General features: G+C 62.1%; 111 protein-coding genes, 5 tRNA genes and 1 other RNA gene (2 of these 117 cut by a window edge). 51 read left to right on the forward strand and 66 right to left on the reverse strand.

The features are described from left to right. On the reverse strand, positions 1 to 1,768 hold the 5' portion of the coding sequence (gene aspS, locus AC13F2_RS14995; protein WP_482965684.1) for an aspartate--tRNA ligase. It extends 50 nt beyond the left edge of the window; 1,768 of the gene's 1,818 nt are visible here — the first part of the coding sequence; the start codon lies at positions 1,766 to 1,768; its stop codon lies off the left edge, out of view. A 179-nt stretch (positions 1,769 to 1,947) separates the two neighbouring features. Between aspS and rnd the strand changes: the two genes are divergently transcribed. Both rnd and AC13F2_RS15005 read left to right on the forward strand, forming a co-directional pair. Next, a complete protein-coding gene (gene rnd, locus AC13F2_RS15000) occupies positions 1,948 to 3,150 on the forward strand; it encodes a ribonuclease D (RefSeq protein WP_482965685.1) in 1,203 nt (400 codons plus the stop codon). Positions 3,151 to 3,159: 9 nt separating this feature from the next. After that, positions 3,160 to 4,056 (forward strand): hydrogen peroxide-inducible genes activator, encoded by an 897-nt coding sequence (locus AC13F2_RS15005; RefSeq protein WP_482965686.1) that lies wholly within the window; start codon positions 3,160 to 3,162, stop codon positions 4,054 to 4,056. A gap of 129 nt (positions 4,057 to 4,185) precedes the next feature. Here the strand turns inward: AC13F2_RS15005 and AC13F2_RS15010 are convergent, their stop codons facing one another. Beyond that, entirely contained in the window at positions 4,186 to 5,247 is a 1,062-nt protein-coding gene (locus AC13F2_RS15010; protein ID WP_482965687.1) for a CNNM domain-containing protein, read from the reverse strand. A gap of 156 nt (positions 5,248 to 5,403) precedes the next feature. Continuing rightward, positions 5,404 to 5,997, reverse strand: a complete 594-nt coding sequence (gene pgsA / locus AC13F2_RS15015) for a CDP-diacylglycerol--glycerol-3-phosphate 3-phosphatidyltransferase (RefSeq protein WP_103023527.1) — start codon at positions 5,995 to 5,997, stop codon at positions 5,404 to 5,406. A gap of 113 nt (positions 5,998 to 6,110) precedes the next feature. On the opposite strand from pgsA, the gene AC13F2_RS15020 reads away from it, so the two are divergent. Next, on the forward strand, positions 6,111 to 7,445 hold the full coding sequence (locus AC13F2_RS15020; RefSeq protein ID WP_482965688.1) for an MFS transporter: 1,335 nt from the start codon (positions 6,111 to 6,113) through the stop codon (positions 7,443 to 7,445). Here the strand turns inward: AC13F2_RS15020 and AC13F2_RS15025 are convergent. Continuing rightward, positions 7,442 to 7,636 carry a hypothetical protein gene (locus AC13F2_RS15025; RefSeq protein WP_158246610.1) on the reverse strand — a complete coding sequence of 65 codons (195 nt, stop codon included), beginning with the start codon at positions 7,634 to 7,636 and terminating at the stop codon, positions 7,442 to 7,444. The genes AC13F2_RS15020 and AC13F2_RS15025 overlap by 4 nt on opposite strands. A 135-nt stretch (positions 7,637 to 7,771) precedes the next feature. On the opposite strand from AC13F2_RS15025, the gene AC13F2_RS15030 reads away from it, so the two are divergent. After that, positions 7,772 to 9,439, forward strand: a complete 1,668-nt coding sequence (locus AC13F2_RS15030; RefSeq protein WP_482965689.1) for a thiamine pyrophosphate-binding protein — start codon at positions 7,772 to 7,774, stop codon at positions 9,437 to 9,439. A gap of 72 nt (positions 9,440 to 9,511) precedes the next feature. Here AC13F2_RS15030 and AC13F2_RS15035 read toward each other — a convergent pair whose 3' ends face one another. Continuing rightward, positions 9,512 to 9,694: a CsbD family protein gene (locus AC13F2_RS15035; RefSeq protein ID WP_482965690.1), complete on the reverse strand. Its 183-nt coding sequence runs from the start codon at positions 9,692 to 9,694 to the stop codon at positions 9,512 to 9,514. A 115-nt stretch (positions 9,695 to 9,809) separates the two neighbouring features. Next, a complete protein-coding gene (locus AC13F2_RS15040) occupies positions 9,810 to 10,217 on the reverse strand; it encodes an EVE domain-containing protein (RefSeq protein ID WP_482965691.1) in 408 nt (135 codons plus the stop codon). A gap of 146 nt (positions 10,218 to 10,363) precedes the next feature. Here AC13F2_RS15040 and AC13F2_RS15045 point away from each other — a divergent pair, with 146 nt between their 5' ends. From AC13F2_RS15045 to AC13F2_RS15065, 5 genes are read left to right on the forward strand one after another with little or no spacing between them, the layout of a single operon-like run. Then, positions 10,364 to 12,061: a putative bifunctional diguanylate cyclase/phosphodiesterase gene (locus AC13F2_RS15045; RefSeq protein ID WP_482965692.1), complete on the forward strand. Its 1,698-nt coding sequence runs from the start codon at positions 10,364 to 10,366 to the stop codon at positions 12,059 to 12,061. A 47-nt stretch (positions 12,062 to 12,108) separates the two neighbouring features. After that, positions 12,109 to 12,918, forward strand: coding sequence for a diaminopimelate epimerase (gene dapF, locus AC13F2_RS15050; RefSeq protein WP_482965744.1), 810 nt, complete (start codon positions 12,109 to 12,111; stop codon positions 12,916 to 12,918). After that, positions 12,915 to 14,090 (forward strand): MiaB/RimO family radical SAM methylthiotransferase, encoded by a 1,176-nt coding sequence (locus AC13F2_RS15055; RefSeq protein WP_482965693.1) that lies wholly within the window; start codon positions 12,915 to 12,917, stop codon positions 14,088 to 14,090. Before dapF ends, AC13F2_RS15055 begins: the two co-directional genes overlap by 4 nt. Then, entirely contained in the window at positions 14,087 to 15,013 is a 927-nt protein-coding gene (gene ftsY, locus AC13F2_RS15060) for a signal recognition particle-docking protein FtsY (RefSeq protein ID WP_375246515.1), read from the forward strand. Before AC13F2_RS15055 ends, ftsY begins: the two co-directional genes overlap by 4 nt. Continuing rightward, complete coding sequence (locus AC13F2_RS15065) at positions 15,013 to 15,660, forward strand: inner membrane-spanning protein YciB (protein WP_482965694.1); 648 nt, start codon at positions 15,013 to 15,015, stop codon at positions 15,658 to 15,660. Before ftsY ends, AC13F2_RS15065 begins: the two co-directional genes overlap by 1 nt. Before the next feature lie 33 nt (positions 15,661 to 15,693). Here AC13F2_RS15065 and AC13F2_RS15070 read toward each other — a convergent pair whose 3' ends face one another. After that, on the reverse strand, positions 15,694 to 16,533 hold the full coding sequence (locus AC13F2_RS15070) for an HAD family hydrolase (protein WP_482965695.1): 840 nt from the start codon (positions 16,531 to 16,533) through the stop codon (positions 15,694 to 15,696). Between the two features lie 43 nt (positions 16,534 to 16,576). Between AC13F2_RS15070 and AC13F2_RS15075 the strand changes: the two genes are divergently transcribed. Beyond that, on the forward strand, positions 16,577 to 17,038 hold the full coding sequence (locus AC13F2_RS15075) for a hypothetical protein (protein WP_482965696.1): 462 nt from the start codon (positions 16,577 to 16,579) through the stop codon (positions 17,036 to 17,038). Then, a complete protein-coding gene (locus AC13F2_RS15080) occupies positions 17,038 to 17,259 on the forward strand; it encodes a helix-turn-helix domain-containing protein (RefSeq protein ID WP_301641349.1) in 222 nt (73 codons plus the stop codon). Before AC13F2_RS15075 ends, AC13F2_RS15080 begins: the two co-directional genes overlap by 1 nt. A 61-nt stretch (positions 17,260 to 17,320) precedes the next feature. Here AC13F2_RS15080 and AC13F2_RS15085 read toward each other — a convergent pair whose 3' ends face one another. After that, the gene (locus AC13F2_RS15085) at positions 17,321 to 17,851 is read right to left on the reverse strand and encodes an AAA family ATPase (RefSeq protein ID WP_482965697.1); all 531 of its coding nucleotides are present in this window, start codon (positions 17,849 to 17,851) and stop codon (positions 17,321 to 17,323) included. 132 nt (positions 17,852 to 17,983) lie between these two features. Between AC13F2_RS15085 and AC13F2_RS15090 the strand changes: the two genes are divergently transcribed. After that, positions 17,984 to 18,349 carry a hypothetical protein gene (locus tag AC13F2_RS15090; protein ID WP_482965698.1) on the forward strand — a complete coding sequence of 122 codons (366 nt, stop codon included), beginning with the start codon at positions 17,984 to 17,986 and terminating at the stop codon, positions 18,347 to 18,349. Between the two features lie 98 nt (positions 18,350 to 18,447). Here the strand turns inward: AC13F2_RS15090 and AC13F2_RS15095 are convergent, their stop codons facing one another. The 11 genes from AC13F2_RS15095 to AC13F2_RS15145 form a co-directional block, all read right to left on the reverse strand. After that, entirely contained in the window at positions 18,448 to 19,620 is a 1,173-nt protein-coding gene (locus tag AC13F2_RS15095; RefSeq protein ID WP_482965699.1) for a GAF domain-containing sensor histidine kinase, read from the reverse strand. Between the two features lie 147 nt (positions 19,621 to 19,767). Beyond that, positions 19,768 to 21,714, reverse strand: a complete 1,947-nt coding sequence (locus AC13F2_RS15100) for a potassium transporter Kup (protein WP_103023512.1) — start codon at positions 21,712 to 21,714, stop codon at positions 19,768 to 19,770. Positions 21,715 to 21,819: 105 nt separating this feature from the next. Beyond that, positions 21,820 to 22,476, reverse strand: coding sequence for a tetratricopeptide repeat protein (locus AC13F2_RS15105; protein WP_482965700.1), 657 nt, complete (start codon positions 22,474 to 22,476; stop codon positions 21,820 to 21,822). Then, positions 22,473 to 22,889: a cytochrome c-type biogenesis protein gene (locus AC13F2_RS15110; RefSeq protein WP_482965701.1), complete on the reverse strand. Its 417-nt coding sequence runs from the start codon at positions 22,887 to 22,889 to the stop codon at positions 22,473 to 22,475. The genes AC13F2_RS15105 and AC13F2_RS15110 overlap by 4 nt, the downstream gene beginning before the upstream one ends. After that, complete coding sequence (locus AC13F2_RS15115; protein WP_375246507.1) at positions 22,886 to 23,413, reverse strand: redoxin family protein; 528 nt, start codon at positions 23,411 to 23,413, stop codon at positions 22,886 to 22,888. Before AC13F2_RS15115 ends, AC13F2_RS15110 begins: the two co-directional genes overlap by 4 nt. Continuing rightward, the gene (locus AC13F2_RS15120; protein WP_482965702.1) at positions 23,410 to 25,365 is read right to left on the reverse strand and encodes a heme lyase CcmF/NrfE family subunit; all 1,956 of its coding nucleotides are present in this window, start codon (positions 25,363 to 25,365) and stop codon (positions 23,410 to 23,412) included. The genes AC13F2_RS15115 and AC13F2_RS15120 overlap by 4 nt, the downstream gene beginning before the upstream one ends. Next, positions 25,362 to 25,832: a cytochrome c maturation protein CcmE gene (gene ccmE, locus AC13F2_RS15125; protein WP_103023507.1), complete on the reverse strand. Its 471-nt coding sequence runs from the start codon at positions 25,830 to 25,832 to the stop codon at positions 25,362 to 25,364. The genes AC13F2_RS15120 and ccmE overlap by 4 nt, the downstream gene beginning before the upstream one ends. Beyond that, positions 25,829 to 25,969 (reverse strand): hypothetical protein, encoded by a 141-nt coding sequence (locus AC13F2_RS15130; protein WP_173830011.1) that lies wholly within the window; start codon positions 25,967 to 25,969, stop codon positions 25,829 to 25,831. Before AC13F2_RS15130 ends, ccmE begins: the two co-directional genes overlap by 4 nt. Then, positions 25,969 to 26,691, reverse strand: coding sequence for a heme ABC transporter permease CcmC (gene ccmC / locus AC13F2_RS15135; RefSeq protein WP_482965703.1), 723 nt, complete (start codon positions 26,689 to 26,691; stop codon positions 25,969 to 25,971). Before ccmC ends, AC13F2_RS15130 begins: the two co-directional genes overlap by 1 nt. 60 nt (positions 26,692 to 26,751) lie before the next feature. Then, positions 26,752 to 27,816, reverse strand: a complete 1,065-nt coding sequence (locus tag AC13F2_RS15140) for a Leu/Phe/Val dehydrogenase (protein ID WP_103023505.1) — start codon at positions 27,814 to 27,816, stop codon at positions 26,752 to 26,754. Positions 27,817 to 27,867: 51 nt separating this feature from the next. After that, positions 27,868 to 27,944: transfer RNA gene (locus AC13F2_RS15145), tRNA-His, on the reverse strand. Positions 27,945 to 28,136: 192 nt separating this feature from the next. On the opposite strand from AC13F2_RS15145, the gene AC13F2_RS15150 reads away from it, so the two are divergent. Then, positions 28,137 to 28,772 carry a prolyl hydroxylase family protein gene (locus AC13F2_RS15150; RefSeq protein ID WP_397490797.1) on the forward strand — a complete coding sequence of 212 codons (636 nt, stop codon included), beginning with the start codon at positions 28,137 to 28,139 and terminating at the stop codon, positions 28,770 to 28,772. 1 nt (position 28,773) lies between these two features. Continuing rightward, the gene (locus tag AC13F2_RS15155) at positions 28,774 to 29,208 is read left to right on the forward strand and encodes a GFA family protein (RefSeq protein ID WP_482965704.1); all 435 of its coding nucleotides are present in this window, start codon (positions 28,774 to 28,776) and stop codon (positions 29,206 to 29,208) included. 54 nt (positions 29,209 to 29,262) lie between these two features. Here the strand turns inward: AC13F2_RS15155 and rpmE are convergent, their stop codons facing one another. The 10 genes from rpmE to pyrH form a co-directional block, all read right to left on the reverse strand. After that, a complete protein-coding gene (gene rpmE, locus AC13F2_RS15160; RefSeq protein ID WP_103023798.1) occupies positions 29,263 to 29,490 on the reverse strand; it encodes a 50S ribosomal protein L31 in 228 nt (75 codons plus the stop codon). A gap of 94 nt (positions 29,491 to 29,584) precedes the next feature. Beyond that, entirely contained in the window at positions 29,585 to 30,037 is a 453-nt protein-coding gene (gene fabZ / locus AC13F2_RS15165) for a 3-hydroxyacyl-ACP dehydratase FabZ (protein ID WP_103023502.1), read from the reverse strand. Positions 30,038 to 30,061: 24 nt separating this feature from the next. Then, positions 30,062 to 30,757 carry an OmpH family outer membrane protein gene (locus tag AC13F2_RS15170; protein ID WP_196845885.1) on the reverse strand — a complete coding sequence of 232 codons (696 nt, stop codon included), beginning with the start codon at positions 30,755 to 30,757 and terminating at the stop codon, positions 30,062 to 30,064. After that, positions 30,757 to 33,516: an outer membrane protein assembly factor BamA gene (bamA, locus tag AC13F2_RS15175; protein ID WP_103023500.1), complete on the reverse strand. Its 2,760-nt coding sequence runs from the start codon at positions 33,514 to 33,516 to the stop codon at positions 30,757 to 30,759. Before bamA ends, AC13F2_RS15170 begins: the two co-directional genes overlap by 1 nt. A gap of 171 nt (positions 33,517 to 33,687) precedes the next feature. Beyond that, positions 33,688 to 34,830, reverse strand: a complete 1,143-nt coding sequence (gene rseP / locus AC13F2_RS15180) for an RIP metalloprotease RseP (protein WP_482965705.1) — start codon at positions 34,828 to 34,830, stop codon at positions 33,688 to 33,690. A 3-nt stretch (positions 34,831 to 34,833) separates the two neighbouring features. Beyond that, complete coding sequence (gene dxr / locus AC13F2_RS15185; RefSeq protein ID WP_482965706.1) at positions 34,834 to 35,985, reverse strand: 1-deoxy-D-xylulose-5-phosphate reductoisomerase; 1,152 nt, start codon at positions 35,983 to 35,985, stop codon at positions 34,834 to 34,836. Next, positions 35,982 to 36,749, reverse strand: coding sequence for a phosphatidate cytidylyltransferase (locus AC13F2_RS15190; RefSeq protein ID WP_482965707.1), 768 nt, complete (start codon positions 36,747 to 36,749; stop codon positions 35,982 to 35,984). The genes dxr and AC13F2_RS15190 overlap by 4 nt, the downstream gene beginning before the upstream one ends. Further along, the gene (gene uppS / locus AC13F2_RS15195; RefSeq protein WP_196845881.1) at positions 36,736 to 37,419 is read right to left on the reverse strand and encodes a polyprenyl diphosphate synthase; all 684 of its coding nucleotides are present in this window, start codon (positions 37,417 to 37,419) and stop codon (positions 36,736 to 36,738) included. Before uppS ends, AC13F2_RS15190 begins: the two co-directional genes overlap by 14 nt. Before the next feature lie 24 nt (positions 37,420 to 37,443). Further along, complete coding sequence (gene frr, locus AC13F2_RS15200) at positions 37,444 to 38,001, reverse strand: ribosome recycling factor (RefSeq protein ID WP_482965708.1); 558 nt, start codon at positions 37,999 to 38,001, stop codon at positions 37,444 to 37,446. Positions 38,002 to 38,013: 12 nt separating this feature from the next. Beyond that, positions 38,014 to 38,739 (reverse strand): UMP kinase, encoded by a 726-nt coding sequence (gene pyrH, locus AC13F2_RS15205; RefSeq protein ID WP_103023496.1) that lies wholly within the window; start codon positions 38,737 to 38,739, stop codon positions 38,014 to 38,016. A 220-nt stretch (positions 38,740 to 38,959) separates the two neighbouring features. On the opposite strand from pyrH, the gene AC13F2_RS15210 reads away from it, so the two are divergent. Continuing rightward, positions 38,960 to 40,561 (forward strand): SLC13 family permease, encoded by a 1,602-nt coding sequence (locus AC13F2_RS15210; protein WP_482965709.1) that lies wholly within the window; start codon positions 38,960 to 38,962, stop codon positions 40,559 to 40,561. Between the two features lie 204 nt (positions 40,562 to 40,765). Here AC13F2_RS15210 and tsf read toward each other — a convergent pair whose 3' ends face one another. Continuing rightward, complete coding sequence (gene tsf / locus AC13F2_RS15215) at positions 40,766 to 41,692, reverse strand: translation elongation factor Ts (protein ID WP_103023495.1); 927 nt, start codon at positions 41,690 to 41,692, stop codon at positions 40,766 to 40,768. Positions 41,693 to 41,802: 110 nt separating this feature from the next. Next, positions 41,803 to 42,555 carry a 30S ribosomal protein S2 gene (gene rpsB / locus AC13F2_RS15220; RefSeq protein ID WP_301641364.1) on the reverse strand — a complete coding sequence of 251 codons (753 nt, stop codon included), beginning with the start codon at positions 42,553 to 42,555 and terminating at the stop codon, positions 41,803 to 41,805. Positions 42,556 to 42,907: 352 nt separating this feature from the next. Between rpsB and AC13F2_RS15225 the strand changes: the two genes are divergently transcribed. Beyond that, positions 42,908 to 43,147 carry a hypothetical protein gene (locus AC13F2_RS15225; protein WP_222828778.1) on the forward strand — a complete coding sequence of 80 codons (240 nt, stop codon included), beginning with the start codon at positions 42,908 to 42,910 and terminating at the stop codon, positions 43,145 to 43,147. Here AC13F2_RS15225 and AC13F2_RS15230 read toward each other — a convergent pair. The 3 genes from AC13F2_RS15230 to AC13F2_RS15240 all read right to left on the reverse strand — a co-directional run bounded on the left by AC13F2_RS15230 (position 43,131) and on the right by AC13F2_RS15240 (position 45,886). Then, positions 43,131 to 43,868, reverse strand: coding sequence for a CDP-alcohol phosphatidyltransferase family protein (locus AC13F2_RS15230; RefSeq protein ID WP_196848057.1), 738 nt, complete (start codon positions 43,866 to 43,868; stop codon positions 43,131 to 43,133). The two genes, AC13F2_RS15225 and AC13F2_RS15230, sit on opposite strands and share 17 nt — an antisense overlap. Before the next feature lie 83 nt (positions 43,869 to 43,951). Then, positions 43,952 to 44,704 (reverse strand): phosphatidylserine decarboxylase, encoded by a 753-nt coding sequence (locus AC13F2_RS15235; RefSeq protein WP_103023493.1) that lies wholly within the window; start codon positions 44,702 to 44,704, stop codon positions 43,952 to 43,954. Positions 44,705 to 44,743: 39 nt separating this feature from the next. Beyond that, positions 44,744 to 45,886 (reverse strand): beta-ketoacyl-ACP synthase III, encoded by a 1,143-nt coding sequence (locus AC13F2_RS15240; protein ID WP_482965710.1) that lies wholly within the window; start codon positions 45,884 to 45,886, stop codon positions 44,744 to 44,746. A gap of 101 nt (positions 45,887 to 45,987) precedes the next feature. Here AC13F2_RS15240 and AC13F2_RS15245 point away from each other — a divergent pair, with 101 nt between their 5' ends. Beyond that, entirely contained in the window at positions 45,988 to 46,698 is a 711-nt protein-coding gene (locus AC13F2_RS15245; protein ID WP_397490787.1) for a Crp/Fnr family transcriptional regulator, read from the forward strand. Between the two features lie 61 nt (positions 46,699 to 46,759). Here AC13F2_RS15245 and AC13F2_RS15250 read toward each other — a convergent pair. Continuing rightward, a tRNA-Tyr gene (locus AC13F2_RS15250) sits at positions 46,760 to 46,845 on the reverse strand. A gap of 141 nt (positions 46,846 to 46,986) precedes the next feature. Between AC13F2_RS15250 and rlmB the strand changes: the two genes are divergently transcribed. Then, complete coding sequence (gene rlmB / locus AC13F2_RS15255) at positions 46,987 to 47,775, forward strand: 23S rRNA (guanosine(2251)-2'-O)-methyltransferase RlmB (protein ID WP_482965711.1); 789 nt, start codon at positions 46,987 to 46,989, stop codon at positions 47,773 to 47,775. 110 nt (positions 47,776 to 47,885) lie between these two features. On the opposite strand, the gene AC13F2_RS15260 is transcribed toward rlmB, so the two are convergent. The 11 genes from AC13F2_RS15260 to AC13F2_RS15310 all read right to left on the reverse strand — a co-directional run bounded on the left by AC13F2_RS15260 (position 47,886) and on the right by AC13F2_RS15310 (position 59,216). Then, positions 47,886 to 48,158 (reverse strand): HU family DNA-binding protein, encoded by a 273-nt coding sequence (locus tag AC13F2_RS15260; protein WP_103025290.1) that lies wholly within the window; start codon positions 48,156 to 48,158, stop codon positions 47,886 to 47,888. Positions 48,159 to 48,409: 251 nt separating this feature from the next. Beyond that, entirely contained in the window at positions 48,410 to 50,797 is a 2,388-nt protein-coding gene (lon, locus tag AC13F2_RS15265; RefSeq protein WP_196845867.1) for an endopeptidase La, read from the reverse strand. A 197-nt stretch (positions 50,798 to 50,994) separates the two neighbouring features. Beyond that, positions 50,995 to 51,480, reverse strand: coding sequence for a Csu type fimbrial protein (locus AC13F2_RS15270; RefSeq protein ID WP_482965712.1), 486 nt, complete (start codon positions 51,478 to 51,480; stop codon positions 50,995 to 50,997). 103 nt (positions 51,481 to 51,583) lie between these two features. Continuing rightward, on the reverse strand, positions 51,584 to 52,096 hold the full coding sequence (locus AC13F2_RS15275; protein WP_482965713.1) for a Csu type fimbrial protein: 513 nt from the start codon (positions 52,094 to 52,096) through the stop codon (positions 51,584 to 51,586). Positions 52,097 to 52,210: 114 nt separating this feature from the next. Then, entirely contained in the window at positions 52,211 to 52,546 is a 336-nt protein-coding gene (locus AC13F2_RS15280; RefSeq protein ID WP_103025286.1) for a YbaB/EbfC family nucleoid-associated protein, read from the reverse strand. Next, positions 52,543 to 54,339, reverse strand: a complete 1,797-nt coding sequence (locus tag AC13F2_RS15285; RefSeq protein WP_482965714.1) for a DNA polymerase III subunit gamma/tau — start codon at positions 54,337 to 54,339, stop codon at positions 52,543 to 52,545. The genes AC13F2_RS15280 and AC13F2_RS15285 overlap by 4 nt, the downstream gene beginning before the upstream one ends. A 61-nt stretch (positions 54,340 to 54,400) precedes the next feature. Beyond that, positions 54,401 to 54,495: signal recognition particle sRNA small type (ffs, locus tag AC13F2_RS15290), an RNA gene on the reverse strand. A gap of 30 nt (positions 54,496 to 54,525) precedes the next feature. After that, positions 54,526 to 55,428, reverse strand: a complete 903-nt coding sequence (gene bla / locus AC13F2_RS15295; RefSeq protein WP_482965715.1) for a class A beta-lactamase — start codon at positions 55,426 to 55,428, stop codon at positions 54,526 to 54,528. Between the two features lie 9 nt (positions 55,429 to 55,437). Beyond that, on the reverse strand, positions 55,438 to 55,716 hold the full coding sequence (locus tag AC13F2_RS15300) for an ETC complex I subunit (RefSeq protein WP_222828787.1): 279 nt from the start codon (positions 55,714 to 55,716) through the stop codon (positions 55,438 to 55,440). 16 nt (positions 55,717 to 55,732) lie between these two features. Further along, positions 55,733 to 58,171: an ATP-dependent helicase HrpB gene (gene hrpB, locus AC13F2_RS15305; protein ID WP_482965716.1), complete on the reverse strand. Its 2,439-nt coding sequence runs from the start codon at positions 58,169 to 58,171 to the stop codon at positions 55,733 to 55,735. 28 nt (positions 58,172 to 58,199) lie between these two features. Further along, on the reverse strand, positions 58,200 to 59,216 hold the full coding sequence (locus AC13F2_RS15310; protein WP_196845861.1) for a polyprenyl synthetase family protein: 1,017 nt from the start codon (positions 59,214 to 59,216) through the stop codon (positions 58,200 to 58,202). Positions 59,217 to 59,281: 65 nt separating this feature from the next. Here AC13F2_RS15310 and AC13F2_RS15315 point away from each other — a divergent pair, with 65 nt between their 5' ends. Beyond that, a complete protein-coding gene (locus AC13F2_RS15315; RefSeq protein ID WP_103025140.1) occupies positions 59,282 to 59,578 on the forward strand; it encodes a chorismate mutase in 297 nt (98 codons plus the stop codon). 7 nt (positions 59,579 to 59,585) lie between these two features. Here the strand turns inward: AC13F2_RS15315 and AC13F2_RS15320 are convergent, their stop codons facing one another. The 4 genes from AC13F2_RS15320 to AC13F2_RS15335 form a co-directional block, all read right to left on the reverse strand. Then, entirely contained in the window at positions 59,586 to 60,902 is a 1,317-nt protein-coding gene (locus AC13F2_RS15320; protein WP_103025171.1) for a sensor histidine kinase, read from the reverse strand. A gap of 112 nt (positions 60,903 to 61,014) precedes the next feature. Continuing rightward, complete coding sequence (locus AC13F2_RS15325) at positions 61,015 to 61,695, reverse strand: response regulator transcription factor (RefSeq protein WP_103025141.1); 681 nt, start codon at positions 61,693 to 61,695, stop codon at positions 61,015 to 61,017. A 96-nt stretch (positions 61,696 to 61,791) separates the two neighbouring features. Next, positions 61,792 to 62,097 carry a PepSY domain-containing protein gene (locus AC13F2_RS15330; RefSeq protein WP_103025142.1) on the reverse strand — a complete coding sequence of 102 codons (306 nt, stop codon included), beginning with the start codon at positions 62,095 to 62,097 and terminating at the stop codon, positions 61,792 to 61,794. Positions 62,098 to 62,166: 69 nt separating this feature from the next. Then, positions 62,167 to 62,886, reverse strand: a complete 720-nt coding sequence (locus tag AC13F2_RS15335) for an SIMPL domain-containing protein (protein ID WP_482965717.1) — start codon at positions 62,884 to 62,886, stop codon at positions 62,167 to 62,169. A gap of 126 nt (positions 62,887 to 63,012) precedes the next feature. On the opposite strand from AC13F2_RS15335, the gene AC13F2_RS15340 reads away from it, so the two are divergent. The 3 genes from AC13F2_RS15340 (at position 63,013) to AC13F2_RS15350 (ending at position 67,049) form a co-directional block, all read left to right on the forward strand. Further along, on the forward strand, positions 63,013 to 64,578 hold the full coding sequence (locus tag AC13F2_RS15340; protein ID WP_301641387.1) for an amidohydrolase family protein: 1,566 nt from the start codon (positions 63,013 to 63,015) through the stop codon (positions 64,576 to 64,578). Between the two features lie 93 nt (positions 64,579 to 64,671). Beyond that, on the forward strand, positions 64,672 to 66,477 hold the full coding sequence (locus AC13F2_RS15345) for an ABC-F family ATP-binding cassette domain-containing protein (protein WP_482965718.1): 1,806 nt from the start codon (positions 64,672 to 64,674) through the stop codon (positions 66,475 to 66,477). Continuing rightward, complete coding sequence (locus tag AC13F2_RS15350) at positions 66,474 to 67,049, forward strand: uracil-DNA glycosylase family protein (protein WP_482965719.1); 576 nt, start codon at positions 66,474 to 66,476, stop codon at positions 67,047 to 67,049. The genes AC13F2_RS15345 and AC13F2_RS15350 overlap by 4 nt, the downstream gene beginning before the upstream one ends. A 25-nt stretch (positions 67,050 to 67,074) precedes the next feature. On the opposite strand, the gene AC13F2_RS15355 is transcribed toward AC13F2_RS15350, so the two are convergent. Both AC13F2_RS15355 and AC13F2_RS15360 read right to left on the reverse strand, forming a co-directional pair. After that, entirely contained in the window at positions 67,075 to 67,656 is a 582-nt protein-coding gene (locus tag AC13F2_RS15355) for a glutathione binding-like protein (protein WP_482965720.1), read from the reverse strand. Positions 67,657 to 67,770: 114 nt separating this feature from the next. After that, positions 67,771 to 68,244, reverse strand: coding sequence for a DUF6456 domain-containing protein (locus AC13F2_RS15360; protein ID WP_475210542.1), 474 nt, complete (start codon positions 68,242 to 68,244; stop codon positions 67,771 to 67,773). 92 nt (positions 68,245 to 68,336) lie between these two features. Between AC13F2_RS15360 and AC13F2_RS15365 the strand changes: the two genes are divergently transcribed. Both AC13F2_RS15365 and AC13F2_RS15370 read left to right on the forward strand, forming a co-directional pair. Further along, positions 68,337 to 68,909 (forward strand): helix-turn-helix transcriptional regulator, encoded by a 573-nt coding sequence (locus AC13F2_RS15365; protein ID WP_482965721.1) that lies wholly within the window; start codon positions 68,337 to 68,339, stop codon positions 68,907 to 68,909. Continuing rightward, a complete protein-coding gene (locus tag AC13F2_RS15370; RefSeq protein WP_482965722.1) occupies positions 68,906 to 70,096 on the forward strand; it encodes a glycosyltransferase in 1,191 nt (396 codons plus the stop codon). Before AC13F2_RS15365 ends, AC13F2_RS15370 begins: the two co-directional genes overlap by 4 nt. Here the strand turns inward: AC13F2_RS15370 and secF are convergent. Genes secF through yajC form a run of 3 tightly spaced genes read right to left on the reverse strand, consistent with a single transcriptional unit; the run spans position 70,093 to position 73,024 of the window. Beyond that, positions 70,093 to 71,070 carry a protein translocase subunit SecF gene (secF, locus tag AC13F2_RS15375; RefSeq protein WP_482965723.1) on the reverse strand — a complete coding sequence of 326 codons (978 nt, stop codon included), beginning with the start codon at positions 71,068 to 71,070 and terminating at the stop codon, positions 70,093 to 70,095. The genes AC13F2_RS15370 and secF overlap by 4 nt on opposite strands. A 13-nt stretch (positions 71,071 to 71,083) precedes the next feature. Continuing rightward, positions 71,084 to 72,682 (reverse strand): protein translocase subunit SecD, encoded by a 1,599-nt coding sequence (secD, locus tag AC13F2_RS15380; protein WP_103025152.1) that lies wholly within the window; start codon positions 72,680 to 72,682, stop codon positions 71,084 to 71,086. Positions 72,683 to 72,700: 18 nt separating this feature from the next. Next, entirely contained in the window at positions 72,701 to 73,024 is a 324-nt protein-coding gene (gene yajC / locus AC13F2_RS15385; protein WP_103025153.1) for a preprotein translocase subunit YajC, read from the reverse strand. A gap of 202 nt (positions 73,025 to 73,226) precedes the next feature. Here yajC and AC13F2_RS15390 point away from each other — a divergent pair. From AC13F2_RS15390 to AC13F2_RS15440, 11 genes are all read left to right on the forward strand, one after another. After that, positions 73,227 to 73,303 (forward strand) — tRNA-Pro (locus AC13F2_RS15390). Positions 73,304 to 73,571: 268 nt separating this feature from the next. After that, complete coding sequence (locus AC13F2_RS15395) at positions 73,572 to 74,546, forward strand: hypothetical protein (RefSeq protein ID WP_482965724.1); 975 nt, start codon at positions 73,572 to 73,574, stop codon at positions 74,544 to 74,546. Between the two features lie 31 nt (positions 74,547 to 74,577). Further along, on the forward strand, positions 74,578 to 75,054 hold the full coding sequence (locus AC13F2_RS15400) for a hypothetical protein (protein ID WP_482965725.1): 477 nt from the start codon (positions 74,578 to 74,580) through the stop codon (positions 75,052 to 75,054). A gap of 71 nt (positions 75,055 to 75,125) precedes the next feature. Further along, a complete protein-coding gene (locus AC13F2_RS15405) occupies positions 75,126 to 76,181 on the forward strand; it encodes a hypothetical protein (protein WP_301641397.1) in 1,056 nt (351 codons plus the stop codon). Between the two features lie 22 nt (positions 76,182 to 76,203). After that, positions 76,204 to 81,282 carry a hypothetical protein gene (locus AC13F2_RS15410; RefSeq protein ID WP_482965726.1) on the forward strand — a complete coding sequence of 1,693 codons (5,079 nt, stop codon included), beginning with the start codon at positions 76,204 to 76,206 and terminating at the stop codon, positions 81,280 to 81,282. A gap of 101 nt (positions 81,283 to 81,383) precedes the next feature. After that, complete coding sequence (locus tag AC13F2_RS15415; protein WP_482965727.1) at positions 81,384 to 83,411, forward strand: proprotein convertase P-domain-containing protein; 2,028 nt, start codon at positions 81,384 to 81,386, stop codon at positions 83,409 to 83,411. Positions 83,412 to 83,523: 112 nt separating this feature from the next. Further along, on the forward strand, positions 83,524 to 84,024 hold the full coding sequence (locus AC13F2_RS15420) for a holin family protein (RefSeq protein ID WP_482965728.1): 501 nt from the start codon (positions 83,524 to 83,526) through the stop codon (positions 84,022 to 84,024). After that, positions 83,966 to 84,400 (forward strand): type II 3-dehydroquinate dehydratase, encoded by a 435-nt coding sequence (locus tag AC13F2_RS15425; protein WP_482965729.1) that lies wholly within the window; start codon positions 83,966 to 83,968, stop codon positions 84,398 to 84,400. The genes AC13F2_RS15420 and AC13F2_RS15425 overlap by 59 nt, the downstream gene beginning before the upstream one ends. A gap of 72 nt (positions 84,401 to 84,472) precedes the next feature. Next, positions 84,473 to 84,958 carry an acetyl-CoA carboxylase biotin carboxyl carrier protein gene (gene accB / locus AC13F2_RS15430; RefSeq protein WP_103025161.1) on the forward strand — a complete coding sequence of 162 codons (486 nt, stop codon included), beginning with the start codon at positions 84,473 to 84,475 and terminating at the stop codon, positions 84,956 to 84,958. Positions 84,959 to 84,966: 8 nt separating this feature from the next. After that, positions 84,967 to 86,316: an acetyl-CoA carboxylase biotin carboxylase subunit gene (gene accC, locus AC13F2_RS15435; protein ID WP_196845843.1), complete on the forward strand. Its 1,350-nt coding sequence runs from the start codon at positions 84,967 to 84,969 to the stop codon at positions 86,314 to 86,316. 127 nt (positions 86,317 to 86,443) lie between these two features. Continuing rightward, a complete protein-coding gene (locus AC13F2_RS15440; protein WP_482965730.1) occupies positions 86,444 to 87,052 on the forward strand; it encodes a hypothetical protein in 609 nt (202 codons plus the stop codon). A gap of 40 nt (positions 87,053 to 87,092) precedes the next feature. Here AC13F2_RS15440 and AC13F2_RS15445 read toward each other — a convergent pair whose 3' ends face one another. Together AC13F2_RS15445 and AC13F2_RS15450 are read right to left on the reverse strand one after the other, a co-directional pair. Next, entirely contained in the window at positions 87,093 to 87,527 is a 435-nt protein-coding gene (locus AC13F2_RS15445) for a GFA family protein (protein ID WP_482965731.1), read from the reverse strand. Beyond that, positions 87,524 to 87,985, reverse strand: a complete 462-nt coding sequence (locus AC13F2_RS15450; protein WP_103025164.1) for an Lrp/AsnC family transcriptional regulator — start codon at positions 87,983 to 87,985, stop codon at positions 87,524 to 87,526. Before AC13F2_RS15450 ends, AC13F2_RS15445 begins: the two co-directional genes overlap by 4 nt. 228 nt (positions 87,986 to 88,213) lie before the next feature. Here AC13F2_RS15450 and AC13F2_RS15455 point away from each other — a divergent pair, with 228 nt between their 5' ends. The 5 genes from AC13F2_RS15455 (at position 88,214) to AC13F2_RS15475 (ending at position 92,706) form a co-directional block, all read left to right on the forward strand. Further along, positions 88,214 to 90,058: a sensor histidine kinase gene (locus AC13F2_RS15455; RefSeq protein ID WP_482965732.1), complete on the forward strand. Its 1,845-nt coding sequence runs from the start codon at positions 88,214 to 88,216 to the stop codon at positions 90,056 to 90,058. A 12-nt stretch (positions 90,059 to 90,070) separates the two neighbouring features. Beyond that, the gene (locus AC13F2_RS15460; RefSeq protein ID WP_482965745.1) at positions 90,071 to 91,072 is read left to right on the forward strand and encodes a polysaccharide deacetylase family protein; all 1,002 of its coding nucleotides are present in this window, start codon (positions 90,071 to 90,073) and stop codon (positions 91,070 to 91,072) included. 56 nt (positions 91,073 to 91,128) lie between these two features. Next, positions 91,129 to 91,205: transfer RNA gene (locus AC13F2_RS15465), tRNA-Ile, on the forward strand. 26 nt (positions 91,206 to 91,231) lie between these two features. Continuing rightward, positions 91,232 to 91,308 (forward strand) — tRNA-Pro (locus tag AC13F2_RS15470). A 51-nt stretch (positions 91,309 to 91,359) separates the two neighbouring features. Next, positions 91,360 to 92,706 carry an MATE family efflux transporter gene (locus tag AC13F2_RS15475; protein WP_482965733.1) on the forward strand — a complete coding sequence of 449 codons (1,347 nt, stop codon included), beginning with the start codon at positions 91,360 to 91,362 and terminating at the stop codon, positions 92,704 to 92,706. A 7-nt stretch (positions 92,707 to 92,713) separates the two neighbouring features. Here AC13F2_RS15475 and AC13F2_RS15480 read toward each other — a convergent pair whose 3' ends face one another. Further along, on the reverse strand, positions 92,714 to 94,063 hold the full coding sequence (locus AC13F2_RS15480; protein ID WP_482965734.1) for a M20/M25/M40 family metallo-hydrolase: 1,350 nt from the start codon (positions 94,061 to 94,063) through the stop codon (positions 92,714 to 92,716). 147 nt (positions 94,064 to 94,210) lie between these two features. Between AC13F2_RS15480 and ettA the strand changes: the two genes are divergently transcribed. After that, positions 94,211 to 95,884: an energy-dependent translational throttle protein EttA gene (gene ettA, locus AC13F2_RS15485; protein WP_103025173.1), complete on the forward strand. Its 1,674-nt coding sequence runs from the start codon at positions 94,211 to 94,213 to the stop codon at positions 95,882 to 95,884. 154 nt (positions 95,885 to 96,038) lie between these two features. Next, positions 96,039 to 96,212 (forward strand): hypothetical protein, encoded by a 174-nt coding sequence (locus AC13F2_RS15490; protein WP_482965735.1) that lies wholly within the window; start codon positions 96,039 to 96,041, stop codon positions 96,210 to 96,212. Between the two features lie 127 nt (positions 96,213 to 96,339). Here the strand turns inward: AC13F2_RS15490 and AC13F2_RS15495 are convergent, their stop codons facing one another. Next, positions 96,340 to 97,719, reverse strand: a complete 1,380-nt coding sequence (locus tag AC13F2_RS15495; RefSeq protein WP_482965736.1) for an NAD-dependent succinate-semialdehyde dehydrogenase — start codon at positions 97,717 to 97,719, stop codon at positions 96,340 to 96,342. Between the two features lie 235 nt (positions 97,720 to 97,954). On the opposite strand from AC13F2_RS15495, the gene AC13F2_RS15500 reads away from it, so the two are divergent. The 3 genes from AC13F2_RS15500 to AC13F2_RS15510 all read left to right on the forward strand — a co-directional run bounded on the left by AC13F2_RS15500 (position 97,955) and on the right by AC13F2_RS15510 (position 100,373). Then, positions 97,955 to 98,113: a hypothetical protein gene (locus AC13F2_RS15500; protein WP_482970475.1), complete on the forward strand. Its 159-nt coding sequence runs from the start codon at positions 97,955 to 97,957 to the stop codon at positions 98,111 to 98,113. Positions 98,114 to 98,733: 620 nt separating this feature from the next. Beyond that, complete coding sequence (locus tag AC13F2_RS15505) at positions 98,734 to 99,171, forward strand: FKBP-type peptidyl-prolyl cis-trans isomerase (RefSeq protein ID WP_196845835.1); 438 nt, start codon at positions 98,734 to 98,736, stop codon at positions 99,169 to 99,171. A gap of 212 nt (positions 99,172 to 99,383) precedes the next feature. Continuing rightward, the gene (locus tag AC13F2_RS15510; protein WP_482964915.1) at positions 99,384 to 100,373 is read left to right on the forward strand and encodes an RcnB family protein; all 990 of its coding nucleotides are present in this window, start codon (positions 99,384 to 99,386) and stop codon (positions 100,371 to 100,373) included. An 84-nt stretch (positions 100,374 to 100,457) separates the two neighbouring features. Here AC13F2_RS15510 and AC13F2_RS15515 read toward each other — a convergent pair whose 3' ends face one another. Then, positions 100,458 to 101,012: a cytochrome b gene (locus tag AC13F2_RS15515; protein WP_103024390.1), complete on the reverse strand. Its 555-nt coding sequence runs from the start codon at positions 101,010 to 101,012 to the stop codon at positions 100,458 to 100,460. A 98-nt stretch (positions 101,013 to 101,110) separates the two neighbouring features. On the opposite strand from AC13F2_RS15515, the gene AC13F2_RS15520 reads away from it, so the two are divergent. Continuing rightward, the gene (locus AC13F2_RS15520; protein WP_103024389.1) at positions 101,111 to 101,782 is read left to right on the forward strand and encodes a prolyl hydroxylase family protein; all 672 of its coding nucleotides are present in this window, start codon (positions 101,111 to 101,113) and stop codon (positions 101,780 to 101,782) included. A 39-nt stretch (positions 101,783 to 101,821) separates the two neighbouring features. Here AC13F2_RS15520 and AC13F2_RS15525 read toward each other — a convergent pair whose 3' ends face one another. Continuing rightward, positions 101,822 to 103,447, reverse strand: coding sequence for a lysine--tRNA ligase (locus AC13F2_RS15525; protein WP_482964914.1), 1,626 nt, complete (start codon positions 103,445 to 103,447; stop codon positions 101,822 to 101,824). A 121-nt stretch (positions 103,448 to 103,568) separates the two neighbouring features. On the opposite strand from AC13F2_RS15525, the gene AC13F2_RS15530 reads away from it, so the two are divergent. Further along, entirely contained in the window at positions 103,569 to 104,897 is a 1,329-nt protein-coding gene (locus AC13F2_RS15530; RefSeq protein ID WP_301641414.1) for a TrkH family potassium uptake protein, read from the forward strand. Next, a complete protein-coding gene (locus AC13F2_RS15535) occupies positions 104,887 to 105,546 on the forward strand; it encodes a potassium channel family protein (protein ID WP_234003214.1) in 660 nt (219 codons plus the stop codon). The genes AC13F2_RS15530 and AC13F2_RS15535 overlap by 11 nt, the downstream gene beginning before the upstream one ends. An 87-nt stretch (positions 105,547 to 105,633) precedes the next feature. Here AC13F2_RS15535 and AC13F2_RS15540 read toward each other — a convergent pair whose 3' ends face one another. Continuing rightward, positions 105,634 to 106,605, reverse strand: a complete 972-nt coding sequence (locus AC13F2_RS15540) for a hypothetical protein (RefSeq protein ID WP_482964913.1) — start codon at positions 106,603 to 106,605, stop codon at positions 105,634 to 105,636. A 198-nt stretch (positions 106,606 to 106,803) separates the two neighbouring features. Between AC13F2_RS15540 and AC13F2_RS15545 the strand changes: the two genes are divergently transcribed. Further along, a complete protein-coding gene (locus AC13F2_RS15545) occupies positions 106,804 to 109,542 on the forward strand; it encodes an ATP-dependent DNA helicase (protein WP_482964918.1) in 2,739 nt (912 codons plus the stop codon). Between the two features lie 10 nt (positions 109,543 to 109,552). Continuing rightward, positions 109,553 to 110,080 (forward strand): SixA phosphatase family protein, encoded by a 528-nt coding sequence (locus AC13F2_RS15550; protein WP_196845833.1) that lies wholly within the window; start codon positions 109,553 to 109,555, stop codon positions 110,078 to 110,080. A 21-nt stretch (positions 110,081 to 110,101) separates the two neighbouring features. Here the strand turns inward: AC13F2_RS15550 and AC13F2_RS15555 are convergent, their stop codons facing one another. Further along, positions 110,102 to 110,422: a DMT family transporter gene (locus AC13F2_RS15555; RefSeq protein ID WP_103024385.1), complete on the reverse strand. Its 321-nt coding sequence runs from the start codon at positions 110,420 to 110,422 to the stop codon at positions 110,102 to 110,104. Between the two features lie 124 nt (positions 110,423 to 110,546). Further along, a complete protein-coding gene (soxR, locus tag AC13F2_RS15560; protein ID WP_103024384.1) occupies positions 110,547 to 110,984 on the reverse strand; it encodes a redox-sensitive transcriptional activator SoxR in 438 nt (145 codons plus the stop codon). Between the two features lie 125 nt (positions 110,985 to 111,109). On the opposite strand from soxR, the gene AC13F2_RS15565 reads away from it, so the two are divergent. Next, positions 111,110 to 111,481 (forward strand): VOC family protein, encoded by a 372-nt coding sequence (locus tag AC13F2_RS15565; protein ID WP_221598547.1) that lies wholly within the window; start codon positions 111,110 to 111,112, stop codon positions 111,479 to 111,481. A gap of 17 nt (positions 111,482 to 111,498) precedes the next feature. Here the strand turns inward: AC13F2_RS15565 and AC13F2_RS15570 are convergent, their stop codons facing one another. After that, complete coding sequence (locus AC13F2_RS15570) at positions 111,499 to 111,822, reverse strand: ArsR/SmtB family transcription factor (protein ID WP_103024382.1); 324 nt, start codon at positions 111,820 to 111,822, stop codon at positions 111,499 to 111,501. A gap of 68 nt (positions 111,823 to 111,890) precedes the next feature. Continuing rightward, positions 111,891 to 112,269 carry the 3' portion of a tRNA (cytidine(34)-2'-O)-methyltransferase gene (locus AC13F2_RS15575; protein ID WP_222829001.1) on the reverse strand. It continues 74 nt past the right edge of the window, so the window shows 379 of its 453 coding nt (coding positions 75-453); the start codon falls outside the window, past its right edge; its stop codon occupies positions 111,891 to 111,893.

Consider the following 112,269-nt stretch of genomic DNA (forward strand, 5'->3'; position numbering starts at 1 on the left):
GTGCATCAACGGTGCGAATATGAACATCACGCAATTGGCGCGGCGAAACAAGGCTCGGTGCGCCCATCATAAGGTCCTGCGCCTTCTGGTTCAACGGGAAGGCAATGACTTCGCGGATGTTGGGTTCATCCGCAAGCAGCATGACGATACGGTCGATACCCGGGGCCGAACCGCCGTGCGGCGGTGCGCCGAGCTTGAACGCCTCGATCATGCCCGAGAAGTTTTCGTCGACATCGGCCTGCGTGTAGCCGGCAATCTCGAAAGCCTTGTACATGATGTCGGGCCTGTGGTTACGGATCGCTCCGCTGGACAGCTCGTATCCGTTGCAGACGATGTCGTACTGCCACGCCTTGATGTCCAGCGGGTCCTGGGTTTCGAGCGCATCCATCTCGCCTTGCGGCATCGAGAACGGGTTGTGGCTGAAATCGACCTTCTTGAGGTCTTCGTCATATTCGAACATCGGGAAGTCGACGATCCAGCAGAACTTGAAGCAGTCTTCCTCGATCAGGCCCAGTTCCTCGGCCACGCGGGTACGTGCAGCACCCGCGAGCTTGGCCGCGTCCTTTTCCTTGCCTGCAGCGAAGAACAGACCGTCGTTTTCGCCTAGGCCCAATTCGGCATAGAGTTTCTCCATGCCCTCGGTACCGTGATTCTTGGCAATCGGACCTCCGAATTCGCCGCCCTTGCGGGTGACGTAGCCGAGCCCGGCAAAGCCTTCGCGGCGGGCCCAGTCGTTCATCTCATCGAAGAACTTGCGGCTCTTTTCGTGCGTTTCTGGCGCGGGAATCACACGGACCTTGCCGCCGGTCCCGACGATTTTTTCGAACAGGCCGAAACCGCTGGTCGTGAAGTGTTCGGTCACGTCGCTGATGAGCAGTGGGTTGCGCAGATCGGGCTTATCGCTGCCATACTTCAGCATGGCGTCGGCATAAGGGATGCGCGGAAATTCACCTGCAGGGGTCACAGTTTTTCCGTTTGCGAATTCTTCGAAAACGCCTGCCAGAACCGGTTCGATCGTCTGGAAGACATCTTCCTGCGTCACGAAGCTCATTTCGAAATCGAGCTGATAGAATTCGGGGCTGCGATCGGCGCGCAAATCTTCATCGCGGAAGCAAGGGGCGATCTGGAAGTAACGGTCGAAACCGGCAACCATGAGCAACTGCTTGAACATCTGCGGGGCCTGCGGAAGCGCATAGAAGCGGCCCGGGTGGAGGCGGCTCGGCACGAGATAATCGCGTGCGCCTTCCGGACTCGATGCGCCCAAGATCGGGGTTTGGAATTCGCTGAACCCCTGGTCGATCATCCGGCGACGCAGCGAGGTGATTACGCGGTTCCGCAGCATGATATTGGCGTGCACCCGCTCGCGGCGCAAATCCACGAACCGATATTTGAGGCGCGTTTCTTCCGGGTAATCCTCCGCCGAATTGACGATCAGTGGAAGATCGTCTGCGCGGCTCTGGACATTGACCGAGCGCGCGAAGACTTCGATCTCCCCCGTCGGCAGGTTCTTGTTGACCGCCACATCGGCGCGCGCCTTCACGACACCGTCGATCGTGACGACCGATTCCAGCTTGATCTTGTCAAGAACCGGCAGCGCGTCGCTATCCTCGTCGGCAACGATCTGCGTGATGCCGTAATGATCGCGGAGATCGATGAAGAGAACGCCGCCATGGTCGCGTTTGTTATGCACCCAGCCCGACAGACGAACGGTTTCGCCGACATCGTCTTTGTTCAGCGCGGCACAGTTGTGGGTACGATAGGCGTGCATCTAAAATCTTTCCATTTTCGGAGCTATAGCGCTAGGGGCGCGAAGGGCTGCGCTCCTCTAGCAGGAATCGCGCGCGCTAACAGGGCAAGCACGGCTTTTTGTCAAGGTTGCGCACGCCCTGTTGTCTTGGGCCGGTTTGGCCCGTGGGCGGCACTCCGCCCGAACCAGAAACGAGTACGATGAAAATACACGAACTGATTACGACGACAGAACCGCTGGCCGAACTGTGCGAGCGCCTGGCAAAACACGAATTCGTCTGCGTCGACACCGAATTCATGCGCGAGAATACCTATTGGCCTGAACTCTGCCTGGTGCAGATCGGCAATGAGGAAGAAGCGGCCGCCATCGACCCGCTTGCCGAAGGGATCGATCTGACACCGCTGTGGGACCTGCTCTGTGAAAATGAAGACATTCTGAAGGTCTTCCACGCAGGGGGGCAGGATGTGGAAATCGTCTACAATTTTACCGGCAAGACGCCGCAACCGATCTTCGATACGCAAATCGCGATGATGGCGATCAGCCAGTCCGAACAGATCGGCTACGCCAATCTCGTCGAGAGCTGGCTCGGGCTGACCATCGACAAAGGCGCCCGCTTTACCGACTGGAGCCGTCGCCCGCTGACCGATCGGCAGATCGAATATGCGATCGGCGATGTGACACACCTCGCCACGATCTTCCCGCGTATTCTGAAGAAGCTCATCAAGACCGGGCGTGGTGCTTGGCTCGATGCCGAAATGGAGCGGCTCGCAGATCCCGCGAATTATGCCAATGATGCCGATATCGCCTGGCACCGCATACGATCGCCCGGCCGCAATGCACAGGTACTTGGGCGCCTGAAAGCGCTCGCCGCCTGGCGTGAGAGCGAAGCTCAGCACAAGAACATTCCGCGCGGCCGCATCATGCGTGATGAAACGCTGGCCGATATTGCCAGTCACCCCCCCAAGAAACAGCCCGACCTTACGAAGGTTCGTGGCCTGTCGAACGCCTGGAAGGACAACGACATCGGCAAACGCCTGATGAAAGTGCTCGACAAGGCGAAACCGCTTTCGAAGGAAGAAATGCCCGAAAAGCCCAAGCGCGGCGCGCCTCTAGGTAAAGAAGGCGCCCTCGTTGCCGACCTTCTTAAGCTGCTTTTGAAGATCCGTGCCCGCGAAATCGATGTTGCATCCCGGTTGCTGACCAAGGCGGATGAAATGGAAGCCCTTGCCGCGGGTGTTCGCGATCTTAAAATCCTCGATGGCTGGCGTTACGAGGTATTTGGCAAAGACGCGCTCGAACTCGTCGAGGGTCGGCTTGCCTTCGCGGTCAAAGATGGCCGCCTGCTCATGACGCACATCGATGACCTCCATGCCGGCATGGTCGAAACGCAAGCTGCAGAATAGGCCGGCCGAGTGTCCACCTATCTGCCGACGCTGAAGCAATTGCAGTATCTCGTCGCGTTGCACGAGCACGGCCATTTCGGCCGCGCTGCGGAGGCAAGCTTCGTTTCTCAGTCGACGCTCAGTGCCGGGATACGCGAGCTGGAATCGCTCCTTGGTGTAACACTGGTAGAACGAAGTCGCCGGGTCGTGCGCTTTACAGCGCTCGGCAATCAGGTGGTGGAGAAGGCTCACCGGATTCTGCGCGAAGCTGAGGAACTGGCGGATCTGGTACAGGCTGCGGGAAAGCCTCTCGCCGGCCAACTGCGGATGAGCGTAATTCCCACTATTGCGCCGTTCTTGCTGCCACGCTTTCTTCCGCGCCTGCGTCGCGAGCGTCCCGATCTGCAATTACTACTGCGTGAGGAGACCAGTCAGGACGCCGTTGAATCGCTGCAGCACGGGCGCGTCGACTGTGTGCTCCTCGCCCTTCCCTTCGCCACGGGCGAGATCGAACAGGCCCACATTGCGGACGACGAGCTTTACGTTGCCTTTCCAAAAGGCGACCCGCGTGACCCACCCGATGTCATTCCTCCAAGCATGATCGATGAGGGACGCCTGCTGCTACTTGAAGACGGACACTGCCTCAAAGATCACGCTTTGGCCGCCTGCAACCGACCAGAACTGCGGGCTTCGGCTACCATGATCGGCACGAGCTTACATACACTTGTCCAGATGGTGGATAACGATCTGGGGCTGACGATGCTGCCCAAGATGGCCATCGACGCGGGCATTCTAAATGGGACGGAAGTCGTCGCGCGCCCCCTCAAGTCGAAGAACGCCACTCGCGAGATCGCCCTCATCTGGCGCCGCAACTCGCCAAGACGAGACGATTTCGAACTTCTGGCAAAGGAATTACGCGAGGGCTAAACGCAAAAGAATCGGTCGCCAATTGTCGCCGAGATGGCGATGTCTTCGACAGAGAAAAGGCTTCATTCACCTAGAAGCATTCTGATGACGCCTTCATATCTAGGCTTTTCGTAGCAGACTTCGCAAAACCTAGTCTGGCGTCAACCCATCGGGCATTGCGCGTTCCGTATTGCGGCGGCGCGCCAGCTCGCGGGCGTACTCCTGCAGATCCGGTTTTTCGTCGAGCTCGTCGACAATCTCGAAGCCGAAAATGGTTTCGAGCACATCCTCCAGTGTTACCAAACCTACGAAGGTACCGTATTCGTCGAGCACAGCCAGAATATGGTTGTGATCGGTGACCATGCGATGAAACAGCTTGTTCACCGGCACTTCGTCGAGGACACCGGGCAGAGATCTGATGATACCGTCGACATCGCAATGCGCATCGCCTTTGGCGAGGCACACAAGCAGATCGCTTTTCAACACGAAGCCGCTCGGCTTGTCGCTCTCCCCATCGAGAACCGGAATGCGGCTGTAGGGCGAGGCGCTGACTTTTTCCGCCCATTTGCCAAGATCATCCGACTTGCTCAGACCGAACACGACCGTGCGCGGCGTCATGATATCCGAAGTCTTGACCGCGTTGAGCTGGATAAGATTTTTCATAAACCGCACTTCGACCTTATCGATCTGGCCGGAAGCTTGCCCCAGACTGGCGATAGCCAGCAGTTCGTCACGGTGCTGAGGCGGATCCGCGGGCTTGCCGGACGTTATCAGTCGCGTGATCTGCCGTGACGCCCACACCAGCGGCGCGAGCGCGGTGATCAGCACGGGCAGCAGGGAAGCTGTGAACGGTGCCAGGCTGGTCGCATAACGCGCACCAATGGTTTTGGGGATAATCTCTGTCACCACCAGAACCGCCACGGTCAGGACACCGGCGAAAACAGCTTCGCGTCCCGCTCCGTAGAGCGCGGCATACTGCGCACCCGCCCCCGCTGCACCCATAGTGTGCGCCACGGTGTTCAGCGTCAGGATCGCAGCAAGCGGGCGCTCGACGTCGTCTTTCAGCCCTTTCATTTTTGCGGCCCACTTCGCGCCGCGTTCTTCCGCGGAGCGAACGCTGGACGGAGTTATCGTCAGCAGCGAAGACTCCAGTAGTGAACAGAAGAACGATACGATCAGCGCGAGCGAAACGTAGAAAATCAGTAGGGCCATGAAAGCTGGCGTCTTGGCGCCGTCTCCGAAATTTGCAGTTCGTCTGTTACCTAGAGAGCCGGCGGAGTTACGCCAGCATTCTCGCGGCGAGATGGCAAAGAAATTTGCCCGCGGAGGTGACTGCGTCTGTCAGTTCCCTCCCCCGCTCCGGGAGCTTCAGTCCATGTGCTTCAGGCCAACCCGCAGATAGTCCCAACCCGTTATGACCGTCAGCACCGCTGCCCCCCATAGCGTCACCAGCCCGACGGTGTGCGGAATGTTCGCATCGACTGCGCCGATCATCATCGTCCAGCGTGGCAGCCCCTCCCCGAGTATCAGAGCTCCGAGCGAGACCATTTGGAACGTCGTCTTCCATTTCGCCAGTTTACTCACCGGAACGGATACCTGCAGAGGTCCCAGAAACTCGCGCAGGCCCGATACCGCAATTTCGCGCATGAGGATGATAAGTCCCGCGACGACATGCATGTCGCCAACATAGGGCCCGTTCAGGACACCCTGCGCCGCCAGGACCAATATGACGGCAGCAACCATGATCTTGTCGGCAATCGGGTCGAGAAAGATACCCAGTTTCGATACCGTCCCGCTGGTCCGCGCGAGATAGCCATCGAAATAGTCGGTAATCCCCATGAGGCAGTACAGCGCGAAGGCAATCAGATAGCCCATCTCCCACCCCGGCCACCACAGGAACCAGGCAAGCAGCGGAATGGCCATGATTCGTGACAGGGTGAGGATGTTCGGCAGATTGAGCATTACCACTTCGCTCTAGCGACAATCGGTGCATCGCAAAAGCCGCCGAATGGCCTTGTCCGCTGGCGCGATAGGACTACACAGCAATGCAAGAATGGGTTTCTAACCGGGGGGTCATGTTTACAGCCACGCATTTGCTGCGCCGCCGACGGTTTCTGCCGCTCTTCGTCACGCAGTTGTTCAACGCATTCAACGACAATCTCTACAAGACCACTATGGTCCTGTTCGTGGTCTATGCGGTTTATAACGACGAAACGACCGAATCCAGCTTCAGCAGTCTGGCTTCCGCCTTGTTCATCCTCCCGTTTTTCATTCTCTCCGCGCTCGCCGGACAACTGGCCGATATGCGCGACAAGGCAAAGATCATCCGCACGGTAAAGATGTGCGAGATCGGGCTCATGATGATCGGGGCCGCAGGCCTGTACATGGCATGGCGCGGGATAATGGTTCACACGGTGGCGATCCCGCTCCTGCTGCTCGCGCTATTCCTGACCGGCGTGCAGTCCACTTTCCTTGGCCCCATCAAATATGCAATCCTGCCGCAGCATCTGAAGAAGGACGAAGTACTCGCCGGGACCGGACTGGTCGAAGCCGGCACCTACATTGCCATCCTGATGGGTACGATCCTGGCAGGTCCCCTGGCGGTCGATTATACCGGGTGGGCCGCGATGGGGATCATCGTCGTCTCGTGTATCGGTTACATGATCAGCCGTCAGATCCCGCCCGCACCGCCTCTTGGCGAAATCGAAAAGCTCGATTGGCATGTCCTTCGCGCCTCGGTGAAGCTGGTGCGGGACACGATGCACAATGCGGAAGTCTATTACGCGATCCTCGCCATAAGCTTCTTCTGGACGATTGGCGCCGTGCTGTTCATCCAGTTTCCGCCCCTGGCAAAGAACACGATCATGGCCAGTCCCGAAGTAGCCAGTCTCTTCCTCGTGGTATTTTCGATTGGCGTCGCAATAGGTTCAGTGGCGGTGAACGCGCTGCTCAAAGGCAAAGTATCGGCGCGCTATTCTCCAGCGTCGGTCATAGTGATGGGCCTGTTCGTGGTCGCCTTTTACATTGTCGCCAAACTGTGGGAAGCGGACCAACCGGCGGACTTGCTGGACGTGGGCGAGTTCATCGCGTGGCCCATGGCGTCTTTGCTTATGCTGTGCCTGCTCGGCATTTCAGTGGCAGGCGGCATGTTCGTCGTCCCGCTATACGCCTTTCTGACCACGCGTGTATCACCGGACAAGGCATCGCGGACCATTGCGGCGAACAATATCGTGAATTCGGGTGCTATGGTGGGCGGATCGCTTCTGGCCATGGCACTGAGCGCTGTCGGTGTCCCGATCACAGAACAGATTCTTCTGTGCGCTGCCATGTGCCTGTTCTCCGCATGGCTCGCCAAGAGACTGATCGCGGCTGAGAACGAAGCGGCGGAAATCGCCGCCGGCGCAATTTAGACGATAAACGCGAGCACGGCTGCGACCGTCGCGAAATAGGTCGTTGCCACCCCGCGCACATCGTCTGCTGTCAGCCGCCAATCGATTGGCGTGTTCGCCGGAATATCGGCAAATGCGGCACGGCGCTGCGGGAGGCTGGCTCTGAACCAGTGCCGCGATCCTTCGCTCGTCAATACAAGTGCGCGTCTCATCATGCGGGATTAATGCTTTTTTAACCATTTGGTCTCCGGTCAGATATGCGCTGTCCCCCGTTGAAACGGTTTGCCGGAAATTAACCATGTTTGGCGCGATTGCGCGCGCAACCTACGCGGGCTAACCGCAGTGGCATGAAAGCACCTAACACTCCGCAAGCCGCCCAGCTTCTTGTCGATTGCCTGATCGAACAGGGCTGCGACCGGGTCTTCACGGTTCCCGGCGAAAGCTTCCTGCAGGTTCTCGACGGGCTGGGCCAACAAAGCATCATCGACGTCGTAACGTGTCGGCAGGAAGGCGGGGTTTCTTTCATGGCCTGCGCCGACGGGGCGATGACGGGCCGCCCGGGTGTCGCCTTTGTGACCCGCGGTCCCGGCGCGACCAATGCCAGCATCGGCGTTCACGTGGCCATGCAGGATTCCCAGCCGATGATCCTGTTCGTCGGCGATGTGGATAGCGAGATGCGCGACCGCGAAGGGTTTCAGGAAGTCGATTTCGCGGCCTTCTTCGGCCCGATCGCCAAATGGGCTGCGCGGATCGATTCGGCGGATCGCATTCCGGAATATGTCGCGCGCGCCTATGCCATGGCGGTTTCGGGTCGGCCTGGCCCCGTCGTCCTTTCTCTTCCCGAAGACATGCTGGGCCGGGATACGTCCGCAAAGCCGCGCCCGCGGGTGGAACGCTCGGCGCAGGCCCCCTGCCCCGATGCCATGCAGGCGATGATCGCGTTGATCGCGGATGCCGCCTCGCCCATTGCAATCATCGGTGGAGCCGGCTGGAACGCCAAGGCTCGCGAACATTTCCAGATCTTCGCAGAGCGTTTAGGCATTCCCGTTGCAACGGCTTTTCGTCGGCAGGATGCAATCTCAAGTTCAAGTAAGGTTTATGCCGGAAACCTCGGCTACGGCCCCAGTCCGAAGCTTGTCGAACGCGTCAAGAACGCCGATCTGATACTCGCGATCGGTGCGCGGCTGGGGGAAGCGACGACGGATGGCTATACCGTACCCCCGCTGATCGATGGCGATCGCAAGCTGGTTCATGTCCACCCGGATGCGAACGAGCTTAACAGCGTTTATCCGGCCGATCTGGCAATCTGCGCCTCGATGGACGAATTTGCCGAGAGCGCGGCACTCTGGGATGATGGTGAGGCTATCGATTTCGATGCCGGAATGCAGGCCCACGCCGAATGGGAGGAATGGGCTACGGCGCATCCCAACGGCCATACGCTGGACATGGGTCAGGCCGTGCAATTCATGCGCGACACCCTCCCCGCAGATACGATCATTTGTAACGGTGCTGGCAATTTCTCGGGCTGGTGGCACCGTTACTGGCGCTACGAGGGGTTTCCCACCCAGCTCGCTCCCACCTGCGGCGCCATGGGTTACGGCGTTCCAGCCGCAGTCGCTGCCGCCTTGCGGTTTCCTCAGCGAACGGTTGTCGCGGTGGCTGGTGACGGCGATTTTCTGATGAACGGGCAGGAGCTTGCGACCGCAGTACAGCATGATGCGAATATGGTCGTGATCGTGGTGGACAATTCCGCGTACGGCACCATCCGGATGCATCAGGAGCGCGAATTCCCTGGCGAAGACCGGATCAGCGCTACGCGCTTGGTCAATCCGGATTTTGCCGCCTTGGCGGCTGCCTATGGCGGCTGGTCGGCCAAGGCAGCGACGACGGATGAATTCAAGGATGCACTTGCTGCGGCACATGGACGGAATGGTCTCCGCCTCATTCACTGCACCATCGACATCGAACAGCTTGCTGCCAGTGGAGCAAGCGTCAGCGCCCTTCGCGATCGCTAACCAAAAAGAAAAGGCCACCGCCCCGGATGGGGAGGTGGCCTTCCTCGCTGTTATGTCAGCGTAGCGCTATCGTCAGACGTCGTCGCCCAAAGCGCCCTCGACCTTGCCCTTGACCTGCTGGGCTTCGCCCTTGCGTTCCTGGGTCTTGCCATCGACAACCATACGTTCGTTGTCGGTCGCTTTGCCAACGCCCTGCTTTACATTGCCGGCTGCTTCGTTTGCGCTACCTTTGATTTTGTCTGTAAGTTCACCCATGATACGTCTCCTTTTCGATCGCGCGGATAATCGCGCGGCTACAAGGACATAACGATCTGATAGCGAATTACGTTCCTCGCCCTCGCGACCAAGCGAACCGGGGTTGCGACGAAGATCAGATGCCAGCCATCGAGCAAATCATCGACCACTCGTCGGCCTTGATTTCCGCCACCGATAGGCGTGAATATTTCACGAGCTCGCAGTCGGCCAGTTTCGGCTCGGCCTTCACCTGCTTCAGGGTCACCGGACGGGGCAATTTCGTTTTGGGTTTCACCTTTACCGCGGCCCACTTACCTTCTGGATCGGTCGGGTCGGTGATCCCGGCCACGCTGACTTCACATATCCCGACAATCTCCAGCCCTTCGCGCGAGTGGTAGAAGAACGCTTGATCCCCTACCTCCATAGCGGCGAGATTGTTCTTGGCCCGGTGGTTGCGCACCCCGTCCCATGTACCCTCGCCCTCGCTAACAAGATCGTCCCAGCTATATTTGAAGGGTTCGGATTTCATCAGCCAGTAGCGCATCGCGGGTCTTCTCCATTTTTTCGCCTTGGCGCCGCGGTTAGCGATCCATGCACAGTATTGCCACCCGCCTTCCCGTCGTGCCCGGCAATTAACCGGTTCTTAGGTGCAATGAGTATATTTGGGGAAACGTAGCCGGACGCCAGGGGGTGGCATTGGTCGTTGAGACCTCATCTGAAATTGATCGTCGACCTGGCTCTGCCAGGCAGAAGACTGGCGTCGGTGAACGCGATTTCGTCTCCCTCGGCATCGCGCTTGCCGCCGTTATCCTCTTCGTGGGCACGGCAGGCGTCGTTCTGCCCGCGCTGTTCAAGGCGTGGAATGGCGAAGCAGCATCTCCGGATGTGGCGCTCACGAACGCCTTGTTGCTCAATGTGGCGCTCATCCTTCTGGGGTGGCAGCGCTACAAATCGCTTTCTGCCGAACTCAAGGTGCGCCGGAAATCCGAAGAAGAGGCGCGCAGGCTCGCCGACATCGATCATCTCACAGGCTGCTTCAATCGCCGCAGCTTTACGACACTGCTCGGCGATCGCCTGACGCATCTGGAAAGGCGCGAACATGCTCTTGCCGCAATCGCCCTCGACCTCGACAACTTCAAGCAGGTCAACGACCTGTATGGGCATCAGGCGGGCGACGAGGTTCTGCGCAATACGGCCGATCGGATCGATCGCCTGCTGCCGGACGGGGCGATCCTCGCGCGGCTCGGTGGGGATGAGTTCGTATGCGTCGTGCCCTATCACCCTGAGGTCCCCGATCGGGTCGATCAGCTAACCGCCCGGATGGCCGAACAGGTTGCGCGCCCGGTGAAGTGTGGAACAGCGACGATCGATATCACCATTTCGATAGGTATCGCATCCAGTCGGCAGCTGGATGATATGCGCAATGGGACCACTTCTGCTCAAAGCCTGATGCACAAGGCGGATATCGCCATGTACCACGCCAAGAAGCAGGGAAAGAACCGCTTCTACTGGTTCGAACCGTCGATGGAAAATGAACTCCGTTTCCGCAACGAACTGGAGGCCGGCATCCGCCGCGGCATCGTGAACGGCGAATTTCGTCCCTATTACGAACAGCAGATCGATCTCGAAACCGGCAGAATTGTCGGCTTCGAAATGCTTGCACGTTGGGAATCGCCCGAGATGGGCCTGGTTGGACCAGACATTTTCATTCCGATTGCCGAAGACATCGCGGTCATTGGCAAGATGAGCGAGAAGCTTATCGCGCAGGCTTTCCAGGACGCGCTCGCATGGGACGCAAGCCTGACCCTGTCGGTGAACATATCGCCCGTCCAGATGCGCGATCCCTGGTTCGCGCAGAAACTGCTCAAGCTACTTGTGCAGCACAATTTCCCCGCCAATCGCCTTGTCATCGAAATCACCGAAAGTTGCCTAGTGGAAAATGTCGGCATGGTGCGTTCGATGATCACCTCGCTGCGCAATCAGGGCGTCCATATCAGTCTCGATGATTTCGGAACCGGCTATTCCAGTCTGGCCCAGTTGCGCAGTCTCCCGTTCGACAATCTCAAGATCGACCGTGCCTTCATTGCCGAACTCAAGAACGAGGAAAATGGCGCCAAGCTGGTCGATGCCATCCTCGCCATGAGCGATGGGCTCAAACTCCCGGTGACGGCCGAAGGTATCGAGAACGAAATCATTCTCGAAACGCTGAAGCGGATGGGGAAAATGAAGGGCCAGGGCTATCACTATGGGCGCCCCGAACCGGCTGCCGACGTTCTCCGCCGGCTGGAGGAGCAGGATCTCCTCGCGAAGGATCTGCCAGCCAATGTGACGGAGATTGATTTCGGCAAGCGTCAGCCCGGGCGCGAAGGCGGCACTCGCGCCGTCTGACGCATGCACTGGACGCTGCGGCGCCAAATGCATAGATGCGCCGCACGATGCGCGTCGATTTCACCAAAATGCATGGACTGGGCAATGACTTTGTCGTGCTTGATGCTCGCGCAAAGGACTTGCCGCACATCGATGGCAGCATCGCCCGCGCGCTCGCCGACCGTCGCACCGGGATCGGGTGCGATCAACTGATCCTTCTGCAGCCAAGCAGTGCTGCCGATTTCCGCATGCGGATATTCAATCAGGATGGCAGCGAGGTCGGAGCCTGTGGCAACGCCAGCCGCGCCGTTGCGCTCCTCCATGGCGCGCCAGCAGATGTCGAAACGGCAGGTGGCACAATCCGCATCGAACCGGCGGCAGGCGGCGCCAGTGTCGATATGGGTGAACCCCGTTTCGAATGGGACGCGATCCCGCTTGCCTATGGCATGGATACGGCTGCGATGCCGGTCGGCTGGGATGGCCTCGACCAGCCCGGTACGGTCAATGTCGGCAACCCGCACGTAGTATTTTTCGTCGAGGACTGCGGTGCCGTGCTGCTCGATGCGCTTGGTCCGGAAATCGAGAACGACCCGCTCTTTCCCGAGCGTGTAAACGTCAATGTCGCGACCATTGAAAACCGCGGCCACATCCGCCTGCGCGTCTGGGAACGCGGCGCCGGGCTTACACAGGCCTGCGGTACTGGTGCCTGTGCAACCGCCGTCCACGCCATGCGCCGCGGGCTGGTCGAACGCGAGGTCACCGTGACCCTTCCCGGCGGCGATCTCACCATTGCCTGGGGCGAAGACAACCGCATCCGTATGACCGGTCCCGCCACGGAAGCTTATCGCGGAAACTTCGAATGGGATGAATTCGCGTGAGCGAAGCGCAGGTCATTTCGCTTGGTTGCCGCCTCAACATTTCCGAGAGCGAGCAGATCCGCGCCATGCTGGCCGGGGAACGGGACCTCGTAGTCGTCAACAGCTGCGCAGTGACCAGCGAAGCGGTGCGCCAGACACGGCAGGCGATCCGCCGCGCGCGTCGCGCCAATCCCGATGCCCGCCTGCTGGTGACCGGTTGCGCTGCCGATATCGAGCGCGACCAGCTCTCCGCTATGCCCGAGGTCGACGGGCTTGTCGCCAACACGGTCAAGCTTGATGCGCGCGCCTGGAACGTCCCGACCGATGCAGCCCCGGCCCCGCAGGATCGCACCCGCGCCTTTATCGCAGTACAGAACGGCTGCGACCATGCCTGCACCTTCTGCGTCATTCCGCAGGGACGCGGGCCCAGCCGCTCGCTGACCATCGCCGAGGTTCTGGCCGAGGTAGAACGGCATCTCGACCACGGCGCGCCCGAAGTCGTACTGACCGGCGTGGACGTCACGTCATGGGGCCACGACCTGCCCGATACGCCGCCTCTCGGCCAACTGGTGGGCGCAGTGCTGGATCGCTTTCCGAACCTTCAGCGGCTACGCATGTCGTCGCTCGACGGGGTGGAAATCGATCCGCAGCTGTTCGAACTGTTCGCCCATGAACAGCGTCTCATGCCGCACCTTCACCTCTCGCTGCAGCACGGTCACGATCTCATCCTGAAGCGCATGAAGCGCCGGCACTTGCGCCGCGATGCGATAGACCTCGTCACGCGGCTCAAGGACCTCCGCCCCGATTGCGCCATCGGCGCAGATCTGATTGCCGGTTTCCCCACCGAAACCGAAGACCATCACGCGGCCAACCTGTCGATCGTCCGCGAACTCGGCATCGTGCATGGCCACATCTTTCCCTATTCGCCCCGCCCCGGCACACCTGCCGCCCGCATGCCGCAGGTCGAGCGTCAAACGGTCAAGCGCCGCGCTGCCGAATTGCGTGCCTTGGCCAGCTCGACGCGCGACGCATGGCTTTCATCGCTCGTCGAAAATCCGCACGCCGTCCTCGCCGAACGCGACGGGACCGGCTACACGCCGCATTTCGCCCGGGTATCCCTACCCGAGGGCACACCCGCCGGCAGCGTGATCACCGTATCGCCGACACGTTTCGAGAATGGCCTTCTGCAATGAGTGACAAGCAAAGCTGGACCGACCGGCTGTTCGGGGGCTTCCGCAAGACCTCCGAGAAACTGACGAGCAACCTGACCGAGGTGGTGGGCACTGCGCGGCTGGACGATGCCACGCTGGACGATGTCGAGGATGCACTGATCCTCTCGGACCTCGGCCCGTCGGCAGCCGCGCGCATTCGCGAAAAGCTGCGCGAAAAGCGCTTCGGCCTCGAGATTACCGAGCGGGAGCTGAAGGAAGCCGTGGCAGAGGAAATCGCCGCTATCCTGCGTCCCGTCGCCATACCGCTCGAAATCACCGCCTTCCCCCGCCCGCAGGTTCTGTTGGTGATCGGCGTGAACGGCAGCGGCAAGACGACGACCATCGCCAAGCTCGCACACCTTTTCCAGGAAGACGATTACGCCGTGATGCTGGCGGCGGGCGATACCTTCCGCGCGGCCGCAATCGGTCAGCTGCAGACCTGGGCGGAGCGGGTCGGCGTGCCGCTCGTGCGCGGGCCGGAGGGCGGCGACCCGGCTTCGATCGTGTTCGATGCGGTAAAGAAGGCGACCGAGATCGGCACCGACGTGCTGATCGTCGATACGGCGGGCCGCCTTCAGAACAAGCGCGAACTGATGGACGAACTCGCCAAGATCAGGAAAGTCCTCGGCCGCCTCAATCCCGAAGCGCCGCATGATGTCGTACTGGTGCTCGATGCCACCAATGGCCAGAACGCCCTGTCCCAGATCGACGTGTTCAAGGAGGTTGCAGGCGTCACCGGCCTCGTCATGACCAAGCTCGATGGCACGGCGCGCGGCGGTGTGCTGGTACAGGCGGCCGAGCAATACGGCCTGCCTATCCATGCGATCGGCGTCGGCGAGAAGATCGACGATCTGCGCCCCTTCGATCCCGATCTTGTGGCGCGCGTGATCGCGGGAGTGGCCTGATGAACGAACAAGCGAAACCCAAGCCCAAATCAGGCTGGCTCAACATCCTCGTCGATTACGGCCCGCTGCTGGTTTTCCTCGGCGTCTACAAGTTTTACCAGCCGCCCGAGACATCGACCTTCGGCGAGATCGCGGCAGTGATCTACGGCACGATCGCCTTCATGGTCGCAGCCGTCGTGGCGCTGATCTTCAGCAAGCTGAAATTCGGCCATGTCAGCCCGATGCTTATCCTATCGACAACACTGATCGTGGGTTTCGGCGGGCTGACCATCTGGCTGCAGGACGAGAAATTCATCCAGATCAAGCCAACGGCCATCTATGTCCTGTTTGGCGCCCTGCTGATCGGCGGTTGGCTCCGCGGCAAGGCACTGTTGCAGATCCTGCTGGAAGCGGCCTTCGAAGGCGTCGACCACCAAGGCTGGCTCAAGCTTTCGCGCAACTGGGGCTTCTTCTTCGTTTTCATGGCCGTCCTGAACGAGGTGCTGCGCATGCAGCTCACCTTCGAAAGCTGGCTGTGGGCGAAACTGTGGGTCTTCATGCCGCTCAGCTTCATCTTCACCTTCACCCAGATCCCGATGCTGCTGAAACACGGGCTGGCGCTGGAAGACAGGGACGAAGTGGTAAAGGACGAACCGCCAACCGCCTGAGGACGGAGGGACGATCCGTTTTTGACGCGGCGGTCAGAGCATTCCCAGAATCTCGGCGTGACTGGAAACCACCGTTGCAGCTCCGCTGGCTTTCAAACGCTCGGCCAGTCCGGAATCCGCATGTCCCCCGCCGACAAACCCGATAGCCGTCATGTTCGCCGCTCGCGCTGCCAGCACCCCATTCACGCTGTCCTCTATGACAACGCACCGCTCGGGCTGCACATCGATCTGTCTCGCGGCGTAAAGAAAAAGGTCGGGAGCTGGCTTTCCTCGCTGAACGTGATCGGCTGAATAGATATGAGGCGCGAATAAACGGTCGAGCTTGGTAAGTTCCAGTTTCCGGACAAGCTTATCGATTGAAGCCGAAGAACCGACCGCCACGCGCCCGCCAAATGCAGCCACCAGTTTTTCCACGCCGTCGAGCGGCTTCAGCTCGGCTTCGATCCTGGGCCAGATGCGTTCATCCAACTGCGCACCAAAGTCCTGCGGAAATTCACCCCCGACGTGCTCGTTGAAATCCGCCGCAAGTTGCGCATGGAAATCCGCATTCGTCAGGCCAACGAACCGGGAAACATAGGTCGCGTAATCATACGTGAGCCCGAGTTCGGCAAGATACTCCTGCTCGACAGCGATGTTGATCACCTCCGAATTGACCAGCACACCGTCGCTATCGAAAATCAGGGCATCGCAATCTGTAAAAACCATCCGCAAGCCTAACCCCATCACCGTCCTGAACCAACAGCCGCCTGCGTAGCGAGAATGGCTCGTAGAGGTCGAGGTGTTTGTGTGCCCGCATCTACCAATGCCCGCGGCGAAAACCTCCTCACCCACCTCCCAATGTGTTGGAGATAATTTAACTCTTGCTTTAATCACCGCATTTCGGTTTAAGTCTTGCTTAAATTTCAGGAGGCAAGCAGTGAGTAAATTGAACGATCCCGTACTGGCCCACCGCGCAACTCTAACGGTGCTGGCGGTGGTGGTTTTTGCGATCGCATTAAACGCCACCGGACTTTTCAGTCCAAAAGTCCCGACAAGCGCAAAAGTCGCTCACCTTATCGGATTGGTGCCAACCGCCTTTTTCGTCGCGGCCATCTGGATGGTTTCCCTCGCTGCCAAGGCAATCGCGAGAGGGCACGCGAAGGAAGCCGTGCTGGCCAGATTAACCGGCCGTCTCGGCGTTTGCCTCTTTCTCGGAGGTCTGGCCTTTGTCTTTTTGCAGCCTCTCCTACTCAACGTGTTTGTAGGTCGATGGGCCGGGTACGCGGTGTTCGACATCCCGGCGATCACCTTGGGCTGCCTTGGCGTCCTGCTCACATTGGTAGCGCACATCTTGCGTCAGGCGGCTGATGTCCGCCGTGAACTGGACGAGATACTCTGATGCCCGTCATCATTACCCTGGATCAGGTTCTTCAGGATCGCGGATTGTCTGGCAAGGATGTGGCAAAACGTGTCGGTCTCAGTGAAACCCAGCTATCTCTCATACGGTCGAACAAGGTGCGGGGTATCCGGTTTTCGACCCTCGCGCGGCTATGCCACGTCCTCGAATGCGCGCCAGGCGAGCTGTTTGGATACAGTCGCGATGATGACGACATGGTGTAACCGGCCACCTTCCCGTCTGGTGTCCATCCAGAGAACCAACGTCAGCGCAGTCTCGGCGGGATCAGCGAAGCGTTCGAAGAACGAAATCGGCTCGTTCTTCGACGCTCACCTTCGGCAGGATGACTGTCTCATAATCCAGTTCGCGGTAGGTCTTCAGCAGGCGATGGTACTCGGCGCTCGCTTCCGCTAGACTGTGGCGACGCTCGCCATCTGTCTCGAAGATTTCGGGCCAGGGAGGCGCCAGAAATACGCGTTCGTGATAGCGTCGATACGCTGTCAGCACCCCGGCGGCAGCTCGTCCCGTCGTATGTTGCAGCGCGACCGCTGCGTCCACGAGACCGCGGTCGAAAAAGACCCAGCCGGCCTCCTCTGGCACATCGTGCCTGTCGTTAGCGGCAAGGCTCAACGCCCGATTGGCGAAGGCCTTCAGATCGACCCATGGAAGCGCGCTCCCGTCGCCTCGCAGCTCTTCCTCTACGATGCGGCGACCCGGTTCGGGCACGATCGCAAAGCCCCTCCGCCCGAGTTCTGCCAGAGGCGTCGATTTCCCGCCGCTTGAGCAACCGGACAGCACGACGTGGCAAGAGTTCATGGGACCTTCCTCTTCGTCTTGGATCATTCGATGGACATCCCGTCGACCTCGGATGGTGGTCAACTCGTCTTGGGATAAATTGGACGTTCATCATGCCCGGGGCTATCGTGCCTGCTGCAGAACAGGATTTTTATGGCAGTGAGACGCACCGGTCTTGGCATACTCAGTGTAACGGTTCTTTTCTCCAGCGCCGTGCCGGCGTTTGGCCAATATGCGCCGATTGATCCGATACCTATGGGCAATGCTGTAACCAGCGTCATGGCCAACAAGATCTCGGGCGACATCGCGGATGGTAACTCGTCAGCAGCTTCCATTTCCCCCCGCTGTTTCGCCGATTCCGGGCCAGGGCCTGAGCGGCGCGCCATGGAAGCGGAATACAAAAACCGCTTACGGACAAATGGCAAGGCTGCCGCAGATGCCTGGCGCGCCGAACATGGTCACAGCTACCGCGCGAAGCTCGTAGCGGACGGGAAGTGTCCGGCGAGTGTACTTCCGTAAAACGGCGCCCCAGTCAGCCGCACGGCTCAGGAGCGATCCGTGGCCAACGATTTTACAAACTGACGGAACTGGCTTGCTGACGTTTGCGCCAAGCCAGCTCACACAGGCGGAAGTTCGAAGGTAAACGTGGTTTTGCCATTCGCTGATACGGCACTCAGCGTGCCGTCATGCGCGGCAGCAATCTGGGCAGAGATATAAAGACCAAGCCCGAGACCCTGGAGGCTCGAGCGCACCTCGCCACGTGAGAATGGCTGAAATAGCTGCTCCATCGCTTCGGGGGGAATGGTGTCTCCCATATTCACAGTTCGAAATACGAGGTTCTCGCCATCTCTGGCCAGGGCGATCCTGACGGGTTCGTTCGGATCGCCGTGCATCAGGGCATTCCCGATCAGGTTGGAGAAAACCTGACCAAGGCGATCATGGTCGCCATCCACCTCCAGGTCGGTCCATTCGGACTTATGGATAATGCGATCCGGATGACTGGCTGCCAACTCGGAAATCACCTGATCGAGCGTTTCCGCGATATTTTTTCGCGACCGCGTCAGCGTCAAGCCGCCACCCAGTCTGCCGCGCGCGAAATCCATGACATTATCGATCAGCCCCGCCATACGTGCCACGCTTCCCTCGATCAGGCCGACGATCGATTTCCCGTTCTCGCTCAACGGCTCCTTGCCAATCAGGCGCATCCCGCTGGCGATGCTGGCCAATGGATTGCGCAGATCGTGACCGAGAACCGCGATGAACTGTTCCCGCAATGCCGACGTTTCCTGTTCGTCCAGCAGCGCTTTGTTGGTCTGCTCTACGGCGTAACCGGCCTCGATATGATAGGCGATCATCTCGGCAAACAGGGTGAACATGCCCAGCGTTTTGGGTTCGCTGACCTTCGCAGGTTTTGGCGAGATTGCGCAAAGCGTGCCGAAGAAGCTGCCGTCCGAAAGTAGGATCGGGACGGAAATATAGCTCTTCAGCCCATAAATCTGTGGCGTCTTGTGGTTATGATATGTGGGATCGTTGTCGACGTCATCGATGGCCACAGGGTCCCGATGGTCCCGGATTTCGTTGCAGATCGTCGTTTCCACCTGAAGCTCTCCGCCAGGCTCCAGTCCGAAGGCAATCTCGTCCCGAACCCCGCAGGCGATCCAGCGATCTTCGGTCACCCGCGCGACCGCGGCAAAACCCATCCCGGTCGACTGGCAGACCACCTCGAGGATGGAAGGTACGACGCTGATAGCGCCGACCACTTCGACATCGCGGGAAAAATCCGAATTCATCACACTGTGATAGAGAATGCTGTATTCCGTGTCACTCTCCGGTGACGCAGGCCCTCTTCAGATGAAATTGCGACGCGGCGATCATCGGTAATTACGGCGCCACACGCGGGGCGCACAACCCGACATGTCCGGGCCGCCTGCCCAGGCTTAAATCTCGACCTGGCTGCCAAGCTCCACCACGCGGTTGGTGGGCAAGCGGAAGAAATCCATGGCGGTCGCGGCGTTGCGCAGCATCCAGGAGAAGATCTTCTCGCGCCATATGGGCATGCCCGGCTTGTCGCTGGCCAGCAGCGTCTGCCGGCTGAGGAAGAAGCTGGTGTGCATCATGTCGAATGCGCCGCCGCAGCGGGACATTTCTTTCAGTCCCAGCGGCACATTGGTTTCTTCCATGAAACCGTAATGCAGTATCGCGCGGTAGAACCCGTCGCCCAGATCGTGGATTTCGCAGCGCTTGTTCGCATCGACATAGGGCGCATCGGCGATCAGCACGGTCAGGATGACGACCCGTTCGTGCAGCACCTTGTTATGCTTGATGTTGTGCAGCAGCGCGCTGGGAACACCGGCGGTCTGGCTGGCCATGAAAATGGCTGTGCCGGGCACGCGAGTGGCGGAATTCTTCGCGCTCTTGGCGAAAATCTCGATCGGCAGTGCGGTCTCACTCATCCGGTCCCGCATCAGCTTGCGGCCTCGTGACCAGGTGGTCAGCAGGGTGAAGGCGACGAGCCCAACCACCAGCGGGAACCAGCCGCCGTCGGGCACCTTGGCAAGGTTGGCGGCAAAATAGGCGCCATCGACGATCAGGAAGAACAGCACCACCGGCAGGGCAAGGAACCATTTCCACTTCCAGACGCCCACGAACAGCACGCCCATCAGCAGCGTATCGATGGTGACTGCACCGGTCACCGCGATGCCATAGGCGCTGGCGAGGCTGGACGAATTCTGGAACGTCAGGACGAGGATGATCACAGCCACCATCAGCGCCCAGTTAACGACCGGGATATAGATCTGGCCCGCTTCGGTTTCGCTGGTGTGGCGAATGGACAGGCGGGGCATGAAGCCCAGTTGCATTGCCTGATGCGTGATACTGAACGCACCGGAAATCACAGCCTGGCTGGCGATGAAGGTCGCCAGGGTGGCAAGGATCACCAGCGGCAGGCGGAATTCCTCGGCAGCCAGCAGGAAGAACGGGTTGCGCACGACTTCGGCGGCCTGTTCGGCCGGCAGGCTCACGATCATGGCGCCCTGCCCGAAATAATTGAGCAGCAGGCACGGCATGACGAAGCCGAACCAGGACAGCCGCATCGGCCCGCGTCCGAAGTGGCCCATGTCGGAATAAAGCGCTTCCGAACCGGTCACGGCGAGCACCACGGCGCCCAGCGCAAAGAATGCGACTGCACCGTCGGTCAGGAAGAACTGCACCGCGTACCACGGGTTGAGCGCCCACAGGATGCCGGGATGCTGGATGATCTGATTGAGGCCGAGGCCGGCGATGGTCACGAAATAGACGATCATCACCGGCGCAAAGAGCGCGCCCACCTTGGCCGTGCCCCTGCTCTGGAGGAAGAACAGGAAGATCAGCAGCACCAGCGCTATAGGGATGACCAGCGGATCCAGCCCCGGATTGACCACCGTCAGGCCTTCGACGGCCGAAAGCACCGAGATGGCCGGGGTGATCATGCTGTCGCCATAGAACAGCGAGGTCGCAAACACGCCCAGCAGCACGACCAGCCAGCCATAGCTCGATCGGCCCATGTGGCGGCTCAGCAGAGCGACGAGCGCCAGGCTGCCGCCCTGCCCCTTGTTGTCCGCGCGCATCAATATGGTGACATATTGCAATGCGACCACGATCAGCATCGACCAGAAGATCAGGCTGACCACGCCGAGCACGTGCAGGCGATCGATCGCGATGCTGGCAGCGCCCGCAAAGGTTTCACGAAAGGCGTAAAGCGGGCTGGTACCGATGTCGCCGAAGACGACGCCAATGGCGCCCACGGCCAGCGCCGTGCGCGATCCGCTATGGCCATGGCCGCCATGCGAATCCGCAGGCGGCACGCCTTCGTTCAGCGGTGGCGGCGCGGGAACGGGATCATTCATGCTGGATTGGGTTTCCGACAACTTCGTGTCACTCGGCCTGTATGGCGAAGTCGCCGCGATTAGCAGCATGTTTTCGCACCCGCAACAAGGGACGCAACACGCTGTTTATTCTTCGGTTTCTACAGAGCCGTCCTGCTCGGTCACGCCGAGAATCGCCTCAAGCCGCTCGAGTCGCGCCGCCAGCGGCCCCCGCCACTCGGCATCCGCCGGTGCGCTTTCCAGCAATTCGCGCCACAGGGTCAGCGTATTGGCCGGTTCGCCTGCGCGCAGGAAGGCGAGGCCCAGAAAATACGTCGGCGCCGGATTTTCCGGGCTGACTTTCTCTGCTTGCGAATAGGCATAGAGGGCCGCGGCGGTCAGCCTGCCCCCGGCATGCTCCACCAGCGCATTGCCCAGCGCCAGCCATGCTTCGCCATCCTTCGGGTTCTCGGCAACCGCATTGCGCAGGAAATTCGCGGCCTGATCGTGCTGGCCGCGACGGGTGAAGGCATCGGCCGTGACCACGAAGCGCGACGGAAGCCGTCCCTCGGGATAGAATTCGCGGCGCGCCTCGACCATCAGTTCGCCGGATTGCGCCGCATCCTCGCGCACCGGCGATGCCGGGGCGGACGGCTGGCCAGGATTTCCCTGTGCCGCATAGCCCGCCAGTCCGAACAGCAGTGCCGAGCCGAAGAGCATCCACAGCGTGCGTGGCAGCTTGAGTACGAACACGGCCAGCGCAAAGACCAGCGCCGTCAGGATCAGGATCGGCAACCAACTCATGCGCGGCCCCGCATGCGGCGGATCAGGATGCCCCCTGCCAACAGTATCAACAGCACGGGAATGGCAAACAGCGGCCAGGTCGTAGCGCTGACCGCCGGTTTGTAGCTGACGTAGTCGCCATAGCGCTGCATCAGCCAGCCGCGCACCTCTTCCGGGCTTTCGCCGGCTGCAATGCGGATGCGGACCTGGTGACGCATGTCGCCCGCCATCGGCGCATCGCTATCGGCGATGGACTGGGACTGGCACTTGAGGCAGCGCAGAGTTTCCATCAGGTCCTGCGCTGCGACCTCCTGCTGCGGATCGTCGAGCTGGCGATAGGCATAGGGCGCCGGCGGCAGGGAATCCTGCGCTGCCGCGGGACCGAACATGCCGAACAGTAAAACGGTGTTCAGCAGCAAAATCATACGTCTCATTGACGTGCCTCCGCCAACTGTTCGAGCAGAACCGGCACATCGCTCTCGCGGATATCGCCGATATGCTGATAGCGGATCACGCCCTTGCCATCGATCACGAAGGTCTCGGGAACCCCCGAAGATCCGATCGCCAGCTGCACCTCGGACAGGTCGTCCCGCCCGATACGCACGTAAGGATTGCCATGCTGCGCCAGGAAACGCGCCACGTCCTCAGGCCGGTCGCGAATGGCAACACCCACGATTTCAGCACCTTGCTCCTTCAGCGCTTCGAGATGCGGCGCTTCCGCGATACAGGGCAGGCACCAGCTCGCCCAGATATTGAGCAGGCGCGGTTTGCCGTCGGCGAAATCGACATTGGCGACGCCCTCCGCGCCATCCATCGCGGGCGGCAGGTCGAAATAGGGAAGCTCCTGTCCGACCATCCGGCTTTCGACGAAATCGTCCCTCGGCTGCGTCAACTGATACGCCGCCAAGCCGATAAACAGCGCAAAGGCGAACAGGGGAACCCACAGGCGCCAGTTCATGCCAGTGCCTCCCGGTCGGCCCGGCGCTCGGCGATGCGGACGGCAAGGCGGCGGTTGCGGATATCGGTTATGACCCGCCCGACCAGCGCGAGCACACCGCCGAGCGCCACCAGCAGTCCGCCATACCAGATCAGCGGCACGAAGGGCTTCCACCACAGGCGGAGCTGCCAACGGCCGTCAGGGGTACGGTCGCCGACCACTGCATAAAGCTGGCCATTCCAGCGCGTCAGCAACGCACTTTCGGTGGTCTGCTGCGGCGGCGCCCAGAAATTGCGCGCTTGCGGTGTCAGCACGTTGGCTTTGCCGCCATCGTAACGCGCCGCAATCTGGGCCTGCATGGCCGTCCAGTTCGGCCCGGCTATGGGCTCGACGCCTTGCAACTCGATGCTCCACGGTCCCACGGTCGCGCGACCACCTTCCTCGAGCGCGGCCAGGCGTTCCTGTGTGAACGCGCTTTCGCTCGACATGCCGAGCAGTGCAACGGCGATCCCGAAATGCGCGACCACCATGCCCCAGGTCGCAAGCGGTGTGCGCGACAGCTTGCGGCGGCGCAGTGGCAACAGGCTCGCCACGGCGAGGCCGAGACCCAATGCCAAGCCCAGCAACGGAAGAATGCCAATGTCGGCGAGAACGCTAGCGAGGATCAGTGCGGCCAGCACCAGAGCACCGAACAGCGCGACTTCCTTGCCGATCCGGTCCAGACGGTCCTGCCGCCAGCGCAGCAATGGCCCCACCCCCATCACCACCAGCATGGGAATGGCGAAGATCGCCCCCACGGGGTTGAAGTAAGGCGGCCCCACCGACACGCGCACGTCGAAAGCTTCGGTCAACAGCGGATAGAGCGTACCGAGCAGTACGATCGCCAGAATGGCGCTCAGCATCACGTTATTGAAGACCAGCGCCCCTTCGCGGCTGGCAATCCGGAAGCGCTCGCCCTCGCTGATGGTATTGGCGCGCAGGGCGAACAACAGCAGCGCGCCGCCGATGAATATACCGAGCAGGACAAGGATAAAGGTCCCGCGTTCCGGGTCGACGGCAAAGGCGTGCACGCTGGTCAGAATACCCGAACGCACAAGGAATGTGCCGACCATGCTCATCGAAAAGGCAACGACGCCGAGCATTATGGTCCACGTCCGCAGCGCATCGCGGCTGGCCAAGACGCTGGCGGAGTGGAGCAACGCAGTCGCTGCAAGCCAGGGCATGAGGGAGGCATTTTCGACCGGGTCCCAGAACCACCAGCCGCCCCAGCCCAGTTCGTAATAGGCCCAGTAACTCCCTGCCGTGATCCCGACGGTCAGCCACACCCATGCACCCAGCACCCAAGGCCGCATGGCGCGGGCAAACTCCGGCGTGACCTGCCGTGTCAGCAAAGCGCCCACGGCGAAACTGAAGGCAACGGACAGGCCAACGTAACCGAGGTAGAGCGTAGGCGGATGGAACGCGAGGCCGATATCCTGCAGCAACGGATTGAGGCCCATCCCCTCCGCAGCCGGCGTCGGCAGGCGTTCGAAAGGGTTCGAGCTCAGGAGCAGGAAGGCATAGAAGCCCAGGGATACAACACCCTGCGCAGCGAGCGTTGCATTCATCGTGCGCTCGGGCAGGCGGCGTTCCACCAGCGCGATCAGGGCGCCGGCAAAGCCCATCACCATGACCCACAAGAGCATCGAGCCTTCGTGATTTCCCCACGTGCCCGACAGCTTGAAGATAAGCGGCTTCATCGAATGCGAATTCGACACCACCAGTTTGACCGACAGGTCGGTAATCGCGAAGAGCCACACCAGCATGGCAAAGGAGAATGCGACCAGCACGCCCTGAGTGATAGCCGCGGGCCGGATCAGCTTGGCGAGTTCGCTGGTGCCATTGTCGCGCACCGCCAGGAAGCCTGCCACCATCTGCGTCGCGGCAAGCGCGGCGGCAAGCCACAGCGCGGCAAGACCCAGTTCGGCAATCATTCCAGGCCGACCGTCGTTTCCTCGGCCATCTTGGCGGCCTGATGCTCGGTCATTTCCTGCAATTCGCGGGGCACGTAGTTTTCGTCATGCTTAGCGAGAAGATTGTCCGCAATGAAGGTGCCATCCGGGCCAAGCCGGCCTTCCGCCACTACGCCGGACCCTTCGACGAACAGGTCCGGTGCGATTCCGCTGAAGCGTACGGGCACACGCGCATCGTCCTTGCCGGTCACTGCGAAGGTCAGCGTCACGCCGTCCGCCGCGGTTTGCAAGGAACCCTGTTCTACCATGCCCCCGAGGCGGACTGCCTGTCCCGGTGCAGGCGGATTCTCCAGCATCTGTTCCGGCAGGTAAAAATAGCTGGCCTGATTGCGCAGCGCATAGGCAGCCAGCAAGCCCGCCCCCACAAGCGCCACCAGCGCTAGCACCACCAGCACGAGCCGCTGATGCTTTGGCTTGAATGCACTCATTTGCGTCTGCTTTCCTCGCGGCGTTTTTCAGCACGCTTCATGTCGATCCAGGCCCATGCCACCATGGCAAGTGTGCCCAGAATGCCGACTGCATAGGCAGCCACGACGAAATCCCACTGATCCAGCGCTTCGCGCATCAAACTGCCTCCATCGCCCTGCGACGCAGGCGGGCTTCGGCCTGAACATCGGCCAGCAGCGCCCGCATCCGAGCCAGCACGACGCCCGCGAAGAGCAGCGAGAAACCGAATACCGCGATGAGCAGCGGCACCAGGAATTCAGCATCGATCGCGCTTTGGCCCATGGTGATGCTGGGCGGCTGATGGAGCGAATTCCACCAGACGACGCTGCGGTTGATGATCGGAATATTGATTGCGCCAAGCAAACCGAAGATTGCCGGAATGCGCGCGGAAACGCCTTCGCGCTCGGCCGCCTGGGCCAGCGCGATATAAGCGACATAGAGGAAGGCCAGCACCAGCATACTGGTGAGCCTGCCGTCCCACACCCACCACGTTCCCCATGTGGGCCGTCCCCAGATCGAACCGGTGATGAGGCAGATGAGGGTAAAGACGAGCCCCGGCACCGCCGCGGCACGAGCGGCGAGCGCCGCCAGAGGATGCCGCCAGACGAGGAAAACCAGGCTCGAAAGAGCTATTGCCGTCCATCCGCCCATGCCCAGCCATGCCGCCGGTACGTGAAGGAAGAGAATGCGGACAGTTTCGCCCATCAGCCGATCGGGCGATACCTGGGTAAGTCCCCACCACAAAGCTCCCGCACTCACCAGCAGTCCACCGATCAGGAAGATCGGCGTCAGCAAGCTGGCAAGCGACAGAAAGCGTTTGGGATTGGCGAAGCTGTGCATCGAATTTTACCGTCCGGCACCGCTTTGACAGCGCGGCCCCTCCCCCGCAAGGGCGCAGTGTCAGCGGCCGATAAGTTCCTGTGCCATGCGGTCCGCGACCTGATCGGGCGAGGCCCCGGAACTGTCGCTCTCCTGCCAGATCTGCTCGAGCCGGCCCGGGATCAGCGCGATGCGCTTGCGCACCTCGTTGATGTCGCATGGCGCCTTGTCGTTGCGGCACAGATATTCCAGCGTTACCGAAATGATCCCGCCTGCATTGATGACGTAATCCGGCGCGTAGAGAATACCGCGCTTGGCCAGCATCGGTCCGTGTTCGGCCCGGCGCAGCTGGTTGTTCGCACCGCCGGCGACAATCTGGCAGTCGAGCCGGGCGATACCTTCGTCATCCAGTACCGCGCCCAGCGCATTCGGGCTGAATACGTCACAGGCAATGGACATGATCGCATCGGGCGCAGCGGTTTCGGCACCGATTTCCGTGGCCAGCGCTTCGGCGCGGTCCATGTGGATATCGGAAAGCGTCAATTTCGCGCCGTCCTTGGCGAGCAGGCGGGCAACGCCTCCGCCCACACTTCCCGTGCCCTGGATGGCGACATGCACGCCTTCGACACTGTCCTTGCCAAGCTTGTGCTTGACCGCGGCCTTGATGCCTAGAAAAATGCCGAGCGCGGTAAACGGACCGGGATCGCCGCCAGCAGCGTCATCACCTTCGACGGGCAGACCGGAGACAAACTGCGTGCGCTCGGCCACGGCTGCCATATCGGCTTCCGAAATGCCGACGTCCTCGGCCGTAACGTATTTACCGCCCAGTGCATCCACCGCATCGGCGAAAGCGGCGAGCATTTCGGGCGTCTTGGCCTTGTCCTGGTTGGCCAGGATTACTGCCTTGCCACCGCCCATGGGCAAACCGGCCATCGCGTTCTTGTAACTCATACCGCGCGACAGGCGCAGCGCATCGCGCATGGCGTCGGACGCATCGGCATAATGCCAGAAACGCGTGCCGCCGGCACCCGGCCCAAGGTGAGTGGAATGGAGCGCGATGATCGCTGTCAGACCGCTTTTCGCGTCACGTACAACCTGTACGAGTTCGTGGTCGTCGAAATCCGCTTCGGTCCAGAATGCCGTCATGCGCCGTATGCCCCCAGAGAGGTGTTATGGACGGCTGATAGCGGGAGAAAATGGGGCGATCGACGGGGTTCGAACCCGCGACCTCCGGTACCACAAACCGGCGCTCTAACCAACTGAGCTACGATCGCCACATGCCCCCGGAACCGCCCGGGAAGGGGGCCTGTTACGCATGCAAGGGCCAGCGTCAAGCGGCCCTGCACAACGGCGCGTGCCTGTTGCACAATGAACGGGAATTGGGAAGCGAAAAACGCGCCTGCGCACATTGCACGCAATTATCTTTCGCGGTTGATGCTGCACTTTCGGACGCTAATGTTCCGCCGATGATGAATCCGGGCGAATCTTCAGCCGATAAACTTCTTGCGCGGGACGGCGTGCAGCGCATTCCGAGCGAAAAGCTGGAACTGTTCCAGTTACGCGATTTCGTGCCGCCAGATTTGTGCCAGGAACTGATTTCCTTGATTGAACAGGATCGCCGTCCCTCGACCTTGGCCGATGCGGGCGACGATAATTATTTCCGCACCAGCGAGACCTGCGATCTCGATGCCGGATTACCGGCCGTGATGCGGATGGAAACCCTGCTCCATGCACTGAACGGTATCGATCCGGCTCATGGCGAACCGTTGCAGGGACAGCGTTACGATGTGGGGCAGGAATTCAAGCCGCACTGCGACTATTTCAATCCGGGCGGCAAGGACTGGACGCGATACTGCTCCGTAGCTGGGCAGCGCACCTGGACCTTCATGATCTATCTCAACGATGTTGATGCCGGCGGCGCGACGCGCTTCAAGGCTGCCAAGAAGATGTTCCAGCCCGAAGCCGGGAAGTTGGTGTGCTGGAACAATCGCCGCCCCGACCTGCGCGAAAACCCCAACACGATCCACCATGGCATGAAGGTCAGGAAGGGGCTGAAATACGTGATTACCAAATGGTACCGGGAAAAGCCTTGGGGGTGGTGAGATGATCGAAGCTGGTAAGATTCATCACGGCGGTTGCCATTGCGGCTCGGTACGGTTCCGTTTCACCATGCCCGCCGATCCGGTGATCCGGCGCTGCAATTGTACTATCTGCGCGATGAAGGGCGTCGTCATGCTCGATGTGCCGATCGCAGATTGCAAAATCACGGCGGGTGAGGATGCGTTGACGCTTTACACATTCGGCAGCGGACAGGCCCGGCACAGGTTCTGCGCTCGATGCGGCATCCATCCCTTTCACCAGTTACGATCCGAACCCGATCACTACGGCCTCAATCTTGCCTGCATCGATGGAATGACAATCTACGATCTGGCCGAAGTCCCCGTATTCAATGGACAGGACCACCCGGCCGATGGTGGAGAGTACACTTACGCAGGCATGATGCGGTTCGAACGAACCGGCGGCCCAGATCGCGCGTAAAAAAGGGCGGCCCTGCCGGACCGCCCTTTGGTAAAGCCTTGAGGCTCGCCTCGCTCAGTTCTTCTTGAGCGACAGGCCGCCGAAACGCTTGTTGAAGGCTGCGACGCGGCCGCCTTCCTGAATCTGCTTGGTGCCGCCCGTCCATGCCGGGTGACTGGTCGGATCGATATCCAGCGAAAGCGTGTCGCCTTCCTTGCCCCAGGTGGAGCGCGTCTGGAATTCGGTACCATCGGTCATCTTGACCGTGATCATGTGGTAATCGGGGTGACCTTCGGCCTTCATGGTAATCGTCCTTCTAGCTTCGGAACGGTTCCGACCGGTCCAGCTGTGAATGGGAAAGGCGCGCGCATAGCGGCGAGCACCGATATTGGCAACCTTATTCGGGTGCGTCGGCAATCATCGCTGTGAAGCTCACTTCGCAGGTTACTTTGCCTTCGACCGATGCCGCGCCAGCGAATTTACAGACCCGGGCGCGCTTCTGCACGAACTCGGCCTTCAGATCGAGCAGGACGCCCGGCGTCACCGGAGCGCGAAACTTGGCGTTCTCGATGGCCATGAAATACACGAGCTTGCCCGATCCGGCGAGCCCGAGGCTTTCCACCGCAAGAACACCGGCGGCCTGTGCCAAGGCTTCGATCTGCAGAACCCCGGGCATGATCGGCGCACCGGGGAAATGGCCCTGGAAAAAATCTTCGTTGAAGCTGACCGCCTTGACCGCGTGAATGCGCTCGTCAGGGACGAGCTCCTTCACCCGGTCGACGAGAAGCAGGGGATAGCGATGCGGAAGGCGCTTGAGCACCTCGACCACGTCGAAACCGGAATCACTCATCACCCTGCCCCTATTTTTCCGAAATCAGCGGCCCGAAGGCTGTGCGGGCTGCTGCTGCTGTGCAGGCTGCTGGCCGGCCTGTTGCTGCTGCTGCGCTGCCTGCTGCTGTGCAACATTGAGCAGGACCTGCGAAACCGTCTGCTGCGTTGCCAGCGATTCCTGGCGCGGACGCCAGCCGGCAGGCGGTGTCGTCTGCACGCTGGGAACGCGCTGGTTCAGCGCGGCGACGAGATCGTCGGTCACGTTCACTGCGTCAGGCGCCCACTGGATCGCATCGGGGTTGAGCAGGAGCTGGATCTTCTTCTGCTGGACGACCTGCTGTTGAACGTTCTGGTAATCGTTGATCAGCTGCTCGATGGCATAGGTCTGCGCGAGGACGATCGGCTGCGATGCCTGCTGGAGCTGCTGCTCTTTCTGCTGCAGCTGCTGCACCACGGACTGGTTAGCCTGTGCTTCAGCCTGGCTGATCTGACCGTTGCTGTCCGTATCGAGGCTCTGCTGAAGCGTCTGCATTTCCTGACGCATCGTGCGGAGCTGAGTGATCTGGCTCGCGAATTGCTGGTCGATCTGCTGATAGGCGTTGATGCGCGCTTGGCTGCGAACGATCACGGCTTCCGGGCTGCTGGTGGCAATGCCTGCAACCTGCGCCGCAGCAGGAGTCGCGATGGCGGCCACGCTGGCAAGCGAGGCGGCAACGATGGTTTTTGCGAAAATTTTCATCAGAATTGCGTTCCTACGTTGAAGGTGAAGACTTTGGTATCGTCTCCAACCTGCTTTTTAAGCACGTGAGCTACATCGATCCTGAACGGACCGAAGGGCGAATTCCAGTTCACGCCCACACCCACTGAAATACGCGGCGACGGGCTGTCGCCAACGAAGACCTCCCTGAAGTAGGTCCCGCCAATGATGCTTGGAGGATTGACGGTGCCATCGGGCGCAACCGGGCTGGTCACGAGCTCGACGGTAGGGTTCCCGTCGGCGCCGACGCCCGACTGGACGAACAGCAGATTTCCGCTGCCGTCGGTCGCCTGGAGGCCGTTGGGATAATCTTGGAGAACCGGCTGCGTAATGTCGAACAGCGAACCGACGTCGAGGAAGATCGACGGACGCAGGCCCATCTCGCGGGCACCGCTGCCCAGCGGGATTTCCAGTTCTGCGCGGCCCAGATAATAGGCGCGCCCGCCAAGCGAATCGTCGACCCGCCGGTCGCCCGAGAGCGCTTCGTCGATCGTCTGGAGTACGCGGGGCGTGCTGTCGTCGCCATCGTCATCCAGATATTGCAGACGGACAATACGCGGGCCTACGCCTCGAATGTCGAAACCACGCATTTGTGGCTCACCGAGGAAGAACCGATCTGTCAGGCGCACATTGTCCTGTCCGGGAACGGCATTGTTTTCGAAGCTGTGGATCCAGCCACCTTCACCGGTCACCGAGAAGATGAAGCCGGCACCCACCGGCCAGAACTTGCTGCCCTTGGCGCGCGCGCGCACGTATTTCGCGTCACCGCCCAGACCGGCGAATTCACCCGTGACACTGAGCGTTTCCCCGCGCGTTGGACGCAGCCGGCTGTTGAGCGTGTTGTAATTGATTGTCAGGCCGAGGATCGAGCTGGCGCGCTTGCCGATCGCTTCGCACAGATAACGGCTGGCGAGCAGCGGGTCACAACTCGCAACCCCATCACCATCGCGATCCGAGAAATACAGCGACTCGTCGAGCGACACGTCGTCGTAATTGAAGGTGTAGCTGCCGATCGCAGAGATATATTCCGTCAACGGCACACCGGCCCGCAGCGATGCACCGGTGGTGGATTGCTGGAAAGTGGTGTTGCGCTGATTGTTACGGAAATTGAAGCTGTTGATGTCGCGACGATAGATATCGACGCCGGCCGAAATATTGCGATCGAACACGTACGGTTCGGTAAAGCTGACCTGCGCCGACTTCGAGAAGCGCGAATAGTTCAGGCTCAGCCCGACGGTCTGGCCGCGACCGCGGAAGTTGCGCTGGCGGATAGAGCCGGCAAGGATGAAGTTCTCGATGCTCGAGAAACCAGCCGAAAGCTGTAGTTCGCCGGTCGGCTGCTCTTCCACGTTCGCTTCGAGAATGATGCGGTCGGGCGCACTGCCCTCGACCTGGTTGATCTCGAAGTTTTCCTGGAAGTAGCCCAACGAATTGATACGCGCCGTCGAACGCGCGACGGAAAGCGAGTTGAACGCATCGCCTTCCGCAATACGGAACTCGCGGCGGATGACCTTGTCCTGCGTCAGCGTGTTGCCGTTCACGTCGATACGTTCGACATAAACGCGCGGCGCTTCGCGGATCACGAATGTGACGCTCATCGTATGATCTTCCGGGTTCCGGCGGAACTCGGGAGAAACATCGGCGAAGGCGTAACCGAAGGTACCGGCCAGTTCGGTCATCTGCTCGACGGTATCTTCGACCAGCTTGGCATCGTACCAATCGCCCGTCTTCATCGGCAGGCGCGTTGTCATAGCGCTATCGTCGAAATCGCGCAGTCGCGACTCGACCCCGACGTCGCCGAACTTGTAGCGTTCGCCTTCCTCGACGACGTAGGTGATGATGAAGTCGCGCTTGTCGGGGGTCAGCTCGGCAACTGCTGAAACCACACGGAAATCGGCATAACCTTCGGTCAGGTAGAACTGGCGCAGCTTCTGCTGGTCGAAGGCGAGGCGATCGGGATCGTAACTCGTGTTGGAACTCAGGAAGCTGGTCAGGCGCGCCTGCTTGGTGATCATCTCGCCGCGCAGGTCACCGTCCGAGAACGCTTCGTTGCCGATGATGTTGATCTGGCGGACCTTGGACTTGGGCCCTTCGTTGATTTCAAACACGACATCGACGCGGTTCTGCGACAGTTCGACCATCTTCGGTTCGACCGTCGCGGCGAAGCGGCCCTGCCGCTTGTAGAGCTCGATGATGCGGGCAACGTCGGCGCGCACCTTGGAACGGGTGAAGATCTGGCGCGGCGACAGCTTGATCTCGGGCAGGATCTTGTCGTTCTTGATCCGTTTGTTGCCTTCGAGAATGATGCGGTTGATGACCGGGTTCTCGACCACGGTGATAACCACGTTCCCGTTATCGTTCGTCACGCTGTAATTGGAGAACAGCTCGGTGGCGGAGAGGTCCTTGAGGACCTGGTCGCCGGCCGCCTGCGTCCACACATCGCCCGGGCGCAGCTTGATATACGACAGGATCGTATTCGGCTCGAGACGCTCTGCACCGCTGATCGCGATCGTCTGGACGACGTCCTGCTGCGCGGTTGCTGCAGGCGCCAGCGTCGGCACGAAGGCCTCGCCGTCCTGCGGCGTCGCCGGAGCGGGCGCGGGGGAAGGCGTTGCCGCATCTTCGTCCTGCGCGAATGCCGCAGCGGGCATCCCGGCAAGCATGGTCCCGGCCAGCAGGCCGATCGCCAGCCGCGCAGCAGAGTTCTTGCGACGCGTAGCGGCAGAAGCAAATTCAGTCATCGACAAGGAGATTCCCGTCCTCGTTACACTTACAGAAGACCCGGCAGGCGCAGTCCCCGATCCGGCATCGGGCCGCGTGTGCGGAGCGACCAATCGTCCCCCTGCCTCAAGCGCCTTCGCCAATCAAGCTTTGCTGCTGCGATTTGCCGGTATCCCGCTCCGTTTCCCCGGCTAATTCCCGAATACCGGGAGGTGCACCAGATCGTTGATCGTGACGAATACCATCAGCATGAGCACGAGGGCCACACCGGCGCGATACGCCACTTCGGTTCCACGTGGACCCACCGGCTTCCGGCGGATCGCTTCAGCCGCATAGAAAGCCAGGTGCCCGCCGTCGAGGGCCGGAATTGGCAGCAGGTTGATGAATGCCAAGTTAAGCGAGATCAGGGCCACGAAGTTGATGAAGGCCATCCCGCCCAGACTGAGCTGTTCGCCGGAAAATTTCGCGATCTTCACCGGCCCGCCAAGTTCCTGAACCGACCGTTCGCCCGTGAATATCTGCCCGATTCCCGTGACCATCATGTCGACGATCCCGATCGAATGATCGACGGCCAGCCCCAGCGAGGCGATCACGCCCTGCGGTTCGAACTCGAAGGCCGATGCGCCCGAGGCGATGCCAATCAGACCCACCTTCGACACATTGCCGAAGCGATCCTCCATTTCCACGCTGCGGACCGGGACGGCAAAGGTCCGCTCCGCGCCGTCGCGGTCGACCGTTATGTCGAGCGTGCGGCCGGGATAGAGCATGATCGAATCCTGGACATCGCGGAAATCCTCCATCCGCTCGCCCTCGACCGCGACGATCCGGTCGCCGACCTCGATACCCGCCTCGCGTGCAGAGGACACCTCGGCAAATTCCGCCACGGCCAGCTGCTGCTCGGCATCGGCCGGGACGGGTTTGCCGTAAAAGGCGAAAAAGCCGGCGAAAATCGCCAGTGTCAGCAGAATATTGGTCGCCGGCCCGGCAAAAACGATCAGCGCGCGCTTCCACAGCGCGGCATGGTGGAAACTGCCCTGCCGTTCCTCGGCGCTGGCATGCCTGGCCGCCTGCGGATCGGGAATGCTCGCAGGGTTCATGTCGCCCTTGAACTGCACATAACCGCCCAGCGGCAGCACGCTCAGCTTCCAGCGCGTGCCGCGCCGGTCGGTAAAGCCCCAGATTTCCTTGCCGAAACCGACCGAGAAGGCTTCCGCGTGAACGCCGAACCAGCGCCCCACCAGATAGTGGCCGAGCTCGTGGATCGTTACCAGCGGGCCCAGCAGCAACGGGAAACCGATGACATAGTAAAGCCAGAGAGGCAGGTTCAATTCCACGGGTCAGGCAAGCTCCAGCATTTCGGTGGCGCGTCTGCGCGAAGCCTCGTCCACCATCAGCACGTCGCTGAGAGAACGCGGCGCATCGGGGTGATTCCCGTCCGCAAGAACACGCTCGACCAATACCGCGATCCTGCTGAACGCAATCTTACGCTTCAGGAAAGCTTCTACTGCGATTTCGTTCGCCGCGTTGAGCACCGCCGGGGCCGCTCCCCCCGCTTCGGCCGCCTCGCGCGCCAGTCTGGTAGCGGGAAAACGCTTCTCGTCCGGCGCAAAAAAGGACAGTTCGCCGATCGCCGCCAGATCCAGCGGCGCCATCGGCGTATCCATCCGCGCGGGCCAGGCAAGGCACGATGCGATCGGTACGCGCATGTCGGATGGGCCAAGCTGCGCCAGCGTTGACCCGTCGCGATATTCGACCATGGAATGGATCACGCTTTGCGGATGCACGACGATCCGGATCCGCTCCAGTCCGACGGGGAACAGATGATGCGCCTCGATCAGCTCCAGCCCCTTGTTGAACATGGTGGCACTGTCGACGCTGATCTTGGCGCCCATGTCCCAGTTCGGATGGGCGATCGCCTGTTCGGGCGTGACCTCGGACAGGTCGTCTACCAACCGCAAGGGCCCGCCGCTGGCCGTCAGCGTGATCGAGCGGACATCTTCGATCCGCCCGCCTTGCAGGCACTGGAAAATTGCATTGTGTTCGCTGTCCACCGGCAGCAGCGTGGCGCCGTGGCGGCTCACTGCAGCAGTCATGACCTCGCCCGCGGAAACCAGCGCTTCCTTATTGGCCAGTGCGATGGTGCCGCCCTGCTCGATCGCAGCCATGGTCGGGCCAAGTCCGGCACAGCCGACGATCGCGGCCACCGTCAGATCGACCGGGCGTGCCGCCGCTTCGCACAGGGCGGTCCGGCCCGCCGCGGCCTCGATGCCGCTACCTGCCAGCGCCTCGCGCAGATCGGCAAGGCAGCTCTCGTCGGCCACTACGGCAATCTCGGCCCCGAACTCGCGCGCTGCCGCAGCAAGCGTGGCGACCTGGCAATTCGCCGTCAGCGCGACCACGCGCCAGTCGTCGCGGTTGCGGCGGACAAGATCTAGCGTCTGTTCGCCGACCGAACCCGTCGCACCGAGGATGGAAATCGTGCGGGTCATGCGATGCCTGTTACCAGCAGACCGACCACCACGGCCACCGGCAGCATCCCGTCGGTCCGATCGAATACCCCGCCATGTCCGGGGATCAGATTGGACGAATCCTTCATATGCGCCTTGCGCTTCAGCCAGCTCTCCAGGAAATCGCCCGATTGTGCAGCGATAGCCGCAATCGCACCGATCGCGATCGCGGCGAGCGACGACCAGGGATAGGCATCGATCCCCAGATGCCAGCTATCCGACATCGGTACGATCGCCTGCAGCAGGATGACGCCGAACAGGGCCGCGCCGGCCACGCCGCCGCCCAGCCCTGCCCACGTCTTGGATGGGCTGATCCGCGGGGCGATGGTCGGCCCGCCGATCGTACGTCCGGTGAAATAGGCGAATGTATCCGTGAAGATGACCGATCCGATCACCAGATAGAGATAGAAACGCGGCATGATGACGAGGGAATAGGCGGCAAAGCCGATATAAATGGCGCCCAGTATCAGCCCTGCGATCCGCCAGCCCGGCCGTACGGTCGCCCTGACGACCAGCCTGACCAGTTCGGCATAGGTCGCCGCCGCCACGATGACGATAAACAGCGTCAGCGCAATGCCGCCGGCCCACAGCGCGCCGCCTGCCACGGCCAGCATGACTGCCGCTGACGCGGCGCGTTTCGGCAAGTCGGATGTGCGCACCGCCAGAGGCACGCGGACATAACGCCTTGCGGTCGCTTTCATCCGGTCGCGTTTGCGCAATTCAACCTGCGGTTCACCGCCCGCCAAAACGTCTCTCCCGTTCCCCATATTCGATCAGCGCGCTCTTCAGATGGTCAGGCGTGAAGTCCGGCCATAGCACGTCGAGGAACAGCATCTCCGCGTAAGCCGCCTGCCACAAGAGAAAATTGGACAACCGCACCTCGCCGCTTGTGCGAATAAGCAGGTCGAGCGGTGGCAATCCGGCACTGTAAAGGTGGCGCGCAATGCTCTCTTCTGTGATCTCGCCCTCTGCCGCGGCGGCTTGCGCCGCATGGGCGATCTCGGCCTGCGATCCGTAATTGAGCGCCACGGCCAAAGTGCGCGATCCGCTGGCCGTTTGCGCCAGCGCGTCTTCCAGCATGCCGACGATGTCGGGAGCCAGACCCTTCCAGTCGCCCAGAATATGTAGCTTCACGTCATTGGCAATGAATTCAGGCAGATCCGATTTGATGAACTTGCGCATCAAGTTCATCAAATCGTCGACTTCTTCCTCGGGCCGCTTCCAGTTTTCGCTGCTGAAAGCATAGAGCGTCAGGCACTCGATGCTCGTGTCCTTCAGGCTGCGCACCAACTCGCGTACGGCTTCCACGCCCTTGCGATGGCCCATGACCCGGGGCAGGTGCTTGCGCTTCGCCCAGCGGCCATTGCCATCCATGATGATGGCTACATGCCGGGCGTGCTGCCCTTCCCCGTTCATCTTTCCGCTCCCCGTCCTGCCAGCTTACTGTGACAGGATTTCCTGAACCTTCTTTTCGACCGCCGCATCGGTATCGGCGACGTATTTGTCGGTCAGTTTCTGGACCTCGTCCTCGGACCGCTTGCGGTCGTCCTCGGAGATTTCCTTCTTCTTCTCGTCGTCCTTCAGCGCTTCCATACCGTCGCGGCGCACGTTGCGAATGGCGATCTTCGCCTTCTCGCCATACTCGCCTGCCAGCTTGGCCAGCGCCTTGCGGCGTTCCTGGGTCAGGTCGGGCATCGGCAGACGCACGTTCTGACCGTCGATCATCGGGTTGAGGCCCAGGTTGGACTTCGCGATACCCTTCTCGACCGCCGTCACATTGGCCTTGTCCCACACCTGCACGCTCAGCATGCGCGGTTCGGGTGCGCTGACAGTGGCCACCTGGTTCAGGGGCATCATGGCACCGTAAACCTCGACCACGACCGGGTCGAGCAGACTGGTGTTGGCGCGGCCCGTGCGCAGACCCGAAAGGTCGCTCTTCAGGCTTTCCACTGCGCCATTCATGCGGCGCTCGATGTCGGCTTTGTCGTACTTTGCCATGGCGGCTTCCTCTTACTTCTTTTCGTTCGTGACGATCGTCTGCACACCCTGCCCGCTCAGCACGCGGGCCAGATTGCCTTTCTCGCGGATCGAGAAAACGACGATCGGAATATTGTTGTCGCGGCACAGCGCGACCGCGCTGGCATCCATGACCTTCAGGTCGTCGGCCAGAACCTTGCCGTAGGTAACGGTATCGAACCGCTTCGCTTCTGCGTTCTTCTTGGGATCGCTGTCGTATACCCCGTCGACGCTCGTGCCCTTCAGCAGCGCGTCACAGTTCATTTCGGCTGCGCGCAGGGCGGCGCCGCTGTCGGTGGTGAAATAGGGTGCGCCCACGCCCGCGGCGAAAATCACGATGCGCCCCTTTTCGAGGTGCCGTTCGGCACGGCGGCGGATCACCGGCTCGCACACCTGATCCATCTGCACCGCACTTTGCACACGGGTCTGCACGCCAAGCTGCTCCAGCGCGCTCTGCATCGCCAGCGCGTTCATCACCGTTGCCAGCATGCCCATGTAATCGGCCTGCGCCCGGTCCATGCCCTGCGCCGCCCCGGCCATACCGCGGAAAATATTGCCGCCGCCGATGACCAGGCAGATCTCCAAACCGGTCTCCCGCGCGGTCTTCACTTCCTTGGCCAGTTCAAGGACGAAAGCAGGATCGATCCCGAACTGTTGATCGCCCATCAGGACTTCGCCCGATAGTTTCAGGAGGACACGCTTCATCGTCTTAAGAGGCATGGAGGCGGAGAATCCGTGTTGCGCAAGAGGTTGCGGCTCCTTAGCCGCGAAGGGGCACAGGCGCAAAGGGAAAGCCGTGCGCCTGCCGACCCGGCAATCTCAGGCAAGAAAGCCACCCACCCTAGTGACGCGGTGCAATGTGTCGGATAAGGCCGACAGCCCGACAACGTCGATCTTGGGGGATCGGGTCGATATGGCGGGCATGGGATTGGGAGAATGCATGTCGGATGAAATTCGCCACCAGGGCCGGTACGAAGATTATGACGCACCGGCTACGCCGGGCTTGCGCCCCGCACGGCTGACCTGGATGCTTCGCGCCTTGGGGCCGATTGCCGCGCTGGCGGTCTGGCTGGCGCTCGGCGGCGCTGAGAATTTGAGCCAGGATGCCCGTGCCGTTGCCGCAATTGGGACATTGATGGCTGTATGGTGGACCACCGAAGCGATCCCGCTCGCCGCCACCTCGCTTCTTCCGATCGTGCTGATGCCGATGGTTACCGATCTGGATGTGGCAGGCAGCACTGCCCCCTATGCCAGCCCGATCGTCTTTCTGTTTCTGGGTGGCTTCCTCATCGCCATCGCGATGGAAAAATGGAATTTGCATCGGCGGATTGCGCTGTGGACGCTGCGCCGGGTCGGCACGTCGCCCAAGCAGATCGTGCTTGGCCTCATGCTCGCCACCGGCTTTCTTTCCATGTGGGTTTCCAACACCGCAACTACGCTCATGATGCTGCCGATCGGCCTGTCGGTCATCGCGCTCATGGGCGACCGCGCGAATACGGCGTCGGACGCGCCCGACAACACTGCCGCCCTGCCCCGGCCCGGGCACGTGGATCTGGGGGAAGATTCCGACATTCGTCGTTTCGCGATCTGCCTGATGCTGGCCATCGCATGGTCTGCCAGCATGGGCGGCCTGGGAACGCTGCTTGGCAGCCCGCCCAACGCGATCATCGCCGGCTATGCCAGCACGGAACTGGGTATCGAAATCGGTTTTCTCGACTGGATGATGCTCGGCGTGCCGACTGCACTCGCCTTCATCCTGGTCGGCTGGCTCCTGATGACCCGGCTGCTCTATCGCTTCGATCTCAGCGACATTCCGGGCGGCCGCGACATGATCGAAAAGGAAATCCACAAGCTCGGACCCGTCTCGCAGGGCGAAAAGATGGTTGCGGCCGTCTTCGTCGGCGCCGCGTTTCTGTGGGTCGTACCGGGCCTCCTTTCCAGCGTTCCGGGTCTTGGCGATAATCTCGGCTGGTTCGGACAGATGAACGATACCGCCGTCGCCATTGCCGCCGGCATCGCCATGTTCATCCTGCCCGGACGGGGCCGGCGCGAAATGGTGCTGACCTGGAAAGACGCGGAAGACGGTCTGCCCTGGGGCGTGCTGCTGCTGTTCGGCGGCGGCCTCAGTCTCGCCAGCGCGGTCGCCGCCACCGGTCTCGACGCGTGGTTCGGCGTGCAGGCCAGTGGCCTCGGCGCACTGCCGCTCATCCTGCTGATCGCGGCAGTGGTCGCGATCGTGCTCTTCCTCACCGAAGTCACCAGCAACACGGCGACTGCAGCTACCTTCATTCCGATCCTCGGCGGGGTCGCATTGGGTATCGGGGTCGATCCGATGGGCCTTCTGGTCCCTGCCGCCTTCGCCGCCACCTGTGCGTTCATGCTGCCGGTGGGGACGCCGCCCAATGCGATCGTGTTTAGTACCGGCGCCGTCACCATCGCCGAAATGGCGCGCGGCGGCCTGGTGCTCAACCTCGTCGGGGTCGTGCTAATAACGCTGTTCTGCTACTTCCTGGGCGGCGCGGCGATGGGCCTGCAATTCTAGCGCAGGCCCACTCGATCGACCCGATTTCCTACACGGCGCCGTCCCGCTAGCTTCGCGGCGGGCCACTCCAACCCCGATTCGGCCACACCCGCACGCCCATGCATGAACTTGGCCAAGATGCCGCCCACCCCGGCACCCCCCGCCCACGAAAAAGGCCGCCGAACACACGGTCCGGCGGCCCAATCCTGTAGGAAGCGGTTACGCTTAGCCGGCTACGGCAGCGGCGACCTCGGCGGCGAAGTCGCTCTCTTCCTTCTCGATGCCTTCGCCCAGCTGGAAGCGGACATAGTCCACCAGCTCGACCTTGGCGCCGACATCCTTGGCAGCCTGCTCGACGACCTGCGCGATGGGGGTCTTGTTATCCATGACGAAGACCTGGCTCAGCAGGGCGTTCTCCTTGGCGTACTTGGACACAGCGCCTTCGACCATCTTGTCCTGGACGTTCTCGGGCTTGCCGCTTTCGGCAGCCTTTTCCTTGGCGATCGCGCGCTCGCGCTCGATCACTTCGGCGTCGAGACCGTCAGCGGTCAGAGCCTGCGGGAAAGCGGCGGCGATGTGCATGCCGAGCTTCTTGCCGAGCTCGGCCAGCTTGTCCTTGTCGCCTTCACTCTCAAGCGCGACGAGCACGCCGATCTTGCCGAGGTCCGGAGCGACTGCATTGTGCATATAGGGCACGACGACGCCGTCGGTGACCGAAACGGTCTTCATGCGGCGGACCTGCTGGTTCTCGCCGATGGTCGCAACATTGTCGGTCAGCTTGTCGCCGACGGTGCCACCGGTCGGATAGTCGGCAGCCTTCAGCGCCTCGACGTCGTCACCAGCGGTGCCGAGCGCGACCTGCGTGGTCTTGCGGACGAAATCCTGGAACTGGTCGTTCTTGGCAACGAAGTCGGTTTCCGAGTTCACTTCGACGGCAACACCCTTGGTGCCTTCGACGGCAATGCCGACGAGACCTTCGGCGGCAGTCCGGCTCGACTTCTTCTGAGCAGTGGCGAGGCCCTTGGCGCGCAGTGCGTCGACCGCAGCTTCGATATCGCCGTTTGCGGCTTCGAGTGCCTTCTTGGCGTCCATCATGCCCGCGCCGGTCTTTTCACGGAGGGCTTTTACGTCAGCGGCAGTGAATGCAGCCATGGTATTTTCCTTCTAGAGATGATGTGCGGGCACCGGGCCAACTGGATAGCGGCCCGGCGCGTAACTCCGCTTTGTGACGAGCGCGTGATGGCGCCCGGTCGTTAAAGAGCTTAGGCCGCCGCAGTTTCTTCCGGCGGATTTTCCATCGCGCCAACGTCGGCACCCGAATCCTGGATGCCCTCGCCCTTGCCGCTCTTGGCTGCATTGGCGACTGCATCGCAGTAAAGACGGATGGCGCGTGCAGCATCGTCGTTGCCCGGGATCGGGAAAGCGATGCCTTCAGGATCGACATTGGTGTCGAGCACGGCGACGACGGGGATGCCGAGAACATTGGCTTCCTTGATCGCCAGATCTTCCATGTTCGCGTCGATCACGAACATAACGTCCGGAATGCCGCCCATGTTGCGAATGCCGCCAAGCGACATTTCGAGCTTGTCCCGCTTGCGGGTAAGGTCGAGCACTTCCTTCTTGGTCAGACCGGCCGTGTCACCCGAAAGGCGCTCATCGAGCGTCTTGAGGTACTTGATGCGTTCGCTGATGGTCTTCCAGTTGGTCAGCATGCCGCCGAGCCAGCGGTGGTTGACGAAGTGCTGACCCGAAGCAAGCGCGGCGTCGCGGATCGCGTCCTGCGCCTGGCGCTTGGTACCGACGAACAGCACCTTGCCGCCCGAACGCGCGGTCTGCTGGACGAAGTCGAGCGCGCGCGCGAACAGCGGTACGGTCTGCGACAGATCGATGATATGGATGCCGTTGCGCGCGCCGAAGATATACGGCTTCATGCGCGGGTTCCAACGGTGGGTCTGGTGGCCGAAGTGCGATCCGGCTTCGATCAATTGCTGCATCGTGACGGTAGGAGCCGCCATAATCATATTCCTTTCCGGTTATGCCTCTGGAAAGCTGGAACCCGAATGCGGTCATGTCCCGCGCAGGGCACCGGTATGGTGTGCCTTCCATGTGGATTTGCCCGACCGGAACAGTCATAGAAACGACCGATTCCGATGCGAACCGGGCGCCCTTAGCGCTGTTCGGGCAGGAAATCCAGCCTCGATTCACCGCTAAAAAAGGGAATCCGGACGCGAAAAGCAGTTGACAAGCAAGAACAAAAAGAGAACATTGCCCAAATCACCGGAACCGACGGTGGTCAGTACGGGTTTTCCACCTGATTTCCCCAGTCTGTCAACATAGTTGGCAGCAGCCGGGGTTGGAGATATCGCAATGTTCGCACTGTTTCTTGTCATCCTTCTCGCCGCTACCGCTCTGGCGGCAGTGGGCGTTCTCGCCGATAGCGGTCTAAGGTGGTGGTCCGCTTTCGGCAGACTGCGCCGCGATTTGAAGAACGGAAACGTCCCCGCCCTGCCGTCACTTCGTCCGGTCATCGCGGGTGGAGGTCATACGGCGTTCGATAGATCGGCCGCGGGCCGCGCCGCGAAGGGCACGATCAACTGCGCCGCTTGATCCGGGAATAGCGGAGCAGAGTATAAGGCAGCAGCAAGAGATAGCCGACGCAAATCGCACTCAAGGTCCACCATGGTTCGACCAGCAAAGCGGCAAACAGAAGTCCGGCTAAGGCGATTATCTCGAGCCTGATTCCGCGCCGTGGCCGCAGTGACGTCCAACCGGGTGTGGCCATGCTCGAGATCATGAGCAATGCCACTGCGACCAGCCAGACGCCGACCAGAAGCGGATGACGAAGCTCTTCAAGCCCCGTAGCCATCCAAAGATAGAATGGCGCAAAGGCCAGCCCCGCGCCCAAAGGCGCAGGAACGCCGGTCAGGAAACCGAGAGATTTATGCGGCTGCTCCTTCACATCGATCTGAGCATTGAACCGTGCGAGCCTGAGAGCGCAACATATCGCAAAAGCCAGCGCTGCGAACCAGCCGAGCCTCGGTTCGGCTGACAGCGACCACAGGTAAATGATGATCGCGGGCGCAGTGCCGAAGCTCAGCGAATCTGCCAGGCTGTCCAGTTCTGCTCCGAACCGCGATTGCGCCTTGAGGGCACGCGCTATTCGTCCATCGATCCCGTCAAGCAGGCCCGCCAGAATGATCGCAACAACCGCCGCACCCCAATTTTCGCCGATGGCGAAGCGGATGCCGGTAAGGCCGGAACACAGAGCAGCAGCCGTGATCGCATTGGGCACCATCGCCTTGAGCGTCAATGCACGCGAGCGGCCCATTACCGGACGTTCATCTTCCGCCGCCTTCGGGCCCAAACGTGCGCGCTCTTCCGGCTCTGCGGGGGCCTGCGGCGGGAGTAAGCTCACTGGGACACGCCCTCGATCAGCGTCTGCGTTCCAATTTCTGCCAGAACGGTCTCGCCTGCTATCACCTTCTGACCCAGCAGAACCTTCGAATCGGTACCTGCCGGCAAATAGACATCGACCCGACTACCGAACCGGATCAAGCCGATCCGCTGCCCTACGCCCACGGTGTCGCCCGGTTTGACGAAGGGAACGATCCGCCGCGCAACCAAGCCGGCTATCTGAGTGAATCCCAGCTTCAATCCGTCCGTGCGCTCGACCAGAATATGCTGGCGCTCGTTTTCCTCGCTTGCCTTATCAAGGCCGGCGTCCACGAAGCTTCCGGGAATGTAGACGACACGGCGAATGGTCCCCGCGATCGGCGTGCGGTTGATATGCACGTCGAAGACCGACATGAAGATCGAGATCCGCGTGACCTTGGCCGCTTCCAGCCCGGCATGTTCGCTACCATCATCGACGATCAATTCTGCCGGGGGCTCGACTTCGGCAATAAGCGAGACAAGCCCATCGGCCGGCGCGACGATGAACCTGTCGTCCTGCGGCACCACGCGCTGCGGGTCGCGAAAAAACGCGAACACGCCCAGAGAAAGCAGCAGCAGCGGCCAGCCAATGATTTCCCAGTCGAGACCGAGCAGGAAAACCAGGCTAACGATTACTGCGATAATCCCGAACTTGCGTCCTTCGGGATGGATGGGGGGCCATGACCAGCGAGCATCGCCGCGGCCACGATTGTCAAGAAGATCACCAGGCATGTTCAACACCTAGGGACTGCGGCCAATAGTCACAAGGTGTTATGCCACCTTGCGCACGAAGACCGCGCCTGCCGAATATCCGGCACCAAAGCTGCAGATCAGTCCGGTATCGCCTGCCTTCAGATCGTCGCTATGCTTGTGGAAAGCTATGATCGAACCGGCACTGGACGTATTGGCGTAGGTATCGAGTACCGTGGGGCTTTCATCGGCGGTCGCCTCGTGTCCCAGCACGCGCTGGGCGATAAGACGGTTCATCCCGGCATTGGCCTGGTGAAGCCACAGGCGCCGCAGTCCTTGCGGATCGAGCCCGAAATTCTCCGCCTCGGTCACGATCATCTCGGCAACCATCGGAACGACTTCCTTGAACACCTTGCGCCCTTCCTGAACGAAGAGCTTGTCCGCCTTGCCCTCGCCGTCGGGGGAGGCACGATTGAGAAAGCCGAAATTGTTGCGGATGTTGTTCGAAAAGACGGTCTTCAGCTTCGTGCCGAGAATATCCCAATGCGTGGCCGGTGCGATCCCAGCATCTTCGACGAGCACCGCGGTTGCCACATCGCCAAAAATGAAATGACTGTCACGATCGCGCCAGTTGAGGTGGCCGCTGGTTATTTCCGGGCTGATCACCAGCACGCTTCGCGCGTTGCCCGAGCGGATGTAGTCCGCAGCCGTCTGGATGCCGAACGTCGCCGAGGAGCAAGCGACATTCATGTCGAAACCAAAACCATCGATGCCCAGCTCCTGCTGGATTTCGATCGCCATTGCCGGGTAGGGCCGCTCCATATTGGAGGCAGCGCAAAGGACGGCATCGACCTCCGCAGCTTCGCGCCCTGCTCGCTCTAGCGCTTGCTGGGCAGCCTTTACCCCGATCTCTGCCAGCATGGAGAGCTCTTCATTGGACCGTTCCGGCCAGCGGGGCGCCATTATCTCCGGATTCAGTATCGGACCTTTCGCCATGACATGTCGCGCCTTTATCCCGCTCGCCTTTTCGATGAATTCCACCGAACTGGTTTGCAGCGCTTCCACATCCCCTGCCTCGATCGCAGCAGCGTTGTCGGCATTGTGACGCTCCACATAGCGGTTGAAGCTTTCAACCAGCTCCTCGTTCGTGATGGTGTCGGATGGCGTAAACAGCCCTGTGGCAGAGATGACAGGACGCCCGGTCAGCTTTTCGCTCTGAGTCATTGCAGCTGACTAGGCCGACTGGCCAATCCCGACAAGCTCTCCCGCCGATGCCTTGCACCATGTCTTGGCATCTCATGCGACAACGGATAGTCCCCGCATTTATGGAGGAAGCGCCCGCATCGTCGCGACATGACCTTTGCCAGGCCTGCGCCATTCGCAACAAGGCGATCTGCTCCGATCTCGATACACGGGAAATCGCCATTCTCAACGGCATTGGCCGTCGGCGCAGGCTTGCCGCGGGCGAGCAATTGATGTGGGAGGGCCATGAAGCGGTCCTCGTCGCAAATGTGATCGAGGGAATTTTGAAGCTTTCTTCCCATTCGGCAGACGGGAAGGAACAGATACTCGGCCTCGTCTATCCATCCGATTTCCTCGGCAGGCCATTCGGCGAAACATCCCCCTATGGCGTGGAGGCGCTGACCGATTCCCACATCTGCGTGTTCGAACGAAGGGATTTCGAACGCTTCGCCCGCGAACATCCGCGCCTGGAACATAAGCTTCTGGAACGCACGTTGGGCGAACTGGACCGGACTCGCCGGTGGATGCTGTTACTCGGCCGCATGACCGCAGAACAGAAACTCGCCAGCTTTCTGCTCGAGATGGCAGATCGCCTTGGAACGAGTGAAGCAGATGGATCGACGACCGTCCTCCTGCCACTTTCGCGGCAGCAGATTGCAGATATTCTCGGTTTGACAGTGGAAACCGTCAGCCGGCAGCTGACCCAGTTGCGGGCGAAAGGCATCATTACGCTTTCATCTCGGCGCGAGATCAGGATCGATATGATCGAAGAACTGCAAGATATCGCCGGATAGGCCGGCCCGAAGAAAAGGACCCAACGCCCCTTGGACTTCTGAATGAGAATGAAAATGGCGGTGGTGGACAGGGCTGGATTCGAACCAGCGTACGCTTGCGCGGGCAGATTTACAGTCTGCTGCCTTTAACCACTCGGCCACCTGTCCACACGGGCCATTTCATCGAAGAAATCGTGAGATCGCGTGGCGATCCCGTGCCGAGAGGCGCCCCTTTGGCGAAGCGGCGCTTGCCTGTCAATGCCCCCACTGGCACAGGCCGCAGCCAATGTTGCAGACAGGACGGATTTGATGGCTAAGGGTGAACGCAAGCGGGCTTTGCGAGGCCGCGCAGGGCGAATGCAGGGCGGACGAGGCAGTGGCCGCGCGAGTAGTGGACAGGTTCGCCTGTGGGGCCGCCATGCGGTCGAAGCTGCGCTCAAGAACCCCAACCGGGTTCACCGCAAACTATGGGCCACGCGCGAAGCCATCGAATCGCTTGATGGTGAATTGCCAGAAGACTTCCCGCTGGAATATGCCGATGTGCAGGATCTGGCGCGGCTTGTTGCAAAGGACGCGCCGCACCAGGGGCTGGTTCTCGAATGCGCGCCGCTGGAAGATATTCATCTCGATGAAGTTCTGAGCGGCGATGCCGACCGGCCCATCGTCGTTCTCGATCAAGTGACCGACCCGCATAACGTCGGCGCGATCATGCGATCGGCAGCGGCTTTCGGCGCTTCTGCCCTGGTGACACAGGATCGCAACGCCCCACCTGAAGGCGGCGTCATCGGCAAGGCGGCTTCCGGTGCGTTGGAAATCCTGCCGTGGGTGCGCGTAGTCAACCTGGCGCGAGCGCTGGAGCAGATGGCGGAAGCAGGATACTGGCGCATAGGGCTGACAGGGGCCACCGAAACAACGCTCGCCGAAGCTCTTCCAGCAGGACCGGTAGCCATCGTGCTTGGGGCCGAGGGCGAGGGAATGCGGCAGAATATCGAATCGCATTGCGATGCCCTCGCCCGTCTGCCCATTGGCGAAGAGATCGAGAGCCTCAACGTTTCCAACGCCGGTGCGATCGCGCTCTACGCCATCGCGACGCGGTGATCTCTGTGTAGGGGAAAACGAAAACGCCGCGCTTTCCGACCGGGAAAGCGCGGCGAGTATCGAACCGGCTGCGTTCTGCAATATGCGGGGGCGAACCGGAAAATTCCGAGTTAGTTGACGGAATCCTTCAGGCCCTTGCCAGCCTTGAACTTGGGCTGGTTGGACGCCTTGATCGTCATGGGCTCACCCGTACGCGGGTTACGGCCGGTCGAAGCCTTGCGCTTGGCGACCGAGAACGTGCCGAAGCCGACCAGGCGCACTTCGTCACCGCTCGACAGGGCCTTGGTGATAGCGTCGAAAACGCCTTCGACGGCACTCGACGCATCGTTCTTCGAAAGACCGCTGGAATCGGCAACTGCGCTGATCAGGTCGTTCTTGTTCATTAGAGAAACCCCCTAGTTTTTATCATCAAATCAATTCGGCTGAATCGCCTCGGCGAAGGCGAACGAATTGAGAGTTTTTTCGGACCTCTGTCAAAGGCATTCTCGGCCAAAATCGGCGGTTTACGGGGTCGGAGACGGGAAAATTGAGATAAAGCGACCCGCGATCCGCCGATGCTGCACTGCACACACCGAAATTAGCGCGCAGCGTAGGTCGCCAAAGCTCCCGATTCGGTCGCTCAGGTTCGGCCTACTTAATGGGCAGTCGGCGATGGCGCCCGCAGCGTGTGATCGGGTTGGCTCGCCAAATCATCCGCTTCGGTCCACTCGATCGGCTCGGGCACGCTGCACAATGCATGCGCCAGCACCTCGTCGACATGCGAAACGGGGACGATTTCCAGGCCATCTTTCACATTGCCCGGGATTTCCGCGAGATCCTTCACGTTTTCTTCCGGTATCAGGACTTTCTTGATTCCGCCGCGTAGCGCCGCGAGCAGCTTTTCCTTCAGCCCGCCGATCGCCAGTACACGCCCACGCAGCGTAACCTCGCCCGTCATCGCGACATCTGGACGGACAGGAATGCCCGAAAGCGTCGAGACGATCGATGTCACCATACCGACGCCCGCGCTGGGCCCATCCTTGGGAACGGCGCCTTCAGGCAAGTGAATATGGATGTTACGGCGATGGAACAGGCTCGGCTTGATACCGTAATGCGGCGCACGCGCCTTCACGAAGCTGAAGGCGGCGGCAACGCTTTCGTTCATCACTTCGCCGAGCTTGCCGGTCGTTTTGATGTCGCCTTTCCCCGGCGTAGTGACGCTTTCGATGGTCAGCAATTCGCCGCCCACTTCGGTCCATGCCAGTCCGGTAACCGCACCGACCTGCGGCTCTTCCTCGCCCATGCCGTGCTTGAACTTGCGCACGCCGGCGAACTCACTCAGGTTTTCAGGCGTAATGGTGACGCTCTCGACCTGCTTCTCGAGAATCTTGCGCAGCGATTTGCGGGCCAGTCGAGCAAGTTCACGCTCGAGCGTACGGACACCCGCTTCACGCGTATAATACCGGATCAGATCGCGCAGACCATCTTCGGTCAGTTCGAACTCGCCCTTTTTCAGGCCGTGTTCGCCGATCTGTTTGGGCAACAGGTGACGCTTGGCGATCTCGACCTTTTCGTCTTCCGTATACCCTTCGAGCCGGATGATCTCCATACGGTCGAGCAGCGGTTGCGGCAGATTGAGACTGTTCGCAGTAGTGACGAACATGATGTCCGACAAGTCGAGATCGAGCTCGAGATAGTGGTCCTGGAACTTGTTGTTCTGTTCCGGATCCAGCACTTCGAGAAGGGCCGATGCCGGATCGCCGCGGAAATCCTGGCCCAGCTTGTCGATCTCGTCGAGCAGGAACAGCGGGTTGATCTTGCCGGCCTTCTTCAGATTGCTCACAATCTTGCCCGGAAGCGAGCCGATATAGGTACGGCGATGACCCCGGATTTCGGCTTCGTCGCGTACCCCGCCAAGCGACTGACGTACGAACTCACGGCCCGTCGCCTTCGCAATGCTTTTGCCGAGCGAAGTCTTACCCACACCTGGCGGGCCGACGAGGCAGAGGATCGGGCCCTTCAACTTGCGTGTACGGGCCTGGACGGCGAGATATTCGACGATACGATCCTTGACCTTTTCAAGCCCATAATGATCCGCATCGAGCACTTCCTGCGCCGTGCCGATGTCCTTCTTTACCTTGCTTTTCTTGCCCCAGGGCAGACCCAGCAGGACGTCGAGGTAGTTTCGGATGACGGTCGCTTCGGCGCTCATCGGCTGCATGGCCTTGAGCTTTTTGAGTTCGCCTTCGGCCTTTTCGCGCGCCTCCTTGCTGAGTTTGGTCTTGGCAATCTTTTCGGTCAGTTCGGCAATCTCGTTGCTGCCGTCTTCGTCACCGCCAAGCTCGTTCTGGATCGCTTTCAGCTGTTCGTTGAGATAATATTCGCGCTGCGTACGCTCCATCTGCCGCTTTACACGGCCGCGGATGCGCCGTTCCACCTGCAGCACGGAAAGCTCGCCTTCCATGTAGGACATCACCATTTCGAGCCGCTTGAGCGGGTCCTTTTCGACCAGTAGCGCCTGCTTGTCCGAAACCTTCGCGGAAATCGCAGCGGCGATCGAATCGGCCAGTTCGCTGGCATCGTCGATGTCACCCAATTGCTCGGCGGCTTCTTCGCCAAGTTTCTTGTTGAGCTTCGCATATTCGCCAAACTGTTCGACGACCTGCCGCATCATGGCGGTCACTTCACTGCCGGATGCCGTTACCTCGTCCTGCGAGGAAACTGTGGCTTCGACATGCTCACCGCGCTGTGCAAGCTGTTCGAGCGTTGCGCGCGACGTACCCTGGACCAGCACGCGGACGGTGCCGTCGGGCAGCTTCAGCAACTGCAGAACCTGCGCGATCACGCCGACGTCAAACAGATCATCTCGTTCGGGGTCGTCGCAACCCGGATCGAGTTGAGCGAGCAGGAAGATGTCCTTGCTGCCTTCCATTGCCGCTTCGAGGGCTGCGACCGATTTGTCGCGTCCGACAAACAGAGGCACCACCATTCCGGGAAATACCACGATGTCGCGCAAGGGGAGGAGGGGGAAGGTCTGGGTCATCAATCAATTCCATTCGGGGCCGGTAAGGCCGTTCGCTCGGAATATGGTGAGACCAGTCGCGCTCCGCAACGTCGCGCGCCAAAGTCATGTGGATGAGATGGATTAGCGCCTGACCGCGTCTCAGTGACAAAATCGCGTGTGACCGAGAAGAAATTGTAATTGCCCAGCCTCATGCGGGACAGGATCCAGCACGGACGTCAGAAGGTTATGCTGACGGTAACGATATCCTCGTAAACACCGGGAGTCAGGTTGGCCGGTACGGACGCGATCCGGCCATAGGCGGTCATGCTGCCCCTGCCCCGCCCCCAGGCGATGCCCAGCGGAGCATTTCCCGAACCGCTGCCCCAGGTTTGCGTACGGGCGGTATTGCGGAAGATGCCATAGGGAATGAAATCCCCGGAGCCGTTGCGCATGCGACGCTGGGTGCCATTGGCATTGCTACCGCGGTCCATATCGACGCGAAACAGGGCCAGGCGGGTGCATTCGATGTCGATCTGCGTCGTGCTGTCGACCGGCCCTGCCCCGGCGCTTGCGCTGATATCGAAAGCCATTTCCGCGGTAAGAACCGTGCAGCCATCGATCACTTCGACAGTCGGGGTAAGCGTTGCCTGCGCATGAGCGACCGCCGGAAGGCAGACGGCGCCGAGCGCCCACAGCAACGATCCGGAACGAAAAGAAACCACCAGCACCCCTCTGGAAATCGAGAGGACGTCTCTAGGACAACTCGGCTAAATATCGGTTAATTCGGCAGGCGCTCCGCCGTGTCGCAGCGCCTCACGCCCGCGCCTAGAACGTGATAGTGACCGTAAGCTGATCGGTATACCGGCCCTTTGGCGTGGAGGGGGTGATGCCGGACAAACGTCCATAAGCTTCGAAGTCCTCATTGCCGATACCGAGCAGTATCACCCCGGTGCGGCTCTCGCTGTTTCGCTGACCCCAGCGCTGCGTGCGGTTGTTATTGCGATAGACTTCGTAAGGAAGGTAGTCGTTGGAAGCGTTTTTGATCCGCCTCTGCTCGCCCGACGCATTCTGCCCCCAGTCCATGGTCAGGCGAAAGAACGTGAGCAGGCCCGCGCAGGACACCGAAACGGTGGCGTTCGTGTCGACGCGGGTCACATTCTTCGTATCGAGAACCCCGAATGCCATATCCGTCGTCGACACGGAGCAGCGCCCCTCGACCTGCGCGCCGATCTGCATCTGCGATCCATTGGGCGCAGCCGCCGCGGGCGAGCAAAGACCGGCGAGCGCGCACGCGCCGGCCAGTGCCGAACAAGTAGTCCTGATCCCCGTTTTGCCCACGTCGCCTTCCCGTCGATTCGTCCGGGAAAATTAGGCGACACCTTTTGAAAAATACCTAAGCGGCCGTTACCACAAAATTAGGCATAAACGCCGCTTTGGTGGGCAAAGCCGGGATTACATACCCGGCAATTTGAAGCCTGCCGGCAAGCCAACGCCCTGCTGAATCTTGTCCATTTCTTCGGCAGATACGCGATCGGCGCGGTCGCGGGCATCGTTGAAAGCCGCTGTCACGAGATCTTCGACCATCTGCTTTTCTTCCGGCTTCATCAGGCTATCGTCGATCGAGACGCCGAGAATGCGACCACGCGCCGTGGCGCGGACTTTGACGAGACCGCCACCGGCCGCGCCTTCGACCTCGATATCGTCAAGCTTGGCCTGGGCATCGCCCATCTGCTTCTGGATCGTTTCAGCAGCCTTCTGGGCCTGCGCGAGCATTTCTTCCATGTTCATGCGTTTCTACTCCAGGGTATTTCGCGGCGCTGGGGAGCTGCGCCGCCATCATCGATCAACTCTGCCTGCGGGAAAGCGTCGAAGGCCGCTTTGACCAGCGGGTGATTGCGCGTCGCGGCTGCTGCGGCATCGCGCTCGCTGACTTGTACTTCGACGAGCGAAGGAGCCCCGGCTCCCCCGGCAACCTCTTCCACGGTCCAGCGCTTCCCGGTGTGGCGGTGTAGCGCTTCTTTCAGCACCGGGATGACATCATCCGAGAATTTCGCATCTCTGCCGAAGCGCAGTATGCCGTCTGCCAGTTCCACTACGCGCACTTGCAGGCGCATGATGCTGGCTTCCTGCATCAGCCCTGATGCATCGATCGCATCGACCAGTTCCTGCCAATCCAGCGGCGCCTGCGGCGCTTCTGCAACCGCACTTCCCTCATCCGCAGCTTGCCTGACGGGGCCGGCTTCAGCCAGTGTTTCGATCTTCTTCGCCAGCTTGCCGGGATCGGGCATCTGGCCTGCATGGAGCGTGCGCAGGAGCGCCATGCGCAGCGCGATCAGGGGGTCGGGCGCGAGGCGAATTTCATCGTGCCCCTTGAGCAGCAACTGCCAGAGGCGATGCAGCTGGCCCGCCGGGAGCCGTGCAGCCCAGCCCGACAATTGCTCGCGCTCATCGGGACTGACACCTTCCGGCTCGGTGCCCGAAACCTGCGCCACGGTGATCCGGTGGGCGAGATCCATCTGGGCGCGCATGAGGGCGAGCGGTTCGACGCCGAGGGCGTATTGCTCGTCGATCGCGGCCAGCAGTTCGCGGCCCTGGCCTTCGAGAATATGCCCGAAAAGGCGGCGCTGTGCGCCCTTGTCGGCAAGGCCGAGCATGTCGCGCACACGGGCGGCGGTTACCTTGCCTTCGGTGTCGAGATCGGCGTGGGCAATGGCCTGGTCGAGGATCGAGAGACCATCGCGAACCGACCCTTCGGCGGCGTTGGCCACGATGTGCAAAGCCTCCGCATCGGCTTCGACGCCTTCCTTGGCGCAGATGTCGGCGAAGTGGCTTTCGAGCAGTTCGACCGGAATGCGGCGCAGGTCGAAACGCTGGGTCCGGCTGAGCACCGTGACCGGCAGCTTTTCCACCTCGGTCGTGGCGAAGAGGAACTTCACATGTGCAGGCGGTTCCTCAAGTGTCTTCAACAACGCATTGAAAGCATTGCGGGACAGCATGTGAACTTCGTCGATAATGTAGATCTTGTAGCGCGCCGAAACGGCGGCGTAGCGCACCGCTTCGATGATCTCGCGCACGTCATCGACGCCGGTATGGCTGGCGGCGTCCATTTCGATGACGTCGATGTGGCGGCCTTCGGCGATGGCGCGGCAGGGTTCGCAAACGCCGCAGGGGCTGATCGTGGGACCGCCGTTTCCATCGGGCCCGATACAGTTCAGAGCCTTGGCGATAAGGCGCGCGGTGGAGGTCTTCCCCACCCCGCGAACGCCGGTCATCAGGAAGGCGTGAGCGAGCCGATCGCGGGCGATTGCATTGGCCAGCGTACGCACCATCGCTTCCTGACCGATGAGTTCGGCGAAGGTCTGCGGACGGTATTTACGGGCCAGAACGCGGTAGGGCTGAGCCGGCTGCCGAACAGTGGAGGCATGTGGATCATACGTATGATCGGCCGGCGCAGGCGTCTGTTCGGCGCCGAACATGGCTTCCTGTCCGGCTTCCTCGAGTTCGGCAGCGCTCGGCGCGTCGGGAGCGTCCGCTTCGCTCTCCCAAGGAAGGCCATCTGGATTGTCCGGTGAATCACCCATGTTGGAACAGGTAGGGACTGACGGCAGGAATGTCATGCCATCACAGTCACGAAATGTGGGTGAAAAAGGAGCCGGCCGACCCGCCGCAATCCACCTGGGCTGCTTCCTTCCGGATCTGACCCGGTGAGCGAACGCAAACGTCCGACCGACTCCCGGCGCGCCATATGGCCGGATGTCAGAGGAGTTTCAAGCTCCCATCTGCTGTAGCCAGTCGGCAATCGCGCGGGCGGCCTCTGCCAGACGGGCTTCGGCATCGGATGCGGAGCCATCCGCGCGGTCGAGATAGGCAGCGAGGATGTAGCGCGCGCCATCGGACGTTTCGAACATGGCGATATCGTTTACTTCGCCCTGTACGCCGGTCCCGCAGGTGCCGGTCTTGTCTCCGGCGCGCCATTCACCCGGCAGGCCGGCGCGAAGACGGTTCATCCCCGTCGTCGTTTCCACGAGCCATTCCTGCAGGAGGGCACGGTCGGCCTGCACGAGCCGGTCACCCCACAAAAGCGTGCCGACGAGGTCCGCATGCGCTGTGGGCGTAGTGGTATCACGCGGATCGCCCGGCGCGTTTTCATTGAGCGCGGGCTCGTTCCGGTCGAGGCGGGTCGCCTCGTCCCCCATGGAGCGCAGCCAGCGGGTAAATCCGTCCGGCCCGCCTACCTCTGCCAGAAGCAGATTGGCCGCCGTATTGTCGCTGAGGGTGACGGCGTGATGCGCCGCTTGCAGCCCGCCCATCCAGCCGGATGACGCGCGCTCTTTCGCGTAGGGAGCATAGCTGAGAATGTCCCCTGCCCCGAAGTGGAGGCGCTTTTCGCGCAGGCCCGGCGTATCCAGCGTCATCGCCGCAAGGGCGAGCTTGAAAGTCGAGCACATGGCGAAACGTTCGTCACCGCGATAGGCGTAAACGAGGCCCTTGTCCGGCGAATGCAAGGCAAGGCCCAGCCGCCCGCCGGAAGCCGTTTCGATTTCGGAAATCCGCGCTGCAAGATCCTGCTGCGCGGCAGATGTTCCGGGCTCGCCCCGTTCAGGCGAACCCTGCGGATTGACGCTGCAGGCTGCCGTTGCAAGCAGCAGGGGGAGGAAAAGTGCCCTCACCCGCAGGGATCAGCGAAAATTGTCGGCGTAGGCCTGAAGCTTGAGACTTTTGGGCGGCGTAGCGTGAACGCGCGCGGCGATGCCGTATTTCCCGGCATAGGCTTTCGCTTCTTCCTTGCTCGGGAAAGTGAGCTGCACCTGTGCCTGCGTGTCACTGCTGCCGGTCCAGCCCATCAGCGGATCTGCCCGACGCGCTTCGGACTGCTCGAATTCGAGCACCCATTCATCGGTGCGGGCCCGGCCCGATTGCATGGCGTTCTTCGGTCGCTGGTAGATTCTCGCGGTCATGGACTAACCCTGTAATTCAACCTTCGGAGCGTGAAAAGGCGTTCTTGGTCTTCAAACTGGGCTTTTCCGCCCATGGTTCCTCCGGCCAGCGGTGCTTGGGGTAGCGCCCCTTCATGTCCTTGCGCACATCGGCCCAGCTTCCACGCCAGAAATTCGGCAGGTCGCGGGTGGACTGGATCGGCCGCCCGGCGGGGCTGGTGAGCTTCAGGAGCAGCGGCGTCGCGCCGACCATGGGGTGGCTTTCCAGTCCGAAGAGAGCCTGCACGCGCACCTCGACGCTTGGCGCATCGTCGCCCGTATAGTCGATGCGGTGCGTGGTGCCCGCAGGAGAGGTAAATTCGCGCGGTGCCAGCCGGTCCAGCCGCTGGCGGCTGTCCCAGTCGAGCTGGCCGAGCAAGGCATCGACCAGTTTGCCCATCGGTAGATCGAGATCGCGCCGCCCTTGCAACAGCGGTGCGAGCCAGAGCGGAGCATTTTCAGCCAGGCCACCGCGTTCCAGCCCGGTAACACCGGCATGACCGGCGCGGGCGAGCAGTTCTGCCGGGAGGATCTTTGCCGGGTTTTCCAGAGCTTTTTCCACAAGCATGTCCACAATGGCCTGCCCATCTGGTGCCGGGTCCGGTCCGCGCGCCAGCGTGATCGCGCCAAGTCTGCGCTCAAGCAGCGCCTCCACCCGCTCGCCCGTCCAGCGCAGCACATGTCTGCGTTCGATCCTGTCCGGCAGCCAGCGTTCCAGATCGGCTTCTTCCAGCGCGATGGCCGAGGTGATCCGCGCGCCTTTCGCCTGCCCCTGCGCATCGCCCACGACCAGAAATTGCCCACGGGCGAGTGGGGATGCCGGATCGAGCACGAAGCCCCTGCCCCCGGCGGTAATCCAGTTTTCACCGCTGGCATCGCGCCGTCTGGCGATGAATTCCGGCCGTCCCGCGGCAAGCAGGATGCCGGGCGGCGGGCGGTGCCCACTCTCGCCATCGGGCGGCGCCTGTGCCAGACCGCGCGCCTGCTTTGCCCATCTGGCCGCCAGCTTGCGGCTGGCCTCTGCCCGGGCGCCGCAATCGCCGTTCCAGCGCGAGAGGCGCGCTTCGAGGTCTTCCCCCTGCCCGCCGAGACCGCGTTCCTGCAGCAGCAGGGCGATCCGCCCCGCTTGCGTTTCCGCCCCATGTTCCGCGCCGAAGAGAATGGTCGCGGCCCCCTGCGGGTCGAGCGGAAGCTTTGCGAGACGAGAGCCGCGTTCGGTAATCCGGCCATCTGCATCGAGCGCGCCGAGCGCCACCAGTGTCTGCCGGGCCGCGCCGATGGAGGCGGCAGGCGGCGGATCGAGCCAGCCGAGTTCAAGCGGGTCGCCGCTGCCCCATTGAGCCAGCGCCAGAACCAGCGGGGCAAGATCGGCGGTGAGCATTTCGGGCGGATCGTAGGGCGGCCGCCCGCCATGGCCTGCCTCTTCCCACAAGCGATAGGCGATGCCCGGCCCCTGCCGCGCCGCGCGCCCGGCGCGCTGGGCGGCGGCTGCCTGACTGGCGCGGTGGGTAACCAGATGCGTTGTGCCTGCCGCGCGGTCGAATTCGGCCCGGCGGGACAGGCCGGCATCGACCACGACGGATACGCCGTCGAGCGTCAGCGAGGTCTCGGCAATGGCGGTGGCAAGAACGATACGGCGGCGCCCTTCGGCATCGCGCCTGATGGCAGCACGCTGCCCCGCCGGATCGACCTGCCCGTGGAGCGGAAGGACGAGTGCGGACGGCAGACGCGCTTCCAGACGTTCGCGCACCCGTTCGATTTCCCGTACGCCGGGCAGGAAGGCGAGGATATCGCCCTGCTCTTCCCGCCAGGCTGAAGCGACCGCCTGCGCCATCGCATCTTCCACCGGGAGCTGCGGCGACGATCCGAACCATCTGATCTGCAAGGGGTGCGCCCTGCCCGCGCTTTCGATCACCTGCGTATCGTCCCCCAGAAGCTGTGCGAACCGCGCGCCGTCGATCGTGGCCGACATGACCAGTACGCGCAGATCGTCGCGCAGGACGGCGCGGCTTTCGAGCGCGAGGGCAAGGCCCAGATCGCTGTCGAGGTGACGCTCATGCGCTTCGTCGAAGAGGACGGCGGATATTCCCGCCAGTTCGGGATCGGCGAGAATGGTGTTTACGAAGATCGCTTCGGTCACCACCAATACGCGGGTTCTGGCCGAGCGTTTGCTGTCGAGCCGCGTGAGATAGCCGATGGTTTCCCCCGGCTTTTCGCCCAGCGTTTCCGCCATGCGTTCCGCGGCGGCCCGTGCCGCCACGCGCCGCGGCGAGGTGAGGATGACGGTGCCGGTGCACCAGTCTTCGTTCAGCAGTGCCGGAGCGACCGCCGTGGTCTTGCCCGCGCCCGGAGGGGCGACGAGCACAGCCCCGCTGCCCTGACGAAGCGCGCCGAGCAGTTCGGGCAGGACGGCATGAATGGGCAGATCGTTATTCACGAGAGCGCCCTATCACGTGGAGACGGGATCAATACCCCCGCGCGACCGCGAACAAAGCGGCCTGCGTCATCGCCCGGCGTGCCTTGCCGTCAGGGAAGATCGACAGGGCATCGATCGCCCGCTGGGCGAAATGGCGCGCGCGCAGCTTGGTATCGGAGACCGCCTGATGGCGTTCGATGAGCTGGATGGCGTGATCGAGATCTTCATCTTCGGTCCGGAAACCGCCGATGGCAGCTTTCCAGAATTCCCGTTCTTCCTCGGTTCCGCGGGCATAGGCGAGGATGACGGGCAGCGTCATCTTGCCTTCGCGGAAATCGTCGCCCCGGTCCTTGCCCATGGCAGCGGCGTTGGAATCGTAATCCAGCGCATCGTCGACGAGCTGGAAGGCCACGCCGAGATTGCGGCCATATTCGTCGAGCGCCTGTTCCTGTTCGTCGCTGCATTCGGCAACCACGGCGGCGATCCGGCTGGCGGCCGCGAACAGGGCCGCGGTCTTGGCGCGGATGATGTGGAGATAGCGCTGTTCGCTGGTGTCGATCTTGCGCTGGGCGGTCAGCTGGTCGACTTCGCCTTCGGCAATGATCGCGCTGGCACCCGAAAGGATTTTCAGCACCTTGAGGCTGCCGTCTTCGGTCATCAGTTCGAACGAGCGGCTGAACAGGAAATCGCCGACCAGAACGGTGGCGGGATTGCCGTAGATGATGTTGGCCGCAGCCTTGCCGCGCCGAAGATCGCTGCCATCGACGACATCGTCATGCAGGAGCGTGGCGGTGTGGATGAATTCCACCGCGGCGGCGAGTTTGTAGTGGCGCGTGCCGCTGTAACCGACGAGGTCCGCCCCGGCGAGCGTAAGCATCGGGCGCAGGCGTTTGCCGCCGCCCGATATCAGGTGCCCTGCGAGCGCCGGGATCAGCGGCACTTCGCTTTGCATGCGATCGAGGATCACCTGATTGACCTGGTTCATGCCATGCGCCGTCAGGGACAGCATGGGTTCGATGGAGCCTTCCAGCTCCTTGCGCTTCAGGGGGATAACTTCGGCTGACATTTCGGCTTGGCCATGGTCTGCCCAAGCTTTCTTGGCAAGCCGGGATTTATCGCTAGCGTGGCAGCATGACCACATCGCCCCAGCCCGATCCCGTTCTCGCCGGTTTTCGCAAGAGCATCGACAATATCGACGCCGCGCTCATCCACATACTGGCAGAGCGTTTCCGGATCACGCAGGCGGTGGGGGAATACAAGGCGAAGGTGACGCTGCCCCCGGCCGATCCCACCCGCGAAAAGGAACAGATCGAACGGCTGCGGCGGCTGGCGGAAGAAAGCGAGCTGGACCCGGAATTCAGCGAGAAATTCCTGCGCTTCATCATCGACGAGGTGATCCGCCACCACGAACAGGCGGCGCAGCGTTAGGCAGGCATTACAGCGCGCTGCGCGGCAGGCTTAGCTGCACGAGCAGGCCGCCCAGATCTTCGCTTTCCGCCAGTTCGACCGAGCCGCCGTAGATTTCCGCGACATCGCGCACGATGGCGAGGCCGAGGCCGGTGCCCGGCTTGCCCGTATCGAGCCGCGCACCGCGATCGAATATCCGGGCGCGGTCGGCTTCGGGAATGCCCAGCCCGTCATCTTCAATCCAGATGATGCATTCTTTCGAATCGCGCTGCGCATCGATGGTGACGAACACGCTGCCACCTCCGTATTTGGCGGCGTTTTCGATCAGGTTGCCGAGAATTTCATCGAGATCCTGCCGCTCGATCGAGACGGCAGCGTTCCGATTCCCGTCGAGATCGAAGCGGGTCGTATCGTAGATACGGGTCACCGCGCGCAGCACGCTTTCGGCGCTGGGCCATACTTCGGCGCGCGAATGGCCGGTGGCACGCCGCCCGACGGCCCGCGCCCGGGCGAGATGGTGTTCGACGTGGCGCTGCATCGTCTTGGTTTCGCGGCACACCAGATCGGACAGTTTGGGATCGTGCGCGGTCGCCGCATTGGTGAGCACGGTCAGCGGCGTCTTCAGAGCATGGGCGAGATTGCCGGCATGCATGCGCGCTTCTTCCGCCTGCTGTTCGGTATGGGCGAGGAGCGCGTTGATCTCCTCCACCAGAGGTTCGACCTCCAGCGGGAGGGGTTCGGAAATGCGGTTCGCGCCTTCGCTGCGCATGGCCTGGATGGCGTTGCGCACGCGCCGCAGCGGCGAAAGACCGTACCAGCTTTGCAGCATGGCAAGGGTGAGAAGGCCCATGCCCAGCGCCGCGAAGCTCCAGATCAGGATCGAGCGGATCCGGGTGATCTGATAGTCGAGTTCGCCGCGGGCGGAGGCGACGGCGAAGGTCCACTCCGTATCGCTGTCGGGCAGCATGACCGTACGCTCGACGATGCGCAGGGGCTCGCCTTCGAACTGATCGGAATTGTAGAAATGCGGCTGCTTGTCGACGTGATCGCCATGCAGTTCGAGGCTGCGATCCCACAGGCTGCGGCTGGGAAAGGGTTGATGCCCTTCGCCCGTGACCTGCCAGTAGACCCCGCTGTTGGGCTCCAGAAAGCGCTGGTCCCCGAGGGAGCGGTAGAGCTGCACATCGCCGAAACTGTCGATTTCGGCCGTGGAGATCAGCGCGGTCTGGACGTATTCCAGCTGCTCGTCGAAATTATCCTCCACCAGCCGGACGAGCGTACGGTCGAGCGCGAAGCCGCCGCCGAGCAGCAGGATGCTGATCCACAGAGCGGCGATCACCATCATGCGCCGCGCAAGGCTGCGCCGCGCCGCCGGATGGGCGATGGTCACCGGATTTTCGGCAGGCGGGGACGCCGGCGGGACCTGCCCGACCGCCGCCGACTCGCCGCCGTCTCCGTCAGGATGCGCGCGGCTGGTCGGCGGGATCGTCGAGGCTGTAACCGAGTCCACGGATCGTCGTGATCACGTCTGCACCCAGCTTCTTGCGGATGCGGGTAACGAAGACCTCGATCGTATTGGAATCGCGGTCGAAATCCTGATCGTAGATATGTTCGATCAGTTCGGTGCGGCTGACCACCTTGCCCTTGTGGTGCATGAGGTAGGACAGCAGCTTGTATTCCTGCGCGGTGAGCTTGACCGGCTCGCCCTGCAGGGTGACGCGGCCCGAGCGCGTGTCGAGACGCACATCGCCCGCCGTCAGTTCGCTGGAGGTGTTGCCCGATGCGCGGCGGATCAACGCCCGCAGGCGCGCGATGAGTTCTTCGGTCTGGAAAGGCTTGGCGAGATAATCGTCCGCCCCGGCATCGAGACCGGCGACCTTGTCGGACCAGCTGTCACGCGCGGTCAGCACCAGAACGGGGAACTTGCGGCCTTCCTTGCGCCACATGCCCAGCACCGTCAGCCCGTCGATTTCCGGCAGGCCGAGGTCGAGGATGACGGCGTCATATTCCTCGGTACTGCCCAGGAAATGCCCATCCTCGCCATCGGTGGACAGGTCCACCGCATAGCCGTTCTGTTCGAGCGTCGATTTAAGTTGCTGGCCGAGCGTAGGCTCGTCCTCGACGATCAGGATCCTCATGAATGTCCGTCCTCGGATAATTTATCACGCGATTCGTTCATGTAGATGAACGCGTCAACATGAACGGGGTTTCAATGGGAATGCCGCGCGGTCCGTTTAGCGGCTGCGACGCAGCACTTTCCCGGTGCGTGCATCCACATCGACATACATGACCCGCCCGTCCTTGATGAACTTGAGACGATACGCCATCGCAGTCGAATCGTAAGCCGGGCCGAGGTATTCGGCGCCGCGCATGCTTGGCAGAACCCGTGCCTCGATCTCCCGCAGTTGCAGGATGTTACCTGCGCTCATTTCCCGCCGCGCTTCGCCCTGTTCGGAGCGACGCTGCGCAAAGGCGGGTTCGGCCATTATCGGACCGGCAACCAGCCCGAAAGCGAGAAGAGAGGCAAAGATGCGCTTCATGATGCGACCATGCCTATCCCGCCAGCATTGAACAAGGTGTGAATGCTGGCGGGGTAAGCCCGTTAAGTCTCAGCGAGTCATCTCGAATTTAACCGTCAGCGAGACCATCGTGCCGACGAGGCCGGGTTCGACCGGGGTCGGCGCGGCGCTCACGTCCATCATCTTGCGTTCCGCCGACTGGGCGTAAGGCATGGGCGGGCCGGCAGCGACGGATTCGTTGATTTCGAGCAGGCGCACGCCGGAAAAGCCCGACCAGCGTGCATATTCCTCGGCCTGCGCACGCGCCTTGTCGAAGGCAGCCTTGCGCGCCTGTGCGCGGGCGCTGGTGTCGTCGTCGAGCGCAAAGTTCGGGCCATTGATATCGGTCGCCCCGGCAGCGACCAGCGCGTCGAGCACCTCGCCTGCACGCGGCACCTCGCGCAGGGTGACATTGACCCGGTTCGATGCCTGATAGCCGCGGAAGACCTGCCGACTCGTGCTCTGATCGTAATCGTATTGCGCGCTCAGGTTGATGCCGGTGGTCTGGATGTCCTTATCCTTGATGCCCAGCGCCTTGATACGATCAATCACCGCATTCATCTCGCGGGCATTGATACGCATGGCTTCGACCGCGGTGCTCGCCTGGCTGGTGACACCGGCACCGATATCGACGATATCGGGTTTGGCATCGACGCTTTCACTGACCGACAGTTCGACAACCGGGCCCTGCGCCTGAATCTGGACCTCTGCCGCCTGTGCACTGGAGGCGATAGCCGCAGCAGCCAAGGCAGGAATTGCGTAACGGATCATCAAAATACTCCTCATTGTTCGGACGGTTAGTCGGCCTTTCGGCTTTACGGCTTGCTGAACGGATGTGTTCCCGCTTTCCTCTGCGCGTCGTTGGCGCTAGCCCACCGGACCAAACGTGGGGGAAACATGAAAGTCTGGAAAGTCGCACTCGCCGCATTGGCCACCATGGGCCTGCAACCGCTCGCTGCCCAAATGGAGCGTGTGCCCGACCGTGCATCGGACGAAGGCGAAGGCCCGTTCGGCAAGCTGCTGATCCGCGGCGCGACGGTTATCGAAGGCAGCGGCGCCCCGCCCGCAGGTCCGGTGGACATCATGGTCGAAGGCAATCGCATCGCCGCGCTTTACCCCGGCGGTGCGCCCGATAGCGAAGCACAGGGCGCCCAGCGCGTGGTCGATGCCGCGGGCATGTATGTGCTGCCCGGTTTCGTCGATGTGCACGGCCATAACGGGGATGAGGGCAAGGCGGCCCAGCCATCCTATGGATACAAGCTGTGGCTGGCGCACGGCGTCACGACCGTACGCGGCGTGAGTTTTTACTTTGGCCCCGGCACACCCGACCTGTCGGACGCCAGCCGCAGCGCGGCCAACACGATTACCGCACCGCGCCTGATCCCCTACATCGTGTTCGGGGACAAATGGTCCGGCGGTAATCCCGACACACCTGCAAAGGCGCGCGAGTGGGTGCGGTGGGCGAAGACACAGGGCTATTGGGGAGTGAAGTTCTTCAACTCCTCCAGTCCCGAGGTGCTCGGCGCGGCGCTCGACGAAGCGAAGAAGCAGCAGATGGGGACTGTCGCCCATCTGGCGCAGACCGGTGTCGCCGAAGTGAACGCCCGCACGGCTGTGGAACTGGGCCTCGGCGGCGTGACGCACTTCTACGGCCATTTCGAAAGCCTGCTGAAGGACGGGCTGCCCTATTATCCCGAGAACTACAATTACTTCGACGAGCAGTCGCGCTTTGCGTGGGTGGCGCAGCTTGCTCCGCAGGCAGTCGAGCCGGGCAGCGAGAAATGGGACGAATATATCGATTTTCTCGTCGACAGCGGAGTAACCCTCAGCCCCACATTCAACATTTATTCCGCCAGCCGGGACGTGATGGCGGCGAAGACGCGTGACTGGCACGCGAAATACACCATCCCGTCGCTGATGGATTTCTACGCCCCCAGCGCCACCAATCACGGCAGTTATTACAAGGACTGGACCACCGAGGACGAGGTCGCCTGGCGCAAGTTCTACCAGAAATGGTTCAAGCTGACGAAGGAGTTTCACGAGCGCGGCGGTCGGGTCACTGCCGGATCCGATCCGGGCTATATCTATCAGACCTGGGGCTTCGCCTATATCGGCGAGCTGGAGATGCTGCGCGAGGCCGGCTTGTCGCCGCTCGCCGTGATCCGCGCAGCGACCATCGACGGTGCGCGCGAAATCTACGAGCCGCGCGGCGAAGCGCCGCCGATGGGCCGGATCGCCGTGGGCCAGCTGGCCGATCTGGTGATCGTGCCCGAGAATCCGCTGGCCAACTTCAAGGTATTGTACGGGACCGGCCATACGCGCCTCAATCGCGAAGACGAGACGATCGAGCAGGTCGGCGGCGTGCGCTGGACCATCAAGGACGGCATCATCTACGACGCGCAGCAATTGCTCGCCGATGTTGCCCGCATGGCCGACGAGCAGCGGGCAGCAGCTCAGCAATAAGTCGCCGGGAGCCAATCGTTCTCAGGCTCCCACAACTGACCTTATCGGTGAAGGCTTGCCGGACCGCCCCTGCGCGACTACCTCGCGCGGCCTATGGCACAGCCCCCAATTCTCAGCCTCGAAGGCATCGCCCTGCAACAGGGCGGCAAATGGCTGTTCGGCGGGCCCGATCACGATCCGCTGGACCTGCATATCGGACCGCGCGACCGGATCGCGCTGATCGGGCGCAACGGGGTGGGCAAGACCACGCTGTTTCGCATGATCGACGGGCAGGTCGAGACCGACGCCGGCATTCGCAAGACCAAGCCAGCCCTGCGCGTCGTGCTGCTCGAGCAGGATCCGGACCTGACCGGTCATGCCACGTTGATGGACTGGGCATTGGCGGGCGAACATGCCCCCCAGGAACATGAGGTCGAGGCCATTGCGGGCCAGCTCGGCATCGACATGAGCCGGGAAACCAAGGGCGCGAGCGGCGGCGAGAAACGCCGCGCCGCCATCGCCCGCGCGCTGGCGCAGGACCCTGACCTGTTATTGATGGACGAGCCGACCAACCACCTCGATCTGGGTGCGATCGACTGGCTGGAAGGCTGGCTGGACAGGTACAAGGGCGCCTTCGTCGTGATCAGCCACGACCGGACCTTCCTGAAACGCCTGACTCGCACGACCCTGTGGCTCGACCGCGGTAACCTGCGGCGCAAGGAAGTGGGTTTCGGCGGCTACGAAGCCTGGGAAGAACAGGTCTATGCCGAAGAGGCCCGCGCTGCGGACAAGCTGGACGCCAAGCTAAAGCTGGAGGCGCACTGGCTGGAACGCGGGGTAACCGCCAGGCGCAAGCGCAATCAGGGCCGGCTGGAAAAGCTCGGCCAGATGCGCGCGCAACGCGCCTCGATGATTACTGCCGCCGGCACTGCCAAGCTGCAACTGGCGACCGAAGCGGAGTTCAAGTCGAAATCGGTGATCGCGGTGCAGGATATCACCAAGTCCTATGGCGAGAGGACGATCATCAAACCGTTCAGCCTGCGCATCCAGCGCGGCGACCGGATCGGCATCGTCGGCGCGAATGGTGCGGGCAAGACGACCCTGCTGAAAATGCTGACCGGCGAACTGGAACCCGACAGCGGAACGGTCGATATCGCCAAGACGCTGACCGGCGTGATGATCGACCAGCAGCGTCAGCTGCTCACCGCCGACAAGACGGTGCGTCAGGTGCTGGCCGAGGGCGGCGACTGGATCGACGTGCGCGGCGTGCGCAAGCATGTGCAGGCCTATCTCAAGGACTTCCTGTTCGATCCCAAGATCGTCGAGATGAACGTATCCGTCCTTTCCGGCGGCGAGCGCAGCCGCCTGCTGCTGGCGCGCGAATTCGCCAAGTCATCGAACCTGCTGGTGCTGGACGAGCCGACCAACGATCTCGATCTCGAAACGCTCGACCTGCTGCAGGAAGTCATCGCCGATTACGAAGGCACCGTGCTGATCGTCAGCCACGATCGCGACTTCCTCGACCGGACGGTTACCATCACCCTGGGCCTCGACGGCACGGGCAATGTCGATGTTGTTGCCGGTGGCTACGAAGACTGGATGGCCAAACGGCAGGCACCAATTACCGGCAAGACGCGTAGCGGTGGAAGCGATAACAAGGCTTCGCCCCCTGCCCCACCACCGCCGAAATCGACCAAGCTGTCCTACAAGGATCAGCGCGATTACGAGCTGCTGCCAGCGCGCATCGAGGAACTGGAGGTGGCCATCGCCAAGGGCGAGGAAATATTGGCGGATCCCGACCTCTACACGGCAGACCCGCAGAAATTCGCCAATATTTCGAAGGGCATCGAGAACGCTCGCAATGAAAAGGATGCGGCCGAAGAGCGCTGGCTGGCTCTCGCCGAACTGGTCGAGGGATGAGCCTGAAGGCGGAGATCGCGGCCTGCCGGATCTGCGCGGAACATCTGCCGCACGGGGTGCGGCCCGTTGCCAGTTTCTCGTCCACTGCGCGGCTGCTCATCATCGGGCAGGCGCCGGGCAGCAAGGTCCACGAAAGCGGCATCCCCTGGGACGATGCGAGCGGTGACCGGCTGCGCGAATGGACCGGGTTGTCCAAGGACGACATGTACGATCCCGCCCGCGTGGCGCTGGTGCCGATGGGTTTCTGCTATCCCGGCAAGGCAAGCGGCGGCGACAAGCCCCCTCGCCCCGAATGCGCCGCGACGTGGCACGCTCGGGTGCTGGCCGAACTGCCGCAGGACCGGCTGACCTTGCTGGTCGGCACATACGCGCAGCGCGCCTATTTACCGCAAACCAGAAACTGGACGATGGCGGAGCGCGTGCGCCGCCATCGCGAATTCCAACCGGATTTCATTCCACTGCCGCATCCCGCATGGCGCAGCACGCTGTTCATGCGTCAGCACCCGTGGTTCGAGGAAGACCTTCTCCCTGTTTTACGGGACGGCGTGGCTGCAGCGTTGCGCGGCGATTGAAATCGGCCGCGCAACGCCGTTACCGTCAAAGCAGGCCTTCGGCGCTCATGGCCTTGTTGACCGCGTCGCGCTGCTTGTTACGTTCGCGGTAATCGACCAGCGATTGCGGCAAGTCGACATCGAACTTGTCGGCCCAGAGCAGGGTAACGAACAGATAATTGTCCGCCACCGTCGGGCCATCACCGACGAGCCAGTCTTTTCCATCCATTAGTTTTTCGGTCAGGCGGTAGGTTTCGGCCAGCTGGTCCTTGGCCTTGGCCTGACGATCGTCCGTGTCCTGTCCGAACAGCGGGTGATAGCCGCCGTGAATCTCGGTGCCGATAAAGCCAATCCATTCGAGCAGCTTGAAGCGATCCTTGCCGGTGGGGAGCGCGTCGGTCTTTTCCGCGACATAGGTCAGGACAGCGGGGTTTTCCGTCAGCAGATCGAACTCGTCGCTGGAAATGGCAGGCACGTAGCCGCGCGGGCTGATTGAATAGAAATCGGTGCCATCCTCGGTCTGGTGCTTGCTCAGATCGACCTTCACGGTGTCGTAATCGCCGCCCCATTCTTCGAGCGCGATGTGGGAAGCGAGACTGCAGGCGCCGGGCGAATAATAGAGTTTCACGTTCAATTCTCCTTCAATTCCTGTGAAGGCAACGTCCCGCTTCCCTGCTTGGTCCTGAGTTTCTGCCGTTCATTTTCGAGCCGTGAAGTTGACAGGTTGACACTGTCCTGACGGTCAAGCGATCCGATAGAATTGTGCGACCCGATCGAGCGCCAGCGACAGCACCAGTTTCCCGCTCCGCACCGGCCATGCCAGCGCCTTTTCCGCAGCAGGCACACCTTCCCCGGCACAGGCGACGCGCCACAGGATATCGCACAGACCCGGGCCTGCTTCGGCCATGGCGCCATCGAAGCGGTCCTTGGCAGCGATCTGGCGTTCGGATTCCGTGAGACCATGGCCGCACGATCCGTTATCCACCCTGACCGGATCCCAGCGCATGGTGACGGATGGCGGCAATTGTGCGCGTTCGTAATCGGTGCGCAGGCGTTCTCCGGCATCGAACTGACGATCGGTCAGATGGCCGCGCGAATGCAGCCAGGTGAGCGGGCTTTCGGCAAGATTGACGGTCACGCTGCGACGGCCGGAGACTGCCCCGCCCGTGCGCCGCGGGCCTGCTGAGGTGAGTTCGCGTTCGACGAGATTACGCATCGGATTCTCCACTGTGAAAATTCCGCCTTGCGCGCTCCCGGTTCCTGTAGGAAAGTGAAAAAACCAAATCGGTTATCAAGGGGAGTGACCGAGTGATCAATCGCATCCGCGACATTCGCAAGCAGAAGGGCATGACGCTGGCCGATCTGGCCGAAGCGTGCGATCCGCCGACCACGCCGCAGACTGTCGGACGGCTCGAGACGGGCATGCGGAACCTATCGCTGAAATGGATCGAGCGGATAGCTGCCGCGCTGGATGTCGAAGCCGACATGCTGGTCCGCAGCGAACGGGCCGGTCACCCGCAAATCGTGGCGAAGCTGGCGAAGGACGGACCCGAAGCGCTTTCCAGAACCCGCGATGCGATCCTGTCTACCGATCTTGGCGGGGACGGTGCGCTGATGGTGCTCGACGTCGATTATCCGCACGGCGAATATCGCCCAGGCGACCAGCTCTGGCTGCGCCAGCTGGACCCGGAAGATGCGGGTCGCGCCATCAACCGCGATGTGCTGGTGCCAAAGAAGGGGGGACGCTTCGCCTTCGGGCGGCTGATCGACCGCCGCGGCGAATTGCTGGGAATCCTGCCGCCCGGACAGGGACAGAAGCAGGATGTGATCAAGGATGCACCCTGGATCGCGGTGGCGGAAATGCTGGTGCGAACGCTGTGAAAACGCCCAAGACGCGCCGCGTCCTGTCGCTGTCGACGCTGTTTCCCAACCCTGCCCAGCCCCGGTTCGGCATTTTCGTGGCGCGGTCGCTGGAGGCGCTGCAGCGCGATACAAAATGGGATGTGACCGTGATCAATCCCATCGGCCTGCCACCGGTCGCATTGGGGCGATACCGGGAACTGGCTGCTGCGGCACAGGATAGCGAAGATTTCGGCATTCGTGTCCATCGGCCCGTGTTTCGCCTGATCCCCAAGATCGGCGGGAGGTTGAACCCGGCTTTGATAGCGCGCGCGGTGCTGCCGCTTGTCCGGCAGCTCCACGCGCAAAATCCGTTCGACCTTGTCGATGCGCAGTTCTTCTATCCCGATGGCCCGGCCGCAATGATGATCGCGCGCGATCTCGGGCTGCCCTTCACGGTAAAGGCACGCGGATCGGACATCCATCACTGGGGCGCCCGCCGATATGGCCGCGATGCGCTGCTCAAGACTGCCAGGGCCGCCTCCGGCGTGCTTGCCGTATGCAAAGCGCTGGCGGACGACATGGCGATGCTCGGCATGGAGCGGGAGAAAATCCGCGTTCATTACACCGGGCTGGACAGGGACCTGTTCCGGCCGATGGATCATGCAGGGCTGCGTGCGCGGCTGGCGCAGACCTTCGACGTCCCGCTGACGAATGACGACCTGCTGCTGGTTACCGTCGGCGCGCTGATCGAGCGGAAGGGGCAGGCGCTTGTCATCAAGGCGCTGGCGCATCTGCCCAAGGGGCGGTTGCTGCTGATCGGCAAGGGTGAGGACCGGGCAAGCCTTCTGGCATTGGCCCGGGATGTGGGCGTGGCCGACCGTGTTCACATGCTCGGCAGCCTCGACCCGGCAGTCCTGCCGCCGCTGCTTTCCGCTGCCGATGCCATGGTCCTGCCGTCTGCCAGCGAAGGACTGGCGAATGCCTGGATCGAGGCGCTGGCCTGCGGGACGCCGATCGTCATTACCGATGCGGGAGGCGCGCGCGAAGTAGTGACAACGCCAGATGGCGGGGTGATCGTGGCGCGCAATTGCCGCGCGGTGCGCGAGGGGATCGAGCTGGTGACCGCCCGCCCCCGCTCACCCGAAAAGGTGGCGGCGGCGGTCGATGAATTCAGCTGGGCGGCAAATGGAAAGGCGCTCGCAGCCTATTACGACACGCTGGTCTAGACGACGCCGCGCGCCTTCTTTTCCTGCTTGTCGGTCGCCGTTTCGGTGGGAACGAAGCTGTCGCTGGTCACCCCCAGCCACACCAGGATCGGTGCCGACATATAGACCGAGCTGTAAGTACCCACGAACAGGCCGAGGGTAATACCGGCAACCATGCCGAACAGGCTGGCCGGACCGAACAGCAGAAGCGGGATCAGCGCGACGAAGAGTGTCAGCGAGGTCATCACCGTACGGGCGAGAGTCTCGTTGACCGACAGGTCGAGCAGTTCCGGCAGCGGCATCTTGCGGAATTTCTTCAGATTTTCGCGGATGCGATCGTAGACGACGATGGTGTCGTTCAGCGAATAGCCGATGATCGCCAGGATAGCCGCGATGATCTGCAGACTGAATTCCATCTGGAACAGGGCAAACATGCCGAGCGTCAGACTGACGTCGTGGAACAGTGCGAACAGGGCTCCCACACCGAATTGCCATTCGAAGCGGATCCAGATGTAGAGCGCAATGGCCGCCATCGCGGCGAGAAGAGAGTAAAGTGCCGTCAATCGGAATTCGCCCGAGACCTTGCCGGACACGTTGTCATTACCGTCGAGCCGGAAGTCCGAATAATCGCTCTGCAGCGTGCTGACGATCTCGTTGGCCGCCGCCTGTGCAGCTTCCTTGTTGGCCGACACATCATCAGGCAGGCGCACGCGGATCGATACCTGGTTGTCCTCGCCGAAACGCTGGACCACCGGATCGCCATATCCCAGCGTTGCCACCTTTTCGCGCAGTTCGCCGACAGGGGCTTCCGCGCTTTGGGTAAAGGTTGCCCGCACTTCGAGACCACCGGCGAAATCGACGCCGTAATTGAGGCCGTTGGTGAGAACCAGCGCCCAGCTTGCGGCGATCAGCAGGATGCTGACCGCGAAGAAGGGAATGCGCCATTTGAGGAACTTGATGTTGGTGTCGTCGGGGACGAGCTTGAGCAGTTTCATATCCTCGCCCTTCCTAAAGCAAGATGTCTTTGGGCTTGGCCTTGCGCAGCCATCCGGCGACCCACATGCGGGTCAGCGTGACGGCGGTGAAGACCGAGGTGAACAAGCCGATGACCAGCACCACCGCAAAGCCGCGCACCGGACCGCTGCCGAACAGGAACAGCAGGACACCCGCAATGAAGTTGGTGATGTTGGCATCGTAGATCGCGCGGCTCGCCTCGCGATAACCGGTTTCCACGGCTGCCACGACACGCCGCCCGCGCTTTCGTTCTTCGCGAATACGCTCGTTGATGAGCACGTTGGCGTCCACCGCGGCGCCGATGGTCAAAACGAAACCGGCGATACCGGGCAAGGTCAGCGTCGTGCTCAGCGCCGCCATGATGCCGAGCAGCATGGCGATGTTGATGACCAGCGCGACCGTCGCATAGACGCCGAAGCGGCCATAGCTGGCGATCATCAGCAGGATGACCAGCAAGGACCCGAGCCCCATGGCGAGCATGCCGCGCTTGATCGAATCGGCGCCGAGATCGGGACCGACCGTACGTTCTTCGATCACGGCAAGGTCGACCGGCAGCGCGCCCGAACGCAGCGAAATTGCGAGCTGGTTGGCCGTTTCGACCGTGAAGCCGCCAGAAATCTGCGCTGTGCCGCCACGGATCGGTTCATTGATGTTGGGCGCCGAAAGCACCTTGTCATCGAGAATGATGGCAAAGGGCTTGCCTGCGTTTTCCGTCGTCAGCTTGGCAAAGCGGCGGCCGCCGTCGCTATCGAACTGGATCGTTACGACCGGTTCGTTGGTCTGGGCATCGAAGCTCTGCTGTGCGCCGGTCAGGCTGTCGCCACGGATGCCGCCGAGACGGCGAACGGCGAGCGACGTGCCGGCGAAGTCCGACGTTTCCGAATAAGGGAAGATTTCCGATCCCGGAGGCGCAAGACCCTGTTGCACATCGCTCGGCAGGGCATTCTGATCGACCAGCTTGAATTCGAGCTTGGCCGTCTGGCCCAGCAGCGCCTTGAGTTCTTCGGGATCCTGCAGGCCCGGAACCTGCACCACGATGCGGTCATCGCCCTGACGGATGATGGTCGGCTCGCGCGTGCCGAGTTCGTCGATACGCTTGCGCACCACTTCGGTGGCGCTTTCCATCGCATCGCTGACCGCCGTGTTGATCCCTTCCTGCGTAGGCGTAAGGATCATGCGATTGCCGTCTTCGACCGCCATATCCCATTCGCGGACGAGGCCGGTTCCGTTGATCGACGGCAGCAGAAGTTCGCGCGCGCGATCGATCTGGGAAGGATCGTCCAGCACGAAGCTGAGCCGCCCGTCACGAGTCGAAACATCGCCGATGCGGATCCGCGGTTCGGCGTTGCGCATGGTGTTGCGCACGTTTTCTTCCATGTTGTCGAGGCGCTGCGTGGCTACCTGCGACGCATCCGCTTCCAGCAGGATGTGGCTACCGCCTGCAAGGTCGAGGCCGAGATTGACCATCGGGTCGGGCAGGAAGTCGGGCCAGCGTACACTGGTTGCGGACAGCAGCGAAGGCAGCGCGGCGGCGACGCATAGCAGCGTCACCACCCACAACCAGACTTTACGCCAGGTAGAAAATTCGAGCATGGAAGGTTGCGCCCCTGCTTAGTCGTTCGCGGCCGGTGTGCTGCGCGAGGACAGCACTTCACCGATCGTGTTGCGGACCGCCTTGACGGTCATGCCCTTGGCAAGTTCGACATGCACGAAATGCTCGTCCACCTTGGTGATCTTGCCGACAAGACCACCGGCCGTCACCACTTCGTCGCCCTTGGCGAGGCCAGCAACACGTTCGCGGTGCTGCTTCTGCTGGCGCATTTGCGGACGCAGGATGAGGAACCACAGGATCAGGAGCATGCCGAGCGGCAGCACCCAGCCGGTCCATGCCGGTGCTGCGGAAGCACTTCCGGCGGCGGCGAGAATATCGATCATCGAAGGTATACCTGTAGGAAATTGCAGTATCTGTCGGGTCCGCAATTGGGTGACGCCTGCCCGCTGTTCAAGCGGTCGGGCGCCTTCCATATGCGGAAGTGCGGCGCGGTTAGCAGTATTGCGGTGCCGGGGCAACGAATTGGCGGCGAAGTACGCTTGCCATGCACAGACACGGGCCCTATAGGGCCGCCTCCACTGGTTTCGGGATGTAGCGCAGCCTGGTAGCGCACCATACTGGGGGTGTGGGGGTCGCTGGTTCGAATCCAGTCATCCCGACCAGTGGTTTCCCCCCTTTCACGATCATTTCATGCAGCGCTTCAAGTGCGTTCGGCCCTACCGCCACCCCGGTATCGGCGCGGGTCTTTCCGCGGCTGTATTCCGAAGCAGCCGGTCTAGCCAACGGATGCTGGCGCGCCCAATCGCACGATATGTTAAGCGAGTGGTGCGAATGTGAGGATCGCATTTACCATCGCGTCGCGCGGCAAGCTTACGCAAAAACGCGTATGTTTTAACGGTTCCATTACCACTTTCCCTTAACTTCTGGCGCATGACAAAAGCGCCATTCCGCCTCGCCCTCGCCCCGCTGGCCATCGCGGCAGCCCTGATCACGACGCCTGCGCATGCCGGCGGCGTGAAGGCCGGGACACTGATCGAGAACACCGCGAGCGCTACCTATGACGGTGGAGCGGGCCCGGTGACGATCCCTTCCAACACCATCACGGTAAAGGTCGACGAACTGCTCGACGTGACGGTCACGTCACGCGATTCCGGACCCGTTTCGGCCGCGCCGGGATCGGCGGTCCTGACTTTCGAACTGACCAACACGGGCAACGGGCCCGAGGCTTATACGCTTACCGCCAACCCCGCCGTGGCGGGCAACGACTTCGACACCACGGTCAATGGCCTAGCGGTCGATACGAACGGCAACGGGGTTTACGATCCGGGCGTCGATCAAATGCTGACAGGGCCTGCCACGACAGCGGCAATCGCTGCCGATGCGAGCCTGACCGTCTTCGTCCTCGTAACCATTCCGGGCGGAGTTGCCGATGGCGACCAGAGCGATGTGAGCCTTCTTGCCGAAGCGGTGACCGGGACCGGGGCACCGGGCACGGCGTTCGCAGGCCAGGGTGCCGGCGGCGGCAACGCCATCGTCGGCTCAACCGGGGCCAATGCCACTGCGACCGGATCGTTGAGCGTCGGCATCACCGATGTGGACCTTATCAAATCCGCAACTGTGCGCGATCCGTTCGGCGGTACCGGCATCGTGCCGGGCGCAACCATCACCTACGCGATCCGCGCCGAAGTCAGAGGCAGCGGGTCGGTTTCCGACCTTGTCGTCACCGACGCTGCGCCCGCCGACACCACCTATGTTGCAGGTTCGCTGAAACTCGACGGGGCCACCCTCACCGACGCTGCCGACGCAGATGCCGGACGCTCCAGCACGAGCGGAATTTCGGTCGATCTCGGGACCGTATCGGGCGGATCGAGCCGTACAGTGACATTCCAGGTCACCATAGATTGATACTTAGCATTCGCTCATAAAGGTCTGAATTATGCGTATTTTCCTCATATTCTTCATATCTCTTCTAGCAACGGCGGCGGGCACTGCTCCGCTGTCCGCGCAGGATCAGGCGATATCGCTATCAGGCAGCGTGATGCATGAAACGGTCTCACTCGACGCGTCCGGCAAAGAAGTTACCGAGCTGGTCGAGCCCAACACGATCGTCCCGGGCGATCGGCTGATCTTCGGGACGGACTACAACAATGGCAGCGACGAAGCGGTCGATAACTTCGTCGTCACCAATCCGTTGCCGCCGGCAGTACGCCTGGCGCCGGATGCCGACACCACGCTGATCGTATCGGTCGACGGCGGCAAGAGCTTCGGCACGCTTTCGCAGCTGTCCGTCTTGGCCGAGGACGGCGGCTCCCGTCCGGCAGATCAGGCCGATGTCACTCATGTCCGCTGGACACTCCCGTCGGTCGCACCGGGGGAAAGCGGGCGTCTCGAATATCCAGCCATCATCCGCTGACCGGCGGACGATAACCGCCACACCTTGCGGGCGGACAGGGGAATGCAGGGTACATCAGAAGGAAGAGTAGAATGAAACGCAGCAAGCAATTGCTGGGGGCAGTGAGCACGATTGCGCTCATTGCATTCAGCGCCAGCCCCGCCCTGGCGGGGGGCAGTACCGCGGGCAGTTCGATCACGAACAATGTCTCCGTCAGTTTCGACGTAGGCGGTGTGACACAGACGGCCGTAACCGCATCCAATACCTTTACGGTCGATCGCAAGATCGACGTGCTGGTGGACTTTGCCGGAACAGCCGCAACGTCGGTCGCCCCGGGGGCTCAGAACCAGGTTCTCGCGTTCGATGTGACGAACCTGTCGAACGCCGTCGTCGACATCCGGCTGGCTGCAGCGCTCAATGCGGGCAACGCCGCCAATATCGCCAATTTCGAAGTCTATCGCGACACCAATGGCGACCGTAGCCTGAGCGCCGCCGAGTTGGCCGCAGGCCCGATCACCTATCTCGACGAAGTCGCTGCCGACGGAACCGTCGCCGTGATCGTCATCGCCGACATCGGCCTTGGTGCAGTCAACGGCAACGAATTCGACGTCGTGTTGACCGGCACCGCCCGCGAAGGCGGCACCGCCGGGACGCAGGGCGCGGCCATCACGCAGACGGCCGGGGCCAATACGGCAGGCGTCGACACCGTCTTCACCGATGGGGCGGGCACCACCGATGCAGCGCGCGACGGAGCCTATTCCGATGTCGGCAAATATGTCGTTGCCGGCGCGACCATGTCGGTCAGCAAGACCAGCCGCATCGTCAGCGACCCCGTAAACGGGCCGACCAATCCCAAGGCAATTCCGGGCGCCACGATCGAATATTGCATCGTCGTGTCGAACGCGGCCGGAGGGGCGACGGGCACGAATATCGATGTTAACGACGATCTGCCGGCTGATGTGTCCTATTTGACTGCATTCGGTATCTTCGTGGATGGCAATGCCAGCTGCGCCAGCGGCACACGGGGCGATAATCTGCCCACTCCGACGGCCAGCTACATTAGCGGTACGCACGAGATCACCGCGGACCTGAGCAACATCGCCCCTTCGCAATCGCGCTCGGTCTATTTCCGCGTCACGATCGACTGATCGCCAGCCCGACTTCCAATCAATGCGTTTCCGCTTTCCCTTCCGGCTTCTGGCAGCAGCGCTCCTTGCAGCGCTGCTGTCGGTCGTCGTGTCCGGAGAAGCCGTTCACGCACAGACGATCGACAATATTGCCCATACAAAATGGGTGTTTGGCGGCGATACCTACGAAACAACATCCAATACGGTATCGGTCGATGTGGACCGATCAAAACCGGTTATCACCGTTTACCGGCCGACCACGGGATCGGGTACCGGCATATCCTATCGCGCACCACGCTGCGATACCGCATCGATCGCATCGGCCAAGGTTGCACAGCAAGCTGGCAATACCGATGCCGAGCTGATTTCCGCCATCGTCGAGACTTCCGACAAGGTTTCTCCCGGCGGCTCCATTCTTTTCGACGTGCTGGTTCCGGTGGCGAATATCGATCCGAGGGTAGTGGATTCGGTAGATGTCCAGGTAATCAGCAGTGCCGGGGACAGCGAACGCCTGACCATTTTCGAGACCGGCGAAAATACGGGCCATTTCATCGGCCGCATCCTCACACACCATGTTCCCCCTGCCCCGTCGGCCACGGACTGCCGGCTGGGGGTGAAGGATGGCGGGACGGTGGAAATCGAGATCCATGCGCCGGGGAGCGCGGTCATCGTTGCAACGGCGACGGTTGACGTGCTGGCCGACCCTTTCGGCGTAGTGTTCGACAGCGAGACCGGCGAAGAGATCAGCGGCGCACGCGTTACGCTGATCGATGCGGCGACCGGCCAGCCCGCCACGGTCTTCGCCGAGGATGGGATAACCCGCTGGCCTTCTACCGTTATCAGCGGGCAGGCGATTACGGATGCGGCGGGCAATACATATCAGATTGGCCCCGGCGAATACTGGTTCCCCCTCACCGCGCTGGGAAGCTATCGCGTCCTGGTCGAGCCACCAGACATGTATACCGCCCCCTCGGTTGCGACCCCGGCGCAGCTTCGACAGCTTGTGCGCGAGGATGGCAGCACCTTCGTCATAGTCGATGGCTCCTTCGGGGACAGGTTCGTCCTCGTCGACCAGGTTCCCCGCCGTATCGACATTCCGCTCGATTGGTCTGGCGGCGCGGTGATGGTCGCGAAAACAGCGTCGCGCGACCGCGCCGAACCGGGCGATGCTATCTTCTATGCGATCACCGTGCAGAACCCCGACGCTTCACGCGTGAAGCGCAATGTCGTGCTTGTCGACACCCCGTCACGCTGGTTGCGGTTCCGCCGCGATTCGGTGCGGGTCGACGGCGAGAGTGTCGAGGACGCAGCGCAGTTCTCGGCAGATGGGAGCGAGTTACGGATCGAACTGGGCGACATCGCCGGCGGTGCTACGCGCCGCGTTACCTATGCCATGACCGTGCGCCCCGATGCGCCGCCGGGCGATGCCGAAAATCGCGCTGTGGCGATCGACTCGCTCGGGCGGGAAATCATTGCCGGCACCAGTGTCGAAATCGAACGCGAGGCAATTGCCAGCCGGATGACCATCATCGGGCGCGTGACTGCAGACGATTGTTCGCTCATCGCCTCTCGGCGCGGCATTCCGGGCGTGCGCGTCATGCTCGAAGACGGCAGCTTTGCAATGACCGACAGCGAGGGCCGCTATCACTTCGAAGGGGTCGTGCCGGGCACGCACGTGGTCCAGGCTTCCCGCATGACGCTGCCCGAAGGCGGCGAATTCGTGAATTGTCATCGCGACACGCGCAACGCGGGCAGCGCAACGTCGCGCTTCGCCATTGGACAGGGCGGATCGCTTGTCGTCGCAGATTTCCATGCGCGTCTGCCTGAAAACACCCTCCCTTCGAATGTCGAGACGGTCGTCGAGACAGGCCAGGGCAAAGCGGGCGCGGAGCGCGAAGGCGACGCCGTGCCTGAAGCAAACGGCCCGGCGACCGACTGGATCGCCCTGGGCGATGGCCCCGATGGCTGGCTGACCCCCGAAATCGGTCACAATCCACGTGCCCCGGCTATTCGCGTCGCAATCCGGCACCGCAAGGGACAGAAAATCGCGCTTCGTGTCGACGGCCAGCCTGTAAGCGGCCTCAACTTCGAAGGCACCCGCGAGGCAGAGGCCGGCAAATACGCTGTGAGCCAGTGGCGCGGCATTCCGCTGAAGCACGAACGCACGATGCTGAGCGCAGACATCATAAACAGCTTCGGCGAAATCAACGAGACGATCGAGCGCGAGGTCTTCTTCACCACCGCTCCCGCGAAAGTCGAACTGGTACCCGAGCTGTCGAACCTTGTGGCTGACGGTCGTACACGGCCCGTGGTTGCCGTGCGTGTGCTCGATCGCAACAACCGGCCTTTGCGCGAAGGCGTGGCCGGCGAGTTTACGCTCAGCGCCCCCTATCAGAGCGCCGAACAGATCGAACGCCAGCAGCTCGATCAACTGACCGGCCTCGAAGCGAGCTCGGCCCGCTGGGTCGTCGGCGGCACCGACGGGATTGCGCTGATCGAACTTGCCCCGACGATGGTGAGCGGCTCGGTCCGGCTCGACTTCCGGTTCGACGATGGCGAAATCGTACGTGAACAGGAACTCGAGACATGGATCGTGCCCGGCGACATCGAATGGACGGTGATCGGTCTCGCCGAAGGGTCTGTGGGCGCCCGGACCGTTGCCGAGAATATGGAACGCGCCGGCCGCTTCGACAGCGATCTTGGGGACGAAGCACGCGTGGCGCTCTATGCCAAGGGCCGTGTGCTCGGGAAATATCTCGTCACCCTCGCCTATGACAGCGCGAAACAGGCCGAAGACCAGCGTGTGCTCGGTACGCTTGATCCGGACGCTTATTACACGGTGTTCGGCGATGCTTCGACCCGCCGCTTCGATGCGGCATCGCGTGAGAAGCTCTATCTGCGGGTGGAGACGGCCACGTTTTATGCGCTTTACGGCGATTTCGAAACCGGCTTCGACCAGACCCGTCTTGCCCGGTACAACCGCACCGCAACCGGCGTGAAGGCGGAGGCGCGCCTGGGCCAGTTCCGCGCGCAGGGTTTCGCAGCAGAAATCGCCACCCGCTTCCGCCGGGACGAGATCCAGGGACAGGGCATTACCGGCCCCTACCGCCTCTCAAGCCGCGGCCTGATTGCCAACAGCGAAAAGGTTGTGCTCGAAGTGCGTGACAGGTTTCGTTCTGAACTGATTGTTTCTTCTAAGGAACTGGTCCGCTTCATCGATTACGACATTGATCGCCTATCCGGAACGATCACGTTCAAGGAACCCGTTCTCAGCCGGGACTTCGACCTCAATCCGCAATTCGTGGTGGTGGATTACGAGATCGACGGGTTCTCCGATGGTGAACTCAATGCAGGCCTTCGGACCGATTGGACTGCGCCAAGCGGCGCCGTGCGCATCGGTGCGACTGCCGTGACGGACAAGGGTGACGGATCGCGAACCGACATGGGTGCCGTCGATCTGCGTGCCAGGTTCGGCGACAGCACGGAACTGCGTGCGGAAGTCGCTGCGAGCCGCCGCGATGGAGCGACTTCTACCGGCTGGCTGGTCGAAGCACAGTACCAGACCGGATCGGTCGACGTGATCGCCTATGCCCGCTCGCTCGACGCAGAATATGGAGTAGGCCAGCAGAATGGCGCCGAGCAGGGTCGGCGCAAGTTCGGCACCGATGCGCGGATCAAGCTGGGCGAAAACCTCTCGATCCTTGGCAGCCTGTGGCAGGATGACAGCCTCACCGATGACGGCCGCCGCCGGGCAGCGCAGATCCAGCTGGGCTATGCGACGCAGACGAGCGACCTGCGTTTGGGCATCGCGCACTTCGCCGATCGCCTAGCCGATGGCACACGCAATGATTCAACCGTTCTGGAAGGGGGCGTTACCCAGCGCCTGCTCGACAACCGGCTCGAGCTGAGTGCATCCACCAGCATCGCTCTGGACAGTGCGGAATCAATCGATTTACCGGCGCGGCATCGGATTGGTGCCCGATATGCGCTGACAGAGAATGTCCGCATTGTCGGTCTTTACGAGTTGGCGGACGGTGCCGAGATCGACGCGCGCACTATAAAGGGCGGGCTCGAGGTCACCCCATGGGAAGGCGCGAAGGCCGTCACCTCGCTGGGCCGGCAGGACATTGGCGAATATGGCAATCGCAGCTTTGCCGCCTTCGGACTGGCACAGTCGCTTCAGGTAACGCCTGCCCTGACGATCGATGCCACGATCGACGGCAATCGCACGCTAGGCGGCAGCAACACGGTTTCCGACGTCGTCAATCCGGCTCAGCCCGTGGCTAGCGGGGGGCAACTGGGTCAGGACGGCACGCTGTTCGAAGACTTCAACGCGGTCACCCTTGGCATGGCGTGGCGCAAGGATCGGTGGAGCGCCACGGGGCGCGCCGAATATCGCGATGGCGAATTCGCCGATCGCAAGGGCCTGACCCTCGGTGCGATCCGCCAACTGGGCGAAGGCAGCATCGTCGGATCGGGCTTTACCTGGACGGAAACGAAAGCCGACAATGGAGCTGCAACCCAAATCATGGACGCGGCGATTGCCATCGCGCACCGTCCCGCCGAATCCGCCTTCGCCTTGCTCGGAAAACTGGAATTTCGTAGCGATGAAGTCACCGATGCCGTGGCCGGTGAAGCAGGCGCTGCAGGCAATACGGCATTGCTGGTGGACGGCGATGCCAAGTCCAGCCGCCTGATCGCCAGCCTTTCGACCAATTGGTCGCCACAGGGACGGGATGCGGGCGGCCAGATGGTCCGTCGCCACGAATTCGGCATTTTCATCGGCGCACGGTACAATTTCGATCAATTCGAAGGTTACGACTATGTCGGCACCACCCTGCTGGGCGGCCTCGATGCAAAGTTCGGCCTTGGCGAGCGTTTCGAAATCGGCGCGCGAGGCACGGTTCGCAAAGGTCTGGAGGACGGCCTTACGAGCTATGCCATCGGTCCGAACGTCGGGTTCAGTCCAGCGGACAACGCTCTGATAACGGTGGGTTACAATTTCGCAGGTTTTCGCGACGAGGATTTCTCCGCGGCGCGCGAAACCGATGAGGGATTATACGCCTCGATCCGGATCAAGTTCGATGCCGATACCTTCTCCTTCCTCGGCCTGGGCCGATAGGTGGCGAGACGATGGGTTACCATGATCTAAACCGGCCCTTAACCATGTTTGCGTATGCCGGTAGCATGATGAAGGGGATCGCTTCAGGCAGTTGGCGGAGGATGGCGGCCCATTTCGTCCGCCTGCTGATATTCACCGTCCTGACGGCGGTTGCCGTGCCCGCCGGTGCGCAGTCGACATCGACTTTCTCCAATACCACCAGCGGTACGATCAGCGGAACGACCGTCTGCACCACCCCGCTGGTTCGCACCTTTGCCGTGGGCAGCACTTTCACGGTGGCCGACGTGAACATCGGCATATTGGCCACGCATAGCTGGCGCGGCGATCTGCAGTTCACGCTTCAATCCCCGACGGGGACGCGCGTGCAACTGACCAATGGCGACACGCAAAGCATCAGCGGCGACAACTTCAACGTGCTGCTCGACGATGCGGCAACGCAATTGGTCAACACGGACGGGGCAAACCGCAACCATTCGACAAGCGCGCCGCCCTATCAGAACACCTATCAGCCCCGCAGCCTGCTTTCCGCCTTCGACGGCGAAACATCCATCGGTACGTGGCGACTGGAAATATGCGATCTCTATCCTGCAGCCGATAACGGACAGTTCGTGCGGGCCGATCTCTATTTGAGGTCGGCGCCTGCGAATTACGCCGATCTGTCGCTGACGAAGGTTCTCATCGGCAACCCGCCGGCCAATGGCGGCCAGGCGATATATCGCCTCACGGTCAGCAATGCATCGAACTCGCCTTCTTCCGCATCGGGTATCGCGGTGAGGGATACGTTTCCCGGCCAGTTTACTTTCTCGTCCGCCTCTGGCGCCGGCAGTTTCAACGCCGGAACGAGGGTCTGGTCCGTACCGACACTCGCGCCGGGGGCCAGCGCGACGATCGATATCAAGGGAACGATTTCGGCCAATGCCGGGACCACGATCACCAGTAGCGCCGAAATCATTTCCAGCAGCATCATCGATAGCGATTCCACGCCCGACAACGGCATAACGACGGAAGACGATTTCGCAACGGCGACGTTCACCGTCGTCGCAGGACGCGCGGCTGGAATCGTACCGGCAGTAAACTGCCCTAACGGCTCCACGCTGTTCGACTGGGATTCGCCCGCCATCAGCTGGGCAGCCGGATCGACCAGCAATACCTACGCGCTGGGGGCGTTCGGCAACATCGCTTTCAACCTCAGCAATGATGGTGCTTACCTTAACAACGCCACTTTCGGTGGTCAGTCACCCACGCTGCAAAGCGCGTTCACGGGGGGACTTTCACCAGCCCAGCGGAGCCTAGCGGTCGTATCCGACCAGTCGAGCCGTAACGGTGCAGTCACCATCACTGTCACATTGCCGCGCGCATTCGACGGCGTCCAGTTCACGATTTTCGATGTCGACTATGCCGCGAACCAGTTCACCGACAGGGTGGTTGTGACCGGTACCAATGGCGGCGCTTCGGTGACGCCGACGCTCAGCAACGGCAATGCCAATTACGTGACCGGGAATACGGCGATCGGCGACGGCGCATCGGACAATGATTCTTCGGCTGGCAATCTGGTCGTCACCTTCACCACAAAGATCGACACGATCGTCATCACTTATGGCAACCATACCAACGCCCCGGCCAATCCCGGCCAGCAGGGCATAGCCTTGCACGATATCAATTTCTGCCGCCCCTATACCACTCTCGCCGTCACCAAGGTCAGTTCGGTCATTTCCGACCCGGTCAACGGGACATCCAATCCGAAGGCTATCCCGGGCGCGCTGATCGAATACCTTATCACCGTCAGCAATACGGGCAGCGATAACACCGACAGTAATACGGTGATCATCACGGACGACGCGCCCGCCGACGCGAAGATGTGTCTCGCGAATCTCGCTGGTCCGGGAAGCGGTCCGGTACTTTTTTCAGGTGGCAGCCCGGCATCGGGCCTTGGCTACAGCTTTGTCGCGCTGGGAAATGCGACCGACAATCTGCAATTCTCCGCCGATGGCGGGACGACGTGGAATTACACGCCCACTCCCGATGCCGACGGATGTGATCCGGCAGTGTCCGATTTTCGCGTCAGACCCACCGGCGTCCTGATCGCGGGGCGCGCCGACACGGTCAGGGCACGTTTCATGGTGAAATAGCCAATCGCACCAGAACCCTTTTGGTGATACACCCGGATCACTGAAAATAATCATGTTTCCTACACGAACCTATATGGTTATTTGAAGCGCTTCTTTGGTAATGGAGGCAAACATGGTTTTCGAAACAGTTATCGGACCACTCGCAGCGATCATCGACAAAGTGATCCCCGACAAACAAGCTCGCGAAAAGGCGAAACTCGAACTGCTCGCGCTGCAGGGAACCCAGGAACTGCGTCAGATCGAAGCACGGCTTTCGGCAATAGTCGCCGAAGCGCGCAGTGCCGATGGGTGGACCAGCCGCGCACGGCCGAGCTTTCTTTATGTCATGTATGCGCTGATCCTTTTCAGCCTGCCGATGGGAATAATTGCCGCTTTCGATCCGACCACCGCCCGCGCCATCGCCAAAGGCATGACTGGCTATCTCGCCGCTTTGCCGGAATCCCTATACGCGCTCTTCGGTACGGGGTACCTCGGCTACACTGCCGCTCGGCAAATGGGGCAAAGCGAAGGGTACCGACGCTTGAGGTCCTGCCGATTGCCGCTAAACCCGCGGCATGACCGATATTGTCTTCGTCCTCAATGGCCCCAATCTCAACCTGCTCGGCACGCGTGAGCCAGAGATTTACGGTTCGACCACCCTGGCCGATATCGCCGCAATGCTGAAACAGAAGGCGGGCGAGATCGGCCTCGTCGTCGACTTCCGTCAGACCAATCATGAAGGCGTACTGGTCGACTGGCTGCACGAGGCGCACACCGCGGGCGCCAAGGCGGTGTTGCTGAACGCCGCTGCCTATACCCACACGTCGATAGCCCTGCTCGATGCGATCAAGGCCATCGACGTGCCGGTAATCGAAGTTCACCTGTCCGACCCGGCGACACGCGAAGGGTTTCGGCACCTTTCCTATGTCGGCATGGCGGCGGTGGACGAAGTGAAAGGCATGGGCGCAAACGGCTATGCCGTAGCGTTGGAGAAGGCAGCAGCCCTGTAAAAGCGTCGCTGCCCCCTTGCCCTATCTGCGCGGCACGAGCATAGGCGGGCCAAACAACACTCAAGGGGTTCCATGGCCGACCATAAGGGCAGCGCCGGCAAGTCCGGCATGAACGTCGATACCGCTCTCGTTCGCGAACTGGCAGAGATGCTGGGCGACACCGGGCTCACCGAAATCGAAGTGGAAGACGGAGAGCGCAAGATCCGCGTTTCGCGCGGCGGCGGCGTTCCAATGGCAGCGCCGATGCAGATGGCCGCGCCCGCTCCTGCTGCAGCGGCACCTGCCGCCGCCGCGCCTTCGCCCGAAGCGCCCGCTGCCGACTTTGCCGGCGCGATCAAATCGCCCATGGTCGGGACCGTCTATCTCGCTGCCGAACCGGGCGCACCCGACTTCGTCAAAGTCGGTGACAGCGTGAAGGAAGGGCAGACCCTCCTCATCGTAGAAGCGATGAAGGTCATGAATCCGATCACCGCCGACAAGGCCGGGACCGTCAAGGCGATCCACGTCGAGAACGCTCAGCCGGTCGAATTCGACCAGCCGCTCGTCAGCATCGGCTGAGGTCGCCCGTGAGCATTTCCCGTATCCTGATCGCCAACCGGGGCGAAATCGCGCTGCGCATTCACCGCGCGGCTCATGAAATGGGTATCGAAACCGTCGCGGTGCACTCCACTGCCGACGCCGATGCCATGCATGTCCGTCTGGCCGATCATGCCGTGTGCATCGGCCCCCCGGCCGCGACCGACAGCTATCTCAACATCGCCAACATCATTTCGGCCGCCGAAGTCAGCCATGCCGATGCGATCCATCCCGGCTATGGCTTCCTGTCCGAAAACGCGAAGTTTGCCGAGATCGTCGAAGCGCACGACATCGCGTGGATCGGCCCCAAGCCCGAGCATATCCGCACCATGGGCGACAAGGTCGCAGCTAAGAAAACGGCCGGCGCCCTTGGCCTGCCGCTCGTGCCCGGATCCGACGGCGCGGTCGAAACGGTTGAGGAAGCGCGCGAGATCGCGGCGGAAATCGGCTATCCCGTGATCATCAAGGCCGCCAGCGGCGGCGGCGGCCGCGGCATGAAGGTCTGCGAAAGCGAAGACCAGCTCGAAACCCTGATGAAGCAGGCCGGAAGCGAAGCGAAAGCCGCGTTCGGGGATGCCACCGTTTATATCGAGAAATATCTCGGCGATCCGCGCCACATCGAATTCCAGGTCTTCGGCGACGGCAATGGCAATGCCATCCATCTGGGCGAACGCGACTGTTCGCTCCAGCGGCGCCACCAGAAGGTCCTCGAAGAGGCGCCCTCGCCCGTCCTTTCGACCGAAGAGCGCGACCGCATGGGCGAAATCTGCGCCCAGGCCATGCGCGACATGGCTTACCGCGGTGCCGGCACGATCGAGTTCCTCTGGGAAAACGGCGAGTTCTATTTCATCGAGATGAACACCCGCCTCCAGGTCGAACACCCGGTGACCGAAATGATCACCGGTATCGATCTGGTGCGCGAACAGATCCGTATCGCATCGGGCAAGGAACTGTCCTGCCGACAGGATCAGATCGAGTTCAAGGGCCATGCGATCGAATGCCGCATCAACGCGGAAGATCCCTTCACCTTCGCGCCCAGCCCCGGCAAGGTCACCTATTATCACGCCGCGGGCGGCATGCATGTGCGCGTCGATAGCGGGCTCTACGCAGGCTATTCGATCCCGCCTTATTACGACAGCATGATCGCCAAGCTGATCGTCTATGGTCGCGACCGCGAACGCTGCATGATGCGCCTCAAGCGCGCATTGGAAGAAATGGTTGTCGAGGGTGTCAAAACCAGCATCCCCTTGCACCAGGAGCTCTTGCAGCAGGACGATGTGAAAACCGGCCAGTATTCGATCAAATGGCTCGAAGAATGGCTCAAGACGCGAGATATATAGGCGCCTCGCCCGCCATTGCTGAAAAATATAAGGCTAAGGCAGTGCAAACTGCGCGGGCCGACCATTCGGGATATGGTCGCTAAGCAGTCCGGTTGACATCGGGAAGACTCACGATGAGTATTTCCCGATGCTCACCCTTTTTATGACGCTCGCCTTTGCTGCATCCGAGCCTGTTCCGTCCGATTGCAGTCTAGATTACGATCGCGAGGCGGAGCTTGCGCGTGATGTCGTTGCCTTCGATCAAACCGAAGGCCAAGGCTGGCGCCCACTTTACGATGCCGAATGCTATATAGATGCCGCAGAGTTGCTGCGTGACTGGCAATCGCAGCATGAAGATGATCTCGATCCGACCGATCCGCGCGACCGTAGCCTCGCCAAAATTCTGCTGTGGCACGAAGCGCAGATGTGGGCCTTCGGTCACCGAAACGATTTGGCGCTGCCGATCTTCGAGAAGATTGACCGCGAAGGTCGGGCTGCCTCGGGAAATGCGTGGAACCTCTACGTCGATGGCACGCTGGCTTTCCTGAACCGCGACAAAGCTGCCCTTGAAGCAGCGATTACGGGTTTGGCGAAAGAGCCCAAGCCGGCAGGATGGGACGATGCAGTTGGAGCTGATGGCCAGCCCATCTCCCTGCCATGGCCGCAAAATCTAGATGTCCTAGAAGGTCTGCTGCGCTGTTGGGATAAATCTTACGCAGTTGCCTATCTTTGCCGGGACATTCCGGCGCGGACTTGACAGGTACTGCCGTATATCGCGGCGCTAGATACGATCCCCGCTAATCGAAGTTGAACCCAGCCGCCCTGGCTTCGGCAATCACCTCTGCGCCCGTCCGGCGCGGATGGTCGCCTTCGATCCTGCACCAATCCGCCCGTTCGTCCACGAAGATCTCCTTCTCGATCCCGTGGGTGGCGGCGGCATCGAATAGCCCGGCGGAAAAGCTGCGATTACCGGTCGGCAGGAAGCGAAACCATAGATTGCTGCCGCATTTCGAACAGAACGCCCGCTCTGCCCATTCACTCGAACGAAACTCGGTAATCTCGTTTGCGCCTGTTACCTGCGGGTTGTCCCCGCTTTGCGCGCTGTAGAATGCGCCGCCCCATCGGCGGCACATGCCGCACTGGCAAATTTCGACCTGCTGCACCGGATTGTCGAGCGTGATCGTCACCGCGCCGCACAGGCAGTGGCCCTCGATCGACGCAGCCCCGGTCACAGCGGGACGCCGGGCTCGTGCTTGCTGGTCCGGATGGTGAGCGAGGTTTTCACGCTTTCCACATTGGGCGCAGGCGTCAGCTTGCTGGTCAGGAATTCCTGGAAGCTCTGCAAATCGCGGCTGACGATCTTGATGATGAAATCGATTTCGCCGTTGAGCATATGCACTTCGCGCACTTCGGGCAGGTCGCGCATCGCCATTTCGAATTCACGCAGCGAATCTTCCGCCTGACTCTTCAGACTCACCATGGCGAAAACCGTGATGGAAAAACCGAGCTTCGAGGGATCGAGTTCGGCGTGATAGCCCCGGATTACCCCGTCCTCTTCGAGAGCGCGCACACGGCGCAGGCAGGGCGGCGCGGTCAGTCCGACGCGATGGGCGAGTTCTACATTGGTGATTCTCCCTTCATTCTGGAGTTCACCGAGCAATCGCCGGTCGATTTCGTCGAGATTGGCCATATAATACGTTCCTGCTACCCTAGCGCCACCGGCGGGGCATCGCGAAACTTCCACGAAATGTTGACAACGCGATGCAGCCGTCTTGGCTAACATTATTATCTTTGCCAGCAATTGTCTCGCTTTGCAACGCGCAGGCAACTTTCCGTTCAGCGTAAGTTTTGCACGGTTAGAACCTGCACTGAGCGACGGTTTACGTATCGCAAACTATTGCCTGTCACCGGAGTATCGATGCATTTTGACGACCGCCTTGCTACTGTGCTGCGCCACCGCGCCGCCAGTGCGCGCGCGGCAAAGACACAGTTCCGCCAGCTGCTCGACCTGCTTGGCGAACGTCCGCAGGCGGGCGACCCGGCTCTGAAAGCGGCCGCCTATCTGCGCCTGATCGCGCTGGCGGAAATGATTCCCACTCCCGAACGCGCAGCCATCGTCGGTGAAAACGGCTGGCGCTTCCGCAATCCTGAACTGGTGCGCTGGTTTGGCGAAGCACACCCCTCGATTGCCGGGGCGGCACTGTACCGCGCGCAGCTAACCGGGGAGGAATGGGCCGAACTGATCCCACGCCTTCCGATCAGGGCGCGCGGCTTCCTGCGCCATCGCCGGGATCTGCCCGATGGTGCTGTGCGTGTGCTCGACCGGCTGGGCGTATCTGACCGCGCCCTGCCGCAGCCCATTGCCGCGCCGCCTGTTCAACCTGCCGGGGATCTCCCGGCAGAAGCGGTTGATTTCGACGATGTCGAACCCCTCGTGCTTCCGCAAAGTCGGGAAGAGGCCGCACCTGCAAGCGACGTCGAACCGGATCCGCCGATAGCCGAGCCGGAACAGCCCACGCCCATTCCCACACCGGCAGAACCATCAGCCCGGCCCGAGCCTGTCGCCGCGCCTTCTGCCCCCCGTCCTGCTGCCGAACCTTCGGGCAGATCGGACGGCATTCGCGCCTTGGTGGAGCGGATCGAGACCTTCCGCAAGGCGCGCAGCCCGCAATCGCGGGATGGCGATGCTCCCACCCTCCCGCTTGCCGGTCTGGAGGATACGCAGCCGCGCAGACAGCTCGACGCTTTCAGCTTCGGGACGAATTCCGAAGGCAGGATCGACTGGGCCGAACCGGAAATTGCGCCCATGGTCGTCGGGCTCGATCTGTCGCAGCGCCGCGACGGAGACGCGGCTTCGGACGATTTCGCTGCGGCGTTCGCCAACCGCCAGCCGGTTCACGAACTTGCCATCGCGCTTCGCGGCGCCGACGCTATCGAAGGCGACTGGATCGTCGACGCCGCCCCCCGCTTCACCCGCGGCGACGGGCGCTTCTACGGCTATGTTGGCCGCTTCCGCCGCGCAGTCGCACCCGTCGACGACCGGGCCCAGCGCAGCGCGGATCGCCTGCGCCAGCTGCTCCACGAACTGCGCACCCCGGTAAATGCGATGCAGGGCTATGCGGAAGTGATCCAGCAGCAGGTCTTCGGCCCAACCCCGCACGAATATCGCGCGCTTGCCGCATCCATCGCCGGTGACAGCGCGCGCATTCTTGCCGGTTTCGACGAGCTCGACCGGCTGGCGCGGCTGGAGACAGGCGCGCTGGATCTTGAATCGGGCGAAAGCGATTTTGCCGCGATCGCGCGCGCGCAGATCGGCCAGCTCCAGACGGTACTCGGCCCTCGTGTGGCGCGCTTCGATGCCAGGTTGACCGACATGCCCGCCCGGCTCGCCCTGGCCCAGAACGAAGCGGAAATGCTCGGCTGGCGCGTACTCGCGACCCTGGCGGGCGCCACGGGCGCTGGCGAAAACGTCGCCCTGTCGCTGGATCTCGATGGCGACCAGGTTGCCCTGCGTGCGCAGCTTCCGTCCAAGCTGATGCAGGCCGACAATATCTTCGCGTCGGAAGTCAGGGCCGGTGGCGGCACGCTCAGCTCCGGTATCTTCGGGGCCGGCTTCTCTCTCCGCCTTGCCCGGGCAGAAGCGCGCGCCGCAGGCGGCGAACTGGCACGCGCAGGCGATTCGCTCGTCCTTACCCTCCCTCTCTTGACCGTCAGCGATGCCCTGCCTAGCCCTGCCGATGCGCCCGATCGCGCGGCCGGTTAGGAAACCTAAGCCATCAGCCAAGTCGACCTCCTGACTCCGCCGGCCTCATCGCAGACTGCGCGCTTTGCCGATGGGTTCGGACAGCGTTCGCTGCTGACGATCGACACGGAAGAGGAATTCGACTGGGAAGCGCCCTTTCGTGCAGATGGATATGGTCTCGACCATATCGCGGCATTGTCCGGTTTTCAGCAATTCTGCGAAGGGATCGGTGTCTCTCCCGTCTATCTCGTCGACTGGCCCGTGGCCCAGGATGCCCGTGCGCAGGAGATCATCGGCGATGCCATACGCCGCGGACAGGCGGAAATCGGCGTCCAGTTACACCCTTGGGTCAACCCGCCCCACCACGAAGAGGTAAACCGCCGTAACAGCTTTGCCGGCAATCTTCCTCCCGAACTCGAAGCCGAGAAATTTCATCGCCTGCGCGATCTGGTGGAGGAAAACTTCGGCGCGGTCCCGCTGATCTATCGTGCCGGCCGCTATGGCCTTGGCCCGCATACGGCGGGGCTTCTGGGTGAAGGCGGTATCGCCATCGACAGTTCGGTGCGCGCCCGGTTCGATTACACGGATGAAGGGGGCCCCGATTACAGCCGCCATCCGGTTGCACCCTATTGGGCCGATGCAGGGAAGACCCTGCTCGAACTTCCGCTGACCACGTCCTTCTGGGGCATGCTGCGCCAGCAGGGGCAGCAGTTGTACCCGCTCGCACATCGCTACCCCTTGCTTGGCAGCATACTCGCCAAGACCGGGATGCTGGAGCGAATCGGCCTTACACCGGAAGACATCACGCTCGAGGAAGCGCTGCGCGCCGTCGATATCGCCATCGACGATGATCTGCCGCTGCTGGTCCTGAGTTTTCATAGCCCCTCGCTCGCGCCGGGGCATACGCCCTACGTCCATAATGAAGACGATCTGGATCGGCTGTATGACTGGCTGCGCGGCGTCTATTCCTATCTGCGTGCGCGCGACGTCCGCCCGACGACGGTTGAAGAAATCATCGCCTCTGCTGTTCGCTAGAGCTTGCAACGTCCACGCACCGCGGCTAGGCGCGCTTCTCCGCACGGCGTGGCTGGGGGCCTGTAGCTCAGTTGGTTAGAGCTGGCCGCTCATAACGGCTAGGTCGCGGGTTCGAGTCCTGCCGGGCCCACCAAGCTCGGCGCTATGCGGGAAATCGGTCGGGGAGTGGCGCAGCCTGGTAGCGCACTTGTTTTGGGTACAAGGGGTCGCTGGTTCGAATCCAGTCTCCCCGACCAGATTTCCAGCAGGGCAGACATGTCGCAAGCGAAGCACGGGAGGTGCGCCGTTTGACTAGCCAGACAGCCGCACCCTCCCCCACTTTCGACACCCGTCTGATCTGGGCCATCGCGCTGCCCGCCATGGTGACCAATGTCGCCACGGCCCTGATCGGCGTGGGCGACATGTGGATTGTCGGCCAGCTTGGCGATGCACCGACGCAAGGCGCGGTCGATATCGGGGCCAAGCTGTTCGCCGCGCTGTTCACCGTAATGAATTTCCTGAAGACTGGCACCACGGGCCTCGTTGCGCAGGCGGGCACACGCTCCGGCGCGCAGGCGCAGGCGGCGGTTCTGATCAAGGGTCTGGTCGTCGGCGGCGCCATTGCCGCCCTGCTGCTATTGGCCAAGCCGGTGCTCATGCCGCTGCTGCTCGATGCCCTCGGGGCCGAAGCCCGCGTGCGCACGGCCGCCGTGGTCTATGCCGACATCCGGTACTGGAGCGCACCAGCCGTCATGGCCAACTTCGCGCTGGTCGGCTTTCTCGTCGGTCGTCGCCGGATGCGCGAAGTGCTGGCGATCGAGGTTTTCTACAATCTGCTCAACGTCGCGCTCGGCCTGTGGCTGGCGCTTGGTCTGGACTGGGGCATCGCCGGGATCGGCTGGTCCAGCTTCACGGCCGAATTTGCCAAGCTGGCGATCGCATCGCTGGTCATCTGGCGCATTGCCGGGGGCGAGATCGGCGAGGCGCTACGGTCGGGGACAAGCGTTTCGCTCGCCGCCCTCAAGCCCTTCCTCGCCGTCAATCGTGACCTGTTCCTGCGCACGGTGGTGCTGATGGTCGCCATCACTGCCCTCACCCGGCTGGGTGCGGAACGCGGGCCCGTCGTCCTGGCGGCGAACGGCATCATCTACCAGCTCTTCGTGCTTTCGGCGCTGCTGCTCGACGGGTTCGAAAACGCCGCGCAGGTCATCAACGGCGAACGAGCCGGCGATGAAGACCGCGTGGGCTTCACGGCTTATATCCGGTTGATCCTGTGGCGCTGCCTAGCCGTTGCCATCGTGCTGGCCCTTGCCTTCGCCGCCATTGGCGGCACGATTACCGACAGCTTCGCCGCCACGCCTGCCGTTGCGAGCGAGGCGCGCCAGCTATGGCCGTGGCTCGTTGCGATCCCTCTCGCGGGGTTCGCGGGCTTCGTGCTCGACGGCGTTTTTGTGGGGGCGAGCTGGACGCGCGCTCTGCTGCTGACGATGGTCGGCGCAGTCGCGGGCTATGCCGTCCTGCTATTGTTGACCTGGCCGCTCGGCAATGACGGGCTGTGGCTCAGCTTCATCGCCTTCCTAGTCCTTCGGGCCGGGCTGCAGCTGGTGGCAATGCGCAGGCTGATCGCCCGGCATTTCCGCGCCGCCCTTCCCTAGGCAGGCGTCACTCCCCGACTACGATCGGCCGGTTGTGGTTGGCGAGCACATTGGTCACCGCCGTCCACACAGCCACGTTCTGGCGCAGCTGTTCGGGGTCGATCTTGTCCAGCGTATCGTCGGGCGTGTGGTGCAGGTCGAAATAGCGGGTGCCGTCCTGCTGCAGATCGATGATCGCGGCGCCTTGCTCGCGGATCACGTTGATGTCGGCCCCGCCCGTCGCCACAGCGGCAGAGGGTGCAACGCCGAAACGCGCTACGGCCTGCGCCAGAGCCTTGTAAAGTTCGGGATCGCTCTTGGTGAAATTGCTGTCGATACGCCAGATGCGGTCGGCACCGAAATCGCTTTCATATCCCACCATGAAGGGTTCGTCCGCGTGGGCCGCGGCATAGGCCTTGCTGCCCCACAGGCCGGTTTCTTCCGCCCCTGCAAACAGCACGCGGATCGTGCGCAGCGGCTGGCCGGCGGCGGCGACATGCTTGGCGGCGGCAGCGGCGATACCGCAGCCTGCACCGTCGTCGATCGCGCCCGTGCCAAGATCCCAGCTATCGAGATGGCAGGCCAGCAGCAGCGGCGGCAGCGAAGGATCGCGCCCTACGATCTCGCCCGTCACATTGCCGCTCTTGGTGGTGCCGACATCGCGCGGGGTCATGGTCAACCGCATGGTGACCGGCTGGCCATCGGCGCGTGCGAAAATGCGCTCCAGATTGTCCGCATCGGGGTTCGATAGCGCGCCAGCGGGCGTCGCCTTCACGCCCTCGGGAAAGCTCGTGCCGCCGGTATGCGGCGTGCGGTGGTTTTCGGTGCCGATCGAGCGGATGACCGTGGCCACGGCGCCCTTGCTGGCGGCCAGTCCCGCGCCGGTCCAGCGCGCCGGGCCGGCAAAGCCGTAACCCGAACCGTCCTGCGTCGGGCGCATGTCGTGGCTGATGAAGGCGATCTTGCCCTTCAGGCTGCCCGGTGCCGCCGCTTCCAGATCGGCATAGCTGGGGAAGTAGACCACTTCCGCCTCGATGCCCTTCGGCCCGGTCGATGCGCTGGTTCCCAGTGCGGTGATCTGCATCGGCTGCGGGAACGGGCCGGTGATCTCGGCGCGTTCTTCCCCGCGCACCCAGGTCGGCATGTCGTACGGCTCTTCGACGACATTGGCGAAGCCGTTGGCGTTCAGCCATTCCAGCGCCCAGGCGCGCCCGCGCGCTTCGGCTTCGGTACCGGCCATACGCGGCCCCACTTCCGTCGTGATTCCCTCGACGAAATCCCACGCGATCGTATCGCTTTTCAGCGCGTCGTCGGCGGTGTCGGCATGGGCGGGAGCGGTGAGCGAAAGCGCGGCAAGCGCGAGGATGGGTTTGTGCATGGCCGCATCTGCTATGTCGCCCGGCCCGCGCTGTCCACCGCTTTGCGCGTTCCGCTTGCTCCTTTGCGCCTGCATCCCTATCTGCGGCCCCATGTCACGCGGGCGGTGCCCCGCCCCACTCCAGATCTCGCCAAAAGGATTCGCCAGATGGCCGCGCAATACGCCTTCGTGATGAAGGACATGACCAAGACCTTCCCCGGTGCCCAGAAGCCGGTGCTCAGCAACATCAACCTGCAGTTCTACCAGGGCGCCAAGATCGGCATCGTGGGCCCCAACGGCGCAGGTAAGTCGACGCTGATCAAGATCATGGCCGGCATCGACACCGATTTCACCGGCGAGGCATGGCCGGGCGAGAACATCACCGTTGGCTATCTCGAGCAGGAGCCCGAACTCGACGAAAGCAAGACCGTGCTCGAAAACGTCAAGGACGGCGCGCGCGGCATCGCCGACATGGTCGAACGCTTCAATGCGATCGGCATGGAAATGGGCGAGGAAGATGCCGATTTCGACGCGCTCAGCACCGAGATGTCGGAACTGCAGGACAAGATCGACGCGGTCGATGGCTGGACGCTCGACAACCAGCTCGAAGTCGCGATGGAAGCGCTGCGGTGCCCGCCGGGCGACTGGCCCGTCACCGACCTGTCGGGCGGTGAAAAGCGCCGCGTCGCGCTTACCCGCCTGCTGATCCAGAAGCCCTCCATTCTGCTGCTGGACGAACCGACCAACCACCTCGACGCCGAAAGCGTCCAGTGGCTCGAAAACCACCTCAAGGATTACGCGGGTGCGGTGCTGATGATCACCCACGATCGCTACTTCCTCGACAATGTGGTCGAATGGATCCTCGAGCTCGACCGCGGCAGCTACTATCCGTACGAAGGCAATTACTCGACCTATCTGGAAAAGAAGGCCAAACGCCTCGAACAGGAAAGCCGCGAGGAAAGCGGCCGCTCGAAAGCCCTTTCGCGCGAACTGGAATGGATCCGGCAGACGCCCAGCGCCCGCCAGACCAAGTCCAAGGCCCGTATCCGCAAGTTCGAGGAACTCCAGGAAGGCCAGAAGGATCGCAAGCCCGGCAAGGCCCAGATCGTCATCCAGGTGCCCGAACGTCTTGGCGGCAAGGTCATCGAAGCCAAGAACATCACCAAGGCCTATGGCGACAAGCTGCTGTTCGAAGACCTGTCTTTCATGCTGCCCCCGGGCGGCATCGTCGGCGTGATCGGCCCCAACGGCGCGGGTAAGTCCACGCTGTTCAAGATCCTGACCGGCAAGGAAGAACCCGACAGCGGTACCGTGGAAATCGGATCGACCGTCCACCTGGGCTTCGTCGACCAGAGCCGCGACCATCTCGATGCGAGCAAGAACGTGTGGGAGGAAATCTCCGACGGGCTCGATTACATGAAGGTCAACGGCCACGACACCAGCACGCGGGCCTATGTCGGCGCGTTCAACTTCAAGGGCGCGGACCAGCAGAAGAACGTCGGCAAGCTGTCGGGCGGTGAACGCAACCGCGTGCACATGGCCAAGATGCTGAAAGAAGGCGGCAACGTGCTGCTGCTGGACGAACCGACCAACGATCTCGACGTGGAAACGCTGGGCGCGCTGGAAGAGGCGATCGAAAACTTCGCCGGCTGCGCCGTGGTCATCTCGCACGACCGCTTTTTCCTCGACCGTCTGGCCACCCACATCCTCGCCTTCGAAGGCGACAGCCACGTGGAATGGTTCGAAGGCAATTTCGAAGCCTACGAAGAAGACAAGCGCCGCCGCCTGGGCGACGCTGCGGACCGTCCGACAAGACTGGCGTACAAGAAGCTTACGCGCTGAAAAGGCTGAGGCCGCGCTTTGCGTCGGTCTCTCCACCGTATTTCGTCATCCCTGCCTGCGCGGGGATGACGAAGCGCGGGCCAGGCGTTCTGGCCAAATTCATTGACCTTGTTCCGGTTGGTACATAGCCTGCCGCTGTTCGAGGGAGCTTTCAGTGACGAACCATTCAACGGCCAATCAATCGGGACGCAAAAAGCTGACGAACGCGACGTCGCTGTTCTTGCTCGCGCTCGTGGCGATAATTGTCTTCGGCTATTTCGGCTATAATGTGGGCAAGGATATGGCGCTGCGGGACAATGCACGGGATGCGACGGCCGCGCAGCGGTAAGGGCGTCCAGCAGGGCGCTGCGGTTGCGCTGCCGCGACGCATAATACCGCGCAACCATAACTAATTCAGACAGAAGGGCCGCAGGCCCCGGGTTGGCTTACGGCCCTCTGCAAGATCGACGAGCTAGTTACTCCGCGCCGATGAAGATCGCCTTCGCGTTGACGAATTCCTTGACGCCGAAGCCGCCGTGTTCGCGGCCATAGCCCGAATTCTTCACCCCGCCGAAGGGCATCGATGGGTCCGCCACGCCATAGGTGTTGATATAGACCATTCCGGTGTCGAAGTGCTTGCTCGCCAGTTCGATCGCGCGGTCGGTATCGCCGCACAATATGCCGCCGCCGAGGCCATAACGGCTGTCATTGGCGAGGCGCATCGCGTCCTCGTCGTCCTTTGCGCGGATCACGCTGGCGACCGGGCCGAACAGTTCGTCGTCATAGGCCGGCTGCCCCGGTGCAACATCGGTGAGCACGGTCGCGGGATAGAACGCGCCCGGTCCGTCGGGGATTTTGCCACCGCAGGCAATCTTGGCGCCCTTGGATACGGATTCGTCCACCTGCTTCTGCAGATCGTCGCGCAGGTCCGCCGACGACATCGGTCCCATGTCGCTATCCTTGGCGGTCGGATCGCCAAGCTTGACCCCTTCGAAACGCCCGACGAACTTTTCCAGAAACGCGTCATAGACCTTGTCGGTCACGATGAAGCGCTTGCCGTTGATGCAAGTCTGGCCATTGTTGTAGAGGCGCGCCTGCGCGCACACATCGGCTGCCTTCGCCAGGTCGGCGTCTTCCAGCACCAGATAGGCATCGTTCGAACCCAGCTCCAGCACGGTCTTCTTGATGACCTTGGCCGCCTTCTCCGCCACGTGGCGCCCCGCCCCGTCCGATCCGGTCAGCGTTACGCCGCGCACCTTGTCGTGGGCGATGATTTCATCCGACGTGTCGTGATCGATCACCAGCACGGTGAACAGGTTCTCGGGCAGGCCGCCTTCCCTGAATATCTTCTCGATCATCAGTCCGCTGCCGGTGCAGAGCGAGGAGTGCTTCAGCAGCACGCCGTTCCCGGCCATCAGGCTGGCGATGGCATAGCGGATCACCTGATAGGCGGGAAAATTCCACGGCTGGATGCCGTAGATCACGCCGATCGGCGAATAGGTGACGATGCCGCGCGCCGCATTGCTGGGATCGCGTTTTTCGTCGGCCAGCTCCTTCGGCCCGGTGGCGGCGGTATAGTCGCAGATGCCGGCGCACAGCTCGATCTCGTCACGGCTGTCGCCGATCAGCTTGCCGACCTCGCGCGTCATCAACTGCGCAAGTTCTTCCTTGTTGTCGCGCAGGGCCTTGCCGATGCCGCCGATTACGGCAGCCCGTTCTTCCAGGCTTTTCAGCTTCCATTCGCTAAAGGCCTCGTGGCAGGCCTCGACCTTGGCCGCGGCGTCCTTGGCGGAAATCATCTCGAAGCTCTCGATGTTTTCGCCGGTTGCGGGATTGACGGTGGTGATGGTGGACATGGGGGTTTCTCTTTCGTGTCTGTTTACCCACTCAAGGAACGAGCGCCCCCGAACGTTCCAACACTAATTGGTCGAGCAACTTCACGTCCCGTCCCACACCCGCCCTCGTCATCCCCGCGCAGGCGGGAATCCAGCCTTACGCGGCGCGTCATCGCCGTCTCGCCAATGACCGCAAGCGTCCCCACCACCAGCCGTAGGACCCCCTCTCGAACAATCCTATTTCTGCGCTAAATACTTGACTTTCATACACCTTTTCGGCATAGCCCCCGCCGGATCGGGAGGGCGCGAAAGCTGGTGCACCCCCTTCCTTGCCCCCATGGCCCGCGACGGCGGTGTCCGGAAGGGCGACGCGGCCGGTGCGAAAGGCGCGGGCGTCCAGATCGGGATCGGATGACCTCTTCCGGATCGCAAGGACACCTCTCCTCCTTCACCGGATGCGGCAGGCAGTACGATAGCGGTTGCGGGGCCCTTTCGCCCGCGCGGACAGCGGCAGGGGCTCCACGCTTTGTAAGGCGAACCCTCCCCGTCGCACCGATTGCCCATGTCGCACACGAGTATAATCGGGGTTCAGGTTCGTGTTCATGCCCTGCCGCCTCAAGGCTCCGGTAGTGCATGAAATATCCGTGCGATGCGGCTTTATCACCCTTCGCACGAGGCCCGGCAGGCAGCCACGCGAACCGCGCCGACACGTCCCGGCCACCGCCATCCCGCTCCCGGGCTACGCCGCGCGTCTCGCGCAAGGTTCGCTCCGGCCGCGTGATCTTGTTTTGTAGGCATTACGGTCCGGGCTCGCCGCCGGATGTTTTCGTGTGTCCCACTACCCACGTTCTTTCACCACTGCCATTCACCGTGCGTGATGGTCTGCCCAAAGCGGAAATTCCGGGCTCGGGTCCGCTTCGTTTGACTCCCCCCACCCACCTTTGACAGACTCGCGCGCGACGCGCCCGGTCCGCGGGTGCATTTCCCGAGCAGTGCAACCCTCGCGCTGCGAACACGAAATCTTGAAGGATATTCATGACCACTCCCAACAGCGGTGACACCGTCACCATCGACTACGTACTCAAGCGCACCGACGGCGAAGAAGTCGGCAATACCCAGCAGGCCGGCCCGCAGGACATCACCATCGGTAGCGGCCAGATATTCCCGCAGATCGAAGAAGCGCTGACCGGCATGGCCGTCGGCGAAGAACAGAGCGTTTCGATCGATTGCGCCAATGCCTTCGGCCCGCGCCAGGATGCGCTGGTGATCGACATTCCGCGTGAAAACCTGCCGCCCGAACCCGCTCCGCAGCCCGGCATGGCCATGCAGGCGCAGGCGCAGGACGGTTCGCCCATGACGCTCTACATCGTCGAAGTCGGCGATCAGACGATCAAGGCCGATGGCAACCACCCGCTCGCAGGCGAAGATCTTACCTTCGACATTACCCTGCGCGATATCAAGCAGGCTGCCTGATCGATCCGGCCGGGCGGCGGCGCTCCAAGGCGAGCGCTGTGCCGCCCGGCCACCTCCTGACCTCTTACGCGAGGTTCAGGTTATGCGGCCTTAAGATGAACGTAAGGTCGTCAAGTCGGTTCACTTACGGGTCAGCCCGTTGTGTTACATGTTGCGACATCGACAACAGCCGCAGGTGGTGGAGCGGCAGTACCCGACGAAGGATTCGCTCCATGAAACTGACCAAATTGATGAAGGGCGGCGCGCTCGGCGCTCTCGCGGCGGCGATGGCGATCACCGCCCTCCCCGCCGAAGCCGTGGCGCAATCCCGCGACCGGCAGGAACGCGCAGATCGCGGCGACCGTGGTAATCGCGGCGGCGATGCGCGCCAGCAGCGCGGCAATCGCGGTGAAGCCCGCCAGCGCGGCGAGGCCCGCCAGCAGCGCAGCGAACGTCGCGAACAGCGCCGCGAAGCCTGGCAGGGCAATCGCGGCGATGCCACGATCAGCCGCGGCGACCGCAATTTCAATCGTGACAATCGTGGCTCCCAGCAGGCGCGCGAACAGGCCGCCCGCGCCCAGGCCGCCCGGGCGGAAGCGCAGCAGCGCAATCGCAGCTACTCCGGCGATCGCAACCGTTCCTACACCGACCGCAACCGTGTCGACCGTCGCCAGGAAGCGCGGCGCGAGGCCTATCGCGACGGCCGCCGTGACGAACGTCGGCGGGACGTGCGCGAAGACCGCCGCATTCGCGACAATGCCTATCGCAACGGTCGTCAGGCCGAACGTCGCCGCGACCGGTATGAAGATCGCAACATCCGCCGCGACGGATACCGGGACGGTTACCGCGAAGCCCGCCGTGACCAGCGTCAGTCACGCTATTACGACGGCCGCCGCTGGCACGATTACAACCGCTGGGATTCGCGTGGCTGGCGCAACAACAACCGCTATGACTGGCAGCGCTACCGGCACAGCAACCGGAACGTCTATCGCCTCGGCCGCTATTACTCGCCCTATCGCGATTACCGCTACCGCCGCCTGAGCATCGGCTTCCAGCTGGGCAGCCTGTTCTTCGGCAGCCGGTATCAGATCAACGATCCGTGGCGCTATCGCCTGCCCGCCGTCTACGGCCCCTATCGCTGGGTCCGCTATTACGACGATGTGATGCTGGTCGATATCTACAGCGGCGAAGTGGTCGACGTGATCTACGACTTCTTCTGGTAACCGCCTTCCGCCGGCCGGCTTGAGAGTGGTCCGGTCGGCAATGAGGCCCCCGTCGAGTGATCGGCGGGGGCTTTTTCGTGGGCCTCAGCCCGGAACCTTGCCAAATGGCAGCATGCGGAAAATGCCGCCGTTCTTGTCGAAGAAAGTATGCTTCAGTGCGCCGAGGATATGCAGCGCGATCAGATAGATGAAGATCGATCCGCCCAGCGCGTGCATGTCGAAGATGGTGCCGCCCAGCGCCCTGTTCTCACCCACCGGAAGCTGCGGAATGGTGAACAGGCCGAAGAAATCGATGCTTCGCCCGGTCAGCGAATTCGCCAGCCAGCCGCCCAGCGGCAGCGCGATAAGCAGGACGTAGAAGATGACATGCACTGTGCGCGCCAGCGTCTTTTCCCATCCGGCAAGATCGGACGGCAGGGGCGGCACCTTGTGCGTGGAACGCCACAGCAACCGTCCCACGGTCAGCACCAGGATCGTGATGCCCACGGCCTTGTGATAACCCATGACCGTGCCGCGCATCGCGCCTTCGAAATCATGGGCACGTTCGACGATCTGCCAGTTGGCGATGACGAGTATGGCGATCAGCCAGTGAAATATCATCGCCCCTGCAGAATAGCGGCGCGCAGTCGTGTCGGTCATGGTCCATTCCCCCGGAACGTTTCACCCCTACCTACCGGGCGCGTGCAAACTGGCAAGTCACGTCTTGTCGCAGACGATGCGATTGCTACACGTCCCGCATGACTACCAAGACCGCCCCCGTTCCCGATCAGGATGCTCTGAAGCGTGTCGGCGCCAGAGTTCGCAAACGTCTCGATGCCGATCCGCAGGCCTACCGGGTCCCGACCGACAAGGCCGACATCTACGCCATCGGCGATTTCTTCACGCCGGAAGAATGCCAGCGCCTGATGCATATGATCGATGCCGTCGCCCGGCCCAGCCAGCTTCACGAAACGGCCTATGTGGCCAAATTCCGCACGTCCTATTCAGGCAATTTCGATCCCCACGATCCCTTCGTCAAATCGATCTCGCGCCGCATCGACGATGCGCTCGGCCTGCCGGGAAAGGTGGGCGAGAATATCCAGGGCCAGCGCTATCTGCCGGGTCAGGAATTCAAGCCGCATAACGACTGGTTCTATACCGATCAGGAATATTGGAACATCGAACGCAAGCGGGGCGGCCAGCGTTGCTGGACCGCCATGGCCTTCCTCAACGAAGTTGAAGAAGGCGGCCACACCCACTTCGTCGAGGTGGGCGCCTCGATCGAACCCAAGCCCGGCGTTCTCCTGGTGTGGAACAACGCCACGCCCGAAGGCCTGCCGAATGAAGATACGCTTCACGCCGGCACGCCGGTCATCAAGGGTCAGAAATACGTGCTGACCAAATGGTACCGCACGCGCAAGCACACCTGACCTGTCAGGTCGCCGAGGCCTCGCCCCGGGCCGGAGCGACTATGCCTTCGCCAGCGCCTCGGCAATCAGCTTGCGGGTGTTGGCGACGCCGTAAAGCGCGATGAAGCTGCCCATGCGCGGTCCCTGCTCGCTGCCCAGCAATGTCTGGTACAGCGCCTTGAACCAGTCGCGCAGGCTCTCGAACCCGTATTCCTCGCGCTTGCCGATTTCATAGACCTGCGTCTGCAAATCTTCCGCGCTCGTATCCTCGCTCGCATCGGCCAGATAGGCATCGAGCGTGCGGAGCGCCTCCGCCTCGTTCGTGGTCGGTGCGCGCTTGTCCAGAGTGGGCACGATGTAATCGCGCGTATAGGCAACCGCAGTGCTGATCAGCACTTCCAGTTCCGGCGTGATCTGGCCTGCGCCGATGTAGCTTTCCAGATAATCGCGCAGCGATGCCTCGCTCGCTTCGGCGCCGAGCACGCTGGCAAGGTTGAGCAGCAGTCCATAGGTCACCGGCAGGCTTTCGCCCGCACCCGGTGCTTCGCTGCCTTCGAAGCCGCCATTGGCACGCGCAAGGTGCCACACCGGATTGCCCAGTTGCTTGTCCAGATCCTGTTCGGACAGGCGTTCGCGGAACTGCCAGTAATCGTCCACCGCGCGCGGGATCACGCCCACATGAAGCTGCTTGGCGCTCTTGGGATTGGGGAAGATGTAGAAACCCAGGCTCTCTTCGCTGCCATAGGTCAGCCATTCCTCGATCGTCAGCCCGTTGCCCTTCGACTTGGAGATCTTCTCTCCCTTCTCGTCGAGGAAGAGTTCGTAGATCAGCCCTTCGGGCTTCTTGCCGCCCAGGACCTGCACGATCTTGCCCGACTGTGTGACGCTGTCGGTCAGGTCCTTGCCGCACATCTCGTAATCGACGCCCAGCGCATACCAGCGCATCGCCCAGTCGACCTTCCACTGCAGCTTGGACATGCCACCAAGCGCGGACTGCTCGACCACGCTGCCATCTTCATCGGTGAAGCGGATCGTGCCAGCTTCGGCATCGACCACTTCGACCCGCACCTGCAACACCGCTCCCGTGGTCGGGCTGATGGGCAGGACGGGCGAATAGGTCTTGCGCCGTTCTTCGCGCAATGTCGGCAACATGATGTCGAGGATCGCGCCGTTCTTGCGCAGTACCTGCCGCAGGGCGTCGTCGAAAGCGCCCGAGTTGTAGCGGTCGCTGGCGGACATGAACTCATATTCGAAACCGAACCGGTCGAGGAATTCGCGCAGCATCGCATTGTTGTGATGCGCAAAGCTTTCACGCGTGCCGAACGGATCCGGAATACGTGTCAGCGGCTTGCCCAGATTGGCTGCCAGCACGTCCTTGTTGGCGATATTGTCCGGCACCTTGCGCAGCCCGTCCATGTCGTCGCTGAAGGCGACAAGGCGCGTCTTGCCGTCGTCCGGCTTCGCGCCGATCATGGCTTCGAAGGCGCGGCGCACCAGCGTGGTCCGCAGCACTTCCTGGAACGTGCCGATATGCGGCAGACCGCTGGGTCCGTACCCGGTTTCGAACAGGACCGGCGAACCGTCCGGCTTGGCACCGTCGGGATAGCGTTTGAGCAGGCGCTGGGCCTCCTGAAACGGCCAGGCCTTGGAAACGCGTGCGGCGGTAATAAGATCGGTCATGCTCATGGCTGTTGCCTCTTGCCCAGTCGCATCGCGGTTGCAAGCGCGAAGGCGCGGGCGATCGACCAGTGCCGCGATCTGCAATTAGGCTTTACTGGTTGGAAAGGTGGGAGCAAGGGCGGCCGCCATGCTTCGCTTTCGCGATCCGATTCGATTGATCCCGGTGCTTTTTCTCGGGTTCATCATCGTCGGCACCGCCATACTCAGCCTGCCCCTTGCGACCGCGGACGGAACGCGCGCGCCGCTGCTTACTGCCTTCTTTACCGCTACCTCTGCAGTTTCCGTTACCGGCCTCATCGTAGAGGACACGCCCGTGTACTGGTCCCTTTTCGGCCAGAGTGTGGTGATGATCCTGTTCCAGATCGGCGGCTTCGGCATCATGACAGCAGCGACCCTGTTCGGATTGATGGTCGGTCGCGGCTTCGGACTGCGCGATCGCATGGCGACACAGGTGGAACGCAACCGGCTCGAAACGGGCGACGCCGCATCCGTGCTCAAGCTGGTCTTCAAGATCACCATTTACGTCGAAGCCGCCGTCGCCCTGGTGCTGGCGGCCCGCTTCGCCATCACACACGGTATGTCCATTCCCGCCGCGATATGGCACGGGGTGTTCCATTCGGTCAGCGCCTTCAACAATGCCGGATTCTCCAGCTTTTCCGACAGCGTGATGAGCTACCAGACCGACCCCGTCATTCTGGGACCGATCATGCTTTCGGTCATTCTCACCGCGCTCGGTTTCCCGGTGATGCAGGACATCCGCCGGCACAAGCTGCGCTGGCGGCAGTGGTCGCTTCATACCAAGATCACCGTATCGGGCACCGTGGCGCTGCTGCTGTTCGGCCTGGTTGCGACGGCAGCCATGGAATGGGACAATCCGGACACGCTCGGGCCCATGACAACGGGCGCGAAAATGCTGAACGCGGCATTCCATTCGGTCATGCCCCGGACGGCAGGTTTCAACAGCCTCGACGTCGGATCGTTTCACGACGAAACGATCATGGCGAATTATTTCCTGATGTTCGTCGGCGGCGGCAGCGCCGGTACCGCGGGCGGTATCAAGGTCACCACCTTTCTCGTCCTGTTCGCCATCGTCCTGTCGGAAGTGCTGGGTCGCCGCGATGCGGGTCTGTTCCAGCGCCGCTTCGGTCGGGCGGTCGAACGTCAGGCCCTTTCGGTCACCGTTCTGGCCGCCGCCCTCGTCTTCGCCGTGACCACCTATATCGCATCGATCAGCCCCCTTCCCCTGGACGATATCCTGTTCGAATGCATATCGGCCTTTTCCACGGTAGGCCTGTCGACGGGCATCACCGCCGATCTGCCGCCCAGCGCACTGATCGCTCTGTGCGCGCTCATGTTTATCGGACGGGTGGGCACCATTACCGTGGCGACCGCACTGGCCCTGGGCGGCCGCGAGCGGCCCTATCGCTATCCCGAGGAGAACCCCATTGTCGGCTAAAACACGCAAACCCGTCCTGATCGTCGGTCTCGGCCGGTTCGGGGGCGCGATCGCCCGCACGCTCGAACGCATGGGCCATGAAGTTCTCGGCGCCGATACAGATCCGCGGCTGGTGCAGGAATTCGCCGGCGATCTGACCAAGGTGGTCGAAGCCGACTGCACCGAAGTGACCACGCTGGAACAGCTCGGCGTGTCCGATTTCGAAGCGGCTGTTGTGGCCATCGGCACGGATATCGAAGCCAGCGTGCTGGCTGTCCTCGCGCTGTCGGATCTGGGTCTGACCAACATCTGGGCGAAAGCCACCAACGACAAGCACGCCCGCATTCTCGAACGCACAGGGGCGACCCATGTCGTGTTTCCCGAACAGCGCATGGGCGAACGCGTCGCGCACCTGCTGAACGAACGCCTGCTGGACTTCATCTCCTTTGGCGAGGAATTCGCCATTGCACGGCTCAAGGCGCCCGAACCGATCGTGGGTCTGCCATTGATCACCAGCCAGTGCCGCAAGAAGTTCGATGTAACGGTCGTGGGCGTGAAGCGGGAAGGTGAGAATTTCATTCACGCCGTCCCCGACACGATCATTTTCGAAGACGACGAACTCGTCGTCTCGGGCCGCATCGCCGATATCGAAAAGTTCTCGGCAATCTAGAATTCGGCAACTGGCACGCAAAAGGGACGCCCAACTCGGTAGTGGACGCCCCTTCCGCTGCGACACCTTTGAGGGTCGGGTGGGTTTTTAGGCCGTCGCAGGACGCCAGCCGCGCAGCTCAGGCCAGACATTGGTGTACTGGCTGAGATCGATGCCCGGCTTGCGATCGGTAAAGCGGGTACCCAGCGACTGCAGGATCAGACGGGCCCTCTTGGCGCGGGCCTTGTGCGAGGCGAAAGGGTTGGCGCGGTCAGGCTTCGCATCGATCATGCGCTTCAGCAGGCGATCGCGCTCCGCCGGATTGCGCGGTGCTTCGCTCGGCAGTTCGACGGCCACGTCCTTGTTGCTTGTCGCGGGCGTGATCGGTGCGGGCGTGACCGGTTCTGCGCGCATCGCCGGGGCAGGCTCGCTGTTATAAGTCGTCCCCACTGTTTCGGTGTGCCGGCTCAGCGGCTCGGCAACCACCGGCTGCTCGATGACGGGGACTTCTTCGTTCCGCTTACGGCGACGCGAACGGAACAGCAGGAATGCTGCAAGGCCGACACCGCCGACGGCCAAGAGGGCAAACAGCAGCGCAGCCCCCGACCCATCGCTCACGGGGTCCTGCACGGGCGTAAGCTCGGCTGCGGGCGGCGCGCTTTCCGGCGCGGTCGCGGCGGCGAGCGGCTGCTGGCTGGCGGCCTCGGGCTCGCTATTCGCGAACGGCGCTGTTGTCGGCTCGGCCTGCTGGGTGGCGGCGACCGGCGCTGGTGCTGGCGCTTCGCGAGTAGCCGCACGGGTCGTCTGCGTCGTCGCAACCGGTTCTGCCTCGTTCACGACTGGCGGTTCTGCCACCGGCTCGGGCTCGGGAAGCTGAACGGTGATCGGCGCGGGTACCGGCGATGTCGTTGCGACCGGCGCGGTCGACGGTACGACCGGGGCGGTCGATGCGGCAGGCGCTTCATCGGGTATGTCGAGCACGATGGTCGGCGCTTCCTGGGCACCTGCTGTGGTGTGGAGCGCGGCCATCGCGGCAATCGCAATGGGGGCGCTGGCGATCAAGTGGCGTGTCTTCTTCATGACTATAAAACGGGCATCTTTTCGCCACAGTTCCGATGAACGACCGTTCAGAAAACTCTACCTCCCTGTTTTACATCGCATAATCGAATCCGTTTCACGGCTAAGCGCCGACCAATCACGACGAACCGAGCGCTCTTCGGCATAGTTCTGCCAGCTTCTGTTTACTTTTCGTTCCCTCCCTTTCATGGTCTTTCGGTGATCCAGCCCCTGCCTCTTCCCGCCCTTCACGCCAGCCACGCGGGCACCTGGCTACGCGATGCGAACGGCGGCACGCGTGGCTGTTCGAAAGGCGAAGCCGTGATGGCTGCCGCCGACACGCCGCAATTGCTGATGAATGCGCCATTGGTCGCCAGTCGGCTGGGTTACCCCGACCTTTCCGGCCTCGATCTGCTGGAACTGTTCGCCTTTATCCACCCGGCCAAGTTCTGCGTGCCGACCCCCAAAGGCCTCGCCCATGCGCTGTCACTGGATGAGCCGGTGGACGACGCATCGGTCCCGTTACTGCTCCAGCAGGCGGCAGGCGTGCTGATCGCCACGTGCGAAAGCGAAGACTGGGCCGAACGCGAAGGCGCATGGTCTTCGCTGCAGTCGCTCGCCCGACTGCGCTGGCCATGGGCCGGTGTTCTCTCGGCGCATATAAAAAGGCCGGAACGGGCGGAAAAATGGCTCTTCAGCCGCCTGCCCGAATGGGAAGAAGCGCCCGAGCGTCCCCAGCCCGCGCAAGTATTGATCGAAGAGCCTGAGATCGAGGCCCAGCTTGCCCGGCTGACCGGCGAAGGCGCCGAACAGCGCGAAGGCCAGCGGTCCTTCTCGCGCGGTGCGGGCCATGTCTTCGGGCCCCGGGACCGGCAAAAGCGCCCGCATGTGCTACTGGCGCAGGCCGGGACCGGCATCGGCAAGACGCTCGGCTATCTTGCCCCCGCGTCCCTGTGGGCGGAACGCTCCGGCGGGACGGTGTGGGTGTCGACCTATACCAAGAACCTCCAGCGGCAATTGCGGCGCGAAAGCAATCGCGCATGGCCGGCAGCGCGCCCGGACGGCTCACCGCCAGTCGTGGTGCGAAAGGGGCGGGAAAATTACCTTTGCCTGCTCAATCTGGAAGATGCGCTGCAAGGCGGGTTTGCCGGACGCCCCGCAATCCTGGCCCATCTCGTGGCCCGCTGGGCAGCCTATTCGCAGGATGGCGACATGATCGGCGGCGATCTTCCCGGCTGGCTCGGTACGCTCTTCCGCAAACGCGGGATCGCGGCTCTGACGGACCAGCGCGGCGAATGCGTCTACGCCGGCTGCCCGCACTATCGGAAATGCTTCATCGAACGCAGCGCCAGGAATGCGGCGCAGGCGGATCTCGTGATTGCCAACCATGCGCTGGTGATGGTCAACGCAGCACGGGGGCGCGATCCGGCCAGCCGTCCGACGCGGATCGTCTTCGACGAAGGGCATCATGTGTTCGATGCCGCCGACAGCACGTTCTCCGCTGCGCTTACCGGGCAGGAAGCGATCGAACTGCGCCGCTGGATCATCGGCCCGGAAAAGAACAGCCGCGGCCGTCGCCGTGGGCTTTCGGCGCGGCTCGCCGATGTCGCAAGCTATGACGATGCAGGCGGTGTGGCCGTCGAAGCCGCAGTCGACGCCGCCCAGGCGCTACCCTCCGAAGGCTGGCTGGGACGTTTGGCCGAAGCTGCCCCCCTCGGCCCGCTCGAGGAATTGCTCGCTGCCGTGCGCACGACCACATTCGCGCGCGACGAAAGCGGTCTGGAAGCGGGATACGGGATCGAAACCGAATGCGCGCAGCTGCCGGGCGAGCTTGTCGAGGCGGCCGGGACCGCCGCGCAGGCGCTTGCCGCGATACGCACTCCCCTGCTGAAACTCGCCGGTCGTCTGGAAGCCATCATGGAAGACGCGCCCGACTGGCTCGATGGCCAGGGCCGCGCCCGGATCGAGGGGGCCCGTCACTCGCTCGCCTGGCGGATCGACCTCATCGCAGCCTGGGAAGCCTTGCTGTCGCGGCTGGGCGGTCCGGCGGACCCCGAATTCGTCGACTGGCTACAGGTCGACCGCAACGATGCCCGCGAATTCGACGTCGGGCTATATCGCCACTGGCTCGATCCGATGAAGCCGTTCGCCCGGGTGGTGCTCGAACCGGCTCACGGGGTGATGCTGACCAGCGCCACCCTGACCGATCGCGACGAAACCGGGCCCGACTGGCCTCATGCCATTGCCAAGAGCGGCGCACCCCATCTCGAACTCGCCCCAAAGACAGCGCAGGCAGACAGCCCCTTCGATTATGCCAGCCGTGCCGAAGTCCTGATCGTCACCGATATCCGGAAAGGCGACATTCCGGCCCTCGCCGGCGCCTACGCGCGGCTGATCGAGGCATCTGATGGCGGCGTGCTGGGCCTGTTCACTGCCATCCGCCGGATGCGTGCGGTCTATGGCCGCATCGCTGACCGGCTCGCCCGCACAGGCCTGCCGCTCTATGCCCAGCATGTCGACCCGATCGATACAGGCACGCTGACCGACATATTCCGGGACGATCCGCGCGCCAGCCTGCTTGGCACCGATGCGCTGCGCGACGGGGTCGACGTGCCCGGCCGGTCGCTACGCTGCGTGGTGATGGAAAGTGTGCCCTGGCCGCGCCCCACCATTCTCCACCGCGCCCGCCGCGCTGCTGCCGCCGAGCAGGATGGCGGTGCGAAACGGTATGACGACCGGATCATTCGCGCACGCTTGGCACAGGCTTTCGGGCGCCTGATCCGCACGCGCGAGGACTCCGGCCATTTCGTGGTCCTCTCTCCCGCATTCCCGACACGGCTGCTGTCGGCCTTCCCCGAAGGCACACCCGTCACGAGGCTGACACTCGAAGAAGCTTTACAGCGCGTGGCCAACGGTGTTGTTAGCCCCGAGCATTCGCCAGCGGAGAAGCAGCCTCAGTGAAGACGCACGCATGAAAATTCTCGGCCTGCTGCGCCATGCCAAGTCCGATTGGGGCCAGAGCGACAAGCGCGATTTCGACCGCGGCCTCAACACCCGTGGCCGCAAGGGCGCGCAGGTCGTCGGCGATCATATCCGCGAACATGGGATCAAGTGGGACAAGCTCGTCGCCAGTCCGGCAGAGCGGGTGAAGCTCACCCTGTCCGAAGGCATCCCCGATCTCGAACCGCAATGGGACGAACGGCTCTACCTCGCAGGAACGGATACCATCATGGAAGTGATCCGCGAAGCAGGCGGCGATGCCGACACGCTGCTCGTGTCGGGCCACAATCCCGGCCTTGGCGACATGCTGTTCGAACTGGTGGCTCCGAAAAACGAAAACGCCCTGTACGATGAAGCCAAGGTAAAATTTCCCACCGCCGCTTTCGCCGTATTCGAACTCGACATCGAAGACTGGGCGGATCTGCGGGACGGCTGCGGGAAGCTGGTGCACTTCGCCCGCCCGCGCGACCTCGACGCCGATCTGGGACCGGAATACTGACCCGGCAGCGGCGTCGCCCGATCAGGCCGGCGTCGATATTTTCATGAGAACGAGCCCGCATACGATCAGGACGGCAGCCGTCACGCGGGCGAATGAAAACGCTTCGCCAAAATAGGCAATCCCGATGATGAAGGCCCCGAGCGCGCCGATCCCCGTCCAGATCGTATAGGCGGTTCCCAGCGGCAGCACCTTCATCGACCAGGCCAGCAGCCCAAAGCTCAGGATCATTCCAACGATCATGGTGACGGTGGGCCAGAAGCGCGTGAAGCCTTCGGACTGCTTCATCGCGGTTGCCCAGACAATTTCGAAAAGCCCTGCGAAAAACAAAGCGAGCCACGCCATAACAGCCTCCTGAAATCGCCGGGCCGTCCCGGTCTTGAATGTCAGAGGCGGGAACGTGGTCTCCGCGTGGATTTGATACCTTCGGTTGTGCCGGGAATCAATGCGGCTGACGGCTTTGCCGGCTTTACCGCAGAACCCGCGGCCCCGGTCCGCCCTCGGCAGCAACGTCGTCGGGGTTGTACAGCTTGCAGGTCTTCAGGCTCAGGCAACCGCATCCGATACAGCCATCGAGATTGTCGCGCAGCGACTGCAGCTGGGCGATCCTGCGGTCGAGGCTCTCACGAATGGCCTCGCTGATCTTCCACCAGTCGAAGCTCGACGGTGTCCGGCCCTGCGGTAGGCTACGCAGATGCTCGCCTATCTCTTCGAGCGACAGGCCGAGCTTCTGCACGATGAGAATGAAGCTCAGCCGCCGGATATCGCTGCGCAGGAAGCGCCGCTGGTTACCGCCGGTACGGTGCGACTGGAGAAGCCCTTTGTCTTCGTAAAAGCGTATCGCCGAGGGTGTGAGACCGGTCCGACGCGCAAGGTCGCCGATGGTGAGCAGATCGTTCGGATTCATCGATTTCTCTGATAGGCGAATTGAAGCTTGACCTCAAGTAAGCTTGAGGTTGCATAGGGTGTGCATCGAAACCGCAGGCATTTGTCCGAACCCTGCTCGGGCGCCTGCCAAAAAGGAGATGCACAATGCCCATCGGACGTCTTGAACACACGAATATATCGGTCACGGATCCCGACCGCAGCGCCGCGCTGCTCATCGATCTGCTCGGCTGGGAAGAACGCTGGCGCGGCGAGTCCAAGATGGGTGGACGCTCGATCCATGTGGGTGAGAAGCACGACTACATTGCCCTCTACACAGGCGATCACGTGACCGGCGACTTTGCGAAGGGCAATCCGCTCAATCACGTGGCGTTCACTGTCGACGATCTCGACGCGGCGGAGAAAGTCGTGACGTTCTACGGGCTCAAACCGTTCGGCCACGACGATTACGAACCGGGCCGGCGGTTCTACTTCTTCGATTGGGACGGGATCGAATTCGAGGTGGTCAGCTATGAATGAGCTGCTCCCCAGGGAGCCTATGTTCGCGCCACCTGAACCGCACCCGGTGCGCCGTGAAATCCAGCCATCGCGGCCAGAGGAACATCCTCGAACCGGCCGAGCCATCGGCGGGCCATTTTCGCCAGTGGCATCGGATTGAGATAGTGCCGCTTGCAGCGCCCGTCGCGCTCGGTAGCGACCAGTTCGGCCGCTTCGAGCACGGCGAGGTGCTTGGCCACCGCCTGCCGCGTCATCGGCAGATCTTCGGCCAGAGCAGAGAGCGTCAAGCCCCCCTTCTCGCTCAGCCGATCGAGCAGGAGCCGACGCGTTGGATCCGAAAGAGCGGCGAAGGTGTCGGTCATGCCAGCAAGGTTAAGAATGCCTTGCCGAGTCGCTCAATTCTCGCGCGGGAGTTGTCCACGGCAAGGATTCATCCGGGCAGGCCTTGTGTCTGCCGCAGCGCCTCGCCCAGAGCCATGCCCGCACTTGTGGCGAGATTGAGCGATCGGACCTCCGCCCGCATCGGCAATCGCACGCTCGCATCCACCACTGCGCGCACGGCATCGGTCACGCCTGCGCTTTCCTTGCCGAACAGCAGGACGTCGTCAGGGCGATAGGAAAAATCGTAAGAGGACTGGGTCGCGCGGGTTGTGAAGAGGACAATACGAGCACCCGCGCGCGCTTTCCGGAATGCGGAGAAGTCCGCGTGGCGAATAATCTCGACGTGATCGATGTAATCCATGGCGGCGCGGCGAACCCGCCTGTCGTCCCAGTGGAATCCAAGCGGTTCGATCAGGTCGATGCCTGCG

The sequence above is a fragment of the Qipengyuania sp. L-5Y genome (assembly GCF_056859455.1).

Excerpts from the sequence above, each read along its gene's own strand:
- AC13F2_RS15425 (WP_482965729.1), top strand. The coding sequence starts at position 83,966 with ATGACCGATATTGTCTTCGTCCTCAATGGCCCCAATCTCAACCTGCTC.
- AC13F2_RS15450 (WP_103025164.1), bottom strand. The coding sequence starts at position 87,985 with ATGGCCAATCTCGACGAAATCGACCGGCGATTGCTCGGTGAACTCCAG.
- AC13F2_RS15410 (WP_482965726.1), top strand. The coding sequence starts at position 76,204 with ATGCGTTTCCGCTTTCCCTTCCGGCTTCTGGCAGCAGCGCTCCTTGCA.
- ccmC (WP_482965703.1), bottom strand. The coding sequence starts at position 26,691 with ATGCACAGCTTCGCCAATCCCAAACGCTTTCTGTCGCTTGCCAGCTTG.
- AC13F2_RS15565 (WP_221598547.1), top strand. The coding sequence starts at position 111,110 with ATGCCCATCGGACGTCTTGAACACACGAATATATCGGTCACGGATCCC.
- lon (WP_196845867.1), bottom strand. The coding sequence starts at position 50,797 with ATGACCCAGACCTTCCCCCTCCTCCCCTTGCGCGACATCGTGGTATTT.
- AC13F2_RS15035 (WP_482965690.1), bottom strand. The coding sequence starts at position 9,694 with ATGGGTGAACTTACAGACAAAATCAAAGGTAGCGCAAACGAAGCAGCC.
- ettA (WP_103025173.1), top strand. The coding sequence starts at position 94,211 with ATGGCCGCGCAATACGCCTTCGTGATGAAGGACATGACCAAGACCTTC.
- AC13F2_RS15570 (WP_103024382.1), bottom strand. The coding sequence starts at position 111,822 with ATGACCGACACCTTCGCCGCTCTTTCGGATCCAACGCGTCGGCTCCTG.
- AC13F2_RS15330 (WP_103025142.1), bottom strand. The coding sequence starts at position 62,097 with ATGAAGCGCATCTTTGCCTCTCTTCTCGCTTTCGGGCTGGTTGCCGGT.
- AC13F2_RS15225 (WP_222828778.1), top strand. The coding sequence starts at position 42,908 with ATGTTCGCACTGTTTCTTGTCATCCTTCTCGCCGCTACCGCTCTGGCG.
- dapF (WP_482965744.1), top strand. The coding sequence starts at position 12,109 with ATGCGCGTCGATTTCACCAAAATGCATGGACTGGGCAATGACTTTGTC.
- AC13F2_RS15340 (WP_301641387.1), top strand. The coding sequence starts at position 63,013 with ATGAAAGTCTGGAAAGTCGCACTCGCCGCATTGGCCACCATGGGCCTG.
- AC13F2_RS15100 (WP_103023512.1), bottom strand. The coding sequence starts at position 21,714 with ATGAATGATCCCGTTCCCGCGCCGCCACCGCTGAACGAAGGCGTGCCG.
- AC13F2_RS15345 (WP_482965718.1), top strand. The coding sequence starts at position 64,672 with ATGGCACAGCCCCCAATTCTCAGCCTCGAAGGCATCGCCCTGCAACAG.
- AC13F2_RS15360 (WP_475210542.1), bottom strand. The coding sequence starts at position 68,244 with ATGCGTAATCTCGTCGAACGCGAACTCACCTCAGCAGGCCCGCGGCGC.
- AC13F2_RS15320 (WP_103025171.1), bottom strand. The coding sequence starts at position 60,902 with ATGATGGTGATCGCCGCTCTGTGGATCAGCATCCTGCTGCTCGGCGGC.
- dxr (WP_482965706.1), bottom strand. The coding sequence starts at position 35,985 with ATGACCCGCACGATTTCCATCCTCGGTGCGACGGGTTCGGTCGGCGAA.
- AC13F2_RS15480 (WP_482965734.1), bottom strand. The coding sequence starts at position 94,063 with ATGCACAAACCCATCCTCGCGCTTGCCGCGCTTTCGCTCACCGCTCCC.
- AC13F2_RS15520 (WP_103024389.1), top strand. The coding sequence starts at position 101,111 with ATGACTACCAAGACCGCCCCCGTTCCCGATCAGGATGCTCTGAAGCGT.
- AC13F2_RS15240 (WP_482965710.1), bottom strand. The coding sequence starts at position 45,886 with ATGACTCAGAGCGAAAAGCTGACCGGGCGTCCTGTCATCTCTGCCACA.
- AC13F2_RS15090 (WP_482965698.1), top strand. The coding sequence starts at position 17,984 with ATGGCAGTGAGACGCACCGGTCTTGGCATACTCAGTGTAACGGTTCTT.
- AC13F2_RS15110 (WP_482965701.1), bottom strand. The coding sequence starts at position 22,889 with ATGAGACGTATGATTTTGCTGCTGAACACCGTTTTACTGTTCGGCATG.
- AC13F2_RS15170 (WP_196845885.1), bottom strand. The coding sequence starts at position 30,757 with ATGAAAATTTTCGCAAAAACCATCGTTGCCGCCTCGCTTGCCAGCGTG.
- AC13F2_RS15395 (WP_482965724.1), top strand. The coding sequence starts at position 73,572 with ATGACAAAAGCGCCATTCCGCCTCGCCCTCGCCCCGCTGGCCATCGCG.
- AC13F2_RS15120 (WP_482965702.1), bottom strand. The coding sequence starts at position 25,365 with ATGATTGCCGAACTGGGTCTTGCCGCGCTGTGGCTTGCCGCCGCGCTT.
- AC13F2_RS15335 (WP_482965717.1), bottom strand. The coding sequence starts at position 62,886 with ATGATCCGTTACGCAATTCCTGCCTTGGCTGCTGCGGCTATCGCCTCC.
- AC13F2_RS15400 (WP_482965725.1), top strand. The coding sequence starts at position 74,578 with ATGCGTATTTTCCTCATATTCTTCATATCTCTTCTAGCAACGGCGGCG.
- AC13F2_RS15350 (WP_482965719.1), top strand. The coding sequence starts at position 66,474 with ATGAGCCTGAAGGCGGAGATCGCGGCCTGCCGGATCTGCGCGGAACAT.
- bamA (WP_103023500.1), bottom strand. The coding sequence starts at position 33,516 with ATGACTGAATTTGCTTCTGCCGCTACGCGTCGCAAGAACTCTGCTGCG.
- AC13F2_RS15085 (WP_482965697.1), bottom strand. The coding sequence starts at position 17,851 with ATGAACTCTTGCCACGTCGTGCTGTCCGGTTGCTCAAGCGGCGGGAAA.
- AC13F2_RS15555 (WP_103024385.1), bottom strand. The coding sequence starts at position 110,422 with ATGGCGTGGCTCGCTTTGTTTTTCGCAGGGCTTTTCGAAATTGTCTGG.
- AC13F2_RS15115 (WP_375246507.1), bottom strand. The coding sequence starts at position 23,413 with ATGAACTGGCGCCTGTGGGTTCCCCTGTTCGCCTTTGCGCTGTTTATC.
- frr (WP_482965708.1), bottom strand. The coding sequence starts at position 38,001 with ATGGCAAAGTACGACAAAGCCGACATCGAGCGCCGCATGAATGGCGCA.
- AC13F2_RS15510 (WP_482964915.1), top strand. The coding sequence starts at position 99,384 with ATGAAACTGACCAAATTGATGAAGGGCGGCGCGCTCGGCGCTCTCGCG.
- AC13F2_RS15140 (WP_103023505.1), bottom strand. The coding sequence starts at position 27,816 with ATGACGGCATTCTGGACCGAAGCGGATTTCGACGACCACGAACTCGTA.
- AC13F2_RS15235 (WP_103023493.1), bottom strand. The coding sequence starts at position 44,704 with ATGCCTGGTGATCTTCTTGACAATCGTGGCCGCGGCGATGCTCGCTGG.
- AC13F2_RS15495 (WP_482965736.1), bottom strand. The coding sequence starts at position 97,719 with ATGTCCACCATCACCACCGTCAATCCCGCAACCGGCGAAAACATCGAG.
- AC13F2_RS15230 (WP_196848057.1), bottom strand. The coding sequence starts at position 43,868 with ATGGGCCGCTCGCGTGCATTGACGCTCAAGGCGATGGTGCCCAATGCG.
- rlmB (WP_482965711.1), top strand. The coding sequence starts at position 46,987 with ATGGCTAAGGGTGAACGCAAGCGGGCTTTGCGAGGCCGCGCAGGGCGA.
- AC13F2_RS15210 (WP_482965709.1), top strand. The coding sequence starts at position 38,960 with ATGTCGGATGAAATTCGCCACCAGGGCCGGTACGAAGATTATGACGCA.
- AC13F2_RS15030 (WP_482965689.1), top strand. The coding sequence starts at position 7,772 with ATGAAAGCACCTAACACTCCGCAAGCCGCCCAGCTTCTTGTCGATTGC.
- AC13F2_RS15315 (WP_103025140.1), top strand. The coding sequence starts at position 59,282 with ATGACCACATCGCCCCAGCCCGATCCCGTTCTCGCCGGTTTTCGCAAG.
- AC13F2_RS15310 (WP_196845861.1), bottom strand. The coding sequence starts at position 59,216 with ATGTCAGCCGAAGTTATCCCCCTGAAGCGCAAGGAGCTGGAAGGCTCC.
- AC13F2_RS15065 (WP_482965694.1), top strand. The coding sequence starts at position 15,013 with ATGAACGAACAAGCGAAACCCAAGCCCAAATCAGGCTGGCTCAACATC.
- fabZ (WP_103023502.1), bottom strand. The coding sequence starts at position 30,037 with ATGAGTGATTCCGGTTTCGACGTGGTCGAGGTGCTCAAGCGCCTTCCG.
- rpsB (WP_301641364.1), bottom strand. The coding sequence starts at position 42,555 with ATGGCGGCTCCTACCGTCACGATGCAGCAATTGATCGAAGCCGGATCG.
- AC13F2_RS15280 (WP_103025286.1), bottom strand. The coding sequence starts at position 52,546 with ATGAACATGGAAGAAATGCTCGCGCAGGCCCAGAAGGCTGCTGAAACG.
- AC13F2_RS15455 (WP_482965732.1), top strand. The coding sequence starts at position 88,214 with ATGCATTTTGACGACCGCCTTGCTACTGTGCTGCGCCACCGCGCCGCC.
- soxR (WP_103024384.1), bottom strand. The coding sequence starts at position 110,984 with ATGAATCCGAACGATCTGCTCACCATCGGCGACCTTGCGCGTCGGACC.
- AC13F2_RS15155 (WP_482965704.1), top strand. The coding sequence starts at position 28,774 with ATGATCGAAGCTGGTAAGATTCATCACGGCGGTTGCCATTGCGGCTCG.
- tsf (WP_103023495.1), bottom strand. The coding sequence starts at position 41,692 with ATGGCTGCATTCACTGCCGCTGACGTAAAAGCCCTCCGTGAAAAGACC.
- AC13F2_RS15515 (WP_103024390.1), bottom strand. The coding sequence starts at position 101,012 with ATGACCGACACGACTGCGCGCCGCTATTCTGCAGGGGCGATGATATTT.
- accB (WP_103025161.1), top strand. The coding sequence starts at position 84,473 with ATGGCCGACCATAAGGGCAGCGCCGGCAAGTCCGGCATGAACGTCGAT.
- rnd (WP_482965685.1), top strand. The coding sequence starts at position 1,948 with ATGAAAATACACGAACTGATTACGACGACAGAACCGCTGGCCGAACTG.
- AC13F2_RS15020 (WP_482965688.1), top strand. The coding sequence starts at position 6,111 with ATGTTTACAGCCACGCATTTGCTGCGCCGCCGACGGTTTCTGCCGCTC.
- secF (WP_482965723.1), bottom strand. The coding sequence starts at position 71,070 with ATGAAACTGCTCAAGCTCGTCCCCGACGACACCAACATCAAGTTCCTC.
- AC13F2_RS15525 (WP_482964914.1), bottom strand. The coding sequence starts at position 103,447 with ATGAGCATGACCGATCTTATTACCGCCGCACGCGTTTCCAAGGCCTGG.
- AC13F2_RS15260 (WP_103025290.1), bottom strand. The coding sequence starts at position 48,158 with ATGAACAAGAACGACCTGATCAGCGCAGTTGCCGATTCCAGCGGTCTT.
- AC13F2_RS15505 (WP_196845835.1), top strand. The coding sequence starts at position 98,734 with ATGACCACTCCCAACAGCGGTGACACCGTCACCATCGACTACGTACTC.
- AC13F2_RS15130 (WP_173830011.1), bottom strand. The coding sequence starts at position 25,969 with ATGCGCGAAGCGCTGGATCAGTGGGATTTCGTCGTGGCTGCCTATGCA.
- AC13F2_RS15245 (WP_397490787.1), top strand. The coding sequence starts at position 45,988 with ATGGAGGAAGCGCCCGCATCGTCGCGACATGACCTTTGCCAGGCCTGC.
- AC13F2_RS15025 (WP_158246610.1), bottom strand. The coding sequence starts at position 7,636 with ATGAGACGCGCACTTGTATTGACGAGCGAAGGATCGCGGCACTGGTTC.
- AC13F2_RS15420 (WP_482965728.1), top strand. The coding sequence starts at position 83,524 with ATGGTTTTCGAAACAGTTATCGGACCACTCGCAGCGATCATCGACAAA.
- rpmE (WP_103023798.1), bottom strand. The coding sequence starts at position 29,490 with ATGAAGGCCGAAGGTCACCCCGATTACCACATGATCACGGTCAAGATG.
- AC13F2_RS15405 (WP_301641397.1), top strand. The coding sequence starts at position 75,126 with ATGAAACGCAGCAAGCAATTGCTGGGGGCAGTGAGCACGATTGCGCTC.
- pgsA (WP_103023527.1), bottom strand. The coding sequence starts at position 5,997 with ATGCTCAATCTGCCGAACATCCTCACCCTGTCACGAATCATGGCCATT.
- ftsY (WP_375246515.1), top strand. The coding sequence starts at position 14,087 with ATGAGTGACAAGCAAAGCTGGACCGACCGGCTGTTCGGGGGCTTCCGC.
- AC13F2_RS15080 (WP_301641349.1), top strand. The coding sequence starts at position 17,038 with ATGCCCGTCATCATTACCCTGGATCAGGTTCTTCAGGATCGCGGATTG.
- AC13F2_RS15415 (WP_482965727.1), top strand. The coding sequence starts at position 81,384 with ATGGCGGCCCATTTCGTCCGCCTGCTGATATTCACCGTCCTGACGGCG.
- secD (WP_103025152.1), bottom strand. The coding sequence starts at position 72,682 with ATGCTCGAATTTTCTACCTGGCGTAAAGTCTGGTTGTGGGTGGTGACG.
- AC13F2_RS15150 (WP_397490797.1), top strand. The coding sequence starts at position 28,137 with ATGATGAATCCGGGCGAATCTTCAGCCGATAAACTTCTTGCGCGGGAC.
- ccmE (WP_103023507.1), bottom strand. The coding sequence starts at position 25,832 with ATGAGTGCATTCAAGCCAAAGCATCAGCGGCTCGTGCTGGTGGTGCTA.
- AC13F2_RS15440 (WP_482965730.1), top strand. The coding sequence starts at position 86,444 with ATGCTCACCCTTTTTATGACGCTCGCCTTTGCTGCATCCGAGCCTGTT.
- AC13F2_RS15040 (WP_482965691.1), bottom strand. The coding sequence starts at position 10,217 with ATGCGCTACTGGCTGATGAAATCCGAACCCTTCAAATATAGCTGGGAC.
- uppS (WP_196845881.1), bottom strand. The coding sequence starts at position 37,419 with ATGAACGGGGAAGGGCAGCACGCCCGGCATGTAGCCATCATCATGGAT.
- AC13F2_RS15095 (WP_482965699.1), bottom strand. The coding sequence starts at position 19,620 with ATGAATTCGGATTTTTCCCGCGATGTCGAAGTGGTCGGCGCTATCAGC.
- AC13F2_RS15010 (WP_482965687.1), bottom strand. The coding sequence starts at position 5,247 with ATGGCCCTACTGATTTTCTACGTTTCGCTCGCGCTGATCGTATCGTTC.
- AC13F2_RS15325 (WP_103025141.1), bottom strand. The coding sequence starts at position 61,695 with ATGAGGATCCTGATCGTCGAGGACGAGCCTACGCTCGGCCAGCAACTT.
- AC13F2_RS15550 (WP_196845833.1), top strand. The coding sequence starts at position 109,553 with ATGAAAATTCTCGGCCTGCTGCGCCATGCCAAGTCCGATTGGGGCCAG.
- pyrH (WP_103023496.1), bottom strand. The coding sequence starts at position 38,739 with ATGCCTCTTAAGACGATGAAGCGTGTCCTCCTGAAACTATCGGGCGAA.
- AC13F2_RS15540 (WP_482964913.1), bottom strand. The coding sequence starts at position 106,605 with ATGAAGAAGACACGCCACTTGATCGCCAGCGCCCCCATTGCGATTGCC.
- yajC (WP_103025153.1), bottom strand. The coding sequence starts at position 73,024 with ATGATCGATATTCTCGCCGCCGCCGGAAGTGCTTCCGCAGCACCGGCA.
- AC13F2_RS15530 (WP_301641414.1), top strand. The coding sequence starts at position 103,569 with ATGCTTCGCTTTCGCGATCCGATTCGATTGATCCCGGTGCTTTTTCTC.
- AC13F2_RS15300 (WP_222828787.1), bottom strand. The coding sequence starts at position 55,716 with ATGACCGCGAGAATCTACCAGCGACCGAAGAACGCCATGCAATCGGGC.
- AC13F2_RS15105 (WP_482965700.1), bottom strand. The coding sequence starts at position 22,476 with ATGAGTTGGTTGCCGATCCTGATCCTGACGGCGCTGGTCTTTGCGCTG.
- AC13F2_RS15285 (WP_482965714.1), bottom strand. The coding sequence starts at position 54,339 with ATGGGTGATTCACCGGACAATCCAGATGGCCTTCCTTGGGAGAGCGAA.